We start from the raw sequence: 111,304 nt of genomic DNA, 5'->3' as shown, positions 1-111,304 counted from the left end.
TCCCACTAGCCAGAGATGGGCCGGAGCCCGCTCTGGATAGGGGAAACTGAGTTGCGCCTCGGTCACTGTCTCGGGCCGGCTCCAAACCTGATCCCGCATTGGCTCATAATTGGCTCAGAATGTCAAAGCCTTGCGGGCGCTCCATCGAGCAGGATGGTCTTGGTCTCGACGTAGGGCCACAGCCCTTCTTCGCCGCCTTCGCGGCCGATGCCCGACTGCTTGAAGCCGCCGAAGGGCATGCCGAATTCCATTCGCATGCCGTTCTGGCCCATCACGCCCGTGCGGACCTTGCGGCTCACGTCGTAAGCCGCCTGCACGTCAGTGGTGAATACCGAACCGTTGAGGCCGTAGTTGCTCTCGTTGGCGATACGGATCGCGTCCTCTTCGTCCTCGGCCGGGATGAGGCACAGCACCGGGCCGAAGATCTCTTCCTGGGCGATGCGGCTTGTGTTGTCGACGTTGGCGAACAGGGTCGGCTCCATGAAGTAGCCCTTGTTCATGTGCGCCGGACGCTGGCCGCCGGTGACAAGGTCGGCGCCGCTCTTCTTGCCTTCCTCGATATACATTTCCACCCGTTCGAGCTGGCGCTTCATCGCCAACGGGCCGAGTTGCGTCTCGGGATCCTCGCTGTTGCCGATCTTGATGCCCTTCATCACGCCCGCGATGGCCTCGGCCAGTTCGTCGTGCCGGTGCTTCGATACGATCGCGCGGCTGAGCATGGCGCAGACCTGGCCGCTCATCACAGTGATCGTGTTCCCGAGGATGCCCGCGGCCGCCTCGATCGGGAAATCGTCGCGCACGATCGCAGCGGACTTGCCGCCCAGCTCCAGCGAACAGCGGGCGATGCGGCTGCCGCAGACTTCGGCGATGCGCTTGCCCGCGCCAGTCGAGCCGGTGAAGCTGACCTTGTCGACGCCGACGTTGTGCACGAGGTAGTCCGAAGCCTCGCGCTCGCCAGTGACGAGGTTGACGGTGCCCGGAGGAAGGCCCGCGGCTTCGGCGGCCTCGGCGATAATGTAGGCTTCGAGCGGAGTTTCGGGCGAAGGCTTCATCACGATCGTGCAGCCGGCGATCAGCGAATAGAAGACCTTGTTGGCCATGATCCCGAACGGCGCGTTCCACGGCGCGATGCCGACGACGACGCCAACCGGCTCGCGCGCGAGAATGGCGGTGTCGACCACCATGCCCTTCTTCTGCTCGACCCACTTGAAGGTCTGCCCCAGCGCCGCGATTCCGCGCAGACCGGCCACCCCGCCGCCGTGCATGACCGGCGCAAAGCTGGCCAGGCCACCGACCTGAGCGGTCCAGGCGGCGCTAAGCTCCGGAATGCGGGCTTCGAGGTGATCGATCATCTTCATCAGCAGCGCACCGCGTTCGGCGGGCGGAGTGGTCGGCCAGGGGCCGTTGTCGAACGCCTCGCGCGCGGCAGCGACCGCGCGGTCCATGTCGTCGGGCCCTGCCTCACCGACGCGGGCGATCACTTCCTCGGTGTTCGGATTGACGACCTCGATCGACGATCCGCTCATTGGAGCGACCCACTGGCCGCCGATGAACAACTTCTCGGGATATTTGATGTTCACGCCTTGGGGGGTCATTGCGTCTCTCCGCTAAATCGAGGCCGGACTATCGGCTAGAAATTGGACAAAATCGTGAGGCTGCGGCTGTCGAGCGGTTTGCCTTGCGCCTTCAGCTGCAACTCGCGAGCGCGCAACTTGGTCTGCTCGTCGATCAGGAAAGCGTGAATCGCCTTCACCTGGTCTGGCTTCAGCAAGTCCTCGAAGTGCGGCATGCCATTCGGCGTGAACAGCCCTTCGAGCACGATCTGGTTGAACGCCTCGTGCCGGGCCTTGTCGAGCCGCCGCAAGTCCGGCAGCGGCGCGCGCGGCTGGTTCGAATGGCAGATCGAGCAGTTCTCTGTGAACAGGCCGGAGCCCATCGCGAGCATTGCGGGCGTCACGCCAGGGAGCTGCGCCGGCGCTTCGGGCGCAGGTTGGATCGGCGGCAGGTCGGCCGGAACGCGCGTTTCCTTGCCGCCGATCTTGAACACCAGAAGGCGGTTCGCATTACCCTTGCCGTAAGCCGCAGCGTAGGGCGGCACGAAGCCCCAGCCACCCCCACCCCAACCGGTCTGTACCGCGACGTACTGCACGCCGTTCACCCGGTAGGTCATCGGTGCGGCGAGCATCGAACTGCCGGTCTCGATCGACTTGAGGATCTTCCCGGTCTCGGCATCGCGCACGATCAGCTTGCCGGCGAGCGTGCCGTGGATGACGAGCCCGCTTTCGGTTGCGAGCACGCCGCCGCGATCCTGCCAGCCGTCGAAGTCGGCGGCCCACTTGGTCTTGCCAGTCAGCGGGTCGATCGCGCGGATTTGCGAGGAATAGGGCAGGTCGAGCACCTGCTTCCACTGGGGCAGCGCCTCGATCTGAGCCTGCATCGGCGGCGGCAAGGTAGCGGCGGCGGCCTGCAAGTCGGCGGTAAAGATCAGCGCCGCCGAGGGGTTGAGGAAGCGCTCGCGCCGCGCTGGATTTTCCTGCCCTGGCGGAATGAACATCAGGTTGCCCATGTCGACCACCGCCGCGAAGTAGAGATTGCGCGTGGGGTCGTAGGCGGCCGGATGCCAGTTGCGCGCGCCGGAGGAGGCCGGGAAAACGATCTTCGGGCCGGTCGAATAGTCGGAATACTCGGGTGTCAGAACCGGCTTGCCGCTCTCAAGATCCCAGCCGCTGGCCCAGCTTGTCCGCACCAGGGCGTTGGCTGCCAGGGGCTTGCCGCTCTCGCGGTCGACCACGAAGAAGAAGCCGTTCTTCGGCGTATGCAGGATAACGGGGCGCTTCTTGCCGCCGACTTCCATCTCGCTGAACACCATCGGCTGGGTCGCGGTGAGGTCCCACGAATCCGTCGGCGTTTCCTGGAAGTGCCACTTCATCTCGCCGGTCTCGCGATCGAGCGCGACGAGGGAGTTCAGGTAGAGGTTGTCGCCACCCTTGGGCGAGCGGGTGTGAAGCGGATAGGGTCCGCCGTTGCCGACGCCGATGATCACCTGGTCGAACTGCGGATCGTACTGGATCGCGTCCCACACCGTGCCGCCACCGCCGATGTCCCAGCGGCTCTTCGGGTCCCAGGTCTTGAGCGCGGCTTCGAGCGCCTCGCTCTCTTGCGGGCCGTCCTTGGGGTCGCGCGGAATGGTCCAGAAGCGCCACGCCTCGATGCCGTCCTTGGCGTTGTAGGCGGTGACGTAACCGCGTGTGTCGTTCTCCGCGCCGGCGTTGCCGATGATGACCAGGTCGCCTGCGATCTCGGGTGCGCCGGTGACGGTGTAGCCGCGCTTGCGGTCGGCGATGGTGTCGGTCTTCCACGCCACGTCGCCGGTCTTGGCATCGAGCGCGTAGAGGTAGCCGTCAAGCGAGCCGACGAAAACTTTACCGTCATGCACCTGCACGCCGCGGTTGGCCTGGTCGCAGCAGGTCCAGCGGTTGACCTGCATGTCGACTTCGGGCTCGAACTTCCACAGCTGCTCGCCGGTTGCGGCGTTGAGCGCGTAGACCCGGCCGAGGTTGCCCGAGGTGTACATCACCCCGTCGATCACCACCGGCGTCGCTTCCTGCACCCGCGCGGTGCCGAGGTCGTATTCCCAGGCGAGGCCGAGCTCGCCCACGTTGGCGGGCGTGATGTCGGTCAGGCGCGAGAAGTGGCTTCCGGCCCAGTCTCCGCCCGGATTGTCCCAGTTGTCACCCGCCCCGATGACCGAGGTGTCGACCTTGGGCGGCTCACTACTTTGCGAACAGGCGGCGAGGAAGAGGAGCGCCGCGACGATCAGCTTCCTCATTGGGGCCAGGCGCCCTGGTACTGCTCGAGCACGGAGCGCAGCGTACGCGGCGGGCGGCCAGTGATGCGTTCGACATCGTCCGACACGACATTCATGAATCCTTCGCGGATGGACTGACCGAAGGTCACCATGCCCTCGCTCGCCCAGGGGATCGGACCGTCCGGCACGATGTCCGACGCCTTGCGCGCCACTCCCAGCGAATCGAAATAGGCGTACATGCCTTCGTCATCGACCGGCTCGATCACGATCGGCTTGCCGGCCATCTGCGAAACCAGCGCCATCGCGTCGGGCAGGGTCCAGAGCTCGGGTCCTGTCACGTCGTAGGCCTTGTTGGCGTGCCCGTCCTGCGTCAGCACGCCGACCGCAGTCGCGACACAGTCGTCACGGCTGACGATCGGCACGAGGCCCTCGCCGGAATTCTCCGGCTTGCCGCCCGCTGCCAGCGCCGGGATGGCCATCGCGGTGGCCACCGCTTCGGAATAGAGGCTGTCGCGCAGGTGCGTCCAGGCGAGGCCCGATTGCTCGATCATCCGCTCGGTCGCAAGATGATCGAACTGCTCGACCGAGGGGTTGCCCGGCGCTCCGCAGCCCAGGATCGAGGTATAGACGACATGCTTCACGCCCCGGGCCACAGCCGCCTCGACCGCGTTGGTGTGCTGCTCGACCCGCGAGCCGACGCGCACGGTGGAGATCAGCAACATGCGCTCTCCGCCTTCCATCGCCGCCAGCAAAGAGACGGGATCGTCGAAATCCGCGCGCCTTACCGAGGCGCCCCGCTCGGCCAGGTCGCTCAACCCTTCCGGGGTGCGTGACAGGAATACGAGGTCCTCCGCCGGGACCTTCTCAAGAAGCTGCCTGGCAGCCGCATTGCCGAACTGGCCGGACGCGCCGGTGACGATGATCTTTCCCAAGGTACTCTCCCGCTTTCCCACAATCATAACGAGTGTTACGGTTGAGGCAACTAAGGGTTCAAACCCCGGTAAGGAGAGGCATTGCGTGACACGACTGACGATTGAAGACCGGCTGGGCCTGCAGGACCTGATCGCCAACTACTCCTGGGCGCTCGATACGGGCGATGCCGAAGGCCTGGTCGATTGCTTCACCGAAGACTGCGTGATGAGCGAGGAAGTGTTCGAGGATCCCGACATCTGGGAAGGGCACGAAGGTATCCGCGGCCTGATGCGGCACTATGCCAACGCCCCCGGCTTCCCCGGCCGTCAGCACCACGTGACGCAGACCCAGTACAAGCCCCAGCCCGACGGCACCGTGCTGATGAAGAGCTTCGCCTTCGTCACTGAATGCGAAGGCGAGCCGCCTTACGTGCTCCGCTTCACCGGCTGGTACGACGACCACGCAGCGAAGGGCCCCGACGGCCAATGGCGCTTCCGCCGGCGCACCGTGCGGCTGTGGGATGGTGAGGTTCTCAAGAATTTCCCCGGGCGCGGACAATGGGTTGCAAGGAAACGGCCGGATTCGCTAATTATCCGCAAGTGAGCCACGGGCCGATCCGCTTCCGCACCAAGCTGCTGTGCAACGATCCGCGGCTCGGCCTCTGGTTTCAGATCCCCGCGAGGTTCATCCGCGACTGGGGCCTCACCATGACCACGACGGTCGAGGGGACCATCAATGGCCACCCCCTCGGCCGCCGCGCGATCAAGGATAGCGGGCCCAAGACCGACGACTGGTACATGGGCCTGACCAAGCCGATTACCGACGCCATCGGTGGGCAGGAGGGCGCCGAGGTCGAGATCGAGCTGCGGTTGTCGGACATGACCTTGCCGGAGGAGATGGCCGCGCGGCTGAAAAGCGACGCGGCCTATGCCCGCGCATGGGAGGCGCTCAAGCCGAACCACAAACGCGCGGCTATCGAGCATTACCTGGAGGCGAAGACGCCGGCGGGCCGCACCGCGCGGCTGGAGACAATTTCGAGGTCGATCAAGGCGCGGTTGGATGCAAAGCCCTGACCTCTACCAAATCCTCCCTGTCGCGAAGCGATGGGGAGGGGGACCGCCGCCTCAGGCGGTGGTGGAGGGGCTGGCGTAGTGCCACAGGCCCCTCCGTCACACGCCTTGCGGCGTGCGCCACCTCCCCATGAGCTTCGCTCACAGGGAGGATTGAAGAAGAAGGGAGCTAGATGAAGAAGAAGACCACACTGTGCCTCTTGCTAGCCGCCGTGGCCGTTCCCGCGAGCGGGCAATCGTCTGGCGTTCCGCCCACGCATATCATGGGCGAGGGCGACAACCCGAACCTTAAGAGCTGCCGGGTTTCCTACGCCCCGATCATCGACGCCATCGCTGCGGAAATGAAGGTGATCAAGGTCCCGCCCGCGTCGAGGCAGCAGAGCATCGATGGCAAGGCGCTGGTGATGTACGTCAACGCCAACGTCGCCCCGCTGCGGTTCGAAGGGAAGAACACCACCACCTGCACCGGGTACGTGGCCCTGCAGCTCTACGTGCCGCGAGTCATGGCCGACCCTGTCTCGCGCAAGCAGCGCCGGACTTCGCTGACGTACTGTAACGAGGGCTTCAACCTGACCGCGGTTCGCGGAGAGATGCAGGCCGAGATCAACGAGAAGATCCGCTTCCTCGCGGCGCAGTGCATCAACACTTATGTGCAGAGCGCTGTTGGGGGTTAGGTGGAGCTCCTGAATGCCCGCAGTGGGTCATTGAGGGATAGTGAGTGTTGACCCGCTGAGATGCCCCTCCCCCGTTCGTCCTGAGCCTGTCGAAGGATGCCAGCGCTACGCCAGAGCGGTTCGACAAGCTCACCACGAACGGAAAGGGGAGTTGCGGCCCTTATGCTCGCGGCGCCAGAACCCAACCGACCACCAAACCAGGATCAGCTCGCGGCGGAAACGCGCTCGCAACTGTAGCGCCAGCCAGCGCTCCCGGCCTCACCGCATAGTCCGCCAGCGCTTCGATCCAGTTGCCCTCCGCAGCCTGGGCCAAGCGCCCGAGCGCGGTCCAGCCGGGTTGGCACTCATCGGTGCAAGTCCGGCCCCGCCCATGCAGTGCGGCGACCGGGACGTAGCCCGCCTCCCGCGCCACTTCCTCGATCATCAGCGCATCGGCATGGCGGCTGACACCCGCGATCAAGGCGGGCTTGCGCTCCAGCACCGTGCGGGCCAGCCGGATGCGGTCGCCTTCGATGGCGACCACCTCACCCCCGCGAGCTGCGCCAGCCTCGGCAAAACGAAGCCCGGCGGTCAGCGCGGGGTCATGCAGAAGCACCGAAGCCTCGCCGTGCCGCCAGCGCCAATGCGCGAGCCCGGCCACGGTCGGCACGGCAAGCGCCCCAGCCAGCACACCCCGGCGGCAGGCGCGGATCACTTGGCGACCTCGTGCGGACCGGCGGCGAGGTATTCGGCGATGGCCTTCAATTCCTCGTCGCTGACCTCGCCGCGCGGGATCGAGGGCATGTTGCCGATGCCCTGGCGCGCGGCCATCACGACGTATTGCGGCGAGAGGTTGTCGCGCAGCTCCAGCAAGGCCGGCTGGATGCGTCGCCCGAGCAGGCCGGTGCCCATGCCGTTTGGTCCGTGGCACGAGATGCAATGTTCGACATAGAGCGCCTCGCCGCCTGTCGCGTTAGGCCGCGCGGCCAGCGTGATCGGCCGCGGCGCCGGTGGCGGGCCTTGGGCGATGGCCGCCGCTCCGCCGGCCAGGGCCAGGGTCGCGATGAGGATGCGCCGCTTCATGCCCGTGCTCCTTTCGGCCAGATCCCGCTCTTGCCCGGCGCCAGGATGCCGTTCGGGTCGAGCGCGTCCTTGACCTTCTGGTTGAGCTTGCCGAGCGCCCCGCCGTTCCAGTCATAACTCGCGGCCACGACGTCCATGTAGTCGAGGTGCGTGCGGTACTCCCCGTACCCTTGCTCCTTGGCATCGGCGACCAGCTGGCGGAAGAATGGGTCGACCTTCTTCATCATCGCCGGATCGTCCTTGTTGAACAGCATCGCGTTGACGTTGGTCAGGTGCCGCTCGCCGAAGGCGAAGCTGCCCTGGTAGTCCATCCCGTATTCCTTGTAGCGGGCGTAGGTCCGCTGGAACTGCTCTAGCGCCTTGGTGCCGTTCTGCGGGATGATCGGCGAGAAACCGATGTGCCCGCCGCGCCCGCCGTACCAGTTGACATTCTGCATCGGGAACGTGATCGGCGTGCCGGTCCAGCCCGAATATTCGAGCGGCTGGCCCTTCACCCAGGTGGTCGGCTTAATCACCAGCGGCTTGATGTCGGTCATCGCCTTCTCGAGGATCTTGTAAGCCGCCTTGTTGACGTCCTCGCGCCCATAGAGCCGCAGCGAGACGCCCCACCAGCCGAGGCCGAAGCGCTTGCGGATCGCGTCGATCACGCTGTCCGACAGCGCGCCGGGCTGGTCGGTCCATTCGTCGCGCGTCGTGGCGACGGCAGCGGCGCGCAGCCAGTTGCCGATGGAGGGGCTCTGCTGCAGCACGCGCTCGCGCCTCAAAGGCCCGATGGTGTCGACCATGGCCTTCAGGTCCTCGGGCCGATCGAACTCGACGTCCATGCCCATCAGGCTCTCGGGCTCGGGCATCAGCCACATGCCCATCTTGGTGACCACGCCGAAGTTCGACTGCACGAACATCTGGTCCCAGCCCGGGCCGAACCCGAAGGGATAGGCCTGCCAGGTCGGGGCGTTGGAAAACGCGCCCATGCCGGTGCGCACGACCTCGCCGGTCGGCAGCACGACTTCCATACCGCAGATGTTCTTGGTGTGCTCGCCATAGGGTGTGTACCCGACCCCGCGGTCGAGCGCGTTGCCGACTACCGAGCCCCACGAGTTGCCCGGCGTCGAGAGCCAGTAAGGCAACTGGTGCTGGCGAATATAGTCGTAGAGATCGTAGAACCCGACGCCCGGTTCGAGCACCACGGTGCCGAACTCCTCGTTGAATTCGATCTTCTTCATGCCCGACAGGTCCATGACCACGCTGCCGGAGAGCAGCGGGGCCGAACCGCCGTAGCCGAGGTTCTTGCCCCGGCTGATCGGCCAGACCGGCAGGCGGAACTGGTTGGCGATCTTGAGCGCCGCCTGGACTTCTTCCACCGTGGTCGGGGCGATCGCGCCCGCCGGGTGATGCGCGGCGTCGTTGACCGCGAACTTGTCACGATAGGTCGTGCGGTCGAGGTCCTCGAAGAACACCTTCCCCGCCCCAAGCGCGCTTTCGAACGCGCGCTGGGCCTGGGTCAGCTTCTGCAGGGTGAAATCGGGCGGGAGGGGCGGATCGGCCATTCTCTATTCCTTCAGCCGGCAGACCATTGGGTCCGCGCGGGCGGGCGGGTGCCGGCGTCGAGCCGGATCACGTCGCCGTTGAGCAAGGGGGTGCGGATGATGAACTCGGCGACTTCGCCAAACTCGTCGGCCCGGCCGGCGCGCTTGGGGAACTCGGAGTCCTTGAGCAGTTCGGCGAGGAAGCTGTCGGGCAGGAAGCTGACCATCGGCGTCGCCATCAGGCCGGGCGCGATGCCCATGACGCGGATGTTGTACTTCGACAGGTCGCGCGCCCAGACCAGCGTCAGCGCGGCGAGCGCCGATTTCGCGGCCGTATAGGCACCCATTCCTTCCTGCCCGCCGAAGCTTGCGATAGAACAGGTGTTGATGATGACGCCGCGCTCCCCGTCGGGGCCGCTCGGCTCGTTCGCGGTCATGCGGTGGCCCACTTCGGCCGCTACGTTGGCTGCGCCGAGCAGGTTGACCTCGATCACCTGGCGGAACGCGGCCATGTCGCCCGGCCCTTCGGCGGTGGCTACTGGACCCGTGCCGCCGATGCCGGCGTTGTTGAGCAGGATGTCGATGCGCCCGAACTTTGCGATCACCTCAGCAACGGCGCGGGCCACGCTCGCCGGATCGCTGACGTCGCAGCCGATCGTCGTCGTGCCCGTCGGCGCCGTGCCGTCGCGGTCGAGGGTAACGACCGTCGCGCCAGCCTTCGCCAGACGCAGGGCGGCGCCTTCGCCCAATCCTGAATTGCCGCCCGTGATGACGGCGACCTTGCCAGCCGGATCCATGACCTCTCCCCGCGCTTGCTGCGCGACTTTAACGACCGTTACTTTTCAGCTAGCACCCCCACAAGTCAAGCAAAGGAGAGGGTCTTGACCACTCGCGAAGAACTTTACGAGAGCCTGGACCGGTTCACTTCGGCCCTCGTCGCGGGCGATCCGGGGCAGATCGAATGGGTCGGTGGGCTGCATTACACCGAAAACAACGTCGCGCTCGAACCGGGCGACGGCCTGTGGAACACGTTGACCGCGCTCGGCCCCTATGACCTGCGCTTCGCCGACGCGAGCCATGGCCAGGTCGCGCTGTTCACTTGCGTGACCGAAACCGACGCCACCAGCCCTTGCGCGATCCGTCTCGAGGTTCGAGGCGAGGGGATCGCCGGGGTGGAGATTGTCGTCGCCCGCAACAAGGACGAAGGCTTCCCGTTCCTCGGCCAGGCGTTCGAGGACAAGCCGATCATGCTGGCCGAGGTCCCACAGGGGGAGCGCTCGACCCGCGAGGAGCTGGTCCGCATCGCCAATGGCTACTTCGAAACCATCGAGCGTAACGACGGGACCATCCGGACCCGTTTCCACCCGCATTGCAATCGCGTTGAGAACGGCGTGCAGACGACCAATAACGCCGGCTTCCCGCTCCCCATCGCCCGCCTCGGCTGCGAGGCGCAGTTCGCGCTCGGCTGGTATCGCTACGACGACGAGTTGCGCGGCCGCCGTTTCCCGCTGGTCGATATCGAACGCGGTATCGTGCTTGCCCACGGCTTCATCGACCATGCCGGCAAAGTCGGCGAATACGAGCTGACGGATGGCACCAAGGTTTCAAGCCCGGTGCGCCGCCCGCACAGTTACTACCTTGCCGAAGCGTTCAAGATCAGGGACGGTGCCATCGAGCAAGTCGAGGCGGTATTCCATTCGGTACCGTACAAGATGCCGAGCCCGTGGGAGGGGAGAGTCTAGAACATGCAAGGGTCGTCCATAAGTCAGCCTAGTCCCCCTCCCGCTTGCGGGAGGGGTTAGGGGTGGGCCAGCCGGAAGCGCCGCACTCCACTCACACCCAGCCCCAGCCCTTCCCGCAAACGGGAGGGGAGAAGGTTGGCGCCCTCCCGCAAGCGGGAGAGGAGGTCCAGTTGACGCCGGCGCGCCGCGTCCTGTCGCTTGTGCTGCTGGGCGGCGTGTTCGTGATGGAAGGGTTCGACATCAACGCGATGGCGCTGGCCGTGCCCCGGCTCGAGGGCGCGCTGGGCCTCATGCCGGCCAGCTTCGGCTGGGTGTTCTCCGCGCTGCTGATCGGCCTGGGCGTCGGCGGGGCGCTTCTGGCGCCGCTCGGCGACCGTTTCGGACGACGGCCGCTGATTGTGCTGGGATGCGTGGCCGTCGCGGCCTCCACCTTGGCGACCGCGACCGCCAGCACCACCACCGAGTTCCTGGTCTGGCGCCTCATTACCGGCATCAGCCTCGGCGCCTGCCTGCCCAATGTGAGCGCGCTCTCGGCCGAGCTCGCGCCCGAGAAGCTCCGCGCAACGCTGATGGCGGTGGTCTCCGCCGGCATCCCCCTGGGGCTGGCCGCGGCCGGCCTGTTTGCGCCGCGCATCGTCGCGGGAAGCGGCTGGGAGGGCCTGTTCATCGTGCCCGGCATCGCGGCCGCCCTGCTGGCTTTCGCGCTCGCCTTCGTGCTCCCGGGCGGGGCACCCCGGAACGAGGGCAAAGGGACTGAGCCAAAGGGCAAATTGCCCCAGTTGGCGCTCCTGCAGTCACCTTGGCTCCTGCCTTTCGCGGTGTTCGCCGCAATACTCTCTCTCAACGCGATGAACCTCTACCTGCTCAATTCGTGGCTGCCGACCGTGCTGCCTCAAGCAGGCCTGTCCCTCGACGCCGCCGCGCAGGTGGCGGGCGTGGTACAGCTCGCCGGTCTCGCCATCGGCGTCATCGCCAGCCTGCTGATCGACCGCTGGCGGGCCGGGCCGACGCTGATTGGCATGTTCGCGCTGATGGCCCTGTGCTTCTTTGCGATAGGAGCCACCGCGCCCAATGCCACTCGCTGGACCTTGCTCTTGATGGTCGGCGTGGGCGGCGCTTCGGCGGGAGGCATGGTCCTGCCTGCCCTCTGCGCTTACCTGTTCCCTGCCCGCCTCTTGTCCTCAGCGGTCGGCGTAGGCGTGCTGGTGGCGAGGCTCGGCGCCATAGCCGGTCCGCCGCTAGGCCAGGCGATGTTGGTCAATGAGGTCTCGCCGCAGTTCTTCCTCGCCGCTGCGGGCGTGCCGGCCGTTCTTTGCGCGCTGGTGGCCCTGGCCGTTCCTGCCGCTCTGGCCGTGCGGAAACGGGAAGAATCGACAGCGTCGAGGGAGCGAGACGCTTTCGCCTAGCCCGGCAAGGTCGCGCTTACGCGCCTTTCGGCTTCTTCTGCCCGTTCAGCATCACCGCCTCGCGAACCAGCGCCTTGAAAGCCTCGGCGTCGACCTCCTCCCCTTCGCGGATGTCGATTGCGCGGCGGGTGTTGCCCTCCAGACTGGCGTTGAACAGCCCCGTGGGGTCGTCGACGCCAGCTCCCTTGGCGAAGGTCAGCTTGACGTAGCCCTTGTAGACCTCGCCGGTGCAGAGAATACCGCCATGCTCCCAGACCGGCACGCCCGAGGGGTTGGATGGTTTGCGCCATTTGACCTGCTCGATCACTTCGGGATCGGCCTCGCGGATCAGCTTGCGCATGCGGCCAAGCGTCTCGCCGCGCCAATCGCCCAGGCTAGCGAGCTTCGCGTCGATCAACTCACCGGGAGTATCGTCTGATTGTTCCGGACCGCTCGTCGTCATGTTTTTTGCCCTGTCTGGGATGAGGGAACGCCAAAACAATGCTCGAACCCGTCGTCATCGGTCAGGAAGAACTCGGTTTGGCCATAGTCCCGCTCCTCCACCTCCGACACTGCATATCCGAGCCCAAGAAGGCGTTCCCGTAAGGCGTATAAGTCGTCGGGATTCCAGTAGAACCGGACGCCCTCGTAGTCCTCTGGCCGGTCCGCTGTCCCGGCGCGCAGATTGAGCATGAACATCATCGGACCTTTGCGGATTCCGGCACCCACCAGCACGCCATCGCGGTGAGCCTCCCACCAGGTTTCGGTGAATCCCAACCCGTCGTGCCAGAGGCGCAAGCTTTTCTCGAGGTCGACGCTCGGCACGACCGGAATGCAAGTTTTGACGGCCATCTCGGGGCGCCTTGCTAAGCCATCCAGCCCGGCAGCTTGGCGGCCTCGCGGATCCAGTCAGCTAGCTGCTTTTCGTCCACAGGCTCGTCCTCGAAGATGTGGAGATAGCGTACGTCGGAATCTTTCGAAGTCACCGGCGGAGCCGGTTCCAGCGCGGCCCCTTTGAAGAAGGTCACCTTGATGTACTTGTTGAAGCAGTGGAAGCTGAGGAACCAGCCGAGGCCCTCTACGCCATAGAACGGCGAGTTCCACTTCACGGCCTTCCGTACACCGGGCACCGTTAGCTCGACCAGCTCATCGAGACGCCGCCCCGCCTCGCTCTTCCAGCCCGGCATTGCGGCGATGTACGCCTTCACCGGTGCGTCGCCCTCTCCCTTGGGAATCTGAGGGTTGCCGCCAGAAAGGAGCTTGGGTTCGGTCACGGCCGGAAATCTAGCCCGCCAACCCGCTCCGCGAAACGCCAGCCGTCGCGGGTGCGCACCAGCTTGTCGGTAAACGTGCCGATCAGCGGCGACTTCGGGCCCTGCACCGGCAAGCCACCATCGTCGGCTGCATCGCCCATGTAGAGCACGATCACGCTAAAGGCGCGCGCATGGTCGGCATCCTCGACATCGACCACGGTGTTGGCAATCACGTGCCGCTGCGCCCGGCCGGGGCGGGCGAGGAAGCTGGAGAGGATCGCCTCGCGCCCTTCGATGAAAACGCCCGGCTGGCTCGGCCGGGCAAAGCGCGCGTCCTCGGCATAGAGCGCTGCGACGGCGGGCCAGTCCTGCGCGTCGTTCAGGTTCACGTAGTGCTTGATCAGCCGCTCGCAATCCTGCTCGATCGCGCGGCGTTCGTCTTCGGTCATTCGTCATCCTTGGGCTTGGTCCGCTCGATGAACAGCGAACGGCCCTTTTCGTCGGTTGCTTCCAGGGTGTCGATCAGGCGCGTCAGGATCGTATCGAGCTGCGTCACCTCGGCAGATGAGAGATCCGAGAACAGGTAGTCCGCCACCTGCTCGCTGCGCGGGCGCATGATCTCGTAAAGGCGCCGCCCCTCGTCGGTCAGGGTCAGCCACTTGCGCCGCCGGTTCTTCGGATCGCGCACCACCTCAATCCGGCCGTGGCGCTGCAGCGTCGACACCGCGCGCGAGACGCTCATGACATTGACGCCTGTCAGTTCGGCGAGTTCGTGACTAGCAGTCTGCCCCAGCGCGCCGATGGTCATCAGCATCCGGAACTCGTTGAGGCTGATCTTGTACCGATGCGCCAGATGCGTCGAGAACGGCGCCATCAGTCGATTGGTCAGCTTGAGCAGCTGGTGCAGCATCTCCACCTTGATGCCCTGCTCGGTATCCGTGCGTTTGAGCACCTGTCGGTCCTTCTTTTTGAGCGCGCGCAAAGACGCTCGCCCTTCCCTTCGATTATAACAGCCGTTAGCATTTCACCATGCCATTATGGCTCAGAATCACCGGGAGAGTACCTAGGCCATGACTGCCTTTCCGCAGACAATTCACTTCATCGGCAGCAATTTTCCGCGCCGGGCCGAAATTTCCGTCCGCGACCTTGAGGTCGAAGGGGAAATCCCGGCCGAGATCGACGGCGCCTTCTTCCGCGCCGTGCCGGACAACGCCCACGCCCCGATGTTCGAGGATGACATCGCCCTTAACGCCGACGGCATGGTCGCGCGCTTCAACATCGAAGGCGGAGCGGTCGATTTCGACATCAAGTGGGTCGAGACCGAACGCTACCAGGCCGAGAAAACCGCCCGACGCGCGCTCTTCGGGCGCTACCGCAATCCCTTCACCGACGATCCCAGCGTCGCGGGTGTCGATCGCACCGTCTCCAACACGACTCCAGTGTGGCACGCCGGCCGCCTGTTCATGACCAAGGAGGACGGGCGCGGCTACGAGATCAACCCGCACACGCTCGAAACCGCGGGCAAGTGGGATTATTACGGCGCGATGAAGTCGGAGACCTTTACCGCCCATCCGCGCATTGACGCACAAACGGGCGAGATGTTCTTCTTCGGATACGAAGCGGGCGGCCTGTGCAGCGACGACATCGCCTATGGCATCGCCGACAAGGACGGCAACCTGATCAGCGAACAGTGGTTCAAGCAGCCCTACCTCGCCACGATCCACGATTTCGTCATTACCGAGAAGTACGCGATCTGGCCGATCTTTCCGACCACCGCCAACCTCGAACGCCTCAAGGCCGGCGGGGCGCACTGGGCGCACGAGCAGGACCTCGAATCCTGGCTCGCGATCATGCCGCGCTACGGCAAGGTCGAAGAGATGAAGTGGATCAAGGGCCCGGTCGGCGTCTCGGTGTTCCACGAGGTCAACGCCTATGACGATGGCGACCTGGTCCACATCGACTTGTGCCTGACCGACACCAACGCCTTCAGCTTCATGCGCGAGGCCGGCGGCATCCACCGCGACCAGCGCGAGATACAGGGCGCTCTGACGCGCTGGACCATCGACATGTCTAAGGACGAGCCCGTCATCGAGGAGCGCCCGCTCGGCCCTCCGGGTGACCTGCCGCGCCTGGCCGATGTCGACCAGGGCCGTCCTTACAACCGCGCCTGGTACCTGAGCATGAACCCGCAGGGCGGCCCGCCGATGCCGGGTGGCCCCGTGGGAATCAACTTCAACGCGCTGATGCGGATCGAGCCGGGCAACGGTCGCCTGACCGTGTTGGGCGTGCCTCCGGGCGCCGCGATCAGCGAGCCGGTGCATGTGCCTTCGAGCGAGGCCGGCCATGGCGGCTGGCTGCTGACCGTGGTCGACGTGCCGAACGGCCCTCCGGGCGCCGGTCCGCCGCACGACTATGCGTCGGAGCTGTGGGTGGTCCTGGCCGACGAGATCGAGAAGGGTCCGATTGCCAAAGTGAAGACCGGCCTCGCGCTACGCAGCCAGGTCCACGGCTCGTGGGTCAGCCGCGCGCGCCTCGACCAGAGCAAGCTGAAGGGCTGACTCAGCTCAAGAGCTTGAGCAGCATACTGACCAGAAGAATGCCGAGACCGCCGATGGCCACGCGCCGGAGGCGGTCTCGGAAGCGGCAGACCGTAGGAGCCCGCGCCGCCCGAGCGGCCACATCTTTATAGACCATAACTTCCCCGCAGGTTGAACGGGGGGAATTAGCTCAGGTGTGAAGCGGGCGGCTGGCGGGTAATGCCAAGTATTTAGCCACCGATGACTTGAGGCGTCGACGCGTATCGCAGTTGCATGCGGCGGTTTCTGCGTCATACTCTCCTTAAAAACGGGGAGAGATACGATGAAGCTGCGCCTGCTAGCCGCCGCCCTGCCCTTGTTATTCGCTGCGCCAGCCTTTGCCGAGGACCCGGTCCCGTCGGCCAAGGACTACCCCGCTCCCCCTGCCGGCTGGAAAGTGGCTCGCACGGCATGGGGCGACCCCGACCTGCGCGGCCAATGGCCGGTCGACTACATGGCGGCAACCCCGCGCGAGCGGCCCGCCGAGCTCGGAAACCGCGCCGAATGGACCGAGGAGGAATACCAGGAACGCCTGGGCGCCGCTGAACAGCGCATCGGCCTTGAGGCAGCGCAGGATCGCGTCGGTATCCTCGGCATGGGTCATTGGCGCGAAGACGGTCGTCCGTTGTGGCAGACATCGATGATCGTCGAACCCGCCAATGGCCGCTATCCTCCGCTGACCGAGGAAGGCAAGCGGGCCGCGGCGGGCGTGAAGACCTCATGGAATACCGTCGTGTTCGACAAGATCAGCGACTTCGGCGTGTTCGACCGCTGCCTGACGCGCGGCATGCCGTCCTCAATGCTCACCGGCGCCTACAACATGGGCATCCGCGTGATGCAGAGCCCGGGCCTGGTGGTGATCGGGCTCGAGATGATCCACGAGACGCGCAAGGTTTATCTCGACGGCCGCGACGCCCCGCCGCCCGAGGTCACCGACTATCTCGGCTATTCACGCGGGCACTGGGATGGCGACACGCTGGTGATCGAGACCACCAACTTCACGCCCGGCATCTCCAACGGTCCGGCCCCGAACAGCGAGAAGATGAAAGTGATCGAGCGGCTCACGCCCGTCGGGCCCGACCAGATTCGCTACGAGGCCTGGATCGAAGACCCCGTCATGCTGACCTCGGCCTACAAGATCGACATCCCCTGGCGGCGCAATCCGGCCTACGAGTTCTACGAATACGCCTGCCACGAAGGAAATGTGCAGATCCGCGGCTACATCACCTCGACCAGCCCCCGCTTCGAAGCGCAGCGGCAGGCGAAGTGGAGCGCCCAGGGAGAAGAGGCGCCGGGGCCTCCTGAGATCGCTGTCCCGCCCGGTTGAGAGTTTCCTGCCCAATTCCTGAAAGGCTACGATGATATTCAAGTGGACCTACCACGCCAGCCGCGTGGTGTTCGGCAGCTGGTGGCTGTTCTCCGGGCTGATGCACTTCCTCTGGCCGAGCATCCAGCCGCTGGGTGACGAGCCTGCCGCGATCGCCTTTACCAAGGCGCTGATGGCAAGCGGGTTGTTCGACTGGATCAAGGTGATCGAGGTCGTGCTCGGGGTGACCATGCTGCTGAACCGCGCGATCCCGCTGACGATCGTGGCGCTGGTCCCGCTCAACATCGTGATCATCTATTGGAATTTCGTGCTCGACACCGGCGCGGTCGAATGGACCTTCGGGGCCCTGAGCATCGCGTTCAACGCGATCCTCGCCTGGCCATGGCGGCGTTATTTCTGGCCGCTGTTCGTGTGGCGCGGCGTGCCCGACTACTCATTGGAGCCGGGGTTCTCGGAGGCTGCCGGCGGGCCCCGGATTTGACCAAAGGGGGCCCGCCGCCCCCATCACCGGAGCGCGAGGGAAGGCGTTCCGGTGCCGTTTCTCGAGCGAAGCAGCGCTTCGTAGTTCCCGCCCGCCACCAGCGGCTGAAGCGCCGGGGCGACGCTGTCGCGCAGCTGGCGCAGCAGGAACAGGCCGAAGGGCCACTCGCGCAGGTTGGACTCGCTGTTGATGTGCCCGAGCCACCCCGCGTCGACGAACCGGCTTTTCCATATTCGGGCCAGACGCCGGGCGCGCCCGAAGGCGATGTAGGGATCGTCTCGGCTGGCGACGACGATCGAGGGGAACGGCAGCGACTGCTTCACCACGGGCGCGAACCGGGCGAGCCGCTCGTCGAGGCCGGGGTTTTCGACCTCCGGCGGCGCGACGAGCAGCGCGCCCTTCACCGGGCCGCTCGGATCCGGCCGCTCGTATTCGGCCCACCAGGAGACCGCGTGACAGCCCAGGCTGTGCGCGACCAGGATCACTGGCTGCCCGGCGCTATGGATGGCCAGGTTGAGCTGGTTGACCCAGGCATTGCGTTGCGGATCGTCCCACAGCCCGAGTTCGACACGGGCGCTGCCCGGCAACTGGCTTTCCCAGTGGGTCTGCCAGTGATCGGGCCCGCTATTGAACAGACCGGGCACGATCAGGAACAACGGTTCTTCCGCCTCTGGATAATTCCACAGCATGTCAGAAGCTCCTCGCTTGCCGGGGTGCATGCCTAAAGGCCGAGACGCGACCAGAACTCGGGCGCGGAGATCGATGCCACGCGCTCGACCGAGTCGGTCAGGCGACCCCACGAGGGATGGGGAAGCGGCGTGAGCGCAGCGTAGGAACTCCACTGCCGGGTGGGGATTCGATTGGTGTTGGGCATTCGTTTTCTCCTGTAGGGAGCACGAGCCCGCGTGGTCGCGTCGGTCCGTGCGCTTTAGCCGTTGGTGACGCGGAGCAAGCTGACATCGATCAAAAGCCGCGGCCTGCCTGATGCAGACAATGCCTTCTCAACCATTTCGCTTGAGAATAGGCAATAGAGAGTCGCTTAAGCGTGGCGAAGAAAAGCTAGAGCGCTTTCCCACCCTTCCGGATCATCGTGATTGCGACAAGAGGCCCGCTGGCAAGGCGCGGCGGGCGGCAGGGGCTTTACCGCCCCTGCAAGCGACGGAACGCTGTCCAGCGGGCCTCCTGTCGCAACTGCGGAGCGGCGGGCCCAAGCTGGCCCTTTGCAGCGTTGCTCGTCGGTCACGATGCTATGGCATCGCTCCCTCCTCGCGCCTTGCACTGGGCCAGTTTCGGCTCCGTCACGACGACCCGGAAGGGTGGGAAAGCGCTCTGGCCGCCCGGCTTGCAGGCCGGGCGGCTCAATGATTTCACCGGGAACGCGGCGGAAGCCGCGCTCGGATTTAGGCAGCAGCCTTCTTGGTCAGCGCGTTCGCCAGATGCTCGGAAACGAGACCGAAGATGGCGCCGATGATCACTGACACGATGGTCGGGATGATCGCCTTCTCCGGTGCCAGGTTGGCGAGCAGGATCGGACCGGCGATGGCGGCAAAGCCATAGACGCTGGCCGGGATCGTCGAAAGCAGCGACACCGCGCTGGCAAGGCAGATCACGGCAGCGCCCAGGCCGACCGCGATCGGAGCGGCGAAGTTGCCGGCGCCGGCCAGCGGGCCGCTCGCGAGCATCACGGCGACCATGCCGACCAGAGCGCCGAAGCTCATGCCGACGACGGCGGTGGTGCTGCCTTTGACACCGCCGCCGGAATGAAAGTGGCAGCCCCAGGCGATGAACGAGATCCAGACCAGACCCGGCAGGAACGTGGCCAGCGGCACGACGAACAGCCAGGTATCGAGGACGGCGAGCAAGCCCACCGACGTGGCGAGTGCGAATAATGCAGGCATGTGATGAAACTCCCCCAGAACGATGTTGTGTTTTTTCCATGGCGGCCGGGTCCCGCGACCATGAGAAGGGCCGTCCGCACCGCAGGGAAGCTAGCCGTGTTGACGTCAAAGTCCAGCGGGTGTGGGCGAGTGTTCACCGTGGGGTGGTGGCGCTGGCTTGCGCGAGCATTAGGCGAACCGCGGCGAGGGCTGCGTCTGAACTCGTTACTCGGCCCTGAGGCTACGAGGCGGTGGCGAAGGCGCCAGATGTAGTGCTGAGCCGCAGGATCCCTCTGTCCATGCGGCCACCAACCGTCAGCTCGAACCTTGCGTGACCTCGAATGACGCACTAACCGCGCCGACCTTTCAGCAAGAGGAGGCGATCATGCGCAAGTACCACGACCCCGACACGCTCCCCTGCTTTCGAGCGGACCAGCAAACGGCGTAAGGGTTACCCGAGCGAGACCCGCGTCAAACGCCGCCAGCGGACGATCAAGGGCGGCGAGATAGAGCTGCTTGAAAAGCTCGGCCGCAACGACCCTTGCCCGTGCGGCTCAGGGAAGAGCTTTCAAACGCTGCTGCCTAACCTCCGGCCGGTTTCGACGGCGCGAAGCGGAGGGACTATTGGCGGTGACCGGTTTCAGTGCGCTGAAAGCAACGGTCGATGTAACGCGGCTAACTGTGCAAAATTCGAGTCCGCCGAGAGCGGGATGGTATTGGATTAATCCAACGCACCCTATATGTAGTTTGACCCTGCGCCTTCCGAAGCCTTACGCTCTGCGAAAGGTCTCAGTAGGTTGGCGTGGGGTCACTTCCGAATCCCAGCAGCTTTTTTCGTGCGAGTTTCGTCGAGCTCGGCTTCATTCGGAACAAAGAGCCAGTGCCTGTAGACTTGGTCAAACCGATCCCGCGGACCTCCAGGTTGGCCCGTGGTAATCCCAACATTGAAGTTTGGGTAAAGCTGGAAAATCCGCTCCTTGATGGCTTGGTAGACCCGAGCCTTTGCCCGTGCGCGTTTCGTACGACGCCTGGCCGGCGGCACCGGCTTGGTGTGCTTCTCGTTCAACCGAGACTGTATGCCACCAAGAACCACATCCAGTGCTTGGAGAATGTTGTGATCCTTGGAATTCACATCCGTAATGTCGTCATGTGAGATCGAAAAGTCCGCGCGCCGCCAAATGGGATACGCCGACAACGATGAGATGTAGGTTCTGAACTGATCCAGCTTTTCGCGATTATGAGGGATGTCATCTAGTAAGACTGCCGCACTTGCGCCGTTGCCTTCGCTCGCTGCGTACCTAAGACCAAATGCGTGTTTGATGAACTGATAATACAGCAAGAAATACTCGTTCTCTTCTTGGTATTCATCGAGAAACGGAATGTGACGGTTCTGCGTGAACATGATCCGCATCTTCATATCTCCGCGCGAGATTATGTCGAAAACGGCATTCACAAAGTCAATGTACTTCTCGACGTAAGGCTCCGTCACCCGTTGCCACTTCATTTCGCCGGCAAAAATATGCAAACGATCCTTCACCGATTGCAGTTCATCGTGAAGCGCCTTCTGCTTGGACGCTTCAATCAGCACACCACCATAGAAATGCGAATAGAAGCGGCCTTTGGAATCGGACTCGTCACAATAGATGATATACCGGCGCGTCATTGCAGAAACGCTTAGAAATCAATCCTGTACCGGACGCAAGATCACTCCGCCGCCTGCACCCCCGGCGTCTCGCCAAACAGGCCCGGCTCATCCCCCACGCCCTCTTCGTTCGCCGCAACGGTCTTCGCCTTGTTGCGGTTGTCGAAGCTCGACCACACGTCGTTCCAGTTCCCGCGGGTCGCGGCCTTGGAGTACTCGGTGGCGCGCGTCTCGAAGAAGTTGGCGTGCTCCACGCCGTTGAGCAGCGGGGCGAGCCAGGGGAGGGGGTGGTCGTCGACCATGTAGATCGCCGGCAGGCCGAGCTGGCCGAGGCGCCAGTCGGCGATGTAGCGGATGTACTTCTTGATCTCCTTCGCCGTCATGCCGGGCACCGGGCCCTGCTCGAACGCGAGGTCGATGAAGTTGTCTTCCAGGCGCACCGTCTTCTGGCAGGCGTCGATGATGTCTTCCTTGACCGCCTTGGTCAGGCAGCCGCGTTCGGCGCAGAAGGCGTGGAACAGGCGGGTGATGCCTTCGCAGTGCAGGCTCTCGTCACGCACCGACCAGCTGACGATCTGACCCATGCCCTTCATCTTGTTGAAGCGCGGGAAGTTCATCAGCATGGCGAAGCTGGCGAACAGCTGCAGCCCTTCGGTAAAGCCGCCGAACATGGCCAGCGTGCGGGCAATGTCCTCGTCGCTGTCGACGCCGAATTCCTGCAGGTAATCGTGCTTGGCCTTCATCTCCTCGTACTCGAGGAACATGCCGTATTCGCTTTCCGGCATGCCGATCGTGTCGAGCAGGTGGCTGTAGGCGGCAATGTGCACCGTCTCCATGTTGGAGAAGGCGGCGAGCATCATCTTGATCTCGGTCGGCTTGAACACGCGGCCGTACTTTTCGTGGTAGCAGTCCTGCACCTCGACGTCGGCCTGGGTAAAGAAGCGGAATATCTGCGTCAGCAGGTTCCGCTCGTGATCCGAGAGCTTCTGCGCCCAGTCGCGGCAGTCTTCGCCCAGAGGCACTTCCTCCGGCATCCAGTGGATCTGCTGCTGGCGCTTCCAGAACTCGTAGGCCCAGGGGTATTCGAAGGGCTTGTAGGTCTTGCGTGCTTCGAGCAGCGACATCTTGTGGTCTCCGTTGGCCGATCGGCGAACCTCCTACATAGGGAATCATGGCACCGATTCGATAGCAAGGGACAAAATTAGAGCCGGGGATAACCGGTTGATTTCGGTACCCGCGCGGCGACGGGCGCGGCTGGGGCCAGCAATTCCAATCCGCGTCGGCACTTGGCCGGCCGAGCTTGCCCAACAGCAAGTTTGGAACCGACTCCCGCCCAACCGCATTGATCCTTCGCCCGCCGATCTATTCGGCCGGTTGCGCTTGCAAGGAGGCAAGCGGGCGATGTGGACCTTACACAAGCAGCAACAGCAACGGGGCGTACAGCTCCGCACGCGCAAATCCGGAGAGGCTCCGGTCGAAGCGGTCAAGGACCGCGAGGCGCAGGATCACGAACAGGCCGGCATGGCCCGACCGAAAGCGAGCAAGGCGGAGTTAGACACTCTGCCGCTTCCGGAAGGAAAGTAGGGCCGTGGGCCAGGAGAGGCGGCGCGATTCGCGCAAGGTGCCGCGAGATCGGCATCGCGCGCCGGGCGAAGTTCCGCTCTCCCGCGCGCCCCAGCAACAACAGGCCGGTGAAGCCGAGCTCTACCAGGACGAACGGGGCGGGGAAATCGAACCCACCGTGGCCATCGAACAACAGCAGCAACAAAGCTCCGCCACGCATCGGCGGCAGGCCGAAGCGCAGGACGACGACATGCCCTCCGCGCCCAACGATCCGGGGCGTTACGACCGCAACGACTGACGAAAGACTAGCGGCTGAAGTTCTTGAAGCGTCGCTGGATCTCAAGAATGATCAGGAGCGGCGTCGACCACAGCCAGGTCATCAACGACGATTCCACCCAACCCCGCCCTTCCGGCAGACGGATCGAGCATTCGTAGACATCGAGAAAGTCCTTCGGCTGGCAGGCCGAGGGCCAATAGGCGCGCGAGAACAGCAGAAAACCGAGCGCGAACCAGCCGGCCTGGGCCAGGTAGAGCGCGAAATAGCGGCTCATGCCCAGATCGGCATAACCGTGATGATGCGGAGTCTTTCTGATCTTCTTCGCGGTCATGCTCGCATGCATGCTCCCGGAATGGTTGAAAATTCGCTAAGATCGGAGCCTCAGGATCGGCTTTTGCGGCCCTTCGAGCTGAAGTGCGTTCCTCCGCCCAGCACAGTGATGCCGAGGAAGAAGCCGAAGTCGTACCAGCCGCCGTTGTTCGGCACCGAGTAGACCGCGATCTTCGGGTCGAACAGCGAACCGATCCAGGCGAACGGGAACACGAAACCGTGCCACAGGCCCCAGAGGAAGCCCGGCGTCTCCGCACTGTGCTGGACCGTTTCCGGAACCTGCCGCGCGCAGGCGGCGAGCAGGAGGATGAGGCCGGTCAGGGCAACGACGCGGACGGTACGGGTCATCGACTTTCCTCTCATTTTTCCGGATTCGCACCGGGCCTGAACCCTTTCGCCCGTTCGTACGTTTCCTCGGTCTATCCAGCAGGAGAGTACCCATGGCCGACGCAAGTGCAATCAGGGAACACATGGAGGTTATTGGCGCCGACGGAGCGCATGTGGGCACAGTCGACAAGGTCGAAGGCGACCGCATCAAGCTGACTCGCCAACAGGAGGCCGTCGAAGGCCACGAAGGGCCGCACGACGGGCATCATCACTATGTGTCGATTGGACTGGTGGCGGATGTCGAAGGCGACCAGGTGCGGCTTAGCGCGACCGGCGCGAATGCCGTGACGTTCGAGGAAGAGGGGGACTGAGTCCTCGGCCCAGCTAAACGAAAGGAGGCGCCAATCGCGATTGGCGCCTCTTCTCTATTTGCCGTGAATTCTCGCTACCCATTTCACTGGCAGGCGAGGCATTCCTCGTAGTCGGTCTGCGCCGCGCTCAGTTCATACTTCGGCGCGTCGGCGGTGTTGTCCGCTTCCACGCCGCCGGCAAAGCCCGCGCGCTGCACGCTCTTGCTGCGGAGGTAGTAGAGCGACTTGATGCCCTTCTCCCACGCCTGGAAGTGCAGCATCATCAGGTCCCACTTGTCGACGTCGGCCGGGATGAACAGGTTCAAGCTCTGCGCCTGGTCGATGAACGGCGAGCGGTCGGCGGCGAATTCGAGCAGCCAGCGCTGGTCGATCTCGAAGCTGGTCTTGTAGACCGCCTTTTCCTCGACGGTCAGGAAGTCCAGGTGCTGGACCGATCCGCCCTTCTCGAGGATCGAGTTCCACACGTTGGTCGAATCCTTGCTCTTCGAAGCTAGCAGCTTCTGCAGGTAAGGGTTCTTGACCACGAAGCTGCCCGAGAGCGTCTTGTGGGTGTAGATGTTGGCCGGGATCGGCTCGATGCAGGCGCTGGTGCCGCCGCAGATGATGCTGATCGAAGCGGTCGGCGCGATCGCCATCTTGCAGCTGAAGCGCTCCATCACGCCCTGCTCGGCCGCGTCGGGGCAGGCGCCGCGTTCTTCGGCGAGCACCATCGAGGCCTCGTTGGCCTTGGCCGAGATGTGCTTGAACATCTTGAGGTTCCAGACCTTGGCCATCGGGCTTTCGAAGCCGATGCCCTTGGACTGCAGGAACGAGTGGAAGCCCATCACGCCCATGCCGACGCTGCGTTCGCGCATGGCCGAATACTTGGCCCGCGCCATCGCCGAAGGGGCGCGGTCGATGTAGTCCTGCAGCACGTTGTCGAGGAAGCGCATGACGTCCTCGATAAAGGTCTTGTCGCCGTTCCACTCATCCCATGATTCGAGGTTGAGCGAGCTGAGGCAGCAGACCGCAGTGCGATCATTGCCGAGGTGGTCGCGGCCGGTCGGCAGAGTGATTTCCGAGCACAGGTTCGAAGTCGAGACCTTGAGGCCGAGCTCGCGGTGATGCTTCGGCATCATCCGGTTCACGGTGTCGGAGAAGACGATGTAGGGTTCGCCGGTGGCCAGCCGGGTTTCGACCAGCTTCTGGAACAGGCTGCGCGCGTCGACCGTGGCGCGGACCGAGCCGTCCTTGGGGCTGGTCAGCTGCCATTCCGAACCCGAGCGCACCGCTTCCATGAAGGCGTCGGAAATCAGCACGCCGTGGTGCAGGTTGAGCGCCTTGCGATTGAAGTCGCCCGACGGCTTACGGATCTCGAGGAATTCCTCGATCTCAGGATGGCTGACGTCGAGATAGCAAGCGGCCGAACCACGGCGCAGCGAGCCCTGTGAAATGGCCAGCGTGAGGCTGTCCATCACCCGCACGAACGGGATGATGCCGCTGGTCTTGCCGTTGAGGCCGACCGGTTCGCCGATCCCGCGCACGTTGCCCCAGTAGGTGCCGATGCCGCCGCCGCGGCTGGCGAGCCAGACGTTCTCGTTCCAGGTGTTGACGATGCCTTCGAGGCTGTCGTCCACGGAGTTGAGGTAGCAGCTGATCGGCAAGCCGCGCCCCGTGCCGCCGTTCGACAGCACTGGCGTGGCTGGCATGAACCACAGCTTCGAGATGTAGTCGTAAAGCCGCTGGGCATGCTCCTGATCGTCGGCGTAGCAATCGGCGACGCGGGCGAAGAGGTCCTGGTAGCTTTCACCGGGCAACAGGTAGCGGTCGGTAAGGGTGTCCTTGCCGAACTCGGTCAGCAGCTCATCGCGCGAGGTGTCGGTCACCACGTCGAAGCGACGCGGATTGACCGATTTGGAATCGCCGACCGAATTTTCCGCGGCCTTCGCGGCTTCCGCCACGGCACCAGCCATCGCCGCCGCGGCCACGTCGGCTACCAGTTCGTCGGTCCCTGCGTCCTTGCGATCCATGTCCACCGCCTTGGCCTGAGCCCTGCTGTCCTTGCCGCCATCAGCCGGGGCGTCGAGCTCCAGCGTGGCCGAATTTCCGTTGTCGCCAAGACCCATCGCCGCGTCGTCCCCGTTCCGAAATTCCATGCTCTGCAGCCCCCTGGCAAATGTCTGACCACCCCGACCCCAAACGTCTTGCGAACGCTTGAGGCCCAACCGATGTTCCGCATGTGTTCGAATCGGTGGCTCGCCCCCAACCTATCAATTCGCATGCGGCGGCAGGGAAAAACTTATCCCCCGACCTGTGCCCGGCCGGGGTTGCGAATGGGTCCCGGAACACTTCGAATCCGAAACTTGCCGACGCTTTTCAGCGCGTTTCGGATATCTAGGTATTGTGGGTACCCTCTACAACCCAACCACAATCCATAGTGAATCGAACCGGATTCCCACGCAAGAGGGATAAAGCCGAATGGAGCCAGGGGCATGGCAAAAAACGCCACTGTGTTGACTGCGCAATACAGTGCGACGCGCGGTCAAAGCGCCACTGGTGTCCGGCGCAAGATGCAAAATGACTCTGTCGAAAAAAATCTGTGCGTTGCGCGGCTTTGAATCTTTAGAATCCGCCAGCGCAATCTTGCAGCAGTACGGCTTATGAAAACGCACGAGGATTACCTGGCGACTTGCCCGCCCGACTCGCGAGAGCGCATCGAGGCGGTTCGCGCGGAGGCTGAGCGGCGTGTGCCCGGAACCGAGCGATGCATCGCTTACCAGATGCCGGCGCTGCGCAAGGGGCGGGTGTTCTTCTATGTCGCCGCGTTCAAGAAGCACCTCGGCATCTACCCGCCCGTCAAGACGCCCGAGGCGCTTGTGCAGGCACTGGCGCCCTGGCGCGGCCCCAAGGGCAACCTCGCCTTTCCGCATTCCGAGCCCTTGCCGCTCGACCTCATAGGCCGTGTCGCGGAGGCCCTGGCCGAACAATACGCGAAACCGGGATAGCGACAGGAACGAGTCCCGCGTGACGCGTTCCCTTCCTATGAAGCCGTTGACCGAAGAGCACCTGGCCATCCTGCGCCGGCACATGGTCGAAATCGTCGAGATGCATTTCGACCTCGCCGGTGACGAGACGGAGGGTCGTACGCTGGATCCCGAGCTCCGGCGCGCGCTGATGGCTGTGCCGCGCCACCTGTTCGTTCCCACGACAATGATCCTCGCCTGCTATCAGGATAGCCCGGTACCGATCGGCTTCGCCAAGACGCTGTCGCAACCCTTCATCGGGGCGCTGATGCTCGACTTGCTTGGAGTGAGGCCCGGCATGCGGGTGCTCGAAGTAGGGACCGGGCTCGGCTACCAGGCCGCGGTCATGGCCGACATCGGCGCCACCGTGTTCAGCGTGGAGGTGGTCGAGGAATTCGCCGAACTGGCCGAAGCCCGCTTCAACGCCCTTGGGTACGACGTAAACGTACGAGTGGGCGACGGCTCTCGCGGGTGGGCCGAACATGCGCCGTTCGACGCGGTGCTGGTCACCGCGGCCGCGGCCAAGCCGCCACAGGACTTGGTGGACCAGTTGCAGCCCGGAGGCACCATGGTCCTGCCGCTCGGTGGAGAAGAGGTCCAGCAGCTTACGGTGATCGAGAAGACGGCTGACGGCGAAACCAAGGTGCATCCCGGCATGGCCGTGCGCTTCACCCAGCTTGAACTGGCTGGCTGAAGCCTAAGGCACCAGGACCGTGTCTCTCGCCACCGGGTCAGTCTGCGGATAGTCGAGGGTGTAGTGCAACCCCCGGCTCTCGTGACGCTTGAGCGCGCTCTGGACGATCAGGTCGGCGCACTGGAGCAGGTTGCGCAGCTCGATCAGGTCGGTCGTGACGCGGAAATGGCCGTAATAGTCGCCGACCTCATCATAGAGCAGCTTGATCCGGTGCGCGGCGCGTTCGAGGCGCTTCGTGGTGCGCACAATGCCGACGTAGTTCCACATGAACCGGCGGATTTCGGTCCAGTTCTGTTTGATGATCACTTCCTCGTCGGAATCGGTGACCCGGCTTTCGTCCCACTCGCGGATGGACGGCGGTGCGTCGAGATTGTCCCAGCAGCGGAGAATATCCTGTGCCGCGGCTTCGCCGAACACGAAGCATTCGAGCAGACTGTTGGAAGCGAGGCGGTTCGCCCCGTGGAGCCCGCTCTCGGTGCATTCGCCCGCGGCCCACAGGCCCGGCAGGTCGGTGCGCGCGTCGAGGCCGATCAACACCCCGCCGCACGTATAGTGCTGCGCCGGGACCACCGGGATCGGCTGCGTGGTCATGTCGATGCCCAGGGCAAGCAACTTCTCATGGATTGTCGGGAAGTGTCCCGTGACAAACTCGGCCGGCATATGGCTGATGTCCAGATGGACGTAATCCAGGCCGAAGCGCTTGATCTGGTCGTCGATCGCTCGCGCCACCACGTCGCGCGGGGCGAGTTCGGCCCGTTCGTCGTAGTCGGGCATGAAGCGGTGGCCGGTGTGCGGGTGCTTTAGCTGCCCGCCTTCGCCCCGCACCGCCTCAGTGATCAGGAAGTTCTTGACCTCGAGGTTGTAGAGGCAGGTCGGGTGGAACTGCATCATCTCCATGTTGGAGACGCGGCACCCCGCGCGCCAGGCCATGGCAATACCGTCACCGGTGGCGCCCCTCGGCGCGGTAGAGAACTGGTAGACCCGCCCCGCTCCGCCCGAGGCCAAGATGGTCGCCCGCGCGGTGTAGGCTTCTACCTTCCCTGTCGCTGTGTCGAGCGCGTAGGCGCCCCAGACACGGCCTGAACCCGAGTAACGCTCTTCGTGCCGCCCGGTGATGAGGTCGATGCAGCTCCTGTCAGGCAGGAGCGTGATGTTGGGATTTTCCTCCGCCGCCTTGAGCAGCGCGGCCTGAACCGCCCACCCCGTGGCGTCGTTCACGTGGACGATACGGCGGTGCGAATGCCCGCCCTCGCGCGTAAGGTGCAGGCCGGCGCCGTCGGAGTTGAACGGAACACCCAGCCCGACCAGACGCTCGATCGCCTGGGGCGCGTGCTCGATGACGAATTCGACTGTCTCGCGCCGGTTGAGCCCGGCCCCGGCCACCATCGTGTCGCGAATATGCTCCTCGAAGGTATCCCCCGCGTCGAGCACCGCGGCGATCCCGCCCTGGGCCCAGGCCGTCGAGCCGCTGGTTAACGGCCCCTTGGCCAGCACCAGCACTTTGTGCTTCGTCGCCAGCGACAGCGCCGCGGTGAGCCCGGCCGCTCCTGAGCCGATAATGAGGACGTCGTGGGTCATAACCGCTCGCTCATAAGGCGGCGTTCTGTGATCGCAATTGGCGCGTTTGGGAAGGTGCTATCTCACACCGCAGCAGCGCGCCGGTCAGGCCGCCGGCTTCAGGCCCGGACCGCTTCGACCACATTCACTGCAGACTGAGTGGGCACTACCCGGGTCATGCGAAAACCGCTGGCGGCGAGCAGCGCCTCGTACTCGCTGGACGTTCGTTCCTGCCCGCCGGGCGCGCAGAGCATCATCATGTCGAGGAGCTTGCCGGGATGCGGTTCATCGCCTTCTGGCAGGATCATCTCCACGATCAGCACTTTGCCATCCGGCTTCATCGCGCGATGGCAATGCCAAGGATGGTGGCGCATTCCTGCTCGTCCCAATCATGGATGATATGCGACATCAGATAAGCGTCGTAGCCTTCGGGCACCCCCTCGAAGAAGCTGCCGCCCTGGACCGCAACCCGGTCCGCCACGCCGAACTTGCCGAGCAGCGCGGGCGCATCGGCGACCACGTGGGGCAGATCGTAGAGCACGCCCGTCACGCCTTGGTGGCGGGAAAGAATATGGCCGAGCATGTTGCCCGAAGCGCCGCCGACATCGACCAGCGAGCCTATGCCGGAGAAGTCATAGGCCTGGGCCACAGCCGGAGGTTCGGTGCCGTGAATGCCGACCATTATCTCGCTGAACAAGCTCGGGAGGCCGGGCGTTTCCATAATGTGTTCGAACAAGCCCTTGCCATAGTGCTTCTCGAAGCCCGGCTCGCCCGTCTTGAGCGAGTAATCGAGGTTCTCCCAGGCGGGGCTGACCAACTTGCCGATCAAGCCGATGATGGTCGACCGGGCAAAGCCGGGCGCCCCGGTCTTGAGCGCTTCGCCCATTGAAGTCAGCGCATAACGGCGCGGCCCCACTTCGGTGAGGATGCCCATGCCGGTGAGCGTGCGCAGGAAACGGCGGAAGGTGGGCCCGTGCAAACCCAGTTCGCCGGCCAACTCGTCGGCATCGCGCGGCCCTGAGGCGAAGTTGTCCGCCAGGCCCATTTCGGCGGTCTGCCTGAGCACCTGGCTCGCCCAGTACCCCCAGGCGATTTCCAGTAGCTTGACGACTTCGGGCGGCGTTTCGAGGTCACGGCTTGCCATTGCGAATCCCCTCCGCAGCGCGACCTGGAATGGGACTAGCGATCAAGCGGCAAATGCGAAAGCCTAGAGGACGGTTGCGTTGCTCGTCAGCTGGACGAAAACATCCTCGAGGTCCGCCTCGCGGGTGGTCACGTCCTCGATCGCATAGCCATGCTGCTGGACCAGCGCGAGCACCTGTCCGGCGCTGCTCTTGTCGCGGTCATAGGTGATCTCGACCGTTCTGGGATCGAGCACCTCGGCCTTGAGGAAAGCGAGTTCCATCGGCGGCCCGGCAAGGTCCTTGTCGACGGTGATGCGGACTATCTTCTCCCGCGCCATGCCCACCAATTCGCGCGTCGGCTTGTTGGCGATCAGCTCGCCGTTACCGATGATCGCAATGCGATCGCACAACTGCTCGGCTTCCTCGAGGTAGTGCGTGGTGAGAACCACGGTCACGCCTTCGGAATTGAGCTCACTCACCAGCTCCCACAACTGGCGGCGCAGTTCCACATCGACGCCCGCGGTCGGCTCGTCGAGCACCAGGATCGGCGGCGAATGGACCATCGCCTTGGCGATCAGCAGCCGCCGCTTCATCCCGCCCGAGAGCGAGCGCGAGTAGGCGTCGCGCTTGTCGGCGAGGTGGACGGCGCGGAGCAGTTCCTCCGAGCGGCGCAAGTGCTTGGCCACGCCGTACATGCCCGACTGGTTCTCCAGCACCTCGAACGGGGTGAAGAAGGGGTCGAACACGATCTCCTGCGGCACGATGCCGATGCACATCTTGGCATTGCGGTGATCGCGATCGATGTCGTGGCCCCAAATGCGGATCGAACCACTGGTCTTCATCACCAGGCCGGCCATGATGTTGATCAGGGTGGACTTCCCCGCGCCGTTCGGGCCGAGCAGGCCGAATATGCCGCCTTCGGGTACGTCGAAGCTAACGCCCTTCAGCGCCAGCTTGGGCGGCGCGTCGCCTTGCGCGGCGTATTCCTTGACGAGATCGCGGATTTCGATCGCTGCATCGGGCATTTGCGGCCCTTAGAGCCTGTCCCCTTGCGATGGAAGAGCGGCGATGGGGCAGCGGGCCGGACGTGGGCTGCCACTGATCGTTAACGCAGCGCTAACCCTGTTTCGAGCGACCGCCTTCATGGCTTGGTGACTAGAACCTTACCGATGGGGTTGGGGAATCTCACTAGGGCGCGCCTTGATCGGCGAGAGGCCAGGCTTCGGCGGGCAGCCTGTGCGCTGCTCGCCGGTTTTGCGCTGGCCCTGCCGCTCCCGGCGCTGGCGCAAAGCGCCACCGGGCGGGCGGACGCCCAGGCCACGCTCTTCCGGCCGGGCACCGTGATCAAGCTGGCCGACATGGATTTCGGGGACATCGCCAAGCCCTTGGCTGCCGGAACCGTCGTGATCCCCGCGACCAATTCGGGCAACTGCACCACGACTGGCGGGATTATTCACAGCGGGGCTTGCGAGTCGGCCTATTTCCGAGGCGACCTGGGCTTCCTCAATACTGTGGTCATCACCAAACCCGTCGGGGGGCAGATCTTCCTGGCCGGACCGAGCGGCGCGACCATGCGCGTCAACAACTTCACGTTCGGAAGCGAGACCGGAATGTGGCTGACCAGTTCCAGTTCCACGCAGCAGCGTTATCTCGTGGTCGATCTCGGTGGCATTTTCACGTTCCGCATGGGCGGAACCCTCAACGTCGCGGCCAACCAGCGGGCCGGCGTTTACCAGGGCACCTACGCGCTGGACATCAACTATAACTAGGCGCCGCGCGCCTGACGCCGTCGGTATGGTGATAGGGACTTCCCACAAGATTGGCCTGGCAGCGCTAGCTTTGGCCGCGCCGCTGTCCGCGCTCGCTCAGGCAAGCGGCGCGGCGACTGCGACAGCTGAAGCCGCCATTCTCGACCCGGGAACGGTCGTAAAGACCGCCGACATGAACTTCGGCCAGATCGCCAAACCGGCAAGCGCAGGCACTGTCGTGCTCGTGCCGACTGCCTCCGCGACCTGCAACGTGACCGGCGGCCTCGTCCGCACCGGCACCTGCCAACCGGCCGAATTCACGGTGATGGGCCAGAAGCAGGGCCGCGTCCGCATGCGCGAACAGAACGGCGGGATCATCACCCTGCTTGGGCCTGGCGGCGCGACGATGCAGGTGACGAACATCACCCTGAGTACGACAGACCTCACGCCGATCAACGGCGCCGGCGGATGGAATCTCGGGCGTCACGAGATCACCTCTAACAACGGAACGGCCCGCTTCCGGATCGGCGGGACGCTGCACGTCAATGCCAATCAGCAGGGCGGGGCCTACAACGGTACGCTGCAGCTCGAAGTGAACTTCAACTGACCTTTCCGGCGGAGCCGCTTCGTGGCGGATTGCGGGAAACGGCCGACACAGCTAAGCGCGGCGGCGATGGAAAACGTCCCCGAAACCACTCTGGTCGATGCTCCGCGAGTATGGTGCGACGGCGCCGGCGACATTCGCGGCGGTGCCAACTATCGCCCGGCCGCGCTGGGCCACCCGCGCGTCTACATGCAGATTGACGAACTCGGCTACGTTGACTGCGGCTATTGCGACCGCCGCTTTATCCTGCGTGGCGGTCCAGCGGAGCGTGGCATTCACGAAATCGGCGTGGGCGACTTGCCCGAATCGGACGAAGTGCCGGGCGGCTCGGTCAACCCCTGATCGCCTCCGGCCGCCTCGATGCTTGACCGGTCAGGCGCGGTTCACCACATCTGTCGCATGATCCCGCCGATAGGGAGATTGCAGATGAAGACCTTTGCCATGATCCTCGCCGGCGCCGCACTGGCTCTCACGGGCGCCACGGCGGCCTCGGCCGAGACGCGCCAGGAGAAGAACGAAGCCCGTCTGGCGAAGATGCTCGAAGGCCGCGTCGCCGGCGAACCGACCTCTTGCATCATGACGCTGCGCAGCAGCACCGACCTGAAGGTGATCGACTATGTCGGCATCGTCTACGACGCGGGCGACACGATCTGGGTCTCGCGGCCCAACGATCCCCGGTCGCTGAGTTGGACCGATATTCCGATCTTCGATCGCTTCGGCAGCCAGCTCTGCAAGCAGGATATCACGCGCACGATCGACCAGAGCGGCCGTTTTACCGGCGTCGTGTTCATGAGCGACTTCGTCCCCTACCGGAAGGGCTAAGGGCTTGGCCGCAGGGCGTACGCGCTGGGCGGCCGAGCTGCTCCACTTCTGGTTTCACAAGCTGGCGCCCACCGACTGGTTCCAGCCGGATGCCCAGGTCGACAACGCCCTGCGCAACCGCTTCGAACGTGACCTCCAGTCTCTCGGCAACCGGCCCGCGAGCGAATTCCTCACCGATCCTCGCAGTGCGCTGGCCGCCGTCCTGCTGTTCGACCAGGTTCCGCGCAATCTCTATCGCGGCACACCTCGGGCCTTTGCCTATGACGGGCTCGCTCGCGCCATTTCCGAAGGTGCCCGCGCCCGCGGGTGGGACGAGCCGCTCTCCCTCGTCGAACGCCAATTCCTCTACATGCCCCTGATGCATAGCGAGCACATCGCCGATCAACTGGAGTGCCTGGCGGTATTCTCCACCCTGGGGCACCGCTACGGAATGCCGTTCGCGCGCAGGCATTACAGGATGATCGCACGCTTCGGCCGATTCCCTCATCGCAACAAGGTGCTGGGACGCAAGACCACGCCTGCGGAGGAAAGGGCAGTGAGGTCCGGTTTCGCCTGGTAAGGCGGGTCTAGAGTTCGCGCGCCAACCGCACGCTCGTCTTTTCGTAACCCAGCCGCTCGTAGAATCGATGAGCCTCGGTACGCCTCACGTGGCTGGTGACTTCGACCATGTAGCAGCCCTGTGCTGCCAGCGCCTCTTCCGCGGCCCGCACCAGTAGCGCGCCAAGGCCACGGCTGCGCAGCGCTTCGTCCACGACCATCATTGAGATCCGGCCAACCGGGGCGGGCCGATGCAGCACTCGCATGACCGACGTGGTGAGGCAGCCCGCCACCTCACCTTCGAGCTCCGCGACGAGCACGATGCGTCCGTCGGTTTCCATGAGGCCGAGGCGATCGGCGACCTCCGCCGCCGTGGCATCGTAGCCGAGCTGGCCGATCAGGCGCGCAAGGCCAACGGCGTCACGCGCCTCGGCGACCCGGATGACCGGGTCAGGCAGCTTTCGACCAGGAGTTGCACGCCGCCGCTTGCGAGCCTTGACCGGCGCAGGCCGTAGCCATCTTCGTCCGCAACTGGGAAAGGATGTCCGCGCCGTCGTGCGCCTCGCTCCATTCGCGCAGCTTGTCGCCCCAGGCAGCGAGCTTGACGCGGGTTCGCTGGTAATAACTGTCGGGGCTCTTGCTCAGCTCGGCGATCACCGCCTCGCCGCTCTTGGCGACGGCCGCCTCGTCTTCAGGCGTGAGGCGCAGGACCGCGTTCGAGTAGAGGATCGCCCACTGGACCCGCGTGGCCGGACCTTGCGCGGCCTCGTAGGCCTTGCGCGCCCACTCGACGGCGGCGGCCTTGTCGCCTTCCTTCTCGGCGAAGTCGGACAGGCTGCTCATGTAGTAGTAGGGTTGGTTCGAGCGCTCGAGTTCGGCGGTCAGCAACTTCTTCGCCCCGGCGCGATCGCCCGCGTCGAACAGCAGGTATGCGGCGGAATCGATTACCGACTGGCGGGAGATCTTGTCGGTCGCGGTCTTGTCGGCCCAGGCGGCACGCTCGCGCACCTTGGCCAGCAGGCTTGCGGGGATGGGACCATTGGCGGTGGCCAGCGCGACATCGATGTTCAGCGCTTCGACCCGCTCGGTCAGCGATAGCTTCTCGTTGGCGTAGATCGCATCGCCGGCAGCGATGAGCTTGCCGGTGAGTTCTTCGCGCTTGGGCGACTTCGGGAGGGCGGTCACAAGCGCGGGGGCGTCGTGCGTCAGCTCCTGTCCGTTGGCCATGATCTCGCCCGGGCTTGAGAGGATCGGCGTCAGTTTTTCGCCCACGCGGGCCTGCTGCGCCGCGTCAAGCGCGACTTTTCCGTCATCACCTTCCTCTGCCTGGACCGCGAGCGCCAGCAGCCCGAAGCGGCGCTGAAGCGCGGGTTCGGGCGCGGCGGCGGCCAGTTGGTCGAGCAACTTTCCGGTCTTGGCGTCGTCTGCAAAATGCCGCGGGTCGTTACGCCAGTCGAACCCGGCGAGAATGCGCCAGTCGTCGGCGTCGAGACTGGCGGTGTCGGTCTGGGCCTTCTCCAGCAGAGCCTCGATCGAGGTTGTCCGGCCGGCGGCGACCTGCAGCAAGTCCGGCAGTTCATTGGCCATGGTGGCGCTGGATATGCGGGTGATCTCGGTCCCGTCGGGCCGCAGCACGATCACTGTCGGATAACCGCTGATGCCGAACCGTTCGCCCCAGCGCTGCGCGTCCTTGGTATCGCCATCGAGGTAGACGGGGACGAATTTCTGCGTCTCGGCAATGAAGTCGGGATCCTTGAACAGGGTCGCCTTCATCTGGTTGCAGGGAGGACACCAGACCGCGCCCCAGTAGAGGATAACCGGCTTGCCGCTCTCCTTGGCCTCCGCCAGCGCGTCGTCGACATCGCCTTCGCGCCAGGCGATCTCTTTCGCTTGAGCAGAGGCGACAGGAGCGTCGGTTTGACCGCAACTCGCCAGCGCAGGGACGAGCGCAAGGGTCAGGGCAGTCGCGAAGATTGGGGCAGCGATCCGCATGGAATTCCTTTCAGAACCCAATTCTGGGGTGGCCTAGCGGCCGAGACAAGACCTCACTCCCACTCGATCGTACCGGGTGGCTTCGAGGTGTAGTCATAGACCACGCGGTTGATGCCCTTGACCTCGTTGACGATGCGCGTCGCCACGCGGCTCAGGAACTGGCCGTCGTAAGGATAGACGTCAGCGGTCATACCGTCAGTGCTGGTTACGGCGCGCAACGCACAGACGCTGTCGTAAGTGCGGTAGTCACCCATAACGCCCACGGTCTTGACCGGTAGCAGCACGGCGAAAGCCTGCCAGATCGCGTCGTAGAGCCCGGCGGCGCGGATCTCTTCGAGATAGATGGCGTCAGCCTTGCGCAGGATGTCGCAGCGTTCCTTGGTCACTTCGCCAGGGATGCGGATGGCCAGACCCGGGCCCGGGAACGGATGGCGGCCGACGAAAGCCTCGGGCAGGCCCAGCTCGCGGCCGAGCGCGCGGACTTCGTCCTTGAACAGTTCGCGCAGCGGCTCGACCAGCTTCATGTTCATCCGCTCTGGCAAGCCGCCGACGTTGTGGTGGCTCTTGATGGTGACCGAAGGACCGCCCGTGAAGCTGACGCTCTCGATCACGTCGGGATAGAGCGTGCCCTGGGCAAGGAAGTCCGCCCCGCCAATCTTGCGCGCCTCTTCCTCGAACACGTCGATAAAGGTCTTGCCGATGAACTTGCGCTTGGCCTCGGGGTCGGTGACCCCGGCAAGGCCGCCGAGGAACATCTCCTCCACGTCCACGTGGACCAGAGGAATGTTGTAAGTGTTGCGGAACAGGCTGACGACCTGGTCGGCCTCTCCCATGCGCATCAGCCCGTGGTCGACGAACACACAGGTCAGTTGATCGCCGATCGCTTCGTGAATCAGCACTGCGGCCACGGCGCTGTCGACGCCACCGGACAGGCCACAGATAACCTTGCCGTCGCCAACCTGGGCGCGGATTTCCTCGATCTTGGTCTTGCGGAATTCGGCCATTGTCCAATCGCCCGCGCAACCGCAGACGTGGCGCACGAAGTTCGCGATCAGCTTGCCCCCGTCGGGCGTATGCACGACCTCGGGATGGAACTGGGTACCGTAGTACTGACGCGCCTCGTCCGCGATTACCGCGAAGGGCGCGCCGTCGCTGGTGGCGACGATGCGGAAACCTTCGGCAAAGCGCGTGACCTTGTCGCCGTGGCTCATCCACACCTGGTGCCGTTCGCCGACCTTCCACAGCCCGTCGAACAGGGCGCAGTCCTCGGTCACGGTCAGGAACGCGCGGCCGAACTCGCCACCTTCGCCCGTCTCGTGCCCCGGCCGGACTTCGCCACCGAGCTGATGCGTCATGACCTGCTGGCCATAGCAGATGCCGAGGATCGGCAACCCGCTCTGGAACAGCGACATCGGCGCGCGCGGGCTGCCTTCCTCCGGTACGCCCGCGGGCGAGCCCGACAGGATGATCCCCTTCGGCTTGAGCCGCGCGAAGGCCTCTTCGGCCATCGTGAAGGGAGCGATTTCCGAATAGACCCCCGCTTCGCGCACGCGGCGGGCGATCAATTGCGTTACCTGGCTGCCGAAATCGACGATCAGGATGGAATCGGGAAGGTGCTGGGCGTCCATGGCGGGCAGTTAGGTTCCTGCGCCCTCCATGTCTAGCGGGGGCGATCGGGCCAACCGCACTTCGCCCCGCCCTCGTTACGGTAATGTGAAAAAGCATGTTGCAAATTGCGCAACACCCTTTGCCTTCTTCGCATTTGCACATTTTCATGCTGCGCCGCACAAAGGACGGGCAAGTGAAGACGGGGGCAAGCCGAGGAGGCAGCACCCAAATCGAAGGAAACAGCCATGCGTAAGTCGATCGTTACCGTACTCGCCGCCCTGGCGACCTCCGCCGCCCTCGCCACTCCGGCCCTGGCCGAAGAGACCGAGGTTGTGGTGTCCTACTCCGACCTCGATCTCACGGACGCCGCGGGCGCCGCCAAGCTCGAACAGCGCGTGGACGCGGCTGCGGAGCAAGTCTGCTCCAAGCCGGATCTTCGCAACATCAAGGGCATGGTGGCCTTCGAAGCCTGCAAGACCGAAGCCAAGACCAATGCCCTGGAGCAGGTTTCGGTGCTCGAACCCTACCAGAGCATGGCCCTCGCCAGCGTCTTTTGAACTTAACTGAACGGGCGAGCCGCGAACCCGTACTCCGCGGCTCGCCCAACGGAGCTACCGATGATCACTTTCTTCAAGCGCGTATTCAATGCCTACGTCTCTGGCGCCGGCACTTATCCTCTCCCGATGGTCTGGACCTTCTGACACCAGGCTTTGGATGCGTGTGGAACGGCCGCCTTCGGGCGGCCGTTTTCGTTTGAGGCTCAGCCCGCATAAGCTTTCACCAGATCGTAGAGATAGTCGCGACCCGTGAAGAGCGACTTCACCTCGATCCGTTCGTTAAGGCCATGCGCGCCGTTGCCGTCGGGATCGCCCCACATTCCGGCCACACCGTAGACCGGGATGCCCACCGCGGCGAGATAGAGTCCGTCCGTCGCACCAGTGGACATCGAGGGGATGACCGGAACCCCCGGCCAATAGCGCTGCGCCAGCCGCTCCATCGGGCCGATGATCGCGGGATCGAGTGCGGGTGACGCGGCTAGCGGCTTGTCGGTCCGCGCGGGGCGGATCGAGATCGCCTCATCGCCGATCACCTGTGTCAGGTCCTGCTGGACCTCGGCCGGCGTATTCCCCGGAAAGATCCGACAGTTGACGTTGGCCTCGACCCGCTGCGGCAAGGCGTTCCGAGCGTGACCGCCATCCACCATCGTGGCGACGCAAGTCGTCCGCAGCAGCGAGTGCAACTGCTTGTCCTGGTTGACGATCGCCTCGGCCTCGCGATCGCCAGGATTGGCCGCGAGCCGTTCGGCTGCCTCGCCGATCTCCCCAGGACGCAGGTAACGGCCCTTGGCGAACATCGCCCGGGTGGTGTCGTTGAACTGCATTGGGAATTCGTGGGCGCCAATCTTCTCGAGCGCGGCCGACATCCGATAGATCGCGTTGTCCGGCACCGGCATCGAACTGTGCCCGCCGGGGTTGGTCACGCTCAGAATGAAATCCTGATAGATCTTCTCTCCCACCTGGATTCCCTGGATCGCAATCTTCCCCTGGCCGTCGGTCTTGCCGCCCCCGCCTTCGTTGAGCGCGAATTGCGCATCGATCAGCTCGCGCCGGTTCTTGGCGAGCCAGTCTGCGCCGTTGAACGCAGTGTCGGTCTCCTCGCCGCAGGTGAGCGCGATCTTGACCGTGCGCTTGGGCTTGTAGCCCTCCTCGGCAAAGCGAATGAGCATGTCCGCCCAGATCGCCGACATCGCCTTGTCGTCGACCGCACCCCGGGCGTAGAAATAGCCACCCTCCTCGATGAGCGTGAACGGATCGCGGACCCAGTCGGCCCGATTGGCTTCGACCACGTCGATATGGCCAAGCAGAAGGATCGGCTTGGCGCCGGACGAGGTTCCCGGGAACACCGCCACAAGCCCGCCTTCCTTGGGATGGTCGGGCGCGCTGAACACGGTCACATTCGCATCAGGCAGCCCGGCGGCCTTCAACCGCGCAGCAAGCTGCTGCGAGGCCAGCGTGCAGTCCCCCGCCGAGAGCGTGGTATTGGTCTCGATCAGCTCCTTGTAGAGATCGCGGAAGCGCTGTTGATCGGGCCGTAGCGGTCCCATTGTCCCGGTTGGGACCTGCGCTACGGCAGACGAAGCCAGCATCGCGCCCAGAGCCACTGCAGCAACCCGTTTCCTCATAGTCCATGCCCTCGAAATTGATGGCTGAATGGACCACGTTTCGATTGTGGATGGAAGGGCCGCCAGCGGGTTCCGTAATCGTACTTCGATGCCTATATGATGGGCATGACTGAACCAGCCGAGAACCTCCCCAACGCCAACGCCTATGGTGCCGATTCGATCAAGGTCCTGAAAGGCCTCGATGCGGTACGCAAGCGCCCGGGCATGTACATCGGCGATACCGACGACGGTTCGGGCCTGCACCACATGGTGTTCGAAGTCAGCGACAACGCTATCGACGAGGCGCTGGCCGGACATTGCGACTTGGTGCTGATCGAACTCAACCCCGACGGTTCGGTCTCGGTCGAGGACAACGGCCGCGGCATTCCGACCGGCATCCATGCCGAAGAAGGCGTCTCGGCGGCCGAGGTCATCATGACCCAGCTCCACGCCGGCGGTAAGTTCGAGAACACCAGCGAAGATAACGCCTACAAGGTTTCGGGTGGCCTCCACGGCGTGGGTGTCTCGGTGGTCAACGCGCTGAGCGAATGGCTGGAGCTGACAATCTGGCGCGACGGCGAAGAGCACTGGATGCGCTTCCGCCACGGCGACGCCGAAGCCCCGCTCAAGGTCACCGGTCCGGCACCGGCGGGCAAGAAGGGCACCCGCGTCACCTTCATGGCCTCGACCGACACGTTCAAGAACGTGACCGAGTTCGACTTCGAGAAGCTCGAGCACCGCTATCGCGAGCTCGCCTTCCTCAACTCCGGGGTGCGCATCCTGCTGCGCGACAAGCGGCATGACGAACCCTTGGAGCACGACTTGTTCTACGAAGGCGGCATCGCGGCGTTCGTGAAGTTCCTCGACCGCAACAAGCAGCCGCTGATCCCAGAGCCGATCTCCGTTTCGGCGGAAAAGGACGGCATCGGCATCGACGTCGCGCTGGAATGGAACGACTCGTACTACGAGAACGTCCTTTGCTTCACCAACAACATCCCGCAGCGCGACGGCGGCACTCACCTCGCCGCGTTCCGGGCCGCGCTCACCCGCACGCTCAACGGTTATTCCGAACGCACCGGGCTGCTCAAGAAAGAGAAGGTGGCGCTGACCGGAGAGGATATGCGCGAAGGGCTGACCGCCATCGTCTCGGTCAAGCTGCCCGATCCCAAGTTCTCCAGCCAGACCAAGGACAAGCTGGTTTCCAGCGAAGTCCGTCAGCCGCTCGAAAGCCTGATGGGCGAGAAGATGAGCGAATGGCTGGAGGAAAATCCGGCCGACGCCCGCTCCATCGTCCAGAAGATCGTCGATGCCGCCGCCGCGCGCGAAGCCGCGCGCAAGGCGCGCGAACTGACCCGGCGCAAGGGCGCGCTCGACATCGCCAGCCTGCCAGGCAAGCTCTCCGACTGCCGCGAGCGCGATCCCTCGCTGTGCGAACTGTTTCTGGTCGAGGGTGACAGCGCGGGCGGTTCGGCCAAAAGCGGCCGCGACAGCCAGTACCAGGCGATCCTTCCCCTGCGCGGCAAGATCCTCAACGTCGAGCGCGCACGGTTCGACCGCATTATCAGCTCCAAGGAAGTCGGCACGCTGATCCAGGCGATGGGCACTGGCATCCGCGACGAGTTCAACCTGGACAAACTGCGCTACCACAAGATCGTCATCATGACCGACGCCGACGTCGACGGCGCGCATATCCGCACGCTGCTGCTGACGTTCTTCCATCGGCAGATGCCGGAGATCATCAAGGCCGGTCACTTGTTCATCGCGCAGCCGCCGCTGTTCAAGGTCAGCAAGAACCGCAGCGAGGTCTACCTGAAGGACCAGGCCGCGCTGGATCGCTACCTGGTCGAAGCCGGGCTGCAGGGCCGGGTGCTCGAGACCTCAGGCGGTGCCCGGGGCGGAGCCGACCTCGCCGCTCTGGTCGAGCATGCCCTGAGGATGAAGAGCCTGATGGCCTTCGTTCCGCGTAAGTACGATGCCACCGTGGTCGAGGCCATGGCCCTGGCGGGCGCGCTCGATCCGGACATGTCCAACGACCAGCGGAGCCAGGCTCTGGCCCGCGCCGCGACGCAACTCAAGATGGGCGATCCCGAAGCTACCTGGGCGGCCGAGTTGCGCGAGGACGGCACGATCCGTTTCGACCGAGTATGGCGCGGGGTGACCGACGCACACCTGATCGAACACGGCTTCGTCGGCAGCGCTGAAGCGCGCAAGTTGCACAAGCTGACGCAGGAAATGGCCGAAGCCTATGCCGCACCCGGCCGCCTGTCGAAGGCGGGCGCCGAGGCGGAGCCAGACGTCGAAGTGGCAATCGATGAAGGTGAAGAGGCGGCGACCGCGCCGGTCGTTATCGACGGCACGATCACACGGCCAAGCCAATTGCTCGAGGCCGTGCTAGTCACCGGCCGCAAGGGCCTGTCGATCTCGCGCTACAAGGGTCTCGGCGAAATGAACGCCGAACAGCTTTGGGAAACCACGCTCGACCCCGACAACCGCATCCTACTGCAGGTGAAGGTCGAAGATGCCGACGTGACCGACGAGATCTTCACCCGCCTGATGGGCGATGTCGTCGAACCACGCCGCGATTTCATCCAGCAGAACGCGCTGAACGTGGCGAACCTGGACGTCTAGAGATCCTCCCCGGGACGGGGAGGGATCGAAGCTCACTCCCGAACTTCGAAGTGCAACACGCCGGGTTCCTTCTCCAGCAGGAACGCGTCATCGAAGTCGTAATACTTCGCAACGCTCACGTCCTCGCCAGCGAACCGTTTGATCGCGGCGAAGTCGTCCCAGAACGTCAGCATCTCGACGTGGGTCACGTCGCCCTCGACGCGGTTCAGGCACCAGGCGCCCCGGTTGCCTTGGGTCGAGCGGTAGTCGGGCAAAGCGACCTCCTGCATCAGCCGCAAGTACTCAGCGGCCAGCGAATTAGGCACGCGCCCGTGCCAGCGGCGAGCGATCATCGAGATCTCCCCAATTACATCCTGAACACGCCAAATCGGGGCGCCTCGGGTATCGGTGCCTCCAGGCAGGCGCCGAGCGCCAGGCCCAGCACGTCCCTGGTCTGCGCCGGATCGATTACCCCGTCGTCCCACAGGCGCGCCGTGGCGTAGTAGGGGTTGCCCTCGGTTTCGTACTTCTCGCGGATCGGAGCCTTGAACGCCTCGGCCTGTTCGGGTGTCCAGCTCTCGGCATCGCGGTGGACGGTAGCCAGCACGCTCGCCGCCTGCTCGCCGCCCATGACGCTGATGCGCGCGTTGGGCCAGGTGAACAGAAAACGCGGGGAGTAAGCTCGGCCGCACATGCCGTAGTTACCGGCACCGAAGCTCCCGCCGATGACCACCGTAATCTTAGGCACCTGCGCCGTGGCAACCGCCGTCACCAACTTGGCACCGTGCTTGGCGATGCCCTCCGCCTCGTAGCGGCCACCGACCATGAAGCCCGAGATATTCTGCAGGAAAAGCAACGGAATGCCTCGTTGGCAGGCCAGCTGGATGAAATGAGCGCCCTTGAGCGCGCTTTCGGAGAACAGCACCCCGTTGTTGGCGAGGATCGCTACGGGCATCCCCCAAATATGCGCAAAGCCGCAGACCAGTGTCGAGCCATAGAGCGCCTTGAACTCATGGAACTCGCTGCCATCGACGAGGCGGGCGATAACTTCGTGCACGTCGTAAGGCGCGCGGACGTCGTCGGGAACGATAGAATAGAGCTCCTCGGCGTCGAACCTCGGCGCGCGGGGCTCCCGCAAATCGAGCCCGGCGCCTTTGCTGGGCCCGAGGTGCGAGACGATGTCGCGCAGGATGGTAAGGGCATGCTCGTCGTTCTCGGCAAGGTGATCGACCACGCCCGACTTTTTCGCGTGAAGCTCGCCTCCGCCCAGGTCCTCCGCGCTGATCTCTTCCCCTGTCGCCGCCTTCACCAGCGGCGGACCGGCGAGGAAGATCGTGCCCTGGTTGCGTACGATCACGCTCTCGTCACTCATCGCAGGGACGTAGGCACCGCCGGCCGTGCAGCTACCCATGACGCAGGCAATCTGCGGGATGCCCAGCGAGGACATCTGCGCCTGGTTATAGAATATTCGCCCGAAATGGTCGCGGTCGGGGAAGACTTCCGCCTGGTGCGGAAGGTTCGCCCCTCCGCTGTCGACGAGGTAGAGGCAAGGCAGCCGGTTCGCTTCCGCGATCTCTTGCGCCCGCAGGTGCTTCTTGACCGTCAGCGGATAGTACGTGCCGCCCTTCACCGTGGCGTCATTGGCGACGATCATGCACTGGCGGCCCGAGACCCGGCCGATCCCGGCGATCATTCCGGCGCCGGGGACTTCGTCGCCGTAAAGCCCGTTCGCGACGAGCTGACCGATTTCGAGGAACGGCGAGCCCGGGTCCAGCAACCGCTCGACCCGCTCCCTTGGCAGCAGCTTGCCCCGCGCGCTGTGCCGCTCACGGCTGGCCTCCGGGCCCCCGAGAGCAGCTTGGGCCACGCGGTCCCTCAGCGCCTCGGCCAAGGCGCGGTTATGCTTCGCCCGCGCACGGGCGTCGGCCCCCTCCAGATCGATCGAGCTGGAGAGGACCGGTGCGCTCATTGCTTGTCGAGGTGCTTGGCGAAGAACGGCAGCACGACGTCGGCGAAACGCTGGCCGATCTTGCTGACGTGATCACCCTCGTAGACTGCCCAATCGTGAGCGATGCCGAACTTCTCGAGTTCCTGGTGGATCGCGGTGTCGTCGGTGATCAGGCCGTCCTTGTCGCCCACGTCCGCGCCGATCGCGTCGAAGCTCTTCAGCGCATCGACGTGCGCGGCGACCATCGCCAGCGGCGAGTTGTTGGCCCACTTGGCGATCACCAGCGGATCGACCGCGCCGTCCTTGAGCGGGAAGTCGACAAAGTACGGCGGGTTCTGGGGGTTCGGTGCCCAGGCGACCGCGGAAGCGAGGCCGGCCCGCATGCCGAAGCCCGAACCGTCGACCTTGTCATAAGGCACCGCTGCCATGGCCGTTGCGGACTCGACCGTTTCGGTGCGCGGACTCACGCAGCAGGCGCTCTGCGCCCAGATGCTGTCGAACACTTCGGGATAAGTCATGCCCACGACCCAGGTGCCGTATCCGCCCATTGAGTGGCCTGCAAGGCCGCGTCCGCCACGCGTGGCGATCGTGCGATAGTGGCTGTCGATGTACTGGACGAGGTCCTTCGCGATGAACTCGCGGAAATCACCGGTTGTGACCGAGTTCGAATACATGCTGCCACCCATCTTAGTCAGCGTGTCGGGCACGACCACGATGAACTCGGTTCCGGCCGCAGCCGACTTGGCGACGGCTTCGGGCACTTTCATGAAGTCGTAGAAGTTGCGCCCGTCGATGGCGAAGCCGTGCAGGTAGTAGACCACCGGATAGCGCTTGTTCGGATTGGTCTTGTAGCTCGGCGGCAGCACGACCATGACCTCGCGATCGACGGCATTGCCTTCGAGGTTGCCTTCGAGCGACGCACCATGGACCTTCGGATTTTCAACCGTGATGCCGGCCGGAACGACAGCCGGGGCCGGGGCCTTGATGTTCTGCGCCGCGGCCGGAGTGACGGTCAGCGCGAGCAGCGCGGCGGCAGTAGCGGTAAGTGACTTCAACATCCCCATATCCCTCAATTACTTGTCCAGGTGCTGGCCGAAGAACGGCAGCAGGTCCGACCTTATCCGGGCGTTCACGCGATTGCCGTGGTCGCCTTCGAACACCTGCCATTCGTGCTTCACGCCGAAACGGTCGAATTCCTCGTGCATCCAGGTGTCGTCCCGCAGGAGGAAGTCCTTGTCGCCGACCTCGAGCCTGATCGCCTCCAGCGCGTTCATCGCCGGCAGGTACTGCGGCAACAAGACCAGCGGCGAGTTGGCGTGGAGCCGCGCGAGCAGCAACGGATCGACCACGCCATCCTTGACCCCCGTCGAGAGGTAGAACGGCGGATTCTTGGGGTCCGGCGCCCAGGCTGATAAGGTCGCAGGGGTGGCGAGGGCGAAACCCTGTGCCGTAGCCAGTTGCTCGGGAGTGAGGGCCGAGACCGCCTGAACCTGCTCTGCCGTCATGTTCGACGGCGAGAGGCAGCACGGCGCCATCGCATAGATGCTCGAAAACACGCCCGGATACTTCATGGCGATCTTGAGCGTGCCGTATCCACCCATTGAGTGCCCCGAAAGCCCGCGGCTGTCGGCGTCGGCGATCGTGCGGTAGTGCCCGTCCACATAGCCGACGAGGTCCTGCGCCACATAGCGCTCGAAGTCGCCGGTGGTGACCGACGCGCCGAACATCGCGCCTTTGAACTTGGTGTACACGTCGGGCATCACCACGATCATCTCGTTGCCCGCCGCGGCAGCGGCATCGACCGCCTCCTGGAACTTGGCAAGGCCGTCATAGGCATCGGCCCCGACCGAGTAGCCATGCAGGAAGTAGACCACCGGATAGCGCTTGTTCGCGCTGCTGTCGTAGCTCGGTGGCAGGAACACATAGACGTCGCGGTCGGGCGAATTGCCCTCGAGGTTACCCTCGAGCGAGGCGCCGTGAACCTTGATCTTGTCGGTCCGCGCCTCGGCCGGAACCGCGGCCAGGGCTGCCAGCGCCACGGCGCTCGCCACTATCGTCTTGAACATCGACCCTCCCAAGTCTTCCGTTGAGCGCCCGGTCTCGTTCGTTAGCGAACCGATGTCGAGCGGAATAACGTCGCAATTGTTCGCAGGACCTCAGACCCCGATCAGCTCCCTGCCGATCAGCATCCGCCTGATCTCGTTGGTCCCCGCCCCGATATCGAGCAGCTTGGCGTCGCGCAGATAGCGTTCGACCGGCCAGTCAGTCGTGTACCCAGCGCCGCCGAGGGCCTGGATCGCTTCGCCAGCCACCCGGAAGGCGTTCTCGCTTGCCAGCAGGATTGCCCCCGCCGCGTCGTGGCGGGTGGTCTGCCCTCGGTCGCAGGCACGCGCCACGGCATAAGTGTAGGCCCGCGCCGATTGCAGCGCGACATACATGTCGGCGACCTTGGCCTGGATCAGCTGGAACGAGCCGATCGGCTTGCCGAACTGCTCGCGCTCGCGAACGTAGGGAATGACCGTGTCGAGGCAGGCCTGCATGATCCCGAGCTGGACCCCGGCGAGCACGGCACGCTCGTAGTCGAGCCCGCTCATGAGTACCTTCACCCCTTGCCCGACCTCGCCGAGCACGTTGCTCTCCGGCACTTCGCACCCCTCGAACACCAGTTCGGAGGTGGGCGAGCCGCGCATTCCCATCTTGCCGATCTTCTGGGCCGCCTTGAATCCTGGCATATCCTTCTCGACCAGGAAGGCGGTAATACCCTTCGAGCCCGCTGCGGCGTCGGTCTTGGCGTAGACCACCAGCACCTCGGCCTCGTGCCCGTTGGTGATCCAGAACTTGGTGCCGTTGAGCACGAAGCCGCCCTGGACCGCGTCGGCTTTGAGCTTCATCGAAACGACGTCCGAGCCTGCCGCCGGCTCGCTCATGGCCAGCGCGCCGACATGCTCGCCGTTGATAAGGCCGGGCAGGTGCTTCGCCTTCTGCGCCGCAGTGCCCCAGCGCGCGATCTGGTTGATGCAAAGGTTCGAATGGGCGCCGTAGCTGAGGCCGACCGAAGCGCTTGCCCGGCTAACTTCCTCGATCGCGATGACATGCTCGAGATAGCCCAGCCCAAGCCCGCCATCGGGCTCCGGCACAGTGATTCCATGCAGGCCCAGTTCACCCATCGCTGGCCACAGCTCGCGCGGGAACATGTCCTCGCGATCCACCTTTTCCGCGATTGGCGCGATTTGCTCGTCGGCGAAGCGGGCCACCGAATCGCGAATCATCTCCGCGTCTTCGCCCAGCCCGAAATCGAATTTGGGAGTCGCTTGCATCGAGAACCCCTTTCGAACCCGCCATAGCAAGCCGGAAGAGCCCCGAAAACGGGTTCAAACCGCACCGAGCCAGGGTTTTTCCCGAGGAGTCCTGACCTTTCTAAGGGTTGGGTATTCGTTTAACCTCGTTCGTGGAGGGTTTAGTGAACGCGACGTCCATCCAACTGCGGGCTGCCGAAAAGCAGCCCCCGCAAATTGACCCCGAAGAGGAAGAGCGTCTCCGCATACTCCGGGCATACGGGCTCGATTCACTGCAGGACGATCCGGAGCTTTCGGCCATTGCCACCTTCGCCGCGAAGCTGTGCGAGGCGCCGGTAGCGCTCGTCAGCCTGGTGGAGGAAGAGCGGCAGCGCTTCCTCGCTCGCGAAGGCCTCGACCAGCGCGATACGCCGCGCGACGTCTCCTTCTGCACCCATGCCATGATGCATGGCGGATTGATGCAGGTACGCGATCCCAGGTCGGACCCGCGCTTCGCGCGGAACCCTTATGTGATCGGCGAGCCTTTCGTGCGCTTCTACGCCGGACAGCCGTTGCTGTCCGAAGAAGGCATTGCGCTCGGGGCGCTGTGCATCATCGACACGCATGAGCGTCCCGATGGGCTGACCGAGATGCAGCGTGACGGGCTCTCGATCCTGGCCCAGGCCGTCATGCGGCGGCTGCGTTCGCGCCGGCACAGCATCGCCGCGCGGCGCGAGCATGCCGAACGCGAGACTTACCTCCGCACCCTGGCGGACTCCATCCCGGCGATCGCCTGGTCCGCCGATCCGGCAGGCAACTTCGACTACTTCAACCAGCGGATGGTGGAGTTCACCGGAGAACCCGAAGACACGAACGGCGGTTCGTTCCATCCCGAGGATTGGAAGAGGGCCAGTGCGGCCTGGCGCCATTCGCTGGCGACTGGCGAAACCTACGAGATCGAGCATCGGCTGCGCCGGCATGACGGTGAATACCGCTGGATGATCTCGCGCGCCGTGCCGGTGCGCGATGCCGACGGCAAGATCGTGCGTTGGTTCGGCACCGCGGTCGACATCCACGACCTCTATGCCGCGTCCGAATCCCGTGACCTGCTCGCCAAGGAACTGTCGCACCGGATCAAGAACATCTTCGCGGTGGTTTCGGGCCTGATCTCGCTCTCGGTTCGTAACCGGCCCGATGTGAAGGGCTTCGGAGATGAACTGATCGGCACGATCCGGGCGCTGGGTCGCGCGCACGACTACGTCCGGCCCGCGCAGGGCAAGCGCAGCGGCACGTTGAACGGCATGCTCAAGGATCTGTTCGGGCCCTATCGCAAGGAATCCTGTCCCAGGATCTCCATCCACGGTGACGACCTGGCGATCGCTCCGCGCAGCGCCACGCCGTTGGCGCTGGTGTTCCACGAACTGGCGACCAACTCAGCCAAGTACGGAGCGCTCTCGTCCGAAGAGGGCACGGTCGAACTGACCGTGACCGATCAGGGCGAAACCATGTTGCTGCGTTGGGTGGAGCGAGGCGGCCCTCCGCCCAAGGCGAAAGTGAAGGAAGGCTTTGGCTCGCGCCTGGTGGAAATGAGTGTCACCGGGCAATTGGACGGCTGGTGGGAACGCCGCTTCGAACCCGCCGGCCTCGTCTGCGACCTCACCGTCTCGCGGGCAGCGATCTCGCGCTAAGTCCCCCGGGCAAGAGGAGGTGCTAGGATACGCGCGAAGGCGCCGTTTCGCGCATCAGCACGAATACCGGCAGCACGGCAATCGCCACGGCGGCGATCATGATCCCGGGAACGGCAGGCGAGCCGGTGCTTTCCACCAGATGCTGCGCCACGAACGGCGTCAGGCCACCGAAGATCACGGTCGCTGTAGTGTAGCCAACGCCAAGACCGCTCGCGCGGCTCGTCTCGCTGAACTGCTCGCCGGTCGCGATGGCTCCGACCGCACTCGCCCCGCCCGCGACAAGAGCGAGGGTGACGGCTCCCAGCAAAGCGTGACCGGTCGATGCCCCGGCCATGAGCGAGAACATCGTGATCGGCAGCGCCGCACCCAGGATCGCCAGCCCGATCAACACCGGCTTGCGGCCTACGCGGTCCGCCAGCAGGCCGACGAAGGGCGTAACAGCTATGACCGCGACCGCCGCGACGGTCGACAACCACAAGGAGTCCGCTTCGCTCACGGTGCCCACCGAAGTCAGGAACGCTGGCACGTATGTGATGCCAACGTAATAGGTGATCGAGCCGAAGGCCGAGATCGCGAACGCCCGCAGCAGCCCGCGCCATTGGTGCGACAAGGCATGTGCCAACGGGTTGGGAGCAAGCTCGCTGGCGGCCTTCAGGCGCACGAAATCGGGCGACTCCTCCATCATCGAGCGAGCAAACCACACCGCGCCCGCGAGGACCGCGCCCACCAGGAACGGAATTCGCCAACCCCATGATTGTAGCTGGGCTTCGGACAGCAGGCTGACTGTAAGGGCTGCTACCGCCACCGCCAGCAAGGCGCCAACCTCGCTGGCTGCTGCCGCAAGCGAGGCGATCAGCCCCCGCCGTTCTGGTCGCGAGCCTTCGAGCAGGTAGGCGATGACGCCGGTATACTCCCCGCCGACCGAGAACCCCATCACGCAGCGCATCGCCAGCATCAGCACCGCCGCGGCCGAGCCGACTTGGGCGTGCGTCGGCAAGAGTGCGGTCGCCAGCATGGCCAGCGACATGATCGCCATCGACAGCAGCAGCATGGGGCGGCGGCCTTTGCTGTCGCCGATATGCCCGAACACGACCGCGCCGACCGGCCGCATGACATAGGCGACCGCGAACCCGCCGAGCGTCGCCAGCAACGACGCCTCACCCCCGCCGAAGAACACGCGCGAAAGGACCGTGGCAAAATAGAGATAGAGCGTGAAGTCGTACCACTCGACCACGGTCGACAGCGCAGCCACCAGGATCGAACGGTTCGAAACGCGATGGCCGCCCTGCATGGACCTAGAATCCCGCCCCATCAGGCCAATCGGGTCCGGCAAGACCCATGACCTTGAACAGCTTGCCCATTTGCTCGTCGCCCGTCAGGCGATCCCTGGCCCGCATTACGGTTTCATGATGCCTAGGCGAGCCGCCGGCGAGCGTCTCCGCGCGCCGGTCGATCCCCATGGCCCGCAGCCAGGCGCCCTGCTCGACCGTCCCGAGCCATCGGGCACCACGAGACCCGGCTACTTCTGCCAAGACGGCGAAATCGACATGGGCGGTCAGATCGGCTTCGCCGGGCAAGGCAAACGGATCGACTTTCCGATGCTTCGCCAGCGCCTGCAAGGTCGAGCCCGTGCGCGGCTCCACGTAACCGTAATCGATGAACAGCGCCGCCCCGCCTTGCCGGGCGAGCCTTTCGGCGGCCTCGGCCATCACCGCGGCCGCACCGGGGCAGGTCTCGACCACCGTGCCTTCTTCGGCTTCTCGCCGAGCCTCCGGCAAGGCGGAATCCATCGGCAGGGGCCCCGCGACCCGCACGAAATGACCCTCGCCGTCGACCGCGACCATGACTTCTCGCCAGCCCTCGGCCGTGCGAACGAGCTGCCGCACGGGCAGGGCGTCGAGGAATTCGTTCGCCGCCAACAGAAGCGGGCGATCGGCTGGGACGGTCGAGAGATCCTGGTGGAACTGCGCTTGCGGCACCGCCTGCTGCTGCTGTTGTCTCAACTCCGGCGAGCCTTCGACGAGATGTACCTCGGGCTCGAGGCCGAAGCGCTTCATCGCCCGTAACGCGTCAGCGGCCAGGGTACCTCGACCCGGGCCAAGTTCGACATAGCAGACCCCAGCCGGACATGCGGCCCGTTCCCAGGTGTCGGCCAGCCAGAGTCCGATCATCTCGCCGAACATCTGGCTTATCTCGGGCGCGGTGATGAAATCGCCTTCGGTGCCGAACGGGTCGCGGCTGGCGTAATAGCGGGCGTTCGATTCACCCATGAACTGTGCGACGCTGATCGGCCCGGTGGCCGCGATCAGCCGCCGGAAGCGCTCGGCCAGCGAGGCCGGCTCGGTCATGCCGCGGCCGGCTTGATTCCGCTGCCGAGCGCAGGCCGCTTGAGCGACCAGGCCATCAGGGCAAGACCCGCCAGGATCAGCGGAATGCTGAGCCACTGCCCGCGGCTGAGGCCGGTGTCGGTCACCATCCAGACCAGCTGCTCGTCAGGCTCGCGGAAGAACTCGACCACGAAACGCGCGCTGGCGATGAGGACGGTAAACGTGCCCACCAGCAAGCCCGGCCGATATCGGGCACGAGTCCGCCAGAACAGCGGGAGCATGATGGCGATGATCAACAGCCCCTCGAGCACCGCTTCGTAAAGCTGGCTCGGGTGGCGCGGCAAGCCGAGCCGGTCGCTCGGGAAGATCATCGCCCAGGACACGTCCGTCGGCCGGCCCCAGAGCTCCCCGTTGATGAAGTTGGCGATACGCCCGAAGAACATGCCGAAGCCGACGTTCACGGAGATATAGTCGCAAGTCCGGATAAAGCTGAGCTTCCCGCGCCACGACACCCATGCGATCGCCAGAGTGGTGCCGATGACCCCGCCATGGAAACTCATGCCGCCGTCCCACAGGCGCAGCAGGTCCCAGCTCACCCTCTCCGATGACGTGAAGCCGGTGAACAGGTCCGGCTTGTAGAAGGCGGCGTAGCCCAGCCGCCCGCCGATGATGACGCCAAGCGTGCAGTAGAAGAACAAGTCGTCGACGTGCCGCTGCGCCATTGGGCTGCCGGGCGCCTTGGTCATCTTGGACAAGTGCCACCAGGCGGCCAGGATACCGGCTAGATAGGCCAGCGAATAGAACCGCAAGGTGAAGAAGCCGAGGTCGATCCCCCGGGTCAGTCCGAGGTCTTCGAAGTGGATCGCTTCCTGGGTGGCGACAGCCAGCAAATCGAACATGGTGCGTTGGGCTCCCTCTCGCTTGCGGGGCTTTGGCACGGAACGCGCCGGCAAGCAAAGGCTCTGCTGAGACATTGCAACGCAAGGCTTTGCCTATATGTGCTGTCCAGGGTCAGGCCCCATATCCCGCGCCTTCGAGGTTTGAAGAAAAATGGCTCAGTGCAAGGAAGGAAGACGCAGGACTATGTCGATGTTGCAAGGCTTCTTGACGCGGCAAGGGGTCATTTTGATCAAATCCCGAAGGCACGGCAGAATGCCTTCCTTGAACGAAAACGGCCTTGGAAAGGCATCCAGCCTTCCCGGCGGCCCTTTCCTTCCGATATGTTCGCCATTCTGCCGCCTCAAAGGCGCTGGATATGGGGCCTGACCCTAAGTGAGCACGCCTAGCATCCCCAACCAGCGCGCGGTCCTCGATCGCCGCGTGCTTGCCGCCTCGATCGCCGACGCCGTGGCGGAAGCGGGCGCCCAAGCGGCGCGGCCGCGGATCGTCGAGCTGTTGCGCGGGGCGCTTGAAGACGGGCGGACCGAGCTGGCCCGGCGCTTCGCCGAACGCCCGACCAAGGGCTACGAAGTAGTCCATGGTCACGCTTTCCTGATCGACCAGCTGATCCGCGTCCTGCACGACCACGTCATCGCCGATCTCTATCCCGCGCCGAACCGTTCGAAGGGGGAGCGCCTGACCCTCATCGCGGTTGGCGGCTACGGACGCGGCGAAATGGCCCCGTTTTCGGACATCGACATCGCCTTCATCACGCCGGGCAAGACCACGCCGTGGTGCGAACAGGTGATCGAGGCGCTGCTCTATTACCTGTGGGACCTTGGCCTCAAGGTTGGCCATTCAAGCCGCTCGCTTGACGAGATGGTGCGCATGGCGAAAGCCGACTTGACGATCCGCACCGCGATCCTCGAAGGCCGTTACCTATGGGGTGACCAGAAGCTCTACGACGAGGCCAGCCGCCGTTTCTGGGAAGATGTGGTTCCCGGATCCGAGGCGCAGTTCGTGTCGGAGAAGCTGGCTGAACGAAACGCCCGCCACAAGCGCATGGGCGACAGCCGCTACGTCGTCGAACCCAATGTGAAGGACGGGAAGGGCGGCCTGCGCGACCTGCAGACTCTCTACTGGATCGGCAAGTACATTCACCGGGTGCGCGATGCCGCCGAACTGGTCGATGTCGGTCTGCTCACCCAGCGCGAATACCGCAGTTTCCGCCGAGCCGAACAATTTCTGCTGGCGGTGCGCAGCCACCTCCACACGATCACGCGCCGGGCAGAGGATCGCTTGACCTTCGACCTCCAGCGCGAGGTCGCCAGGCGGATGCAATTCGCCGACCGGACCGGCAAGAGCGCCGTCGAGCGCTTCATGCAGTACTACTTTCTCCAGGCGCAGCACGTCGGCAATGTAACTGGTGTGTTCCTGGCCCACATCGATGAGCAGATGGGCCAGCGGAAGCGGCCCAAGGGCCTGCTCGCCAGCTTCCGCAGCCGGCCGCGCATGTTCAAGGGCTACCGCATCGTCGGCGGGCGCATCTGCGCGCCGGGAGACGAGTGGTTCCAGCAGGACCCGATCCGGCTGATCGAGATTTTCCAGATCGCCGAGGAAGAGGGCCTGGAAATCCACCCCGAGACGATGCGCATGGCGCGCCGCGACGCCGAGCTGATCCGCGAGGACACCCGCCGCGATCCGCGTGCGAATACGCTATTCCTCAAGCTGCTGACCGGACGGCGCGACCCCGAAACCGTCCTGCGCTGGATGAACGAAGCGGGCGTGTTCGGTCGCTTCGTGCCCGACTTCGGCAAGGTGAACGCGCAGATGCAGTTCGACATGTATCACCACTATACGGTCGACGAGCACACCATCCGGGCGATCGGGCTGCTGGCACAGATCGAACGAGGAGAGCTGAAGGACGATCACCCGCTCGCAACCGAGCTTCTGCCCCAGCTCGGCAATCGCACGGTGCTCTACGTCGCCACCCTCTTGCACGACATCGCCAAGGGTCGGGGCGGGGATCACTCGATCTTGGGTGCCGAAGTCGCGATGAAGCTGTGCCCTCGGTTGGGGATGAGCGAGGACGAGACCGAAATGGTTGCCTGGCTCGTGCGCTGGCACCTGCTGATGAGCGCCACCGCGTTCAAGCGCGATCTTTCGGACCCCAAGACGATCACCGACTTCGTCTCGCAAGTGCAGACCCTTGAGCGGCTGCGGCAGTTGGTCATGTTGACCATCGTCGACATCCGCGCGGTCGGACCGGGGATCTGGAACAGCTGGAAGCGCCAATTGCTCGGCGAGCTCTATGAGCTTTCCGAAGAGCGCATGCGGCTCGGCCACAAGCGCCATGGCCGCAAGGAGCGGATCGACGCCAAGAAGGCGCGGGTTGCCGAACTGCTCGACAATGACGCGCACCTTATCGACGAGCTCGAAGACCGCTTCGACGATGCCTACTGGATCGCCGAGCCCGAAGACATCATCGCCCTCAACGTACCGATCTACGCCGCCGCCAAGGAGGCCGAGGAAAGGCTCACCATCTTCGCCCAGTACTACCCGGCGCGCGGGGCGACGCTTGTAACGGTGATCGGCGACGACCACCCCGGCCTGTTCTACCGCATCGCCGGGGCGATCAGTCTTGCCGGGGCCAACATCATCGACGCGCGCATCCACACGACGCGCGTGGGCAAGGCGGTCGACAACTTCCTGGTGCAGGACCCGCTGGGCAAGCCGTTCCAGGAGAAGGATCAGCTTACCCGCCTGCAGACCACGATCGAGGACGCACTCGCCGGCAAGATCGAACTGGTCCCGCAGCTCGCCAAGCGCCCGCTCGCCCGCCCGCGTGCGGAAAGTTTCGAGGTGCGTCCGACCGTGCTGTTCGACAACAAGGCCTCGGGCCGCTTCACCGTGATCGAAGTAACCGCGCGCGACCGGCCGGCGCTGCTTAACAAGCTCGCCAGGACGCTGTTCGAATGCCGGTTGATGGTGAACTCGGCCCACATCACACACTACGGCGAGCGCGCGGTCGACAATTTCTACGTGACCGACTTGCTGGGCGGAAAAGTCACCGCGCAAGACCGGCTTAAGGAAGTCGAGCGGGCTTTGCTGAAGGCAGCAGGGGAGCCGGCGGACGCCGAGATGGCCTGATCAAAAGCCCTCTCCCCTTTGGGGAAGGCAATTAGCCCCTCCCGCCGAACAGCGCCGTCCCCACTCGAATGTGCGTCGCGCCGAGCGTGATCGCGGTTTCGAAATCACCGCTCATCCCCATCGAGCGACCTTCGAGGCCATTGTCGCGGGAAAGCTTGTCGAGGAACGCGAAGAACGGCGCCGGCTCGATCCCGAACGGGGGAACGCACATCAAGCCCGCGAGCGGGATTTCGAGGGCGCGCGCTTCGGCCAGAAGGCCGGGTAAATCAGCGATTGCGCAGCCGCCCTTTTGCTCCTCATTGCCGACGTTAACCTGAACGAAGCACGGAACGGCCTTTCCCAGCTTCTGCATCGCCTGTGCGATCGATCGGGCGAGGCTCGGCCGGTCGAGCGAATGAATCGCGTCGAACAGCGCCACGGCGTCCTCCGCCTTGTTGGACTGAAGCTGGCCGACGAGATGCAACTGCACGCCCGGAAAGCGTTCGCGCAGTTCCGGCCACTTGGCCTGGGCCTCCTGCACGCGGTTTTCACCGAACACCCGGCATCCCACTTCTATCAGGCGCTCGACAGCATCGGCGGGGTGGGTCTTGCTCACCGCGATCAGCGTGACGTCGCCGCGTTCGCGCTGGGCGACGCGGCAGGCGTGGGCGATGCGGTCTTCGAGCTCGGCAAGCAGAGTGGCTGCGCTTTCCATCGGGCGCGCTATAGCGGCGCCATGCGTGGACGCCAGACCCTGCCCTCTCTGTGGCTGATTTCCGATGAGCGGAACGACGCCGGCCTGGAGCGCGCTCTAAAACGGCTGCCCCGCGGATCGGGTTTCATCTACCGCCATTATCATCTCGAACCGCACGAACGGGTCGCCCGCTGGTTCGCGCTGCGGGATGTTGCCCGAACGCGAGAACACTGGACGATCCTGGCCGACAGCGCGCTTACCGCCCTCGAATGGGGCGCGCACGGCGTCTACGGCGCCCCGCGCTCGCTGTGGCCGACGCGCGGTCTTATCACTCTCGCCACAGCACATGACCTGGCCGATATCGCGTTGGCCAATCTCAAGAAGGCCGACGCAGTGCTCCTCTCGCCGGTGTTCGCGACCCGCTCGCATCCCCAAGCAGAGACCCTCGGCCCCTCACGGTTTCGCCTCATGGCAGCCCATGCCGAGATGCCGGTCATTGCCCTCGGCGGCATGACCGCGCACAGGGCACGGCGCCTCCGCTGGCCGCACTGGGCGGCGATCGATGGGCTAACTTACCCCTGATTCTTGACGGCGAGTCCGCGCAGGAGGATTATGGGGGTCACACGGACGTAGAGGGAACATCACATGGCCAGCCGCGCAATGACGGGGGCGCAACGGGCGGATTGGCGCGCCGCGTTCCGGCGCTCGCTCGCGCGCGCGGCGCAGCTCACCGGCGCTGCGGTCCTGGGTCTTGCGACGGTGTTCCTCGCGCTCGCCCTCGCGTCCTACACCCTGACCGATCCCTCTGCCTCGACGGCGGCGGGCGGCGAGGTGGCCAACTGGATGGGCCGTCCGGGCGCCTGGGCGGCAGAGCGGGCGCTGTTCCTGTTCGGCCTCGTTGCGGTGCTGTTCCTGCCGATGCTCTATGCCTTCGCCAGCAAGCTATGGCGCGATGCCGGGGACGAGCAGACACCGCATGGCGGCCGCTGGTGGCGAACGTTGGCGCTGCTACTACTGGCGATGGCGCTGATCAGCACCGCGATTGCGCTTGCCAGTCGCGGCAGCGCAATCGAGGCCTGGTTCGACATGCCGGCCTCACTTGGCGGGATCTTCGGGCTGCTCGGCTCCGACGGAGTCAACGCCGTCGCGCGTCGGATTCCCGAAGCTGGGCAATTCTGGGCCAAGCTCGGTCTTGGGCTCCTCAGCCTTGTGGGCGGCGTGGTGCTCGCCGCGCGGGTCTTCGCGTTCGACTGGGCGCGGCTCATGGCTCTGCCCGCCCTCTGGCGTCGCGCACCGTCCCGTCCCGGCCGCGAACCGGAACTCGCCAAGGCTCGGCAGGATCGCCGGGTGCAGCGCGCCGAACCGCTCGACGAGGCGGATGAAGACGCGCCGGCCCGCAAGCCGCCCGAAATCGCCGACTCCCGCCAACCGCCGCGCCCGGCCAAGCTGACAGGCAAGGCGCAGAAGGACCTGTTCGACAGCTATCAGCTGCCGAGCCTCGACCTGCTCGCCGATCCGCCCAAGGACACCGGCCCCAAGCTCGACAAGCTCGCGCTCGAACGCAACGCCCGCCTGCTCGAGAACGTGCTCGACGACTTCAACGTCAAGGGCGAGATCACCGCTGTCCGCACCGGCCCGGTCGTGACCATGTACGAACTCGAGCCCGCGCCCGGCATCAAGGCCAGCCGCGTGATCGGTCTCGCGGAAGACATCGCCCGCAACATGAGCGCGATCAGCGCGCGCGTCAGCCCGATCCCGGGCAAGACCGTGATGGGCATCGAGCTGCCCAACGCCGTGCGCCAGATGGTCAGCTTCAAGGAACTGGCCGCGTGTGAGGCTTTCGCTGACAGCAAGGGCAACTTGCCCATCATCCTCGGCAAGGACATCGCGGGCGAACCTGTCGTGGCCGACCTTGCGGCCATGCCTCACCTGCTGGTCGCGGGCACCACGGGTTCGGGTAAATCGGTCGGGCTCAACACGATCCTGCTATCGCTGCTCTATCGCTTCACTCCGGCCGAATGCCGCCTGATCCTCATCGATCCCAAAGTACTGGAGCTCAAGACCTACGACGACATTCCCCACCTGCTCTCTCCGGTGGTGACCGAACCGGCAAAATCGGTTCGCGCGCTCAAGTGGGCGGTCGAGGAGATGGAACGCCGCTATCGCATGATGAGCGACATCAGCGTGCGCAACATCAACGGCTTCAACGACAAGGTGAAGGCGGCGATCGCCAAGGGTAAGCCTCTCGGCCGCCGCATCCAGACCGGCTTCGACCCCGACACGGGTGAGGAATTAGTCGAGGAAGAACAGCTCGATTACGCGGTCCTGCCACAGATCGTGCTGATCGTCGACGAACTGGCCGACCTTATGGTCACGGTGGGCAAGGAGATCGAGGTCCTCATCCAGCGCCTCAGCCAGAAGAGCCGGGCCGCGGGCATCCACCTGATCATGGCCACTCAGCGTCCTTCGGTCGACGTCATTACCGGCGTGATCAAGGCCAACCTGCCCACACGCGTCAGCTTCCATGTCACCAGCCGCATCGACAGCCGCACCATCCTGGGCGAGCAAGGGGCCGAGCAACTGCTGGGCAAGGGCGACATGCTCTACAAGCCCTCCAGCGGTGCGCTGCGACGCGTTCACGGCCCCTTCGTGAGCGACGAGGAAGTTGAGGACGTCGCGAACCACTGGCGCGCCCAGGGAGAACCCGAGTACATCGATTCCGTCACCGAAGAGCCCGAAGACGGCTTCATGAGCTTCGAGGACGACTTTACCGCCTCCGACAACCCGGAAGAACGGAAGTACCGTCAGGCGTGCCAGATCGTGTTTGAAGCGCAGAAGGCCAGCGGATCGTGGCTGCAGCGGCAGATGGGTGTGGGCTACAACACCGCCGCCAAGTGGATCGAGCGGATGGAAGAAGACGGCCTCGTCGGGCCAGCCAACCACGTTGGCCGGAGGGAGATCTACCGCGACAGGGACGGCAACCCGCTCTAGGACCAGAGTATTGAACTCTAAGCGGAGCTCCTGGTCCCCCGATCGGGTTGTTGACCCTACTCGCCCAATCTTGCAGTGGCCCGCGCGATGGCAAAGGAAGAACAGCGGCGACGGCTAGCCGTCCGCAAACAGAGATCGGTGCTCACTCTAAAGGTGGCTATCATAGTACTCGTGGCGGCAAGTCTCGCCGCTTGGGCGGCCATCTTGTTCCCCTGACGTACTCGGGGGCAAGCTCCTGGAGTCCCGTTACCCAGAGGCGCCAACACCCGCGTTGTCCGCGCTCCTTCCCCGCTCCCACGAATCGTAGGCATCCTGGCCACCGCCAATGTCATGAGCGGCGTCCCGAAGTCCGGAACATGTGCAGCGAGTCCAAGGACGGGCTCGGCTGGATTCAGCTTCACGCCGTTACGGAAACCCGGTACTCATATTCTCCGGCAAACTCGGCGCGGGGTTGAATCATGGCAGGGGAACCCCTTCAGTCGCCAATCAGTTGCACTTTGGCGCGGTACCTCTCGCCGCGCGCCGCGGAGACCTTTGCCATGAAACTTACGCTTGCCCTGCTGGCTGGAGCCACCGTCCTTCTGGCGGCGTGCAACAGCTCGAGCGCCGATCGGGCCGAAGACAAGGTCGAGGATGCTGCCGAAGCTACGGCAACCGCGGCGGGAGCGACGCCAGCAGCGTTGGGACTGACCGAGCTACAGTTGCTTGATGCCGACCTGCTCGGAACCGACGGCACGGCCCGGGGCGATATCATCACCGTGTTGCGCGCTCCTGACGGCCGGGTCGACCGATTGCTGGTCGAAGTCGAGAACAGCGACCCCGATCGCTACGTAGAGATTCCCATTCAGGGTCTCGTCGTGCTGACACGCGGCGACAGTACCGACTTGGTGACGACGCGAACTGCCGCCGACTTCGATGCGATGCCGGCCGCAACGCTTCCCACGGCCACACCAGCGTCCACATCTACCGCTACGCCGTAAGCCTTCCACACTGCCCAGGGGAGAAATCTTGGAACACGCCGGCAGCGGAAGCGCTGCCCCATGAGGGATGTCCTGCAAATCCTGATAGAGATCGTGCTCGGCATAGCCGGCGCGGTCTTCTTCGGGTCACTTACCGTTGTCATCGTCGCGCTCGCTGTCGGCTGCGTCGCTTTCGGTAGTTGCTGGAGCATTATAGGCTGGCGGCGGCGGCGGGCCGCTCGGCTGCGCGGCCGCGATTGATCGTTCTCGCGCTGGCCGTATTGCACACCTATAGTCGCTTCAAAACACAACGGGCGGAGAGGCCATGACCAGCAAGTACGAAGCCGAAGTCTATCACTGCATGGACTCGACGTTTGAGCTCTACGAGCGAACCGAAAACCCGCTCCACCGCGCGATCCTTCTCAACTACTGGCGCCACGTGCACCTTGAAGGCGCGGCCATGTTCGAGGAAATCACCGCGCCCGACATGATGGCCGACAATCCCAAGTACCACATCACCTGGGGCGACAGCCCGTTCCAGGTCGAGGGACGCAAGGGCGTGTTCGATTTCTATTCGAGCATCGGCGACATCGTGCTGTGGAATTCGGGCGACAAGATCGCGGTCGCCGACTGGGGTATCGCCGACGAGATGTGGTTCCACCAGATGTCCACCGGCGCGGAGCTCAGGAAGATCGGTCACAAGGTGGACAAGGACGACGGGCTCTATCTGGTCTCCAGCCGCCAGGCCTTCATCTGGCCCTATAACGACCGCGCGCTCCTGACCGGTGAGCATCTTTACGAGGACAAGTCGACGCTGACGATCGAGGAGATCGATCCCGCCCAAGCGATGACCCCGGCGCGAGTGCGCGAAATTCACAAGGAGTGCCTGGCGGACATGGAAGCCAGGATGGGTGCAAACTATTGGGTCTATCGCGGCTGAGGCGAAGATCGGCAGAGACGTCTTGGGAGGGACTAGCATGAGACTGGCAATTTATCGGCTCGCGGGCGCGGCCGCGGTACTACTCGCAGCCCCGGCACAGGCCGAATGGGTCGCGAGCTGGACGGCCGCACCGCATGCCCCACTGGGCACCGAAGGGCCGTTCGCGGCAGCTTCCTACGAAAACGTCACGCTGACGCAGATCCTGCGCCTGTCCGAAGGGGGCAAGCAGCTAAGGGTAAGGTTCTCCAACCGCTACGGCCCAGCGCCGCTCGAGATCGGCGCCGCGCGGATCGTGCAGATCGACGGTTCCGGAAACGAAGTCCCGGGTACGGCTCGCATGCTGACGTTTGGCGGCGCTCCCTCGGCCGTGATCCCGCGCGGTGCGCCTTTCGTGAGCGATGCGGTGAATGTCAATGTGCCTGACCTCGCCCGAATGAAGGTCGAAATCTATCTGCCCAAGGCAACCGGCCCGTGCACCTGCCACCTGACTGGGACCGATGAGCTGGCTGTCTCGCCACCGGGCAACTTCCTCGGCAAGCCATTCGAACCTGTCGACCGCAAGCAGTTTCGCGCCTTCCTGTCGGGCATAGAGGTGGATTCACCCGACGCCTTGGGTACGATCGTTGCCTACGGGGATTCGATCACCGACGGCGTGGGCTCGACTCCCGGTGCGAATAGGCGGTGGCCCGACATTCTGGCCAACCGCCTGCAGGACGCGGGGAAGGAGTGGGCCGTCGCCAACCAGGCGATCAGCGGCAACCGGATTCTCAGCCCAGGCATGGGTGAAAGCGCGCTGTCGCGTTTCGACGAGGACGTGTTGAGCCTGCCGAACGTGAAGTACATCATCGTATTCGAAGGGGTGAACGACATTGGCAACCGCTTCGGGGTTCGCGCCGGAGGACCGCAGCTCCCGGGCCTCGACCAGCCGCAGTTCGATGTCGAGGAGATGATCGCCGGCTACAAGCAGATCGTCGCGCGCGCGCATGCCAAGGGGATCAAGGTGATCGGTTCACCGATTGGGCCCTACAAGGGCGCCAGCTACTGGTCGGAAGAAGGCGAGGCCGCTCGCCAGAAGATCAATGACTGGATCCTCAACAGCGGAACCTTTGACGCGACGGTACGCCTCGACACGGCCTTCGCCGACCCGACCGACCCGCAGAAGATGCGCGAAGGCTATCATATGGGCGACCATCTGCATGGCAGCGACGCCGGGCTGAATGCGGTTGGGGAGTCGATCGACCTTGGCTTGTTCAAGCGGGACTGAGTCCTGTCGGACTCCTTCCCGAGCTTGCTCGGAAAGGCAGTGCGCTTTGCAGCCGCGTGACAGGGGGTTAGCTTCCCAACGCGACTGCCCGTTCCCGCATTCGCCTTCCGAAGGACCCCTTCTCCGGTCAGTTTCGGAGGGAGATCTTGTCATAGGAATGCAGTGACTCGCTGCTCGGCACAAAAAAAGGGTGGCACGCGGTTGCGTGCCACCCCTTCTTTCATGTGCGAACCTGGCGTTAGCCGCGTTCGCCCACCGGAGCCACCGGCGGAGGCGGCGGAGCCGGGCAGGCTGCCGTCACCGGAACCACCTGGCCGTTCGGGCAGGTCTTGGTCTGCGGCGGCGGCGGCGGGGGAGGCGGCGGAGGCGGAGGCGGAGGCGGCGGCGGGGGCGGCGGCGGAGGCGGCGGAGCCGCACCACCGAAGTTGAACACTACGCCACCGAGCAAGCTGTGCGAGCTGAACGAGGTCTCGCCCAGACGGGTGCCATCGTCGAGATCGACACCGCCGGCATTGAAGTAACGATACTTCAGGGTCACGTCGACAGAGTCGCTGATCGCCTGACGCACGCCCGCGATGATCTGCCAAGCGAAGCCCGAGTCCTTGTCGTCAAGGAACGGCGGGACGTTGTCATACAGACGAGCGTTGTTCAGGCCGACTTCAGCCCAACCAACACCGCCGCCGACGAAGCCCGAAAGGCCGTCATCGTCGCCGAAATCGAGCATGCCGTTGACCATGAAGCTCAGCGCGCTGGCATTGCCGCCACCAGCGGGAACCGTGGTGGTCACAGTGCCGCCCGGAAGGGCAATCTGGCTGCTCAGTTCATCAAGGCGAGCCTTCTTGTAGGCCGCTTCGCCTTCGAGCCTGAACCCGCCGAAGTCGTAACCGATGATGACGTCGCCGTCATAACCGAAGTCGGTGTCCAGGATGACTGCGTCGTCCAGACCGTTAACGTCGATCTTGAGGTCGTTAGTGATCATGCCACCGAACTCAACACCGGCGTAAACCGCATTTTCGCGCGCTAGCGCCGGAGTCGACAGAGCGACCGCGGCGGTTGCGAGGCCTAATGCAATCTTTCGCATTGGATTCCCCTTCAAATCTTCTGTCGCCCCGACGGATCCCACACCCGTCCACGCGTCGGCGACAGTCTTCCTCACGACTCACAGGCCCGCGCTGTGTTCCTGAGGAAAATTAGTTTTTCATCATAGGTACGTTGCTGTTGCATTGCTGCAACGGTTTGCGGACGAAGGTCATTACGGAAGTCGAGCGAGCTGAGGCGCATCCGCGCTATCGCGCGCGTATGGGTCAGAGCCGACGGCCAGCCCCCCGCCATTCGGCTGAATGGTCAGGTAAGTCATGTAGATCGGTACCGGCTCGGCAAGATCAACGCGCTGCTCGGGCGACGCTCCAACGGTCGGCATTGAACCCTGGAACAACCAGCGGCCGAACCGGGCCGCATCTTCCAGCCGGACGCAGCCGTTGCTGAACTGACGCGCACTCTCGAGCATCAACTTCTTGTCGGGAGTATCGTGCAGATAGATCCCCATCGGATTGGGAAACTCGTACTTCACCTTGCCCATCGCGTTGGCGGCACTGGGCTTCTGACGAACCGGCTGTTCGACAGATCCGTCACGGATCGCCTGCCAATTGACCGATGTAGGATCGAGCACCTGGGCATTCGGGCCGAACTCGGAGATGACTTCGTAGCCCCGTGTGCGCAGATAGTTGATGCCCTGCGCCAGGACGTTCTTCGAAATCGTCTTCTGCACCAGGTTGGCCGGCACATTCCAATAGGGATTGAGCGTGGCGTAACGGATATAGCCCGCCATGATCGGCGTCTGGGTGTCCACCTTACCGACGACCACCTTCATGGAATCGACCACCTGGCCGCCTTCGTACATGAACAGCCGCGCGCTCGCGATATCGATCACGACGTGCCGGGGCCATGGCGGAGCCGGTAGGGCACGCACTCTATTGAGGCTTGCCCTCGCCGGCAGCATCATCGACGCCGCATCGGGCTGAGCCATCAACTTCTGCCGCAGTTCACCGTACAGCGGATGCATCCACTGAATGTGCGAGACGTAATCCTCAAGCGAAGGCGCGGCGGCCGCAGCATCGAGCACGGTGTGCGCCGCCGGTTCGACCGGCTTCAGCACGTCATGCTCGTAGAACATGGAATTGTTTCCGGTGTTACTGATCGCGGCCGCATAAGTAGCCAGCGTGCGCGAAAGCAGCAGTTCGGCATTAGCCAGGTTGGCCGGAGATGCGTTCTGTTCTGCCAACGAGATGGCATTCGCCAGCTCCGTCGCCCCAAGCGCCGATGGGTCGAGCCCGTCGAACTCAGCCGTCTGGACCAGCTTCAGCAAAGAATGCGCCGCCGGGTCGAGCTGACCGTTCTTTATCCACACCTGACCGTCGCGGTGAGTGTAGAAGGCGAGCATATCGCCCTTGGCCTGTTCGACGATCAACGAATGCAACTGAAGCGAACCCGCCCCCTGCGCATGCGCCGGCAGTGAGAATGAAGCCGCCAACGCCATCGGCAGCACGGCCCGCCGGATCCCGGTGCGAACCGCGCTAAAGTACTGATTTGATTTCACCATATTGCACCCACAAAGCACTCGCTGAGCCGAAATTCAAGAGGCTGCGTCCTGCGACGCGCGAGCCAGGCATGTCGCAGGCTATTCCTTAATGGCTAATTTCTCAAGCCAATGCCGCGCTTCCCTCGCCTCGCGACAGGACTGTCCCGTCCGCCTGCAAACGTCTTCAAGCGCCTCTACGTTCCGGCGCTGCTGGTCGAAAAAATAAGGATCGGTGAGAATTTTGGGCGAATAGAACTCCCGCCTCGTCGCCGTTTGCGACGTTTGGCTCTGCTGGACTTGCGAGGACCCGTCCCGCCCCCCGAGCATAAAGCCGAGCGGAAAGGCGATCCCCACCCCGACGAGCAGGGCGCATCCGATCCGTGCCAGTCCCTTCCCGTCCACCCGCTTGCCTCCAATCCCCTGATTGCGCCCTTACTGCGGCTCACCTACCAAGACGCCAAGGAGAATGCTCATGCTGATCGGCTGCCCGCGAGAGATCAAGAACCGCGAGTACCGCGTCGGCCTCACGCCCGAAAGCGCGAAGGAGCTGGTCCGCCACGGGCACGAGGTCTGGGTCGAGACGGGCGCGGGCCTCGGCATCGGCGCCGACGATGGTCAGTATCGCGAAGCGGGAGCCAGGATCGTCGACGGTTCGGCCCCGATCTTCGCCGAGTGCGAGATGGTCGTGAAGGTGAAGGAGCCCCAGGCGGCGGAGCGGGCCCAGCTACGCGAAGGGCAGATCCTCTACACCTACCTTCACCTTGCCCCCGATCCCGAGCAGACCGCCGAACTCGTCAAGTCGGGGGTGACGGCTATCGCCTACGAGACCGTTACCGGACCCGGCGGCACTCTGCCCCTGCTCAAGCCAATGAGCCAGGTGGCGGGCCGCATGAGCATCCAGGCCGGCGCCACGGCGCTCGAGAAGGAAAATGGCGGCCGCGGCGTGCTCCTGGGCGGGGTGCCCGGCGTCATGCCCGGCGTCGTGATCGTGATCGGTGGCGGCGTCGTGGGCTTCAACGCCGCGCAGATGGCCGTCGGGCTCGGTGCCGACGTCACCGTACTCGACAACAATCCTGATACGCTTGAGAAGCTGGGCATCCACTTCGAAAGCCGCGCCAAGACGCGCTTTTCCAACCAGGCCAACATCGCCAGCGCGATCTGCGCTGCGGACCTGGTCATTGGCGCGGTGCTGGTTCCCGGCGCTGCCGCTCCCAAGCTGGTCACGCGCGACATGCTCCAGTGCATGAAGCCCGGCGCGGTGCTGGTCGACGTCGCGATCGACCAGGGCGGATGCTTCGAGACGAGCCATCCGACCACGCACGACAACCCGACTTTCGTGGTCGACGGAATAGTCCACTACTGCGTGGCCAACATGCCGGGTGCGGTCGCCCGCACAAGCACCTACGCTCTGAACAACGTGACCCTGCCGCGCGCGCTGAAGATCGCCGACCTGGGCTGGAAGGAAGCCATGCGGCTCGATCCTCACCTGGCCGAGGGACTTAACGTTCATGCCGGACGAGTGACTTATCCGGCAGTCGCGCAAGAACTCGGCTACGACTTGCTGCCGGTCGAACAGGCGCTCGCCTGATCCTCCATCGTTCCCGGTTGATCGGACGGGGAATTTCGGTCAGCCTGCGGATCTCCGCAAAAAGGGGCCCGGGGATGCTCGCTGTCTGGCGCGTCGCAATGCTTCCGCTCGCGATGCTGATCGCGGCCCCGGCTCATGCAAGCGACCCTGCGCCAGAAGACCCGCAAGCCGCGTCGCCGGGAGAACAGCCCTCGAATGCCGCAGAGGGCGAGAACAGCATCATCGTCACCGGCAGGGTTGCTCCGCCGACTCGCGAGGAGGTCTACCAACAGGCCCTCGACGTCAGCCGCGTCGACACCGGCCGTCTCTACGAGGAAGCCCTGGCGCGGATCACCACCCCCATCTGCCCCGCCGTCGACGGCCTCCGGCCCGAATTGGCCGGCGAGATCGTCGACCGCATCCGTGCCAATGCCGCGCGCCTGAACTTGCGGCTCGGCGGCTCGCGGTGCTCGACCAATATCCTCGTGACCTTCGTCGACGACGGACAGGAACTTCTCAACGACCTCGCCGAGAATCACCCGCGGATGTTCAACCTGGTCGAGAAGTCCGAGCAGACCGAGCTACTGGCCGCCGAAGCCCCGGTGCGCGTGTGGAACGTGGTCGAGACCAAGTGGCGCAACGGCGCCCCGCTTCCCTATTGGCGCGGCAAGCCGCAGCGGCCCAGCGTGCGGGGCAGCACCGACCTGTTCCTGCCGACGCGCAACGACATCAACTTCGCCCTCGTCGTGTTCGACCGCGAGGCGGTGGTGGGCCTATCGGCGGTCCAGCTGGCCGACTACGCGACCATGCGCGGCCTGAGCCACACCCGCCCGGCCACGAACGACCAGCCGATGGCGACGATCCTGGCGCTGTTCGAGGAGGATTCGGGCGGGGAGCCCGCTGAATTGACGAGCTTCGATATGGGCTATTTGCGCAGCGTCTATTTCTGGCGGCCCGATCGGCCAGTGCCGGGAGTCGGGCGGCTTCAGGGTGTGCGCAGACGGGAAGCGAAGGCGCGCGAGGACTTGTCGGAGCCCTAGGGCGTGGAGGAAGGGAAAGCCCCGATGGCATCGGGCTGACGGTTGTTGCATCATGGGCGCCATGAACCGGACCGCTTTACTGGCCACGTGCTTGGCCGCATGCTTTGTGGGGAGTGCAGCCAGCGCCCAGGCCGTTGACCGGGGCGATCGGTCGATCCTTGAAATGGTCTCGTCGCTGACGCCCGGAGAGTATGTCTGGGCTCCCGAGCTGAGCCCGCAAGGGCCTGCGCTACTCGTCGTCAATCTTGAAACCCAGCACGCCGTCTTGTTTCGCAATGGCGTGCCCATTGCGGCCTCCACCGTATCGACCGGCAGCGAAGGGCATGAGACGCCCACGGGCGTTTTCACCATCCTGCAGAAGCGCAAGGAACATTACTCCAACCGCTACAACAATGCGCCGATGCCCAACATGCAGCGGCTCACGTGGGATGGCATCGCCCTCCATGCAGGGAAGCTGCCGGGGTATCCGGCCTCGCACGGCTGCATCCGCTTGCCGATGGCCTTTTCGGCCTTGCTGTTCGACACGACGCAACTGGGCATGACCGTCGTCATCACGAGCATACCGGCTGTACCGCAAGGCTCGGCCGCCCCCAATGTCACCACCCCGGCCGCTTCAGGCAGCGAGCAGGCCCTCGCCGATGCGCCATTCGAATGGCATCCGGAACGCGCGCCCGAGGGCCTGGTGTCCGTGATCGTCAGCGTGGCGGACCAACGCGCGATCGTGCTCCGTGGTGGAGTGGAGATCGGATCGGCCCCGATACGATCCCTGCGCGCGATAGACAGCGGGACGGCCTATATCCTGCGCAGCTGGGACGATACCGGACGAAAATGGCTAAAGGTGAAGTTCGCGGGTCCGGGCGGAAGCATGGAAGCGACCGTGGACGACGGCGGACAGTTCGACGCCCCCTCTGGCTTCCGTCGCGCGATATCCGATGTCCTCGCGCTGGGTAGTGTCATCATCGTGACGCCGGAATCGCTCACGGCCGGCGCTCCGGGAAGTCAGTTGATGGTCATCGAGGACGACGCCGGTTCCCAGGGCGAGAATACCGGAGGGGGAGAGTAGCCGCGCCCGCAAGGACCCCCGCTTTGCCCCCCGAGCGGTCGAAACTGGCTGGCCCATTTTGCGGACAGTCCGCTAGCGCCCATTGCCCCGCTTGAGCGTTAGACTTTATGTCAGGCGTCCAAGTGCGGAACAGTGAGGCGGGTCACGCATGAATTTCATGCAACTGCTGCAGTCGCTCGACAACCTTCTCTACGAAGTGATGAGCTGGCTGGTGTTCTTTCCGATCACGCTATGGCGCACCGTCAGCCGGCCGCTCCAAATGATGGAATATGCGGACAGCGAGCTCAAGGATCGGCCGGAAAGGCAATACGAAGACACTCTCAGCCCACCCCTGTTCCTGCTGTTGGCCTTGCTGGTCTCGCACTCGATCGGGTTGGCTTTTGGCGAGGGCGTAAACCCGATCGTGGCCAGCAAGACGGGCCTTGCTGCCTATATCGATTCAGACGGCAAGCTGCTCTTGCTCCGTCTGGTGTTCTTTTCCATCGTTCCGCTGATGTTGGCGGCCGCGCTCTTGATCGGGCTGCGCCAGCCGGTGACGCGTGAGCGGTTGAAGCCGCCGTTCTACGCGCAATGCTATCCGGCAGGCGCTTTCGCGCTCGCGCTCGGAACGTCGGTGCTGCTGATGCACGATGGACCTGACAGGGCCAAGCTTGTCGGCGGTGCGATGCTGGTCGTCACGCTCGCGGCCTATTTCTCGGTGCAGGTCGCGTGGTTCCGCCGCTACCTCAAGCGCGGCCTTTTGGTCGCCACCGGCTATGCTGCGGTCGCGCTCGTTGGTGGAATGACCTTCAGCATTGTGTTCGGCTTGTTGTTCACCTGAGGGGGGTGGGACCTGGATCAGGCCAACCACCGGCAAGCGCGCCACGATTCCGGCAGACGGGCCGGTCCGGTCAGCGCTCAGCTCCCCAGGAACGGCGCCGAAACGTCTGCCGGCACGCGCTGCAAACGACCGGTTTCGCGATCGATCATGGCCCAGGTGGTCTTGGCCTTGACCAGGGCCTTGCCCTTCGCGTCGGTGAAGCTGAAGTGGCGGTCGAACCGGGCGCCGGTCGGCTGGTCGAGGATCTCGGTCACGCCTTCCACGCTTTCGCCGAGTTCGATGTTGCCGCGATAGTCGATCTCGTGCCGCGTCACGACCCAGGCATAGGCCGCGGTGTGCGCGGGATCGGCGTCGCGCATCCAGTGAGCCGTCGCCAGGTCCTCCATCCACCGTACCCACACGGTGTTGTTGACGTGCCCGTTCTCGTCGATGTGCTCGGGCAGCGCGGTGAAGGTCATGGCGAAGCGGTTGCTCATCGCTTCCCCTCCCGCCTGCGGGAGGGGGCTGGGGGGCGGGTGAGTCTCGACATGCCGTTCTCTTGCCCACCCCCGGCCACTCCCGCAAGCGGGAGGGGAGAGTTCAAGCCTCGATCCCCATCTGCCACAGGATGAAGGCGAACTCCTCGGCGGTTTCCTTGAGGCTCTCGAACCGCCCGGACTTACCGCCGTGGCCGGCGCCCATGTTGGTCTTGAGCAGCAGTTCGTTGCCGTCGGTCTTCATCTCGCGCAGACGGGCGACCCACTTGGCGGGTTCCCAGTAAGTCACGCGCGGATCGTTGAGCCCGGCGGTCACGAGCAGCGGCGGATAAGCCTGGGCCCGCACGTTGTCGTAGGGCGAGTAGCTCTGGATCAGTTCGAACGCCGCGTGGTCTTCGATCGGGTTGCCCCACTCCGGCCACTCGCCCGGCGTCAGGGGCAACGAGGCGTCGAGCATGGTCGCAAGGACGTCAACGAACGGCACATGGGCGACGACTGCGCCCCACAGCGCAGGGTCGGAATTGATCACAGCGCCCATCAGTTCGCCGCCTGCCGATCCGCCCGAGATGCTGATCCGACCTGCCTCGGTCAGGCCGCGATCGATCAGACCCTTCGCCACATCCACGAAGTCGGTGAAAGTGTTGACCCGGCTTTCGAGCTTGCCGGCCTTGTACCAGCGCCGCCCGAGGTCGTCCCCGCCGCGGATATGGGCGATGGCATAGGCGAACCCGCGGTCGACCAGGCTCAGCCGGGTGGTGGAAAAGCCCGGCGGGATGGCGATGCCGTAGGCGCCGTAGCCGTAGAGGTGCAGGGGCCCGGACCCGGCGCGGTCCTTGCGGTACATCACGCTGACCGGGATCGCGGTGCCATCGCGCGCGGCGATCTCCAGCCGTTCGGTGGTGTAGAGCGACCGGTCGTAGCCCGAAGGGATCTCCTGCACCTTGAGCAGTTCCAGCCGCCGTTCGGCGACGTGATAGTCGTAAGTGCTCGCCGGGCTGATCATGCTCTCGTACGAGACGCGGATCACCGTCTGTTCGTATTCCGGATTGTTGCCCGTCCCGGCGGTATAGCTCGCCTCGGGGAACTCGATCGGTTCGACGCGGGCCAGGTTGTCGTAGTAACGGATCTCCAGCCGATCGAGACCGTTCAGGCGCCCCTCGACGATATAGAAATCGCGGAACAGCTCGAACCCGGTGAGGTAGAACTCGTCCGTTCCCTCGATCAGCGTCGTCCACTCACCCGGCCGCTCGATCGCCGCAGTGGCGATGCGGAAGTTTTCGTGGGTATCGTTGGCGTGAATGAACAGCGTGCCTTCGTGTTCGTCGATGTCGTATTCGACGCCCTTCTCGCGCGGCCGGATCAGGATTTGGTCGGCCAGGGGATTTTCGGCCGGGACCAGCCGAACCTCGCTCGTCTCATGGTCGCCCGCCGAGATGATCACCCACTGCTCGTTGGCCGAGAGCGAGGCGGAGACACGGAAGCCCTCGTCGTCCTCGTGGTAGAGCTCGATATCCTCGGCCGCAGGCTGACCCAGCCAGTGCAGCCGGGCGTTGTCGGTCCGCCACTGTTCGTTGGCGAGCGAGTAGATCAGTCCCTTGTCCCCCGCGACCCAGATCAGGGAGGACAGCGTACCCGGAATCTCGTCGGGCAGGTGCTCTCCGCTGGCGATGTCCTTGATCCGCGCGGTGAAGCGTTCCGAGCCATTGTCGTCGACCGAATAGGCAAGCAGGCGCCCGTCCTTGGTCGTCGAAATCGCGCCGAGGCGGAAGTACTCCTTGCCTGCGGCCAGGGCCGGTTCGTCGAGGATCAGTTGGTCGGCGCTGCCATCGTCGGGCGCGCCTACCGGGCGGCGCCACCACTTCTTGTACTCGGCGCCTTCCTCGAACTCGATCCAGTAGAGGAAATCGCCATCCTTCTGCGGCACCGACTTGTCGGCTTCCTTGATCCGCCCGCGCATTTCCTTGAACAGCGCGTCGATCGTGCCCTGGTGCGGGGCCATGCGCGCTTCGAACCAGGCGTTCTCCGCGGCGAGGTGTTCGAGCACCTCCTTGTCGGTGACCTCGGGATAGCCGGGATCACGAAGCCAGGCGTAATCGTCGGCCACCGTGATCCCGTGGTGAGTCACGCTGGAAGGCTTGCGAACCGCGACCGGAGGCCGCGCCGGAGTGGCATCATTCATGGGCTGCATCTATGTAGGGTTTGAAAGGACCGCAACAATGCTGATGCAAACCCACGAAGCCCGTCTCGACGCGCTGAGGAAGCAACTCGAAAAGCAGGGAATCGACGGGTTCGTGATCCCGATCTCGGATGAGCATCTCAGCGAGTATGTCGGTTCCTACGCCCAGCGGCTGGCGTGGCTGACGGGATTCGGCGGCTCCGCCGGCACGGCAGCGGTGCTCAAGGACACCAGCTCGGGCAAGGGGGCCGCGATGTTCGTCGACGGGCGCTACACCCTGCAGGTGCGCGACCAGGTCGACGGGCGGCTCTACGAATACAAGTCGGTCCCGCAGGACAGCCTGGCCGAATGGCTGGCGGCCAACGCCGGCCAGGGCGCCAGGATCGGCTTCGATCCGTGGCTGCACACGCGTGGCTGGGCGAATGCGGTGGCCAAGGCGCTCGCGGACGCCGGGGCCGAGCTCGTAGCGGTGGAGACCAACCCGGTCGACGCGGTGTGGCAGGACCAGCCCGCCCCTTCCGCCGCGCCCGCCTTCATCCAGGACGAGGCGCTGGCCGGCCGTTCCAGCGCGGACAAGCGCGCCGAAGTCGCCGAGTGGCTCAAGACGAAGAAGCTCGATGCCGCGGTCATCTCGGCGCTCGACTCGGTCGCCTGGCTGCTCAACATCCGAGGCGCCGACGTGGACCGTACGCCCGTCGCCCTGTCCTACGTCATCGCGCATGCCGACGGCACGGCGGACTGGTTCATCGAGCCGGGCAAGGTTCCCGCCGAGGTCTCGGCCAAGCTCGGCAATGCCGTCAGGATCAGGCCGCGAGCCGACTTTACCGCCGCGCTGACCGAACTTGGCGGCCAGCGCGTCGCGGCGGATCCCGAGCGAGCCGTGGCGGCGATCTTCGCCGCGCTGGAGGGTGCTGGCGCGACGGCCGTTCCGCTGACCGATCCGGTGGTGCTGCCCAAGGCGATCAAGAACCCGGCGGAACAATCCGGCCACCGTGCTGCCCAGGCGCGCGACGGCGCGGCGGTGGCGCGGTTCCTGCACTGGCTCTCGATCGAAGGCCCCAAGGGCACGGTCGACGAAATCGCAGCCGCCGAGCGGCTGCACGAGTTCCGCCGGGCGACTGGCGACCTGCGCGATCTCTCGTTCGACACCATCTCCGGCGCCGGACCCAATGGCGCGATCGTCCACTACCGCGTGAGCGAGGAAACCAACCGCAAGCTCGAGCCGGGCAGCGTCTTCCTGGTGGATTCCGGCGGGCAGTACCCTGACGGGACGACCGACATCACCCGCACGGTATGGATCGGCCCCGGCGAAGCGCCGGCGGAAGTCCGCGACCGCAACACGCGGGTGCTCAAGGGCCACATCCGCCTCGCCACACAGACCTTCCCGGCGGGAACAGCGGGATCTCAACTCGACACGCTCGCCCGACAGTTTCTGTGGGAAGCGGGCGTGGACTATGCCCACGGCACCGGCCACGGTGTCGGCAGCTTCCTGGCGGTGCACGAGGGGCCGCAACGCATCGCCAAGGCGCGTGGGGGCCAGGCCGGAACCGACCAGGAACTGCTCGCAGGCATGATCCTCTCGAACGAGCCCGGTTACTACAAGACTGGCGAGTACGGCATCCGCATCGAGAACCTGGTGCTGGTCGAGGAACGCACGATTGCCGGGAGCGAAGGCGACTGGCTCGGGTTCGAGACGCTGACCCTCGCGCCTATCGACAAGGCGCTGGTCGAACGCTCGCTCTTGTCGCCGGCCGAGGTGGAGTGGTGGAATGCCTACCACGCGCGGGTCCGCGAAGTGCTGGCTCCGCAACTCGAAGGCGAGGCGCTGGCGTGGCTGGAGGATGCCTGTACGCCCTTGTAAAGTAGGAGTTGTTCTCCTAATGTTCTCACCGAGTCGAGTCGCAAAGGGGAGAGTGCGATCATGATCGGTTACGTTACCGTGGGCACCAACGATCTGGCGCGTTCAGCCGCCTTCTATGGCGAGATCGCCAGGATTCTCGGTCATGGGCAATTGTTCACGACGGAGCGGACTGTTGCCTGGGGAACTCCGGAAAAAGGTGCGATGATGAGCGTCATCACGCCCTACGATGGTGAGCCCGCGACGGTCGGCAACGGATCGATGTTCGGCTTCCCGGCAGAGCGGGAGGAGCAAGTCCATCAGATCTACGACTTCGCCCTTGCCAACGGCGGCAAGGACGAAGGCCCTCCCGGGCCGCGGGGCGAGCAGTTCTACGGTGCCTATTTCCGCGACCCGGACGGCAACAAGCTGGTCGCTTACGTGTTTCGGGGCTGAGGAGGAGCGTTGGCCATGGCTGGGACGAATATTCAAACGCATCCGATCCACCTCGGCAACGGCGGTACCGCGGTTCCACAGCCCGAGTTCCCACGCGATGAGCGGGCCATGCAGTGGTACATGGACTACGGCGCGCGCCATGCCGATGATGGAACCGATGGGCGGCTCGTTTCCTGTTTTCATTTCACCGAGGACTGGGCCGGTTGGGAAATGCATCCCGCGGGTGCCGAAGTGGTGATCTGCACCGAAGGCAGCATCACCTTGATTCAGGAGATCGACGGCGAGCCCGTGCGGACCACGCTTTCTCCCGGCGAATACGCGATCAATCCGCCCGGCGTGTGGCACACTGCCGACGTTCATGGTGAGGCGACCGGGGTCTTCGTCACTCCGGGCATCGGAACCCAGGGCCGTCCGCGTTGAGAAGCGGCGCGCGCTTTCGAAGGGATGAACGCCGCCTCCCGCGCGCGACAAATTGCGACACTTTTTGCCTCTCCCGGCAAACCCATGCGACATAGCATTGGTAAAACACAATTCATGGGTAGCGGGGCGCCGAGTCCTCTGCTTCCCTTCAGGTCGGCGCCCCGTTGCTCACTCAGACCGACATGGGAGTATGCTTGATGCGCAAGACGCTCAGCTTTTCGCTTGCCGCGGTTGCGGCCCTTGCTGCCGGCGGCGTTGCTTTCGCGCAGGAAGCGCCGAAGCGGGAACCCCGCCCACCGATGACCCGCGCCGATGTGGAGCAGCGGACCAACGAAGCCTTCACTCGCATGGACGCGAACAAGGACGGCGTACTCAACCAAGCCGACCGTGATGCGCGCGAGAAGTTGGCGTTCGACCGGATCGACAGCAATCACGACGGGGCAATCAGTCCCGAGGAATTCGCCGCCCGCGGCGACGAGCGGCGCGAGGTGCGCCAGGCACGCGCTGACGGTGACCAGCGTCCAGGCCCTCGCATGGGCCGCCGGGGAGCCGGCGGGCCGGGATCGATGGGCTTCGGCCTCGCACGGAATGCGGACGCCGATGGCGACGGGTCGGTGACCCAGGCCGAGTTCGCCTCGGCGGCGCTGACACGCTTCGATAGCGCCGATGCCAACAAGGACGGAACCCTGAGCCGCGAAGAACGCCGCGCTCAGCGCCGCGATCGTAGCGGCCACCAGGGTGACCATCGCCGCTCGCCCGAGGCGGGATGAGCAGCCACAACGCAGCTTCCGCGGCACAAGCGACAGCCACACCCGTGCGGTTGCTGCTGGTCGATGACGAGCCGACCTTGCGTGAGCCCCTGGCAGAGTATCTGACTCGCCAGGGGTTTGTCGTATCTCAAGCCGAAGACGCCGCGCGCGCGCGCAGCGCGCTGCTTTCCGACACGCCGGACCTCGTCCTGCTCGACATCATGATGCCGGGCGAAGACGGCCTGTCGCTTTGCCGGCACCTGACTGAAACCAAGAACCTGCCGGTCATCATGCTCACCGCGCGAAGCGAAGCGACCGACCGCATCGTCGGGCTCGAGATCGGGGCGGACGACTACGTCGTTAAGCCTTTCGAACCGCGAGAGCTCGTGGCCCGCATCCGTTCGGTCCTGCGCCGCGCCACGCGCCCCGCCCTCACGCCCGAGGAAGACGCGCCGTACGAGTTCGAGAACTGGAAGCTCGACCCGCTCAAGCGCCGGCTGACCGATCCGCAGGGCATCGTCGTGCCTTTGTCATCGGCTGAATTCCGCCTGCTCGTCGCCTTTCTGAACCACCCTCGCCAGGTCCTCGACCGTGACCGGCTGCTCGACATGGTGCAAGGGCGCGAGGCGCATCTGTTCGACCGTGCGGTCGACAATCAGGTCAGCCGACTTCGCCGCAAGATCGAGGAAGACAGCCGCGATCCCAAGCTGATCCAGACCGTATGGGGCGGCGGGTACCGCCTCGCCGCCGATGTGCGCCGCCTCGCCCCAGAACGTGATTAGAGATTAACACCTTGCGCAAATTCCTGCCGAAAAGTCTGCTGGGGCAGATGCTGCTCTCCGTGGCGCTCGCCCTGCTCGTGGCGCAGGCCATCTCCGCCGTGTTGCAGTATCGCGAGGCCGAACAGCGGCGCGAAATGATCGCGGCCAACAGCCTGGCGTTCCAGCTGGTGACCGAGCCGCGCTTCGACTTCCGCCGTCCGGCCAAGCACAATCCCGAAAAGGGCAAGCGGGGAAGCTGGCAGCGGCTGAGAGTGGAGCGAACGGCAGAAAATCCGCTGCAACCCGGAGAGGTCCGCGAGACCCAGCGGGAAGAGTTGTTGCGCACGATCCTGCTAGACCAGGGCATCAACCCAGCGAAACTGGTCGTCGTTACCCGGCATGTCTCCGACGACAACTACGTCATGTCGCAGCTCGACGGACGCGAACAGACCGAATGGGGAGAGGGGCGCATGCTGGTTGCCGGCTTGCTGCGTCCGGGCGAATCCGAATGGACCGTCGCGCGGATGGCGATATTCAACCGCGAGCCGAACCAGCTAGGCGCTCTGATCGGGCAGACGCTGCTCCTCTACGTTGTCCTGGTCGGCGGCCTCGCGCTGCTGTTGCGACGGATCACCCGCCCGCTCGCCGCGCTGACTCGTCGCGTCGAACACTTTGCCGCCACGCGCGAGATCGACGGCCAGATCGAGCCCACGGGCCCGGACGACACGCGCCGCCTGATCATGGCGCTCAACCTGATGGAATCGCGCATTGCCGCGTTGCTCGACGAAAAGGACGTCATGCTCGGCGCCATCGGGCACGACCTGAAGACGCCGCTCGCCGCGCTGCGGGTGCGTATCGAATCGGTCGAGGACGCCGGGGAACGGGCCAAGATGGCGGCCAGTATCGAGGACCTTTCCCGGTCGCTCGACGACATTCTCTCGCTCGCCCGCGTCGGCCGGCCGAGCGATCCGCTCGAAAAGACCGACCTCTCGGCCTTGCTCGCCTCGGTGGTCGAGGAATACGAGGATATGGGCGAGCCCGTCGAACTCGGCGCAACCCAGCGTTTGGCCATGGCCTTGCGCGCTACCTGGTTGCGGCGCGCCTTGCGCAACCTCATCGGCAACGCGCTCCGTTATGGCGAGCGCGCCAGAGTTTCGCTCACGCGCCAGGGCAACGAAGCCGTGATCACCATAGAGGACGACGGCCCCGGCATTCCGGAAGGCGACATCGCCCGGTTGATGGAGCCCTTCGCGCGCGGTGAATCGTCGCGCAATCGCGAAACCGGGGGTGCCGGGCTGGGTCTGACGCTCGCCCGCGCGATTGCCGAGCAGCATGGCGGCACGATCTCGCTGCGCAACCGCAACGCCGCGGTCGGCAAGCCCGCCGGCCTGATCGCCGAATTGCGCCTGCCGCTCGACTAGCGTCTTGGCCGAGGTGGGGGGCGACTGCTAGGGCCGGTTACTTCGGAAACCGTCGGAGCCCGCCGTTGAAGCGCACAGCCGCTAACGTTCTTGCCGCCCTCCTCCTTGCCGGCAGCACTCTCACCTCAGCGCCTGTCGCGCTGGCCCAGGCCGTCACGCTCGCTCCCCTGCCGGAATCCGTGCCGAGCGATCTGCCGCGCACGGCCCGGCCGATCCACTATTCGATCCACATAGAGCCCGACGCGCAGAAGCTCACCTTCACCGGCACCCAGGACATCGAGCTCGAGGTCTTCATGCCCGTCGATGCGCTGACCCTGCATGCGCTGGAGCTGGAGATCGGCCGCGCCGAACTGTCTCGCGCCGACGGTACCGGTAGGGTCGACCTGACGCCGAAGATCGACGCCGAGGCCCAGACCGTGCGTCTCTCCGCACCGGCGCCGATCGGGCCCGGCACCTACCGCGTCCACATCGAATATACGGGCAAGATCAACACCCAGGCCATGGGATTGTTCGCGCTCGACTACCCCGACAAGCGCACCGGCGAGACCGTGCGCGGCCTGTTCACCCAGTTCGAAGCTCCCGACGCGCGCCGCTTCGCGCCGATGTTCGACGAACCAAGCTACAAGGCCACCTTCAACCTCTCCGCCACCGTCCCCGCCGGCCAGTTGGCCATTGGCAACATGCCGGTCGCCAGTGAGAAGACGCTGCCCGACGGCCGCAAGCTGGTGACCTTCGCCACCACTCCGAAGATGTCCTCCTACCTGCTGTTCTTCGCCCTCGGCGACTTCGAGCGGCTTTCCGCCAAGGGCCCAGGCGGCGTCGATCTCGGCATTGTCAGCCCCACGGGTAGCGGCGAGCAGGCGCGCTACTCGCTCGACATGATGGCCCCGTTGATAGCGTACTATACCGACTACTTCGGCGTCCCCTATCCGCTGCCCAAGCTCGACAACATCGCCGCCCCAGGCGAATCGCAATTCTTCGGCGCCATGGAGAACTGGGGCGCGATCCTCACGTTCGAGAAGTACCTGCTCGACGATCCGAGCATCACCAGTCCCGCCACGCGCAACTACATCTACACCGCAGGCGCGCACGAGATAGCGCACCAGTGGTTCGGCGACATCGTGACCATGGCCTGGTGGGACGACCTTTGGCTCAATGAAGGCTTCGCCAGCTGGATGGAGACCAAGGCCGCGGCCAAGTTCAACCCCGACTGGTACCCGCTGATTACCCGCGTCACGGGGCGCGAGACGGCGATGGGCTATGACGGGTTCGCCACCACCCATCCGGTCATCCAGCCGATCCGCACCGTCTCCGAGACCAACCAGGCGTTCGACGCGATCTCCTACTCCAAGGGCGAGGCGGTAATCTCGATGCTGGAGGCCTACGCCGGCGAAGACGTCTGGCGCGAAGGCATCCGCACCTACATCCAGCGTCACCGCTACGGCAACACCACCAGCGAGGACCTGTGGCGCGCGGTAGAGGAGGCCGGCGCGGCGAACCTCGTCGCCGTCGCTCGCGACTTCACGCTTCAGCCGGGCATTCCGCTCGTCAAGGCAGAGGCCGAATGCCGCGAGGGCGTGACGCACCTGACCCTGACCCAGGGCGAATTCAGTCGCGACCGCAAGGACGAAGTCGCCGCGAAGCCCCAGCGCTGGCGCGTGCCCCTGTTGATCCAGGCGCAGGGTGCCGAGCCCAAGCGCGTCCTTCTCGAAGGCAGCGCGTCGCTCGACTTGCCGGGTTGTGGGGCAGTTGTCGTGAACGGTGGCCAGCTCGGCTATTTCCGCACGCTCTATTCGCCAGCGATGTCCGCGCAATTGGCCAAGGCCATGCCCGGGCTCGATCCGATCGATCAACTCGGTCTCGTGCGGGACAGCCTGGCCTTGGCCGAAGCTGGCTACCAGCCGCTTGCCCTCGGGCTCGACATGCTCGCCGCCGTGCCGGGCGAGGCTAACCCGGTGGTCGCCGAAGGGGTAGTCGCCCGTTGGGGCGCGATCCATCGCGTGGCCTCCGAAGCGGACCAGCCGGCCGTGGCCAAGGCCGCGCGCGACATCTGGCTTCCGCGACTGGAGCAGCTCGGTTTTGACGCGGTGCCGGACGAATCGCTGGCCGACACTCAGCTGCGGGTCCAGCTCCTCAACACGCTGGGCAACATGAACGATCCCACGGTAATCGCCGAGGGTCGTCGCAGGCTGGCGCTGCTGGCGGATAATCCCAAGGCGCTCGATGGCCCCCTCAAGACCACCTGGCTGGCGATCGCCGCCCGTAACGCCACGGCGGAGGAGTGGGACAAGCTGTCGCAACTCGCCGCCAACGCCCCGTCGGCGGTCGAGCGACAAGCCTATTATCGCCTGCTCGGGACGGTCAGCGACAAGGCTCTGGCCCAACGCGCGCTGGACTTCGCGCTGACCGGCAAGGCCGGTACCTCGAGCGCGACGATCATCGCCGCTGTGTCCGAGCAGCACCCGGACCTCGCGTTCGACTTCGCCATAGCCAACCGCGCAGGCGTCGAAGCCTTGCTCGATTCGGGCGGGCGGCCGACCTACATCTCGGGCCTCGCCAACACCTCGCGCGATCCGGCCATGGTCGGCAAGCTCGAGAGCTTCAGCCAATCGGTCCCGGCCGACGAGCGGCGCCCAGTGCAAACCGTGATCGCGTCCTTGAAGCAACGCCTCGAAAGCGAGCCGAAGATGCGGGCGCAGGTCGGAGAGTGGCTGGCGGCTAATCCAGACTAAGATCCTCCCCGAATTCGCTTGGGGCAGGATTTAACGCATCAATCGAGCAACCGTCCCGGCGTAACGCCCAGAGCGATCGCGAGCTTGTCCACTACGCTGATTGTCGGGTTGCGAGATCCTCGCTCAAGATCACTGATATACGTGCGGTGCAGTCCTGCCTCGTCGGCAAAGACTTCCTGCGACCAACCCTTCGCCTGCCGTAGCAGACGCAGATTCTTCGCGAGGCGCTCCTGAATGTCCATTCGTCCACGATGGACCAACTTGCAGCCGATCAGTCTACAGACGGTAGACGACAACTTGCTTTGCCAGACCGTCGACACTCGACTATCGATGTCACTCATCGACTACAATGGAGATAGTGATGGAAACGGCGGATTGGCCCGAACCGGAAGACACGCTTCATACGGTTCGCGGTATCTTGCAGCAGCGTTCGGATTATCGCTTCTTCATCGTCGCGAATGAGGGCGGAGAATGGCAGCTGGAGCCCGCGAGCCAACTCGCAAAGCATCACGGTTTCTCAGTGACGATCGAAGGCGTTCGTACCGGCTTCAACTGGCTGCACGTCGTAAGGATCAAGCGCGAGGGTGATGAGTGGTTGCCAACCCAGTCGTGGACGCAGTGGTTCAGTCGCTGGAGACGTAAGCCATAGCGATCTGCGCGCCCCTAGCGCATCAACCCTCCAACGAGGTTCCGCACAAATCGCCCGAAGAACTGCCCGCCCAGGTCAGTCGCAATCGAGCCTGCGGCCGACGTCGCTGCATTCCGCATGGGGTTGGAGCTCGACCTGCGCCCGGTCACCGCGGCGGCCGCAATAGTCGCCGCTGATCCGGCCACGGCCCCCGCCGCGCGCTTGCCCGCCTTTTCCCAGATGCTCGGGGTCAGGCGCTCGCGCTTGCCGACTTCCTCTCGTCCCTTATCCGCCACCTCCGCCGCCGTCGCGGCGGCGTCGGCGGACTTTCTTGCGAGCACCTCTTCGGCGCTGTCCCGGTCGACCGCCGTATCGTACTTGCCGACGAAGGGACTGACCGACTGGATCACGGTTCGCTCCTTTGCCTCCAGCGGGCCGAGCCGGGAGCAGGGCGGCTTGATCAGCGTGCGCTGAACCACCGAGGGCGCCCCATCTTCGAGCAGCATCGAAACCAGTGCCTCACCGGTCTTGAGTTCGGTGATCGCGGTCGCGACGTTCAGGTCGGGATTGATACGAAAGGTCTCGGCGGCGGCGCGGATCGCCTTCTGGTCACGCGGTGTGAAAGCGCGCAACGCATGCTGCACCCGGTTGCCGAGCTGGCCCGCCACCTTCTCCGGAATGTCGATCGGGTTCTGCGTCACAAAGTAGACCCCTACCCCCTTCGAACGGATCAGGCGGACCACCGTCTCGATCGTGTCCTGCAGGGCGTCGGGCGCGTCTTCGAACAGCAGGTGCGCCTCGTCGAAGAAGAACACCAGCTTGGGCTTCTCCGGGTCGCCCACCTCGGGCAGTACTTCGAACAGCTCGGCTAGCAGCCACAGCAGGAAGGTGGCGTAGAGCTTGGGGCTACGCATCAGCCGGTCGGCCGCGAGGACGTTGACGATCCCGCGCCCCTGGTCGTCGGTGCGGATGAAGTCCTCGATCTCCAGCGCTGGCTCACCGAAGAACAGGCCGCCACCCTGGCTGTCGAGCGCTAGCAGTTGGCGCTGGATCGTCCCTACGGTCGCCTTCGAGACGTTACCGTACTTGGTGGTCAGCGCGGCCGCATTCTCGGCAGTATAGAGCAGCATCGACTGGAGATCGTCGAGGTCGAGAAGCAGCAGGCCCTCGTCGTCGGCGTAGCGGAAGGCGATGTTGAGCACGCCTTCCTGGGTTTCGTTGAGCCCCAGCAGGCGCGAGAGCAACAAGGGGCCCATTTCGGATACCGTGGTGCGGATCGGATGCCCTTGCTCGCCGAACAGGTCCCAGAACACCACCGGGCTATCGGCATAGGCATAATCGGTCATGCCCAGCTCGGCTGCCCGCTCTTCGAGCTTGGCGGCGTTCTTGAACGTCGGCGAGCCGGGCATGGCGAGGCCGGCGAGGTCGCCCTTCACGTCGGCCAGGAAGACCGGCACACCTTCTTTCGAAAAGCTTTCCGCCAGCCCCTGGAGCGTCACCGTCTTCCCGGTACCCGTGGCACCGGCGATCAAGCCATGACGATTGGCGCGAGAAAGCTCCAGCACCTGCCGCTCGCCGTTAGCGCCGAGTCCGAGGAAGATTGCGGCCATGTTCTGCTCCTTCGATGCCTGCAAAAGGTCTGCTCAGCCGCAGAGGAACGGTCAAGCGATAGACACGCGATAATTTGCGGTTAGAGCGCGAAGGGATGGCCGACACCAAACCCTTCGTCCTGCTCGACGACGCACGCCCCGATGGGGCGAGCGATGCGCAGCTGTTCGAAGACCCCGTCGAGATCTTCGTCGCTCGCAGGCCGGAGGAAGTCCTCGAGGTGCTCCAGGCGGCGGAGGATGCCCGCAAGGCGAGGGGCGGAACGCTTGCGGGGTATCTCGCTTATGAGGCCGGGCTGGCGCTCGAGCCAAAGCTTGAGCCGCTCGCCGCCGCAAGGACCGGCGCCGAAGGCCCGCTCGTTTGGTTCGGCCTGTTCGACGCTCCGAAATTGATTCCTTCGGATCGGGTAGCCGACTGGCTGGCCGAACGCGCAGGGTCAGATCCCGCTTCGATCGGGCCCCTCCAGCCGCAAATCTCGACCGGGGCCTACCTCGACGCATTCGCCACCTTGCAGGAGGCGATCCGCGCCGGGGACATTTACCAGGCCAACCTGACCATGCCGCTCGCCGGGGCGGCGCGCGGCGATCCGCTGGCGCTCTATGCCGCGATCAGGCCTGCCGCCAATGCTGGCTATGGCGGTCTGATCTTCGATGGGTCGCATTGGCTGCTCAGCTTTAGCCCGGAACTGTTCTTCAGCCACAAGGGCCGCTCCGCCAAGGTAAAGCCGATGAAGGGCACCCGCCCGCGCGGACGCGACGCGGCGGAGGACAAGGCCCTGGCGGAAGAACTGGCTGCCTCGGTCAAGGACAAGGCTGAGAACCTGATGATCGTCGACCTGATGCGTAACGATCTCAGCCGGGTTGCGGTTGCCGGTTCGGTACGGGTCGAAAAGCCCTTCGCGATCGAGAGCTATCCCACGGTGCACCAGATGGTTTCCACCGTGCGGGCCGAATTGCTGCCAGGCATGGGCGCGATCGACATGATCCGCGCGTTGTTCCCCTGCGGCTCGATCACCGGCACGCCGAAGATCCGCGCCATGGAACTGCTCAGCGAAGTCGAGCGCGATGCACGCGGCCCCTATTGCGGCTCTATCGGCCGCATCGGCGAAGACGAGGCTGCGCTCAATGTCGCCATTCGCACAATCCGGCTGACACCGGGCGAGAACAACCGGCACCACGCGGTGCTCGGCGTTGGGGGCGCCATCGTCGCGGACAGCGACGGCATGGCCGAATGGCGCGAATGTCTGATCAAGGGCGGCTTCGCCCGCGAGGCCGCCGGGGGCCACGATCTGATCGAGACCATGCGCTTCGATCCGCAGGAAGGGATGCCGCTGCTCGAACTGCATCTCGAACGGATGAAGGCGAGCGCGGCCGAGCTCGGCTTCGCATTCGACCGGCACGAGGTGCGCAACCGCATTCACGCGTTGTGCTTCGAGCTCGATGCTCCGGCAAAGGTGCGGCTGGTCGTCTCGCGGCGAGGCGAGGCGGCGCTGGAAACCACACCGTTGCCGCCTGCGCCCCAAGGTACGGTCGAATGCATCGCCCTGCCGGTCCCGGTCGTCCCTGGCGACTGGCGCTTGCGGCATAAGACGACCGACCGGGGCTTCCACGACGCCGCGCTCGCGGTGGCCAGGGACCACGGCGCTTACGAAGCCGTTTTCGTCTGCGACGATGGCGAGGTGACGGAGGGCAGCTTTACAAACCTGTTCGTCGAACGCGATGGCAAGTTGCTGACCCCACCGACTTCCGTGGGCCTGCTCCCGGGGATCCTGCGCCGCGCGCTGATCGAGGAAGGCCGCGCCGTAGAGGCCCGTCTGACGCTCGATAATCTCGCGGGCGGGTTCTTCATCGGTAATGCCCTGCGCGGCCTGATACCTGCCCGGATGAAGCCATGAGCCACGAACACCTCAGCCCCGCGCTGCGCCGGATCGCGCCTTCCGGCACCACGGCCATGACCGACCGGGCGACGGCCTTGCGTGAAGCTGGGCGCGACATCATTTCGCTCTCGGTCGGGGAGCCCGATTTCCGCACGCCCGACAACGTGATCCTGGCTGCCAAGGCCGCGCTCGACGGGGGCAAGACCAAGTACACGCCGGTCACCGGAACGATGGCGCTCAAGCAAGCGGCCGCGCTGCACTTTCGCCGCGACCTCGGCATCGCCTGCCGGCCGGAACAGGTCATCGTCACCGCGGGGGGCAAGCAGGCCATCTTCGAGGCGCTCGCGGCGACCGTGGGCGAGGGGGACGAGGTGATAGTGCCGAGCCCCTGGTGGGTCAGCTATCCGCAGATCGTCCGCTTCGCGGGCGGCAAGGTCGTGCCCCTGATCACTCACCCACAGCACGGCTTCCGCTTCGAGCCGAGCGACCTCGAAGCGCTGATCACCCCGCGCACGACATGGCTGCTGCTCAATAGCCCCGGCAATCCGACCGGTGCGGTCTATCCGCGCGACATGCTGCTGGGCATCGCCCATGTCCTGCGACGCCACCCGCAGGTTCTGGTGATGTCGGATGATATCTACGCGCCGCTCAATTACACCGCTGAACCGCACGCCACGCTCGCCGCGCTGTGCCCTGACCTGGCTGACCGCATCTGCACCGTTTCCGGCGTATCCAAGAGCCACGCGATGACCGGTTTCCGCATCGGCGTCGCCACCGGACCCGACTGGTTGATCGAAGCCATGGGGCGGCTGCAGTCGAACGGAAGCGGCAACCCCTCCTCCATCAGCCAGGCGGGCGCGGTCGAGGCATTCGAAGGGCCGCAAGACTTCCTGCAGGACTGGCGCGAGCGCTTCCGCGCGCGGCGCGACAAGGTGGTGCAGGCCGTCCGCGAGATTCGCGGGCTCTCGACCCCGGTACCCGATGGCGCCTTCTACTGCTTCATCGACGCGAAGCCGCTGATGGACCGCTTCGATCACGACGATAACAAGCTGGCGCTCCACTTGCTCGAACACGGCGTGGCCGTCGTCGCGGCGAGCGCGTTTGGAGGACGTGACGGCTTCCGCATCAGCTTTGCCGCCGATGATGCGGTGCTCGACGAAGCGATGCGGCGGATTGCGCAGGCCCTGGCATGAACCGGATTCCCATTCTCTTCGAAGACGGCGAGGCCCTGGTCATCGACAAGCCGGCGCGCTTGCCGATCGAGCAGCCACGCAAGGGCGGCCCTTCGCTCGAGGATTACCTCGACGATCTCAAGCTCGGTTTCCAGCGACCGCCGATGCCGGTCCATCGGCTCGACACCGACACCTCGGGCTGCCTGCTGCTGGCTCGCAACCCCAAAGCTCTGAAGCGCTTCTCGGCCGCCTTCGAGGCGCGATTGCCGATCAAGCGCTATCTGGGCGTGCTTGCCGGCGTTCCGTCAACGGCTGAGGGCACGATCGAGCTGGCGCTGAGCAAGATCAGCTCCGCCGCCGAAGGCTGGCGGATGATCCCGGCGCGCAAGGGCAAACCGGCGCTAACCCGCTGGCACGTGCTGGCCGAAACCGACGGCCGCACGCTGGTCGAATTCCTCCCAGAGACAGGGCGAACACACCAGATTCGCGTTCACGCGGCGAGCGGCATCGGCCTGCCCTTGCTCGGCGATCCTGTTTATGGTGACGGCCGGGGCGCTCCGCGCACGATGCTCCACGCCGCGGGTCTGGAAATCCCGCGCGAAGGCAAGCCGCCGATTCTGGCCGCGGCTCCGCTCCCTGCCGATTTCGTCGCGCTTGGCTTCGGTGATGCCGAGTAACGAAGAATCGCTCGCTGCCCGCGCGCTCGAACTCGTGGAGGAGAGCTTCATCACGGCCTCGGGCCCTGGCGGGCAGAACGTCAACAAGGTCGCGACCGCCGTGCAGTTGCGGCTCGACGTCTTCGCGCTGCGACTCGAACCTGCCGTGTTCCATCGCCTCAAGACGCTCGCCGGCAGCCGCATGACCGCACGAGGCGAGATCGTCCTGACCGCGCGCAATTACCGTACCCAGGAGGCCAATCGCGAAGACGCCCGAGCGCGCCTGGCGGATCTGATCGAGCAGGCGCAGATCGAACCCAAGAAGCGGGCCAAGAGCCGCGTCAATCGCGTGGGCAAGGTACAACGCCTCAAGTCCAAGAAGGCGCGCGGCACGGTGAAGGCCAACCGCGGCAAGGTGGACTGGTAACCGAGGCCGCTCCTTCAAGCTTGCCGCCCGGCCGGAGTGGCACGAGGGTGCACGCAGCTTGACTTTTCGCCCGCCCCGAAGCAAAGGCGCGCCCGGACGGGCGGCGCCTTGCGCGTCGCCCCTATTGTTTCGGGCCTAAAGTGCCCTCACCGATTTTTGGGAATCAGACGATGGCGAAGCCCGCAACGATCAAGATCCGGCTCAACTCGACCGCGGATACCGGCTTCTTCTACGTGACGAAGAAGAATCCGCGCAACCAGACCGAGAAGATGACCTTCCGCAAGTACGACCCGATTGCCAAGAAGCACGTCGAGTTCAAGGAAGGCAAAATCAAGTAATCCACCCGCTGCTGAACTGTCGGGAACGCCCGGGTTCACAACAGGTTAAATGCCCCGTATCTAACCCCGGGAGCATGGATATCTTGAATCGACTGAAAGCCACTCCAATGCGCGCCGCGATTGCCGGCGCGCTTGCTGTTGCGGTGCCTGCCGCGCTCGCCGTTTCCGCGGCCCCCGCCGCCGCGCAGAGCGACCAGCTCGACCAGGTCGTGGCTGCCTTGCGCGGCATCACGACCATGAAGGCCGACTTCACCCAAACCGACCGCAAAGGACAGACCGTCCGCGGCGTGATGACGATGAAGGCGCCGGGGCGCATCCGCTTCGAATACGAAAAGGGCGTCAACATGCTCATCGTCTCGAACGGCCGCTCGCTGACCCTGATCGACTACGAAGTGGCGCAAACGCAACGTTGGCCTATCAGCAATTCACCTCTCGGGGCGCTGCTCGATCCCAAGCGCGACGTTAAACGCTACGGCAAGCTGATCTCGACCGGAAATCCTGACGTGCTTAGCATCGAGGTCAAGGATCCGAAGAAGCCCGAATACGGGACCATCACACTCATCTTCACACGCTCGGGCGATGCGCCCGGCGGACTCAAGCTGAGCAGCTGGGTCGCGCTCGACGCCCAGAACAAGCGCACTACGGTACGCCTTTCAAACCAGCGCTTTGGCGTCACGGTCCCGGACAGCGCCTTCACCTACCGCGACCCCCGTCCAGCGGTCGGTCGCCCGCGCTGAACGATTGTCGGCAGGGCGCCCGCGCCTTGCGACCAGTCGCTAACGGTCATTCATTTACGAGAAAGCCCGCGTTCCATAGAGTGCCAAAGTAAGCCGGATGGAGGCGGGTTTCCCCCCTGTTGCCCTGTCCTCACGAGAGATGCCGGCTTGCAAGCGTGACGAACGCTCAAGATGAACCCCCGTCCCAATGCCCCCGGGACGGGGGTTTTTCATTGGGGACCCCGGATGCTTTCGGTTGGCCTTCCCTGCTGGAAGGAAGCATCGGCCAGCCGTGCTCTTGCGGCGCGGCGAGGGCATCCCTATCCCGACCCCGATGGTCAAGATTGCAACATGGAATATCAACTCGGTCCGCCTGCGGATCGAACAGGTCGAACGCTTGCTCACCGAACACGCGCCCGATGTTCTGTGCCTGCAGGAGATCAAATGCCGGGAAGAGCAGTTCCCCCACGCTGCGTTCGAGGCGCTCGGCTATACCCATCGCGTGGTCCATGGCCAGAAGGGCTACCACGGTGTGGCCACTGTCAGCCGCATTCCGTTGCGCGAGGTAGGCCGGCACGACTGGCAGGATAACGGCGAGGCCCGCCATGTCGGTGTCGAGCTGCTCGGCGCGGGGCAGGGCATGATCCTGGAGAACGTCTACATCCCCGCGGGCGGCGACATTCCGGATCGCGAGCAGAACCTCAAGTTCGGCCAGAAGCTCGATTTCCTTGAGCGGATGACGCGTTGGGCCGAAGCGCTCGACCGGCCGACGCTGATCGTGGGCGATTTTAATATCGCGCCTCTCGAATGCGACGTCTACGACCACAAGGCTTTGCTCAAGGTGGTCAGCCACACGCCGATCGAATGCGAGGCACTCGACCGCTTCCGCGCCGCGCATGGCTGGGCCGACCTTGGCCGGCAGTTCATCCCCGCGCCGGAGCGTAATTATTCCTGGTGGAGCTATCGCTCTTACTGGCGCCAGAAGGACCAGGGCCGCCGGCTCGATCACATGTGGGCCTCGCCCGACCTTGCGCGTCAGGCGACGGCGCACAGTATCGTCGAAGAAACCCGCAGGTGGGAACAGCCGTCCGACCACGTACCGCTGATCACGGAGTTCGATCTCTGAGTTCCAGTTCGCCTTCGCGGCGGGCGGCGCAGGCCGTTGATGCGCTGCGCCACGGGTGGCCGCTCGCGATCGGTCAGGCACCAGTGCTGCTGCCGGTCGAGACGGCCCCCGGTCCGGCGAGTTCGCCACTCGCGCTTGTTTCGGCTGCCCGCGCAGTCACGCTCAAGCTCGCCAACCAGCGCGAGGCGGCCGACCCGCACTCGCCGGTGCTGTTGCGCTCGGGCGAGCCGATCGACCTCGTCGCTGCGCGCCCGATCGCCGATCCGGCGCTCGATCTTGCCGCGCCGCTCAAGGGACCGTTTCTTGCCGAACACCTCGACTGGCCCGAAGAGGCCGCCGCGGCGATGGAGCTGGCGAGGATCGCCGGAATCCTGCCCGCGTTCCTCGTGGCGCCCGAGCAGGCCGGAGAGCCTGTGGTGGTGGAGGTGGCGGATGTCGCCGCCTTTCTCGACGCGGCCAACCTGGCGATCGCCACGCGGGCCCGGCTCCCCGTCGCGGCGGTCGAAGAGGCCGAGATCGTGGTATTCCGCAGCCCGGACGACATGCGCGAACATGTCGCGCTGGTGATCGGACGGCAGACCTCGGAACGGGTGCCACTGGTTCGCCTGCATTCGGAATGCCTGACTGGCGACATTCTCGGCTCGCTGCGCTGCGACTGCGGTCCGCAACTCGACGCGGCCCTCGCAGCCATGGCGGCCGAGGCCGCTGCTGGCGGATGGGGCGCACTGCTCTATTTGCGACAGGAGGGGCGCGGCATTGGCCTGGTCAACAAACTCAGGGCTTATGAACTCCAGGACCAGGGCTTCGACACGCTTGAGGCCAACCGCCGCCTTGGCCTTCCCGCCGAGGCGCGCGACTTCCCGGTCGCCGCGCGCATGCTGGCCCTGCTGGGCGTGAAGGAAGTGCGGCTGATGACCAACAATCCGGCCAAGGTCACTGCGCTAGAGCAGGCCGGAGTGATCGTCGACGAGCGCGTGCCGCATCAGCTTCCGGCCAACCCGCACAACGAACGTTACCTTGCCACCAAGCGCGACGCGGCGGGACACCTCCTGCGATGAGCGACCTGACCATCCGCCCCGAACGCCCAGGCGACGAGCCTGCGATCTTCGATGTCACCGAAGCCGCCTTCACCGGTCATCCGCACAGCGAAGGGACCGAGCCCGCGATCGTCGACGCCCTGCGTGCCGCTGGCGACCTTGCGCTGTCCCTCGTCGCCGAGCGGGACGGAGAGATCGTCGGCCACGTCGCCTATTCGCCCGCGATCCTGTCGGGTGGCGAGGAGGGCTGGCTGGCCCTCGGCCCGATTTCGGTGCATCCCAAGCTGCAGGGGCACGGGATCGGCCGCGCCCTGGTGGAGGCCGGCAGCGAGTACTGGCAGCGGGCGGGCGCCCAGGGCCTGGTCCTGCTCGGCGATCCGGCGCTCTATTCCAGGTTCGGCTTCGTCCGGGAAACGCCGCTGCACATCACGGGTCCGCTCGCGGAGTATTTCCAGGCGTTGCCGTTTACCGACGCGGTTCCCGACTCTTCGGTAACCTTCGCTCCCGCGTTCCGGCTGGCGCGACCGACCAATCGCTAGCGCCGCTCGAACGGCTTGAGGCCGGCGCCGAGCCTGTTCTGACCCAACGCCAGTTCATCGCCCGTCCAGTCGGCCACGAACGCGGTGCTGCGCTCGACACCGGGAGCCAGCCGCGCGTCGTTGCCCAGGATCGACAGCCCGACGCTGGAATGCGCATGGTTTTCCGCTCCGACCGCGATGAAGGCGGAGTAGTTCTCCTTGTCGCGGCCCTGGACGAACCGGTTGTTGCTAATCTGGCCCACGGCTCCGTCTGGCAGGTCGATCATGTAGTTGGTCGCCTGGCCGCGGGAATCATCGAAGCTGGAACTCGCGATCTCGACCTTGGCGGCGCGACTCTTGACGTAATGCCCGCCGCGCCCTTCTTCGAAACGGCTGCGCGTCACCCGCAATTGGCCATAGTCGCCGATGTAGATCGAATGCGCGCAACCGCCCGATCCCTCGCAGGTACCGAGGCGGGTGAAAGTCGAGCGGTCGATCACGATCAGGCCGCCGGGGTTGGTCGCGGTGAGAATGCCTTGCTGGCTATCGCGGAACCAGCTCTGCGCCACCGTCAGGTTGCCGCTCTCAAGCCGGATGCCCGCGCCGTTGAAGTCGGGGACCCGCATGGCCTGGAACACGAGGCCCGACACTTCGGCGCCGAGCCCGCGAAGAACGAGCGCCGCCTTGCCTTCGCAAGTCTTGCCATCGAAGATCGCGGTGCCCGGTTCGGTGGCGATGTAGCTGATCGTGCCCGAAGTCTGCACCGCGCACTGGGCATAAGTGCCCGGAGCGATCGCGATGGTTCCCCGCGCCTGGCCGATGGCATCGACGGCGAGTTGCAGGGTTTCGAATCCGCGCCCGGTCTCGACCACGACGAACGGCCGCACCCTCTCCTGTGCGAACAATGCGGCAGCCGGAATCGCGGCGATGGCGAGCGCCGCTATCAGCCCGAGCCACCCTAGCGAAGGGCGGCGAAGCGCAAGTTGATCGACCGATTCCATCCGCCTGCCGGCTAAACGATAAAGGTAAACGGCCCGCTAAGACTTTCCGGTGAGGGCAGGCATGACATGCTCGGCGAACAGTTCGGCAGAGCGGGTAACGGCCTCGGCTGGCAAGTTGCCGAACGCCAGGGCCGAGACGAAATAGTTGATCCCACCCGCTTCCGCTTCGTCTTCCACGAAAGACCGAACCGTGTGGGGAGAGCCCGCGCAACCGTGGCCCATCGCTTCTGCCGCATCCCATTCGAGCGGAAGGTGGGCGGCGAGCGGAAAGCCGTTGCCGCGCTCCTCCCACAGCTTGGCCATGCTCTGGCGCCAGCGGGCATAGGCGGGGCGGACGAGCGCCTTGGCCTCCTCGTCGGTCGGCGCCACGACGATGTGCCGGCTGACACCCATCAGCGGGATTGCCTCTGCCGGCCCCCGCCACTCCGAACGGTAGAGTTCGGTCGTCTGGCGCACGCGTTCACCGAGCGCGAGGGTGACCATATTCACGCCGTTCCGGGCGCACCAACGGATCGAGTCCGGACTGCCCGCGCCGTACCACAGGGGGGGATGCGGGCGCTGGATCGGGCGCAGCGCCATAGGCACGTCGTCGAAGCGGTAGAACTCACCCTCGTAGTCGAGCCTGTCCGACGACAGCCCCTTGAGCAAGACCTCGAGCGTCTCGTCGTAACGCCCGCGTTGCTCGGTCATGTCGAGGCCGTAGAAACCGAGCTCGATCGGAGAAACGCCACGACCCACCCCAAGCTGGAAACGGCCTTGTGAAAGAGCGTCGATCATCGCCACTTCCTCGACCAGCCGTAGCGGGTGATAGAGCGGGAGGAGATAGACCAACGGTCCGAACCGAAGGTGGCGGGTGCGCTGGCTCAGCGCCGCGAACAGCATCCCGGGGGACGGCGCAAGACCGAGCGGCGTGCCGTGATGTTCCGCCACATGATAGTAATGAAATCCGCAGCGGTCGTAAGTCTCGGCGAACCGCAGGCGTGCCTCGAGATGATCGGCGAGCGGCAGGCCGCTGTCGTCGACATGGTCGAACACCCCGAACTTCATAGGGCCTGGCCCTCCCGCATTTTTGACGCCAGCCTAGCCAGTTGGTCGCGTAGCGCCAGTCTCATTCGGCTTCCTGTTTCGGCGGTCGGCCACGGCGCGGGCGCTCGGCCGCGGGGACCTTGATCCCTCTTCGGCCGAGCGCCTCACGCAGCAGGACCTCCAGCTCGGCGTTGACCGAACGGAACTCGCTCGCCGCCAGCCTCTCTATCGTCTCGTAGAGCGCCGGGTCGAGCCGGAGGGGGAAGGCTTTCTTGGGTGTTTGCGGCACGAGCCTGGCCCTACTGGTAGAGCGTTCCTGCGTTCAACACTGGGCTCACTTCGCGTTCGCCACAGAGTACGACCATCAGGTTCGAAACCATGGTCGCCCGGCGTTCGTCGTCGAGCTGGACGATTTCGTCCGCGCTCAGTTTCTCAAGCGCCATCTCCACCATGCTGACCGCGCCGAGCACCAGCTTCGCCCGCGCCGCAATCACCGCTTCGGCCTGCTGCCGACGGAGCATCGCCCCGGCTATCTCAGGCGCGTAGGCGAGGTGAGTGAGCCCTGCTTCGTCGACCACGATCCCGGCATGTGACAGACGTTCGTTGAGTTCCGTCCGCAGTTCACCGTTTACGATCTCGCCATGCGAACGCAGCGTCGTTTCATGCTCCTCGTAATCGTCATAGGGATGGCGCGAAGCGACCGTGCGCAGCCCGGCGTCGATCTGGATGTTCACGAAGGTCCGGTAGTCATCGACGTCGAACGCCGCCTGCGCCGTATCGGACACCCGCCACACCACGTTGCAGGCGATCTCGATCGGATTGCCGCGCAAGTCGTTGATCTTGATCCGCTCCGAATGGATGTTGTTCTGTCGGACCGAAATCTTCTTGCGCCCCATCCACGGCCAGACCCACCGCAGACCCTGCGTCCGCTCGGTGCCCCGGTACTCGCCGAACAAGGTGATCACTGACGACGTGTTCGGCTGATCATGAAGAACCCGGCCAGGATGAAGACGAAAGACAGGATCGACAGCAGCAGCAGCCAGCCACCAAGGGCGGTCGGTCCGTGTGTGTTGAACATGATGATGCGCCAGATGCCGACCCCGATCGCGCCCAGCCACAACAGCAGGAACGCATAGCCGTTGAACGTGCTCGCCGGCCGTTCCTGGCTCCGCGCCATGACCCCCTTCCCCTCAGACATGATGAATCTCCTTTGGCATAAATATGATATCATATTTATATCAAACGTCGCGCGGATCAAGGAGGATCGGGTCCTCCCCGAGCCAGCTTAGGGAAGATGGGAGGCCTAATGCTGCCTGATCACCGACAGGAAGGCATTGCCATAAGCCTCAAGCTTGCGCGCGCCGACGCCGGAGACTTTGCCCAGCGCGGACACCGTGGTGGGCTTGGCAAGAGCCATCTCGCGCAGCACCGCGTCGTGGAAGATCACGTAGGGCGGTACTTGCGCCTCGGTTGCGAGCTCGCGGCGGAGGGCCCGCAACGCTTCGAACAGGGGATCGCCGACAGGATTTGCCGCATCCCGCCGCGCGCGCCCCTTGCCGCTGGGCGCGGGCGGCTGGACGATCTCGACGGTCGCCTCTCCCTTGAGGATAGTCCGCGCGTCGCCTCCGAGCTTCAGCCCGCCGTGCTCGGTGGCGACGAGCGTCCCGCGAGCTTGCAGCGCCCGGCTGAGCGGCTGGAGCAGCCTCGCCTCTTCACCGCCGACTATCCCGAACACACTCAGGCGATCGTGCCCCCGTTGCGTCACGCGCTCGTCCGCGCTGCCGGTCAGGACCTTTTGCAGGTGCCCGAAACCGAAGCTCTGACCGGTGCGATAAACGGCCGACAATAGCTTGCGCGCCAGCTCGGTGGCGTCGATCACGCCCGGTGCCTCCAGGCAGTTGTCGCAATTGCCACAACGCTCGGGCGGATTCTCGCCAAAGTACCGCAGCAGAATGGCGCGGCGGCAGGTCGGCGTTTCGATCAAGCTTGCGAGCGCATCGAGGCGCGCGCGTTCTCCGCCGCGCCGGGCGGCATCCACCTCTTCAAGCCGCTGGCGCGCCTGTGAAAAGTCCGCCGCGGCCCACAGCATCACCGCCACGGCGGGATCTCCGTCACGACCCGCGCGGCCGGTTTCCTGGTAGTAGGCCTCGATCGACTTGGGGATCCCGGCATGCGCCACGAAGCGAACGTCGGGTTTGTCGATCCCCATGCCGAAGGCGATCGTGGCCACCATGACCATATCCTCGCTGGCGACGAAAGCCGCCTGGTTGGCGGCGCGTCGTTCTGGCGGGAGGCCTGCGTGATAGGGCAGGACCGGCCGCCCACTCGCCGCCGCGAGTGCTTCTGCGAGCTGCTCCACCTTCTTGCGGGTGGGAGCATAGACGATCCCCGGACCCGGGTGATCCTTCATCAGCTGCGCGAGCTGGCGGGCTCCGCTCTCTCGGTGACGGATGGCGTAACGGATGTTCGGCCGGTCGAAGCCTGCCACGACCAGGCCGTCCTCAGGAATGCCGAGCTGGGTGAGAATGTCAGCGCGGGTGTGCGCGTCCGCCGTCGCTGTCAGGGCAAGGCGCGGCACAGACGGGAAGGCATCCATCAGCGGCCGCAGCTGGCGGTAATCGGGGCGGAAGTCGTGACCCCACTCCGACACGCAGTGGGCCTCGTCTACAGCGAACAACGCGGGCGGGGAGGCCGAAAGCAGGTTTCGGAAATGCGGTTGGCTGGCGCGCTCCGGCGCGACGTAGAGCAAGTCCAAGGCGCCTGCGCGATAAGCATCGATCGTGGCCTCTCGGTCGTCGTCGACGCTGGTCAGCGAAGCGGCGCGAATGCCGTTCGCACGCGCCGAGCGCAATTGGTCATGCATCAGGGCGATCAGGGGCGAGATCACAACGCAACAACCGGGCAGCATAGTCGCGGGAAGCTGATAGGTGAGCGACTTTCCGGCCCCGGTCGGCATGACCGCCAGAGTCGACCGCCCGGCCAGGACGCGCTCCACCACCTGCTGCTGCACGCCACGGAAGTGTTCGAAGCCGAACACCCGGCGCAGCGCTTGCTCCGCCCCTTCGATCTCCGCCAACTCGTCAGCCATCAGGATGCTCTGGCAGATCGCCGCCGCAAGGCAATCCGCGCTTGCCCAAGTTTAGCCATTTTCTTGGTTCGCTCGCTGCGGTAGCGTGGTCACGACCAGGAAGGAGAGGCACCTAGCCGCCATCCGATTGCCAAGGAAAGGTTTCAAAGAATGAAGAAGATCGCCCTGATTGCAACAACTTCCGCGCTCTCTCTGGCGCTCGCCGCTTGTGGCGGTTCGGGCGATGCGTCCGAAGACGCGATGGCCGACAGCGTCGAGCTTCCCGCCGACGAGGCGATGAGCGATGTACCCGATCCGAGCGCCGCAGCCGTCGCCGACGCGGCCGAGGACGCCACCAAGACTGCCGAAGAAGCGGTCGACACGGCCGAGGCCGCTGGCGACGCCGCTGCCGCCGCCGCTGCCGATGCTGCCGCTGCCGCCGATGCTGCCGGCGCCGCCGCAAAGACCGAAGCGAACTGAGTTGCCCTTAACGGGCTTCCGCCGGGCGGGTGGGAGGCAACTCCTGCCCGCCTTGTTCGCTTGCACGCTGGCGACCACCCTGGTGTCCGGCTGCGGCTCGGACGATGATCCGGGCCCGGGCGGAGTTACCGTGGGCGAAGCCAAAACGCTCGATGAAGCGGCCGAGATGCTCGACGCCCAGCGCTTGCCGCAGGAAGCCGTGGCGGCACCCTCGTCCGAACCGACGGCCGACGAGAACGCGTCAGACAATCGCTAGGACCCTGGGTTGCGGTTTGGCCGTTGAGGTAGCCCATGCTACTTTGAGTGCGGAGAGCCCATGGCCACGATCAGTCAGATAGACCCGGATTTTACGGCGCTTCCCGCCGTGTCGCAGGACGTCTTTACCGCGCCGCTCAAACGCCCGCCCCATGTCGGCGAGGACTGGCTCGAACCGGCGCAGCGCGATTATTCCGCCGACGAAGACACCATCTGGGACGACCTCTTCGCCCGGCAGTTGGATCTTCTTCCAGGCCGGGCTTGCACCGCCTTCCTCGCCGGGCTCGACAAGCTGGACCTCGGGCGCGGCGGCGTGCCGGAGTTTGGCCGACTGTCGGACGAGCTTGGTGCGATGACCGGGTGGAGCGTGGTGCCGGTGCCGATGCTGATCCCGGATCACGTGTTCTTCTGGCATCTCGCCAACCGCCGTTTCCCGGCGGGCAATTTCATCCGTACGCGCGAAACGTTCGACTACATCCAGGAACCCGACGTCTTCCACGACGTGTTCGGCCACGTGCCGCTGCTGACCGACCCGGTATTCGCCGAATACATGCAGGAATATGGCAAGGCTGGGTGGAAGGCGATGCGCTACAACCGGCTCAAGGCCCTCGGTGCGCTTTACTGGTATACGGTGGAATTCGGGCTGATCCAGGAAACGGACGGCTTGCGCATCTTCGGCGCCGGCATCCTGTCCGGCCCGCGCGAGGCGGTGTTCGCGCTAGAGGGTCAGTCGCCCAACCGGATCATGCTCAACGTCGACCGTGTCATGCGCACCGACTACGTAATTGACGATCTGCAACCGACCTACTTCGTGATCGAGAGCTTCGCCGACCTTTACCACCAGACGGTCGACCGCGATTTCGACCGGCTCTATCGCAGCCTCGACCCTGGATTCACTTATGCCAATTCGGCGGTGATCGATGTCGATGACGTCCTCCACCTCGGCACCCAGGAATATCACCTTCGCGGTGGGCGAGGCTCGGGCGCCACTCCGACCTGACGAGCAAAAGCCGGCCCTGGGGACTGCCCCGGGGCCGGCTTCCGGCATGCTACCGTGAATGGCTTACGGCGCCTTGGTTTCACCCTCGACGGCGGACTCGGTGGACGTGGCGCTAGCGGTGGCCGCCGCATCCGACGCCTGAGCGTTGGGGGCCTCGGCCGTAGCGCTCGGTTCGGCGTCATCGGCGACGGCGGTGGCATCGGCGGCGGCAGCGTCATCGGCGGCGGGCGCTTCGCCGCCGCAGGCGGCCAGGCTCAGGCCCAATGCACAAACCGCAGCGATCGCGATTATTGTCTTCATTCTATGTCCCTCCGTGAAATAGCGAGTGGGCGCATTCGCCCCCCGCAGATGAAATACCGGGCGCCGGACGCGCAGCAGGAACCCCGGGCGAAACCTGCTTGCCGCAGCTCAAGATCGCTGGGTCTGTTAGCCGATGAGCGGCTGCGGCTTGCCTAGGACGACGCTCCCTCATCTTGATCGTGATTGGCGGCCTGTTTTTCACGCCAATTCAAAGACATGTATTAGAGACAGAGCTTGTAGGTTGAGCAACGAGCGCGCGACATCCGCAAATGTACGTAGGTACGCCGGACAGCAAAAAGCCGGCCCCGGGGACTACCCGAGGCCGGCTTTCGGCATGCTACCGTGAATGTCTTAGTTCGGCGCGGCGTCCATCTTGTCGGCCTTGTCCTCGAGCGCGTCGGCCTTGGCTTCGCCGGTCGCCTCGACCGCGTCGGCCGTGGCCTCCGCAGCAGCCTCTGTGGCAGTCCCTTCGGCGGCTTCGCGAATGGCGTCAGCCTGGGCGTCAGCAGTCTCTTCGACGGCGTCGGCCTGATTCTCGACGGCATTCTCCTGGGCGCTATCGCAAGCAGCCAGTCCAAGCCCAAGGGCAGCGACCGAACTAAGGATGAGCAGTTTCTTCATTTTGCACCTCTTCGCAGTGTAGGAGACAACCCACGCGACCCATCCGCGCATGAAGTCTCAGTAAGGCCCAAACTGGGCCGGTTAGCGGGCTTCCGGTTTGCGCAACACATTGAGCAGGAAAAGCATCGCGATGGTTCCCAGCGAAGCCGTAAGGAGACCATCGACACTGTAGCTACCTTCAAGAATGCTTCCGCCATTGAGCAGCGGATTCAGCACGATCCCGGCAAACATCGCCCCGGCGATGCCCACCGCGATATTGAGCTGTATGCCGCGGCTGTCTTCCGCGCGCATGATGATGGCAGCAACCCACCCAAGAACTGCACCAACGAGTAGCAGGAAAATCAAACCCATATGCGGCACTCAAAACCTCGATGAGGTCTAGAATCCGCTCAGGCGGGCTTGGTTCCGAAGATGTGGTGGAAAAGTGGCAGCTAGCGGCTCCAAAGCCACACAATTGCCACGGTCCCGGCAACGATGCGGTACCAGGCAAAAGGCGCAAAGCCATAGCGGCTGACATAGGCGACGAAGGCCTTGATCACTGCCAGCGCAACCACGAACGAGACCACGAAACCGATCGCGATTTCGTCCCAGCCGACATTGCCGTGCACGGCCAAGCCGCCGTCCAGCAGCTCCAGCGTCGAAGCGCCGATCATAGTGGGCACAGCCAGGAAGAAGGAGAATTCGGCCGCGGTCTTGCGGTTGATGCCCATGGCGAGGGCACCCATGATCGTTGCTCCCGAGCGGCTGACGCCCGGGATCATCGAAACGCACTGCGCGAGGCCAACGCCGATGACTTGCTTCAACGGCAAGTCCGCCACTGTTGTGTCAGGACCTGCCTTGGCCACCCGTTCGATCCCCAGGATCGCGAGGCCGCCGAGGATCAGCGCCCAGCCTACTACCGACGGGCTGCCGAGCAGCACGTCGATATAGTCCTTGAGCGCGAGCCCGAGCAGCGCCGAGGGCAGGAAAGCAACCAGGATATTTCGGGCAAAACGCAGGCCCTGCGCCTCGAGCTTGAGGACGCCGATCCCGGCCTTCCAGAAGGTCCGCCAATACTGCACCACCACCGCCAGGATCGCACCGAGCTGAATGATGACGTTGAACTGCGCCCACTCCGCCGCGTCGTAGCCAAGCAGCTCCGAAGCGAGGATCAGGTGGCCAGTGGAGGAGACCGGGATGAATTCGGTCAGGCCTTCGACGATGCCGAGCAGGATGGCGGTGAGAGTCAGTCCCATTGGCCCTGCGTGTCGAGGGCGCGGGCGGCGAAGTCAAGCGAGGTGCGGCGCAATTTCCGCCCGGTTCGTCAAATCGCCCTGTTCCTCCCCGAGACAAGCTCGGGGAGGATTGGTCCGGCTGGTTACCAGATGTGGACGCGCTCTTCGGGCGGCAGGTAGAGCTTGTCGCCCGGCTTCACGTTGAAGGCCTTGTACCAGGCATCCTGGTTGCGCACGCCGCCATTGGTGCGGAAGTCTTCCGGGCTGTGCGGATCGGTCAGCAGCCGCTGGCGGCCCGCCGCCTCGCGCTGCGCCGAACGCCACACTTGCGCCCAGGCAAGGAAGAAGCGCTGGTCGCCGGTCAACCCGTCGATCACCGGGGCTTCCTGGCCATTCAACGACATACGGTAAGCCCGATAGGCCAGGCTGAGGCCGCCGACATCGCCGATGTTCTCGCCAAGGGTGAAACGGCCGTTCACGCAGGTCTTGCCGTCATCGTAGGGGCAGTAGGTGTCGTACTGCGCCGCGAGCTTGTCGGCGAGCTTTTCGAACTGCGCACGGTCGGCGTCAGCCCACCAGTTCTTGAGCGCGCCGCTGAAATCGTACTTCGACCCCTGGTCATCGAACCCGTGACCCATCTCGTGGCCGATCACCGCGCCGATACCACCATAGTTGACCGCTGGATCGGCGCTCGGGCCGAAGAACGGCTGCTGCAGGATGCCCGCCGGGAACACGATCTCGTTGAACACCGGGTTGTAGTAGGCATTCACCGTCTGCGGCAGCATGCCCCATTCGGCCCGGTCGACCGGCTTGCCGAGCTTGGCCCGGTTGTCGTTGATCTCCCAGTCGATCGCGCGGATGCGATTGCCGAGCGCGTCGCCAGGGGTGATCACAAGGCCGGCGTACTGCTCGAATTCGTTAGGGTAGCCGATCTTCGGGTTGAACGAATCGAGCTTGGCCACCGCCTGCTTCTTCGTCTCTTCCGACATCCAGGTGTTCTCGGCCAGGCTGGCCCCCAACGCCTTGCGCAGGTTCACCACCAGATCGTCCATCGCAGCCTTGCTGGCGGGCGGGAAGTACTTCTGGACATAGAGCGCGCCGAGCTGTTCGCCGAGCTGACCCTCGGTCGAGGCGATCGCTCGCTTCCAGCGCGGCCGCTGTTCTTCCTGGCCCTGGAGGAACTTGCCGTAGAACGCGAAGTTCGCCGCATCGATGTCGCTCGGCAGCACGGCGGCGTTGGCACTGATGAAGCGCGCGGCCATGAACGCCTTGAGCGTGTCCAGCGGCGTGTCCGTCAGCAGTTTCATCATGGCGGGAGTACCGCCGCCGATGCCCTTCACCATTTCCGGCGTGAGTTCGAGTTCGGCGATCTCAGCCGCCGACGGCGGGAGTTGCGGCACGTTGAACGACTGGACGCTGCCGAACTGGGCTGCGTCGAGCAGCCTGGCCATCGGGAAGCCCGGATAGAGCGCCAACAGTTCATCGCGCGAAAGCTTGTTGTAGGTCAGGTCGCTGTTGCGGAGCGCCGTCCGGTCCCATTCGAGCTCGGCCACTTTGTGCTCGAAAGCGTAGACGGCTTCGGCGGTGGCTGCCGGATCGGCATAACCGGCCTTGCCGAGTACGAACGCGAGGTATTCCTTGTACTTGGCGCGGATCTCGGCATTCCGCTCGTTGTCGATCAGGTAGTAGTCGCGGTCAGGCAGGCCCATCCCGTCGAATCCGACGATGACCACGTAGCTGTTCGGATCCATCTCATCGACGTCGACCGCCGGCGAGATCAGACCCGGCATTCCCGCCTTGGGGAACAGCGCCGTCAGTGAGGCGAGGTCGGGCGCCTGCTTGATTTCCTGCAGATAGGGCTGCGCCGGGGCGAGGCCCGCCGCGTCGATCGCCGCTGTATCGAGGAAGGTGTTGTAAGCGTCGACAATGCGCCGTTCGGGAGTGCCGGCGGCGGGGTTGGACGCGACCAAGCTGGCGACGAGCGTTTCGACGTCGGCCGTCGACTTCTCCCGCAGGATGTTGAACGCCCCGAAGCGCACGTATTCCGCCGGAATCGGATTGTCGTTCACCCACTTGCCGTTGGCGAAGGCGAAGAAGTCGTCACCCGGCTTGACCGCCTGGTCGAGCCCCGCGGGATCGAAGCCCCAGGAACCGAATTCCATGGTCGGCGTGGGGGTGCGTTGTTCTTCCTGCGCGGCGGCAGGGAGCGAGAGGGCAAGAGCGGCGGCGGAAACTCCAACGGCAAGAATGCTCCGGAACATGCGTGGCCTTTCAATGGGCAGAGTCCGCCTGCGCGGACCGGAAAAACTGGTGCTATGATTTAGCGCCCCGCGCACGAATGCAGGGGTCGCTCGTCGGTTGCAATTGATACTTTGTCGATTAACCGAGCCTTATGCGACGGCGGTGTCGTCAAACTGCAGCGCTGCAAGCCTGGCATAGAGGCCGCCGGCGGAACTGAGCCGGGCGTGGGTCCCTTCCTCGACAATGCGGCCGTGGTCCATGACCACGATCCGGTCCGCGGCGCGCACGGTCGCCAGGCGATGGGCGATCACCAGCGTGGTGCGGCCTTCCATCAGCCGTTCGAGGGCCTGTTGCACCAGCCGCTCGCTCTCGGCATCGAGCGCGCTGGTGGCTTCATCGAGCAAGAGGATCGGTGCGTCGCGCAGCAGAGCGCGGGCAATGGCGATGCGCTGGCGCTGCCCGCCGGAAAGGCGCGCTCCGCCTTCGCCAAGGAACGTGTCCAGGCCCTGGGGCAATTCACGCAGGAATGTTTCGGCGTTGGCCGCCTTGGCCGCTTCCCAGATCGCATCCTCGCTCGCGTCCCAGGCGCCGTAACGCAAGTTGTCGCGAGCGCTGGCGGCAAAGAGCGTTCCTTCCTGCGGGACCAGCGCCATGCGGCGGCGGATCTCGGCCGGATCGGCCTGGACCAGCGGCACCCCGTCGAGCCGGATGGTGCCGGCCTGGGGATCGTAGAACCGTTCGGCCAGCTGGAAGATGGTCGACTTGCCGGCGCCCGAGGGACCGACAATGGCGACCGTTTCGCCGGGCTCGATGGTCAGGCTGAATTCGTGGATAGCCGGAGCGTCGGGCCGCGTCGGGTAACGGAAAGTGACGTTCTGGAATGACAGTCCGCCGCGTGGCGGTACGGGCAGGTCCAGCGGACGGGCGGGAGGCGCGATTTCGGGCTTCTGGTTGAGCAGCTCGTTGAGCCGGCTCGCGGCTCCCGCTCCGCGCAAGAGGTCGCCATAGACCTCGGTCAGCGAACCGAACGCGCCTGCCACCAGCATGCCGGTGAGCACGAAGGCGGCGATCGTGCCGCCCGAGAGCGTCCCTTCGGCGACCTGGATCGCCCCGCGCCACAACAGCAGGGTAATCGCGCCGAAGATCAGGCCGATCACCACCGCGGTCATCACCGCGCGCAACAAGATCCGCCGCCGCGCCGTCTCGAACGTCGCCTCGACGGTTGAGCCGAACCGCTGCTGCTCACGCGATTCCTGATTGAAGCCCTGGACGATCTTCATCGCCCCCAGAACTTCCGAGACTCGCGAACCGACATCGGCCACCCGGTCCTGACTTTCGCGCGAAACGCTGCGCAAACGGCGCCCGAACCACACGATCGGCAACAGCACCACGGGCACGCCGATCAGCAACATGCCGGCGAGGTCCGGCGCGAGATAAAGCAGGTAACCGACCCCGCCGATCGCCGTCAGCGCATTGCGCAGCGCGACCGAGATCGTGGTCCCCACCACTTGTTCGATCTGCGCGGTGTCGGCCGTCATGCGCGAGGAAATCTCGCTCGGCGCGTTCTCTTCGAAGAATCCGGGCGAGAGACGCAGGAGGTTGTTGTGGACCGCCAGGCGGATGTCAGCGACGACTCGCTCCCCCAGCCAGCTCACGAAGTAGAACCGGCAAGCGGTGCCGAGCGCCAGGACCACCACGATCATCGCCAGGTAACGGAACCAGCGAGCGATCTCCGCCGGATCGGAGCCCGCAGCAAAGCCCCGGTCGATGATCAGGCGAAAGCCGGACGGTATCGCCAGCGTGGCCGCGGCGGTGATCGCCAGCGCGATGAGCGCCAAAACGACTTTGCTGGGATATTGCGCCGCAGCGGCAAAGATCATGCGCAGCGGCCCGAGGGACGTTGCGGGTTCGACGTCGGGCTTGGTGGGGCGGCGGGCCATGCCGCGGGCATCTAGTGCCTGCGAGGCGGCGCGGCAATGGCTCCGGCATCATTCGATTTGGCGGGGTTGGCGAAATGACGGTCTCGAATGGTGCGTTGCAACTTAACGCTGAAGGGAGTCTAATCGCGCCATTCTCACGGCCAACTCCGACAGGGGACCTCTATTGCTCTACCACGCCTATGAAATGCAGAAGTCGCTGCTGAGCAGCGCGGGCAACTGGGCGGCAATAGGCGCGCAACTCCTGAACAATCCGGCGCTGCCGATGGGCTACTTCGGCACCGGCCCGATCATCGCGAGCGCGCTGCAGGTCTTCGCCCACCTTTATGAAGAACGCGGCAAGCCGGTCTTCAACATCAAGTCGGTCGAGATCGATGGCAAAGATCATGCGGTCGAGGAAACCGTGGTGCTGGAAAAGCCGTTCGGCAGCCTGCGCCACTTCAAGCGGAAAGGCCTGCCCAAGGGCTCGCCCAAGGTCCTCGTCGTCGCGCCGATGAGCGGACACTACGCCACCCTTCTGCGCGGCACGGTCGCCCGTCTGCTGGAGAACCAGGAAATCTGGATCACCGATTGGGCCGACGCGAAGATGGTGCCGGTTGATGCCGGGCATTTCGACCTCGACGACTATATCGACTACCTGATCGAGTTCCTGCGTTTCGTCGGCGAGAACACCCATGTGCTCGCCGTGTGCCAGCCTTCGGTTCCGGCCTTCGCCGCCACGGCGGTCATGTCGGCCGAAAACGATCCCTGCCGCCCCGCTTCGCTGACCATGATGGGCGGGCCGATCGACACCCGCGCCAGCCCGACATCGGTCAACGACGTCGCCATGGCCCGGCCGCTGAGCTGGTTCGCCGGCAACGTGATCGCCACCGTGCCCTTCAATTATCCGGGGGCGGGACGCGAGGTCTATCCGGGCTTCCTGCAGCTCGCCGGGTTCCTCTCGATGAACATCGAGAGCCATATGATGAGCCACTACGAGATGTTCAAACATCTCACCCTCGGCGACCAGGAAAGCGCCGCGGCCACCAAGCGGTTCTACGACGAATACCTCTCGGTCTGCGACATGACGGCCGAGTTCTATCTCCAGACCATCGAGCATGTGTTCCAGAAGCACAGCCTACCGAAGGGTGAGTTCGTGCATCGGGGCAAGCCGATCGACCCCGACGCCATCCGCGACACCGCCCTGCTGGCCATCGAGGGGGAGCGGGACGACATCTCCGGCATCGGCCAGACCCGTGCCGCGCTCGACCTGGCCGAGCACCTGCCCGAGGCGAAGAAGAAGTACTACCTGGCCGAGGAAGTGGGCCACTACGGCATCTTCAACGGCAGCAAGTGGCGCACGCGCATCGCCCCGGTGGTGGAAGACTGGATCCGCGCCAACGCGCGGGGATGATCAGACCGAAGGATCGACCGGAGGACGCGGCCGGAACAGGCTGCGGATGACCTTGCGCGCCAGCAGCAGCAGCCAGATTGTCAACGCCAGCAGGACTACCGCTACCCCGGCGGCGATGTAGGGATGCTCGTACACGAGCCACAGCAATCCGAAGGTGGTCACGTCCTCCACGGTCGAGACCGCGACGTTGCTGACCGGCTCGGGGCTGGTGTTGACCACCGCCCGCACTCCGGCCTTGCCGCCATGGGCCAGCAACGCCCCGCCCCCGCCAAGGAGAAAGGCTATCGCCTGCGTCGCCGGATCGGAAGGATCGACGATGGCGAGCGCCAGTAGCGCCCCTCCCAGGGGACGCACGAAGGTGTGCACTGCGTCCCAGATACTGTCGAGCCACGCGATCTTGTCGGCGAAGAACTCGCACAGCGCGCCGATCCCGGCCACGCCCATCACCCAGGGGTTGGCGAGGATCTGCAGGCCCATGAGGTGTTCGGGCAGGGGTATCGTCCCCGTGCGCATGGCGATCCCGGTGGCGAGAACCACCACGTAGAGCCGCCACCCTGCGAGCAGGCTCATGCTGGCGGCAATGCCGAGGATCTCGGCAATGCCCAAGGCGGGCTGCGCATCCATCATGCGCCTTATCGCGCGAGCGGGTGCTCTTGGGCAAGCCCGGGATCAACTCGTTGCCGGGATCGGCTTCTCGGTCGACGAGCGGCGGAACTGCGCCTTGGTGGGCCGGTGCTCGGTGCGCCGCACATAGGACCAGAGCGCACACTGCAGGCCGACCAGCATGAAGATGAACGGCTGATAGGCGATGCCGACGAACAGCGCCCCCACGAGGTAGATGACCTGCGCTTGCTGCAAGGCCGTAGCGAGGCCCCACTGCCAGGTGGTGGCACCGTCCGCGCCGTCCGCCTTCCTCCCGCCGAACAGCCAGCGAATGCGCTCCATCTGCCACAGGCCCAGTCCATGGAGCAGAAGCCACAGGAACAGCCCCGGCCAACCCTGCTCGCCGAGCATCTCGAAATAGGAAGAGTGGTAGGCGCGCCCGTGGTCGGTAACGACCTGGGACTTGACGATGCTGTTGTTGCCTTCGTTGACAATCGTGCGGGTTTCGTAGGTGAACTTATTGCTGCGATAGGCGTCGAACCCGCCACCGAGCGGCTTTTCGGCGACGTAGTCGAGCGTCCACTTCCACACCTGCACCCGGGTCGAGGCGGACTCGTCGCTGTCGTGGTCCGCGATCGTGTTCATCCGCGCGAGGTAGCTTTGCGGCAGGAAGGGAACCGCAATCAGCAGCGCGCCGCTGGCGAGCGAAGCGTAGAGGACCCGGCGCTTCGCCGAACGAAGCAGGAGCACGCCAAGCACCCCGATGCAAACGAGCCCGGTACGCGCGGCCGTGCCGATCGGAATAAGCAGGCAGGCAAAGATCAGTGCCGCGGCGAACAGTTTGACCCAACGGTCGGGCTTGAACACCGTCCCGTGCCGGGCCAGCCACAGCACGAGCGGAATCACGGCGATCGCCGCGGTCGACAGGATCGAGCCTTCGTAAAGCCCGGTGTTGTCGTTCACGAGCAGCGACAAGGCGCCATAGCCCCCGCTCCCCAGTGCGGTCTTGATGCCGCCGTTGATGATGATCGTCGCGATCGACAGCACCATCACCAGCACTGCGGCCTCTATCCTCAGGCGCGTTCGCAGGGTCAGCGGCAGGAACAGTGCGAAGACCAGGGCCTTCCATACCCAGGCCCACTTCGTCGCCGCCTCGACCGGAAAGTCGGCCGTCTGGGTAGTAAAGAAGCACCAGCCGAGCAGCAATCCCACCAGCGCCTGGCGCAAGGTGACGCGGCTGCCGTGCTTGTCGTCGAGCAGCAGCCAGCCCCCGAAGGCCGCCACGAAGGCGATCATCGAAACCGGGACCGACTGAATGATGCCCCAGCCGATCTTTTGCGGAGCGACCACGTCGATATAGATATAGGCCAGGACCCACACGAACGGCCGCTTCAAGCCGAGCGTGAGGACCAGCGCGATGAAACCCAGCAGGGCGATGTCAATCATCGGCCGCGCTCGCTTCGGCGGCTCCGCCGCGCTTGCGCAACCAGGGACGGTCGCGCTTGTCGGTACCTTCCTCGCTGTCGAGGTCGGGCCTGAACAGCAGGCGCCAGACGGCAACGGCCAGCAGGCCGTGCGTCAGCGCGAGAGTGAAGATATCGACCAAACCCGGACCCCGGTCTTCCCTGGGAGCTCAAGTCGGCAGGAAGTAACCCCGTTCGGTTGACGCGCCGTTAAGTTTACCGTGGCATCGGTGGGCCATCATGCGGGTCCTCCACATTCTCGACCACTCGCTGCCGATGCACAGCGGTTATACCTTCCGCACGCGCGCCCTTATGAAGGCCCAGATTGCCAACGGGCTCGAGGTGCGGGGGATTACCAGCCTGCGCCATGAATCGGGTGGGCCCGATGTCGAGCGGGCCGACGGTCTGACCTTTCACCGAACCCCTGGCGAAAGCGCGGGCCTCCCCGGCCTGCGGGAATGGCGCGAAATCGTCGCGTTGGCGGGGGCGATCGACAAGCTGGTGGAAGAATGGCGGCCCGATGTGCTGCACGCCCACTCGCCGGCTCTGTGCGGCGCGGCGGCCCTACGCGTCGCTCGCCAGCGTCGGCTGCCGCTGGTCTATGAAATCCGCGCCTTCTGGGAAGACGCCGCCGTCGGTAACGGCCAGGGACGCGAGCGGTCGCTCAAATATCGCCTGACACGCGGGCTCGAGAACCGGGTCATCGCGGGAGCCGGCGCCGTGGTGACGATCTGCCGCGGCCTGCGCGACGATCTGACCGCTCGCGGCGTTCCGGCGGACAAGATCGGGATCATGCCCAACGGCGTCGACCTCGAGCTATTCGGCTCGCCCATCCCGCGCGACGAGCCGCTGGCCCGCGATCTGGACCTGGGCGAAGGGCCTGTGATCGGCTTCATCGGCAGTTTCTACGACTACGAAGGGCTCGATGACTTGATCGACGCGATGCCGGCGTTGTTGGCGAAGCAGCCGCAGGCCCGACTGCTCATGGTCGGCGGCGGCCCCATGGCAGCAGACTTGCGCCGACGGGCCGAGGCCTCTTCCGCGGCTTCCGCCATCCGCTTCGTCGGGCGCGTGCCGCACGGCGAAGTCGAGCGCTACTATTCGCTGTGCGACATCATGGCCTATCCACGGAAGGCGAGCCGCCTGACCGACCTGGTCACGCCGCTCAAGCCCCTTGAGGCGATGGCACAAGGCAAACTCGTCGCGGCATCGTCGGTGGGCGGCCATCGCGAGCTTATCGCCGACGGCATCACCGGAGCCCTGTTCGCACCCGACGATCCTACCGACTGCGCCCGCGAGTTAGCCGGGCTCCTCGCGCGGCGGGACGAGTGGCCGGTCATACGGGAGGCCGCACGCGCGCATGTCGCAGAACGTCATGATTGGGTGCGGAATGCTCGCCGTTATCAGGTCATTTACCAGGGACTTCTAGGTCTCGGACAAACCCTCCCCATCCCGGCGGCTGCGTGACGGGGGAGGCCAGCAATGGCACGATCAAGGACAGCATGGCTAAGAGAAGTCTCAATAACGTCGCGGCGCCGTCCGGTTCGGGTTCGATCACCCGGCACTCGGCTTTTCCGGCGATCGTGGCACTTTGGTTTACGGCGCTGCTGGGACTTGGCGGTCTGCTAATTCCGACCGCGTTGCTCGAACGCCTGTTGGAGAGTTCCGGGATCGCCACATGGGTGCCCGCGGCCACGCCTCCGCTCGGCCTCACTTCGCAAGTGATGGTCGCTGTCGTCCTCGGCGCTGCCGGCGCTGCGCTGGGATTCAGAATTGCGCGCCGGGTGGCCGGAGCGGGTACTCCCGACGAAACGGCGCGGCGCTCACGGGCGGATCGCCGCGCCATGTTCAACGTCGCGACCGACATCGTTGCTGGGGAGGAGCCCGGCGAAAGAGCCTCGACGACTCATCCGCTCCGTCGCCGCGCGCTGGCGGTTGCCGATCTGGGGTCGGCCGCCGAACGCATCGGTCCGGACGCCGAACCGCGATATGACCATGCGCCGGCGCATGACGAGGCTTCCGATCACCGGGTCGAGACGCCCGGCGTGGAGGATTCGCTGCCTGAGCCAGGATTCCATGAATGGCGGCGGGACGACGAGGTCTTCGAAGAGCCGCTAGAGGTAGCAAATGCGACGGCCGAAGCCCTCGAAATAACGCATGTTGTCGAGACGGTCGAACCGTTCGATGAGCCAGAGAAGGTTGACGCGTCGGAATGGCCTGAACCTGAACCTGAACGTGAGCCCGAACCTGAACCGGAGTTCCGGCCCGAGGCCGCGGCTGTGGTTGAGGCCGAGCTTGAATCTCAACCCGAGTTGACTCACGCTTCCGCCCCCAAACCTGTCGTGCGCACGACGCCGAGTTCGTCCTTGGACGAGCTCGACATCACACAACTTGTGGAACGCTTTGCCGACACCGTGCGCAGACGCAGCGAATGGCTGACTTCCGCTCGGCGGCCCTCACACTCCCGCCCCACGGCCCTGGAGATAGAGCCTCCCGCCCCGCGCCTGGCTCCGGTTACGCCGCCGCCCGCAGAGGAAGAGCCAGCGGTTCAGCCCCCGCCGTTCTTCGACTGGCTGCATCATTTGAACGTCGAGGCCCAAGACGATGCCCCTGCGCCGGGATTCTCCGTTCCGATGCATACGGCCGCTTTCGTGCACCCTTCGCATCTTTCGGTCGAAGAAGAACCGGAGCTGGAAGCCGATGCGGAAGCAGAGGCCGACGATGTCTATGGCTCGCTGATCGAGATGAAGAATCCCTTTGCCCCGCCAAGGTCCGACTTCATTCGTATCGACGACGGCGAAGCGGAACCGGGCGCCGAAATCGAACCCACGCACGAGCTGGAAGCGGTGCTAGAACGGCGAGATACCGCCGACGCCGAGGAATCTCTGCGGGCGGCCCTGGCCAAGCTGCAACAGCTGAGCGGCCATCACTGACGCGATCTGCACGCTGCTGCGGGTGAAAAGCGCCATTTTCGGCTTCACCGGAAACTTGCAAAAACACCTTCCTGTCGCCATGGGGGTCCCTCGCGACATTTTTGAAGGCACCCAGTGCCGGGTGAGTCGCGCTTCGTTGCCGCACTGGGCTGGCGCCGAAGCGAGGCTGTGGCCGCCCGGACGGAGACAGGAAGACGAGTTTGACCGAGTACCCCGCGCCCCAGGGCCTTTACGATCCCCGCAACGAGCATGACTCCTGCGGAGTGGGCTTCGTTGCCCATATCAAGGGCGAGAAATCGCACGCGATCGTGAGCCAGGCGCTCGAGATTCTGGCCAACTTGGACCACCGCGGCGCGGTGGGTGCGGACCCGTTGCTCGGCGACGGCGCCGGTATCCTCGTGCAGATTCCCGATGCGCTCTACCGCCGCTGGGCCGAAGGCGAAGGCCTGACCCTGCCGCCGCTGGGCGACTACGCCGTGGCGATGTGTTTCCTTCCGCAGCACGACGAAGCGCGGGAGTTCATCACCAGCCAGTTCGAAAAGTTCATCGCCAAGGAAGGTCAGACGCTGATCGGCTGGCGTGACGTGCCGACCACCGATGATGGCCTGGGCAAGGCGGTGCTCGCCTCGAAGCCGGTGATCCGCCAGTGTTTCGTCGGCCGGGGCGAGAACTGCGCCGACCAGGACGCGTTCGAACGCAAGCTGATCGTGATCCGCAAGCAGACGCAGAACCCGCTGGCCGAACTGGCGGAGAAGCACAACCTGCCGGAGATCACCCAGCTCTACCTGCCGAGCTTCTCCAGCCGCACCGTGGTCTACA

At 64.8% G+C, this 111,304-nt stretch carries 114 protein-coding genes and 1 pseudogene (2 of these 115 cut by a window edge); 57 read left to right on the top strand and 58 right to left on the bottom strand.

From position 1 onward, the window contains the following. The 4 genes in view from KK137_RS14600 to KK137_RS14585 are tightly spaced (at most 35 nt apart) and all read right to left on the bottom strand, a layout consistent with a single transcriptional unit that may run on beyond the window. Positions 1–99 carry the 5' portion of a hypothetical protein gene (locus tag KK137_RS14600; RefSeq protein ID WP_214537264.1) on the bottom strand. It extends 378 nt beyond the left edge of the window, so the window shows 99 of its 477 coding nt (coding positions 1–99); its start codon is at positions 97–99; the stop codon falls past the left edge of the window. 23 nt (positions 100–122) lie between these two features. After that, positions 123–1,595, bottom strand: coding sequence for an aldehyde dehydrogenase (locus tag KK137_RS14595; RefSeq protein ID WP_214537263.1), 1,473 nt, complete (start codon positions 1,593–1,595; stop codon positions 123–125). Positions 1,596–1,630: 35 nt separating this feature from the next. Further along, positions 1,631–3,829 (bottom strand): PQQ-dependent dehydrogenase, methanol/ethanol family, encoded by a 2,199-nt coding sequence (locus KK137_RS14590; RefSeq protein ID WP_214537262.1) that lies wholly within the window; start codon positions 3,827–3,829, stop codon positions 1,631–1,633. Further along, positions 3,826–4,740, bottom strand: a complete 915-nt coding sequence (locus KK137_RS14585) for an SDR family oxidoreductase (RefSeq protein ID WP_214537261.1) — start codon at positions 4,738–4,740, stop codon at positions 3,826–3,828. Before KK137_RS14585 ends, KK137_RS14590 begins: the two co-directional genes overlap by 4 nt. 85 nt (positions 4,741–4,825) lie before the next feature. Here KK137_RS14585 and KK137_RS14580 point away from each other — a divergent pair, with 85 nt between their 5' ends. The 3 genes from KK137_RS14580 (at position 4,826) to KK137_RS14570 (ending at position 6,464) form a co-directional block, all read left to right on the top strand. Continuing rightward, positions 4,826–5,323, top strand: coding sequence for a nuclear transport factor 2 family protein (locus tag KK137_RS14580; protein ID WP_338028094.1), 498 nt, complete (start codon positions 4,826–4,828; stop codon positions 5,321–5,323). Beyond that, complete coding sequence (locus KK137_RS14575; RefSeq protein ID WP_214537260.1) at positions 5,320–5,793, top strand: YdeI/OmpD-associated family protein; 474 nt, start codon at positions 5,320–5,322, stop codon at positions 5,791–5,793. Before KK137_RS14580 ends, KK137_RS14575 begins: the two co-directional genes overlap by 4 nt. Positions 5,794–5,963: 170 nt before the next feature. Continuing rightward, positions 5,964–6,464 (top strand): hypothetical protein, encoded by a 501-nt coding sequence (locus tag KK137_RS14570; protein ID WP_214537259.1) that lies wholly within the window; start codon positions 5,964–5,966, stop codon positions 6,462–6,464. Positions 6,465–6,624: 160 nt separating this feature from the next. On the opposite strand, the gene KK137_RS14565 is transcribed toward KK137_RS14570, so the two are convergent. From KK137_RS14565 to KK137_RS14550, 4 genes are read right to left on the bottom strand one after another with little or no spacing between them, the layout of a single operon-like run. Next, a complete protein-coding gene (locus tag KK137_RS14565; RefSeq protein ID WP_214537258.1) occupies positions 6,625–7,158 on the bottom strand; it encodes a hypothetical protein in 534 nt (177 codons plus the stop codon). Beyond that, positions 7,155–7,526 (bottom strand): c-type cytochrome, encoded by a 372-nt coding sequence (locus KK137_RS14560; RefSeq protein ID WP_214537257.1) that lies wholly within the window; start codon positions 7,524–7,526, stop codon positions 7,155–7,157. The genes KK137_RS14565 and KK137_RS14560 overlap by 4 nt, the downstream gene beginning before the upstream one ends. Beyond that, the gene (locus KK137_RS14555) at positions 7,523–9,073 is read right to left on the bottom strand and encodes an FAD-binding oxidoreductase (RefSeq protein WP_214537256.1); all 1,551 of its coding nucleotides are present in this window, start codon (positions 9,071–9,073) and stop codon (positions 7,523–7,525) included. The genes KK137_RS14560 and KK137_RS14555 overlap by 4 nt, the downstream gene beginning before the upstream one ends. An 11-nt stretch (positions 9,074–9,084) precedes the next feature. Continuing rightward, complete coding sequence (locus KK137_RS14550) at positions 9,085–9,849, bottom strand: SDR family NAD(P)-dependent oxidoreductase (RefSeq protein ID WP_214537255.1); 765 nt, start codon at positions 9,847–9,849, stop codon at positions 9,085–9,087. Between the two features lie 84 nt (positions 9,850–9,933). Here KK137_RS14550 and KK137_RS14545 point away from each other — a divergent pair, with 84 nt between their 5' ends. Together KK137_RS14545 and KK137_RS14540 are read left to right on the top strand one after the other, a co-directional pair. Further along, a complete protein-coding gene (locus KK137_RS14545) occupies positions 9,934–10,794 on the top strand; it encodes a DUF8021 domain-containing protein (protein ID WP_214537254.1) in 861 nt (286 codons plus the stop codon). 170 nt (positions 10,795–10,964) lie between these two features. Beyond that, positions 10,965–12,200 (top strand): MFS transporter, encoded by a 1,236-nt coding sequence (locus tag KK137_RS14540; RefSeq protein WP_214537253.1) that lies wholly within the window; start codon positions 10,965–10,967, stop codon positions 12,198–12,200. Between the two features lie 16 nt (positions 12,201–12,216). On the opposite strand, the gene KK137_RS14535 is transcribed toward KK137_RS14540, so the two are convergent. From KK137_RS14535 to KK137_RS14515, 5 genes are read right to left on the bottom strand one after another with little or no spacing between them, the layout of a single operon-like run. After that, positions 12,217–12,642, bottom strand: a complete 426-nt coding sequence (locus KK137_RS14535) for a DUF1801 domain-containing protein (RefSeq protein WP_214537252.1) — start codon at positions 12,640–12,642, stop codon at positions 12,217–12,219. Next, positions 12,639–13,031: a VOC family protein gene (locus KK137_RS14530; protein ID WP_214537251.1), complete on the bottom strand. Its 393-nt coding sequence runs from the start codon at positions 13,029–13,031 to the stop codon at positions 12,639–12,641. The genes KK137_RS14535 and KK137_RS14530 overlap by 4 nt, the downstream gene beginning before the upstream one ends. 14 nt (positions 13,032–13,045) lie before the next feature. Continuing rightward, positions 13,046–13,453 (bottom strand): DUF1801 domain-containing protein, encoded by a 408-nt coding sequence (locus KK137_RS14525; RefSeq protein WP_338028093.1) that lies wholly within the window; start codon positions 13,451–13,453, stop codon positions 13,046–13,048. Continuing rightward, on the bottom strand, positions 13,450–13,881 hold the full coding sequence (locus tag KK137_RS14520; protein ID WP_214537250.1) for a nuclear transport factor 2 family protein: 432 nt from the start codon (positions 13,879–13,881) through the stop codon (positions 13,450–13,452). The genes KK137_RS14525 and KK137_RS14520 overlap by 4 nt, the downstream gene beginning before the upstream one ends. Further along, on the bottom strand, positions 13,878–14,384 hold the full coding sequence (locus tag KK137_RS14515; RefSeq protein WP_338028092.1) for a MarR family winged helix-turn-helix transcriptional regulator: 507 nt from the start codon (positions 14,382–14,384) through the stop codon (positions 13,878–13,880). The genes KK137_RS14520 and KK137_RS14515 overlap by 4 nt, the downstream gene beginning before the upstream one ends. A 118-nt stretch (positions 14,385–14,502) precedes the next feature. Here KK137_RS14515 and KK137_RS14510 point away from each other — a divergent pair, with 118 nt between their 5' ends. From KK137_RS14510 to KK137_RS14500, 3 genes are all read left to right on the top strand, one after another. Then, positions 14,503–15,990 (top strand): lignostilbene-alpha,beta-dioxygenase NOV2, encoded by a 1,488-nt coding sequence (locus KK137_RS14510; protein ID WP_214537249.1) that lies wholly within the window; start codon positions 14,503–14,505, stop codon positions 15,988–15,990. A gap of 301 nt (positions 15,991–16,291) precedes the next feature. Next, positions 16,292–17,335: a hypothetical protein gene (locus KK137_RS14505; protein WP_214537248.1), complete on the top strand. Its 1,044-nt coding sequence runs from the start codon at positions 16,292–16,294 to the stop codon at positions 17,333–17,335. Between the two features lie 31 nt (positions 17,336–17,366). Next, positions 17,367–17,816, top strand: coding sequence for a hypothetical protein (locus KK137_RS14500; protein ID WP_214537247.1), 450 nt, complete (start codon positions 17,367–17,369; stop codon positions 17,814–17,816). A gap of 23 nt (positions 17,817–17,839) precedes the next feature. Here KK137_RS14500 and KK137_RS14495 read toward each other — a convergent pair whose 3' ends face one another. The 3 genes from KK137_RS14495 to KK137_RS14485 all read right to left on the bottom strand — a co-directional run bounded on the left by KK137_RS14495 (position 17,840) and on the right by KK137_RS14485 (position 19,714). Next, positions 17,840–18,505, bottom strand: coding sequence for an RBBP9/YdeN family alpha/beta hydrolase (locus KK137_RS14495; RefSeq protein ID WP_214537246.1), 666 nt, complete (start codon positions 18,503–18,505; stop codon positions 17,840–17,842). 32 nt (positions 18,506–18,537) lie between these two features. After that, positions 18,538–18,690 (bottom strand): hypothetical protein, encoded by a 153-nt coding sequence (locus KK137_RS14490; protein ID WP_214537245.1) that lies wholly within the window; start codon positions 18,688–18,690, stop codon positions 18,538–18,540. Between the two features lie 526 nt (positions 18,691–19,216). Continuing rightward, entirely contained in the window at positions 19,217–19,714 is a 498-nt protein-coding gene (locus tag KK137_RS14485) for a DUF1097 domain-containing protein (protein ID WP_214537244.1), read from the bottom strand. Between the two features lie 470 nt (positions 19,715–20,184). Here KK137_RS14485 and KK137_RS16900 point away from each other — a divergent pair, with 470 nt between their 5' ends. Continuing rightward, positions 20,185–20,418, top strand: coding sequence for an SEC-C metal-binding domain-containing protein (locus KK137_RS16900; RefSeq protein ID WP_214537540.1), 234 nt, complete (start codon positions 20,185–20,187; stop codon positions 20,416–20,418). Positions 20,419–20,501: 83 nt separating this feature from the next. On the opposite strand, the gene KK137_RS14475 is transcribed toward KK137_RS16900, so the two are convergent. Together KK137_RS14475 and KK137_RS14470 are read right to left on the bottom strand one after the other, a co-directional pair. After that, on the bottom strand, positions 20,502–21,356 hold the full coding sequence (locus KK137_RS14475; RefSeq protein ID WP_214537243.1) for a DUF3800 domain-containing protein: 855 nt from the start codon (positions 21,354–21,356) through the stop codon (positions 20,502–20,504). Positions 21,357–21,397: 41 nt separating this feature from the next. Further along, on the bottom strand, positions 21,398–22,459 hold the full coding sequence (locus tag KK137_RS14470) for a ribonucleotide-diphosphate reductase subunit beta (RefSeq protein WP_214537242.1): 1,062 nt from the start codon (positions 22,457–22,459) through the stop codon (positions 21,398–21,400). A gap of 277 nt (positions 22,460–22,736) precedes the next feature. Between KK137_RS14470 and KK137_RS14465 the strand changes: the two genes are divergently transcribed. After that, complete coding sequence (locus tag KK137_RS14465) at positions 22,737–22,919, top strand: hypothetical protein (protein WP_214537241.1); 183 nt, start codon at positions 22,737–22,739, stop codon at positions 22,917–22,919. 4 nt (positions 22,920–22,923) lie between these two features. Continuing rightward, the gene (locus tag KK137_RS14460) at positions 22,924–23,196 is read left to right on the top strand and encodes a hypothetical protein (protein ID WP_214537240.1); all 273 of its coding nucleotides are present in this window, start codon (positions 22,924–22,926) and stop codon (positions 23,194–23,196) included. Positions 23,197–23,203: 7 nt separating this feature from the next. Here the strand turns inward: KK137_RS14460 and KK137_RS14455 are convergent, their stop codons facing one another. Together KK137_RS14455 and KK137_RS14450 are read right to left on the bottom strand one after the other, a co-directional pair. Next, positions 23,204–23,506, bottom strand: coding sequence for a hypothetical protein (locus KK137_RS14455; RefSeq protein WP_214537239.1), 303 nt, complete (start codon positions 23,504–23,506; stop codon positions 23,204–23,206). A gap of 50 nt (positions 23,507–23,556) precedes the next feature. Beyond that, positions 23,557–23,853, bottom strand: coding sequence for a hypothetical protein (locus KK137_RS14450; RefSeq protein WP_214537238.1), 297 nt, complete (start codon positions 23,851–23,853; stop codon positions 23,557–23,559). A gap of 92 nt (positions 23,854–23,945) precedes the next feature. Here KK137_RS14450 and KK137_RS14445 point away from each other — a divergent pair, with 92 nt between their 5' ends. Then, positions 23,946–24,203, top strand: coding sequence for a DUF2171 domain-containing protein (locus KK137_RS14445; RefSeq protein WP_214537237.1), 258 nt, complete (start codon positions 23,946–23,948; stop codon positions 24,201–24,203). An 83-nt stretch (positions 24,204–24,286) separates the two neighbouring features. Here the strand turns inward: KK137_RS14445 and KK137_RS14440 are convergent, their stop codons facing one another. Next, complete coding sequence (locus KK137_RS14440; RefSeq protein ID WP_214537236.1) at positions 24,287–26,338, bottom strand: ribonucleoside-diphosphate reductase subunit alpha; 2,052 nt, start codon at positions 26,336–26,338, stop codon at positions 24,287–24,289. A 504-nt stretch (positions 26,339–26,842) separates the two neighbouring features. Here KK137_RS14440 and KK137_RS14435 point away from each other — a divergent pair. After that, positions 26,843–27,187, top strand: coding sequence for an iron chaperone (locus KK137_RS14435; protein WP_214537235.1), 345 nt, complete (start codon positions 26,843–26,845; stop codon positions 27,185–27,187). A gap of 19 nt (positions 27,188–27,206) precedes the next feature. Continuing rightward, positions 27,207–27,899: a protein-L-isoaspartate(D-aspartate) O-methyltransferase gene (locus KK137_RS14430; RefSeq protein WP_214537234.1), complete on the top strand. Its 693-nt coding sequence runs from the start codon at positions 27,207–27,209 to the stop codon at positions 27,897–27,899. Between the two features lie 3 nt (positions 27,900–27,902). Here KK137_RS14430 and nadB read toward each other — a convergent pair whose 3' ends face one another. The 4 genes from nadB to KK137_RS14410 form a co-directional block, all read right to left on the bottom strand. Beyond that, positions 27,903–29,477, bottom strand: coding sequence for an L-aspartate oxidase (gene nadB / locus KK137_RS14425; RefSeq protein WP_214537233.1), 1,575 nt, complete (start codon positions 29,475–29,477; stop codon positions 27,903–27,905). A 98-nt stretch (positions 29,478–29,575) separates the two neighbouring features. Beyond that, positions 29,576–29,830, bottom strand: coding sequence for a methyltransferase (locus tag KK137_RS14420; protein WP_214537232.1), 255 nt, complete (start codon positions 29,828–29,830; stop codon positions 29,576–29,578). After that, on the bottom strand, positions 29,794–30,600 hold the full coding sequence (locus KK137_RS14415) for a methyltransferase (RefSeq protein ID WP_214537231.1): 807 nt from the start codon (positions 30,598–30,600) through the stop codon (positions 29,794–29,796). Before KK137_RS14415 ends, KK137_RS14420 begins: the two co-directional genes overlap by 37 nt. A gap of 63 nt (positions 30,601–30,663) precedes the next feature. Next, positions 30,664–31,605: an ABC transporter ATP-binding protein gene (locus KK137_RS14410; protein ID WP_214537230.1), complete on the bottom strand. Its 942-nt coding sequence runs from the start codon at positions 31,603–31,605 to the stop codon at positions 30,664–30,666. 126 nt (positions 31,606–31,731) lie between these two features. Between KK137_RS14410 and KK137_RS14405 the strand changes: the two genes are divergently transcribed. From KK137_RS14405 to KK137_RS14385, 5 genes are all read left to right on the top strand, one after another. Beyond that, on the top strand, positions 31,732–32,349 hold the full coding sequence (locus KK137_RS14405; protein WP_214537229.1) for a DUF4402 domain-containing protein: 618 nt from the start codon (positions 31,732–31,734) through the stop codon (positions 32,347–32,349). 28 nt (positions 32,350–32,377) lie between these two features. Then, positions 32,378–32,935, top strand: coding sequence for a DUF4402 domain-containing protein (locus tag KK137_RS14400; RefSeq protein WP_214537228.1), 558 nt, complete (start codon positions 32,378–32,380; stop codon positions 32,933–32,935). 66 nt (positions 32,936–33,001) lie between these two features. Further along, positions 33,002–33,274, top strand: coding sequence for a zinc-finger domain-containing protein (locus tag KK137_RS14395; RefSeq protein WP_214537227.1), 273 nt, complete (start codon positions 33,002–33,004; stop codon positions 33,272–33,274). Positions 33,275–33,358: 84 nt separating this feature from the next. Then, positions 33,359–33,754, top strand: a complete 396-nt coding sequence (locus tag KK137_RS14390; protein ID WP_214537226.1) for a hypothetical protein — start codon at positions 33,359–33,361, stop codon at positions 33,752–33,754. A 4-nt stretch (positions 33,755–33,758) separates the two neighbouring features. Next, positions 33,759–34,313 (top strand): DUF924 family protein, encoded by a 555-nt coding sequence (locus KK137_RS14385; protein ID WP_214537225.1) that lies wholly within the window; start codon positions 33,759–33,761, stop codon positions 34,311–34,313. 7 nt (positions 34,314–34,320) lie between these two features. Here KK137_RS14385 and KK137_RS14380 read toward each other — a convergent pair whose 3' ends face one another. From KK137_RS14380 to guaA, 3 genes are all read right to left on the bottom strand, one after another. Beyond that, the gene (locus tag KK137_RS14380; RefSeq protein WP_214537224.1) at positions 34,321–34,632 is read right to left on the bottom strand and encodes a GNAT family N-acetyltransferase; all 312 of its coding nucleotides are present in this window, start codon (positions 34,630–34,632) and stop codon (positions 34,321–34,323) included. A gap of 109 nt (positions 34,633–34,741) precedes the next feature. Further along, a complete protein-coding gene (locus tag KK137_RS14375) occupies positions 34,742–36,283 on the bottom strand; it encodes a thioredoxin family protein (RefSeq protein ID WP_214537223.1) in 1,542 nt (513 codons plus the stop codon). 53 nt (positions 36,284–36,336) lie between these two features. After that, complete coding sequence (gene guaA / locus KK137_RS14370; protein ID WP_214537222.1) at positions 36,337–37,911, bottom strand: glutamine-hydrolyzing GMP synthase; 1,575 nt, start codon at positions 37,909–37,911, stop codon at positions 36,337–36,339. 225 nt (positions 37,912–38,136) lie between these two features. Between guaA and KK137_RS14365 the strand changes: the two genes are divergently transcribed. Beyond that, positions 38,137–38,448: a UrcA family protein gene (locus tag KK137_RS14365; RefSeq protein ID WP_214537221.1), complete on the top strand. Its 312-nt coding sequence runs from the start codon at positions 38,137–38,139 to the stop codon at positions 38,446–38,448. Positions 38,449–38,651: 203 nt separating this feature from the next. Here KK137_RS14365 and KK137_RS14360 read toward each other — a convergent pair whose 3' ends face one another. After that, entirely contained in the window at positions 38,652–40,073 is a 1,422-nt protein-coding gene (locus KK137_RS14360) for a M20/M25/M40 family metallo-hydrolase (protein WP_214537220.1), read from the bottom strand. A gap of 105 nt (positions 40,074–40,178) precedes the next feature. Between KK137_RS14360 and gyrB the strand changes: the two genes are divergently transcribed. Continuing rightward, complete coding sequence (gene gyrB / locus KK137_RS14355; RefSeq protein ID WP_214537219.1) at positions 40,179–42,680, top strand: DNA topoisomerase (ATP-hydrolyzing) subunit B; 2,502 nt, start codon at positions 40,179–40,181, stop codon at positions 42,678–42,680. 32 nt (positions 42,681–42,712) lie between these two features. Here the strand turns inward: gyrB and KK137_RS14350 are convergent, their stop codons facing one another. The 5 genes from KK137_RS14350 to KK137_RS14330 form a co-directional block, all read right to left on the bottom strand. After that, positions 42,713–43,012 carry a hypothetical protein gene (locus tag KK137_RS14350; protein ID WP_214537218.1) on the bottom strand — a complete coding sequence of 100 codons (300 nt, stop codon included), beginning with the start codon at positions 43,010–43,012 and terminating at the stop codon, positions 42,713–42,715. A gap of 14 nt (positions 43,013–43,026) precedes the next feature. After that, positions 43,027–44,628, bottom strand: a complete 1,602-nt coding sequence (locus KK137_RS14345) for a carboxyl transferase domain-containing protein (protein WP_214537217.1) — start codon at positions 44,626–44,628, stop codon at positions 43,027–43,029. Beyond that, positions 44,625–45,665, bottom strand: coding sequence for an alpha/beta hydrolase (locus KK137_RS14340; RefSeq protein ID WP_250893864.1), 1,041 nt, complete (start codon positions 45,663–45,665; stop codon positions 44,625–44,627). Before KK137_RS14340 ends, KK137_RS14345 begins: the two co-directional genes overlap by 4 nt. Before the next feature lie 15 nt (positions 45,666–45,680). Then, positions 45,681–46,673 (bottom strand): alpha/beta hydrolase, encoded by a 993-nt coding sequence (locus KK137_RS14335; RefSeq protein WP_214537215.1) that lies wholly within the window; start codon positions 46,671–46,673, stop codon positions 45,681–45,683. Positions 46,674–46,763: 90 nt separating this feature from the next. Further along, complete coding sequence (locus KK137_RS14330) at positions 46,764–47,924, bottom strand: isovaleryl-CoA dehydrogenase (RefSeq protein ID WP_214537214.1); 1,161 nt, start codon at positions 47,922–47,924, stop codon at positions 46,764–46,766. Between the two features lie 143 nt (positions 47,925–48,067). Between KK137_RS14330 and KK137_RS14325 the strand changes: the two genes are divergently transcribed. After that, positions 48,068–49,570 carry a PAS domain-containing protein gene (locus KK137_RS14325; RefSeq protein WP_338028089.1) on the top strand — a complete coding sequence of 501 codons (1,503 nt, stop codon included), beginning with the start codon at positions 48,068–48,070 and terminating at the stop codon, positions 49,568–49,570. Between the two features lie 22 nt (positions 49,571–49,592). Here KK137_RS14325 and KK137_RS14320 read toward each other — a convergent pair whose 3' ends face one another. From KK137_RS14320 to lgt, 3 genes are read right to left on the bottom strand one after another with little or no spacing between them, the layout of a single operon-like run. Continuing rightward, on the bottom strand, positions 49,593–50,882 hold the full coding sequence (locus KK137_RS14320; RefSeq protein WP_250893863.1) for an MFS transporter: 1,290 nt from the start codon (positions 50,880–50,882) through the stop codon (positions 49,593–49,595). Further along, complete coding sequence (locus tag KK137_RS14315; protein ID WP_214537213.1) at positions 50,866–51,918, bottom strand: class I SAM-dependent methyltransferase; 1,053 nt, start codon at positions 51,916–51,918, stop codon at positions 50,866–50,868. The genes KK137_RS14320 and KK137_RS14315 overlap by 17 nt, the downstream gene beginning before the upstream one ends. Continuing rightward, positions 51,915–52,796, bottom strand: a complete 882-nt coding sequence (gene lgt, locus KK137_RS14310; protein ID WP_214537212.1) for a prolipoprotein diacylglyceryl transferase — start codon at positions 52,794–52,796, stop codon at positions 51,915–51,917. Before lgt ends, KK137_RS14315 begins: the two co-directional genes overlap by 4 nt. 373 nt (positions 52,797–53,169) lie before the next feature. On the opposite strand from lgt, the gene KK137_RS14305 reads away from it, so the two are divergent. Next, positions 53,170–55,926 carry a [protein-PII] uridylyltransferase gene (locus tag KK137_RS14305; protein ID WP_214537211.1) on the top strand — a complete coding sequence of 919 codons (2,757 nt, stop codon included), beginning with the start codon at positions 53,170–53,172 and terminating at the stop codon, positions 55,924–55,926. Positions 55,927–55,957: 31 nt separating this feature from the next. Here KK137_RS14305 and KK137_RS14300 read toward each other — a convergent pair whose 3' ends face one another. Then, entirely contained in the window at positions 55,958–56,620 is a 663-nt protein-coding gene (locus KK137_RS14300; protein WP_214537210.1) for a YggS family pyridoxal phosphate-dependent enzyme, read from the bottom strand. 21 nt (positions 56,621–56,641) lie between these two features. On the opposite strand from KK137_RS14300, the gene KK137_RS14295 reads away from it, so the two are divergent. The 6 genes from KK137_RS14295 to KK137_RS14270 all read left to right on the top strand — a co-directional run bounded on the left by KK137_RS14295 (position 56,642) and on the right by KK137_RS14270 (position 62,753). Beyond that, a complete protein-coding gene (locus tag KK137_RS14295) occupies positions 56,642–57,181 on the top strand; it encodes a thiamine phosphate synthase (RefSeq protein ID WP_214537209.1) in 540 nt (179 codons plus the stop codon). A 63-nt stretch (positions 57,182–57,244) separates the two neighbouring features. Then, positions 57,245–59,590: an FtsK/SpoIIIE family DNA translocase gene (locus tag KK137_RS14290; RefSeq protein ID WP_214537208.1), complete on the top strand. Its 2,346-nt coding sequence runs from the start codon at positions 57,245–57,247 to the stop codon at positions 59,588–59,590. Positions 59,591–60,129: 539 nt separating this feature from the next. Beyond that, a complete protein-coding gene (locus KK137_RS14285) occupies positions 60,130–60,570 on the top strand; it encodes a PRC-barrel domain containing protein (protein ID WP_214537207.1) in 441 nt (146 codons plus the stop codon). Positions 60,571–60,630: 60 nt separating this feature from the next. Continuing rightward, complete coding sequence (locus KK137_RS14280; protein ID WP_214537206.1) at positions 60,631–60,810, top strand: hypothetical protein; 180 nt, start codon at positions 60,631–60,633, stop codon at positions 60,808–60,810. Between the two features lie 64 nt (positions 60,811–60,874). Next, on the top strand, positions 60,875–61,489 hold the full coding sequence (locus KK137_RS14275) for a hypothetical protein (RefSeq protein ID WP_214537205.1): 615 nt from the start codon (positions 60,875–60,877) through the stop codon (positions 61,487–61,489). A gap of 37 nt (positions 61,490–61,526) precedes the next feature. After that, positions 61,527–62,753 (top strand): SGNH/GDSL hydrolase family protein, encoded by a 1,227-nt coding sequence (locus KK137_RS14270; RefSeq protein WP_214537204.1) that lies wholly within the window; start codon positions 61,527–61,529, stop codon positions 62,751–62,753. 238 nt (positions 62,754–62,991) lie between these two features. Here KK137_RS14270 and KK137_RS14265 read toward each other — a convergent pair whose 3' ends face one another. Next, entirely contained in the window at positions 62,992–63,834 is an 843-nt protein-coding gene (locus KK137_RS14265) for an outer membrane protein (protein WP_214537203.1), read from the bottom strand. A gap of 171 nt (positions 63,835–64,005) precedes the next feature. After that, positions 64,006–65,352, bottom strand: coding sequence for a L,D-transpeptidase family protein (locus KK137_RS14260; RefSeq protein ID WP_214537202.1), 1,347 nt, complete (start codon positions 65,350–65,352; stop codon positions 64,006–64,008). Positions 65,353–65,803: 451 nt separating this feature from the next. Between KK137_RS14260 and ald the strand changes: the two genes are divergently transcribed. The 4 genes from ald (at position 65,804) to KK137_RS14240 (ending at position 69,821) form a co-directional block, all read left to right on the top strand. Further along, on the top strand, positions 65,804–66,919 hold the full coding sequence (gene ald / locus KK137_RS14255; RefSeq protein WP_214537201.1) for an alanine dehydrogenase: 1,116 nt from the start codon (positions 65,804–65,806) through the stop codon (positions 66,917–66,919). 74 nt (positions 66,920–66,993) lie between these two features. After that, on the top strand, positions 66,994–67,938 hold the full coding sequence (locus tag KK137_RS14250) for a hypothetical protein (protein WP_214537200.1): 945 nt from the start codon (positions 66,994–66,996) through the stop codon (positions 67,936–67,938). Positions 67,939–67,999: 61 nt separating this feature from the next. Continuing rightward, complete coding sequence (locus KK137_RS14245) at positions 68,000–69,001, top strand: L,D-transpeptidase family protein (RefSeq protein ID WP_214537199.1); 1,002 nt, start codon at positions 68,000–68,002, stop codon at positions 68,999–69,001. A gap of 148 nt (positions 69,002–69,149) precedes the next feature. Next, complete coding sequence (locus tag KK137_RS14240; protein ID WP_214537198.1) at positions 69,150–69,821, top strand: hypothetical protein; 672 nt, start codon at positions 69,150–69,152, stop codon at positions 69,819–69,821. A gap of 77 nt (positions 69,822–69,898) precedes the next feature. Here KK137_RS14240 and KK137_RS14235 read toward each other — a convergent pair whose 3' ends face one another. Continuing rightward, positions 69,899–70,297: an acyl-CoA thioesterase gene (locus tag KK137_RS14235; RefSeq protein WP_214537197.1), complete on the bottom strand. Its 399-nt coding sequence runs from the start codon at positions 70,295–70,297 to the stop codon at positions 69,899–69,901. A 103-nt stretch (positions 70,298–70,400) separates the two neighbouring features. Continuing rightward, the gene (locus tag KK137_RS14230; protein ID WP_214537196.1) at positions 70,401–72,485 is read right to left on the bottom strand and encodes a S9 family peptidase; all 2,085 of its coding nucleotides are present in this window, start codon (positions 72,483–72,485) and stop codon (positions 70,401–70,403) included. A 28-nt stretch (positions 72,486–72,513) separates the two neighbouring features. On the opposite strand from KK137_RS14230, the gene KK137_RS14225 reads away from it, so the two are divergent. From KK137_RS14225 to KK137_RS14195, 7 genes are all read left to right on the top strand, one after another. Then, positions 72,514–74,334: an aminopeptidase P family protein gene (locus tag KK137_RS14225; protein ID WP_214537195.1), complete on the top strand. Its 1,821-nt coding sequence runs from the start codon at positions 72,514–72,516 to the stop codon at positions 74,332–74,334. A gap of 60 nt (positions 74,335–74,394) precedes the next feature. Further along, positions 74,395–74,766, top strand: coding sequence for a VOC family protein (locus KK137_RS14220; RefSeq protein ID WP_214537194.1), 372 nt, complete (start codon positions 74,395–74,397; stop codon positions 74,764–74,766). A 15-nt stretch (positions 74,767–74,781) separates the two neighbouring features. Then, positions 74,782–75,186 (top strand): cupin domain-containing protein, encoded by a 405-nt coding sequence (locus KK137_RS14215; RefSeq protein WP_214537193.1) that lies wholly within the window; start codon positions 74,782–74,784, stop codon positions 75,184–75,186. A gap of 197 nt (positions 75,187–75,383) precedes the next feature. Further along, positions 75,384–75,956, top strand: coding sequence for an EF-hand domain-containing protein (locus KK137_RS14210; RefSeq protein ID WP_214537192.1), 573 nt, complete (start codon positions 75,384–75,386; stop codon positions 75,954–75,956). After that, on the top strand, positions 75,953–76,717 hold the full coding sequence (locus KK137_RS14205) for a response regulator (RefSeq protein WP_214537191.1): 765 nt from the start codon (positions 75,953–75,955) through the stop codon (positions 76,715–76,717). Before KK137_RS14210 ends, KK137_RS14205 begins: the two co-directional genes overlap by 4 nt. Positions 76,718–76,764: 47 nt before the next feature. Then, positions 76,765–78,117 (top strand): sensor histidine kinase, encoded by a 1,353-nt coding sequence (locus KK137_RS14200; RefSeq protein ID WP_214537190.1) that lies wholly within the window; start codon positions 76,765–76,767, stop codon positions 78,115–78,117. A 65-nt stretch (positions 78,118–78,182) separates the two neighbouring features. Continuing rightward, a complete protein-coding gene (locus KK137_RS14195) occupies positions 78,183–80,849 on the top strand; it encodes a M1 family metallopeptidase (RefSeq protein ID WP_214537189.1) in 2,667 nt (888 codons plus the stop codon). A 38-nt stretch (positions 80,850–80,887) separates the two neighbouring features. Here KK137_RS14195 and KK137_RS14190 read toward each other — a convergent pair whose 3' ends face one another. Further along, positions 80,888–81,091, bottom strand: a complete 204-nt coding sequence (locus KK137_RS14190; RefSeq protein ID WP_214537188.1) for a helix-turn-helix domain-containing protein — start codon at positions 81,089–81,091, stop codon at positions 80,888–80,890. 119 nt (positions 81,092–81,210) lie between these two features. Here KK137_RS14190 and KK137_RS14185 point away from each other — a divergent pair, with 119 nt between their 5' ends. Continuing rightward, positions 81,211–81,498: a DUF5818 domain-containing protein gene (locus KK137_RS14185; protein WP_214537187.1), complete on the top strand. Its 288-nt coding sequence runs from the start codon at positions 81,211–81,213 to the stop codon at positions 81,496–81,498. Positions 81,499–81,512: 14 nt separating this feature from the next. Here the strand turns inward: KK137_RS14185 and KK137_RS14180 are convergent, their stop codons facing one another. Further along, the gene (locus KK137_RS14180; protein ID WP_214537186.1) at positions 81,513–83,087 is read right to left on the bottom strand and encodes a helicase HerA-like domain-containing protein; all 1,575 of its coding nucleotides are present in this window, start codon (positions 83,085–83,087) and stop codon (positions 81,513–81,515) included. A gap of 95 nt (positions 83,088–83,182) precedes the next feature. Between KK137_RS14180 and pabB the strand changes: the two genes are divergently transcribed. The 9 genes from pabB to KK137_RS14135 all read left to right on the top strand — a co-directional run bounded on the left by pabB (position 83,183) and on the right by KK137_RS14135 (position 90,972). Then, positions 83,183–84,979 (top strand): aminodeoxychorismate synthase component I, encoded by a 1,797-nt coding sequence (gene pabB, locus KK137_RS14175; protein ID WP_214537185.1) that lies wholly within the window; start codon positions 83,183–83,185, stop codon positions 84,977–84,979. Further along, positions 84,976–86,154, top strand: a complete 1,179-nt coding sequence (locus tag KK137_RS14170) for a pyridoxal phosphate-dependent aminotransferase (protein ID WP_250893862.1) — start codon at positions 84,976–84,978, stop codon at positions 86,152–86,154. Before pabB ends, KK137_RS14170 begins: the two co-directional genes overlap by 4 nt. Continuing rightward, positions 86,151–86,810 carry an RluA family pseudouridine synthase gene (locus KK137_RS14165; RefSeq protein ID WP_214537184.1) on the top strand — a complete coding sequence of 220 codons (660 nt, stop codon included), beginning with the start codon at positions 86,151–86,153 and terminating at the stop codon, positions 86,808–86,810. The genes KK137_RS14170 and KK137_RS14165 overlap by 4 nt, the downstream gene beginning before the upstream one ends. Next, positions 86,800–87,216, top strand: coding sequence for an alternative ribosome rescue aminoacyl-tRNA hydrolase ArfB (gene arfB, locus KK137_RS14160; protein ID WP_214537183.1), 417 nt, complete (start codon positions 86,800–86,802; stop codon positions 87,214–87,216). The genes KK137_RS14165 and arfB overlap by 11 nt, the downstream gene beginning before the upstream one ends. 170 nt (positions 87,217–87,386) lie before the next feature. After that, positions 87,387–87,554, top strand: a complete 168-nt coding sequence (gene rpmG, locus KK137_RS14155) for a 50S ribosomal protein L33 (protein ID WP_214537182.1) — start codon at positions 87,387–87,389, stop codon at positions 87,552–87,554. Between the two features lie 74 nt (positions 87,555–87,628). Beyond that, a complete protein-coding gene (locus tag KK137_RS14150) occupies positions 87,629–88,291 on the top strand; it encodes a LolA family protein (protein ID WP_214537181.1) in 663 nt (220 codons plus the stop codon). A gap of 313 nt (positions 88,292–88,604) precedes the next feature. Next, entirely contained in the window at positions 88,605–89,396 is a 792-nt protein-coding gene (xth, locus tag KK137_RS14145) for an exodeoxyribonuclease III (RefSeq protein WP_214537180.1), read from the top strand. Further along, positions 89,393–90,454: a GTP cyclohydrolase II gene (ribA, locus tag KK137_RS14140; protein ID WP_250893983.1), complete on the top strand. Its 1,062-nt coding sequence runs from the start codon at positions 89,393–89,395 to the stop codon at positions 90,452–90,454. The genes xth and ribA overlap by 4 nt, the downstream gene beginning before the upstream one ends. Then, positions 90,451–90,972: a GNAT family N-acetyltransferase gene (locus KK137_RS14135; RefSeq protein WP_214537178.1), complete on the top strand. Its 522-nt coding sequence runs from the start codon at positions 90,451–90,453 to the stop codon at positions 90,970–90,972. The genes ribA and KK137_RS14135 overlap by 4 nt, the downstream gene beginning before the upstream one ends. Here KK137_RS14135 and KK137_RS14130 read toward each other — a convergent pair. The 5 genes and pseudogenes from KK137_RS14130 to recQ all read right to left on the bottom strand — a co-directional run bounded on the left by KK137_RS14130 (position 90,969) and on the right by recQ (position 96,066). After that, a complete protein-coding gene (locus KK137_RS14130) occupies positions 90,969–91,952 on the bottom strand; it encodes a right-handed parallel beta-helix repeat-containing protein (protein ID WP_214537177.1) in 984 nt (327 codons plus the stop codon). The two genes, KK137_RS14135 and KK137_RS14130, sit on opposite strands and share 4 nt — an antisense overlap. A 36-nt stretch (positions 91,953–91,988) precedes the next feature. After that, a complete protein-coding gene (locus tag KK137_RS14125; protein ID WP_214537176.1) occupies positions 91,989–92,999 on the bottom strand; it encodes an LLM class flavin-dependent oxidoreductase in 1,011 nt (336 codons plus the stop codon). A gap of 61 nt (positions 93,000–93,060) precedes the next feature. Then, on the bottom strand, positions 93,061–93,267 hold the full coding sequence (locus KK137_RS14120) for a type II toxin-antitoxin system antitoxin (protein WP_214537175.1): 207 nt from the start codon (positions 93,265–93,267) through the stop codon (positions 93,061–93,063). 10 nt (positions 93,268–93,277) lie between these two features. After that, positions 93,278–94,176: pseudogene (locus KK137_RS14115) on the bottom strand (SPFH domain-containing protein). Positions 94,177–94,281: 105 nt separating this feature from the next. Next, positions 94,282–96,066, bottom strand: a complete 1,785-nt coding sequence (gene recQ / locus KK137_RS14110; RefSeq protein ID WP_214537174.1) for a DNA helicase RecQ — start codon at positions 96,064–96,066, stop codon at positions 94,282–94,284. 150 nt (positions 96,067–96,216) lie between these two features. Between recQ and KK137_RS14105 the strand changes: the two genes are divergently transcribed. The 3 genes from KK137_RS14105 to phhA are packed head-to-tail and all read left to right on the top strand — an operon-like array spanning position 96,217 to position 97,780. Next, positions 96,217–96,525, top strand: coding sequence for a hypothetical protein (locus KK137_RS14105; RefSeq protein WP_214537173.1), 309 nt, complete (start codon positions 96,217–96,219; stop codon positions 96,523–96,525). Between the two features lie 52 nt (positions 96,526–96,577). Next, positions 96,578–96,781, top strand: a complete 204-nt coding sequence (locus KK137_RS14100) for a hypothetical protein (RefSeq protein ID WP_214537172.1) — start codon at positions 96,578–96,580, stop codon at positions 96,779–96,781. A 60-nt stretch (positions 96,782–96,841) separates the two neighbouring features. Continuing rightward, entirely contained in the window at positions 96,842–97,780 is a 939-nt protein-coding gene (gene phhA / locus KK137_RS14095) for a phenylalanine 4-monooxygenase (protein ID WP_214537171.1), read from the top strand. Between the two features lie 63 nt (positions 97,781–97,843). Here the strand turns inward: phhA and KK137_RS14090 are convergent, their stop codons facing one another. The 6 genes from KK137_RS14090 to KK137_RS14065 form a co-directional block, all read right to left on the bottom strand. Beyond that, positions 97,844–98,080, bottom strand: a complete 237-nt coding sequence (locus KK137_RS14090) for a hypothetical protein (protein WP_214537170.1) — start codon at positions 98,078–98,080, stop codon at positions 97,844–97,846. Between the two features lie 351 nt (positions 98,081–98,431). Next, positions 98,432–98,701 (bottom strand): hypothetical protein, encoded by a 270-nt coding sequence (locus tag KK137_RS14085; protein WP_214537169.1) that lies wholly within the window; start codon positions 98,699–98,701, stop codon positions 98,432–98,434. 81 nt (positions 98,702–98,782) lie between these two features. Further along, complete coding sequence (locus KK137_RS14080) at positions 98,783–99,052, bottom strand: GlsB/YeaQ/YmgE family stress response membrane protein (protein WP_214537168.1); 270 nt, start codon at positions 99,050–99,052, stop codon at positions 98,783–98,785. 80 nt (positions 99,053–99,132) lie between these two features. Then, the gene (locus tag KK137_RS14075) at positions 99,133–99,936 is read right to left on the bottom strand and encodes an undecaprenyl-diphosphate phosphatase (protein ID WP_214537167.1); all 804 of its coding nucleotides are present in this window, start codon (positions 99,934–99,936) and stop codon (positions 99,133–99,135) included. Positions 99,937–100,058: 122 nt separating this feature from the next. Next, positions 100,059–102,176: a M13 family metallopeptidase gene (locus KK137_RS14070; protein WP_214537166.1), complete on the bottom strand. Its 2,118-nt coding sequence runs from the start codon at positions 102,174–102,176 to the stop codon at positions 100,059–100,061. A 129-nt stretch (positions 102,177–102,305) separates the two neighbouring features. Then, complete coding sequence (locus KK137_RS14065) at positions 102,306–104,096, bottom strand: ABC transporter transmembrane domain-containing protein (RefSeq protein ID WP_214537165.1); 1,791 nt, start codon at positions 104,094–104,096, stop codon at positions 102,306–102,308. Positions 104,097–104,259: 163 nt separating this feature from the next. Here KK137_RS14065 and KK137_RS14060 point away from each other — a divergent pair, with 163 nt between their 5' ends. Further along, a complete protein-coding gene (locus tag KK137_RS14060; protein ID WP_214537164.1) occupies positions 104,260–105,486 on the top strand; it encodes a polyhydroxyalkanoate depolymerase in 1,227 nt (408 codons plus the stop codon). Here KK137_RS14060 and KK137_RS14055 read toward each other — a convergent pair whose 3' ends face one another. The 3 genes from KK137_RS14055 to KK137_RS14045 all read right to left on the bottom strand — a co-directional run bounded on the left by KK137_RS14055 (position 105,487) and on the right by KK137_RS14045 (position 107,695). Further along, positions 105,487–106,092 carry a DUF4126 domain-containing protein gene (locus KK137_RS14055; RefSeq protein WP_214537536.1) on the bottom strand — a complete coding sequence of 202 codons (606 nt, stop codon included), beginning with the start codon at positions 106,090–106,092 and terminating at the stop codon, positions 105,487–105,489. Between the two features lie 63 nt (positions 106,093–106,155). After that, complete coding sequence (locus KK137_RS14050; protein ID WP_214537163.1) at positions 106,156–107,535, bottom strand: putative O-glycosylation ligase, exosortase A system-associated; 1,380 nt, start codon at positions 107,533–107,535, stop codon at positions 106,156–106,158. Continuing rightward, on the bottom strand, positions 107,528–107,695 hold the full coding sequence (locus KK137_RS14045; protein WP_214537162.1) for a hypothetical protein: 168 nt from the start codon (positions 107,693–107,695) through the stop codon (positions 107,528–107,530). The genes KK137_RS14050 and KK137_RS14045 overlap by 8 nt, the downstream gene beginning before the upstream one ends. 94 nt (positions 107,696–107,789) lie before the next feature. Here KK137_RS14045 and KK137_RS14040 point away from each other — a divergent pair, with 94 nt between their 5' ends. From KK137_RS14040 to gltB, 3 genes are all read left to right on the top strand, one after another. Then, positions 107,790–109,019: a TIGR04063 family PEP-CTERM/XrtA system glycosyltransferase gene (locus KK137_RS14040; RefSeq protein WP_214537535.1), complete on the top strand. Its 1,230-nt coding sequence runs from the start codon at positions 107,790–107,792 to the stop codon at positions 109,017–109,019. A gap of 35 nt (positions 109,020–109,054) precedes the next feature. Next, positions 109,055–110,485 carry a hypothetical protein gene (locus KK137_RS14035; protein WP_214537161.1) on the top strand — a complete coding sequence of 477 codons (1,431 nt, stop codon included), beginning with the start codon at positions 109,055–109,057 and terminating at the stop codon, positions 110,483–110,485. A 200-nt stretch (positions 110,486–110,685) separates the two neighbouring features. Continuing rightward, a protein-coding gene (gene gltB, locus KK137_RS14030) for a glutamate synthase large subunit (RefSeq protein ID WP_214537160.1) crosses the window boundary here: on the top strand, positions 110,686–111,304 show its 5' portion. It continues 4,040 nt past the right edge of the window; 619 of the gene's 4,659 nt are visible here — the first part of the coding sequence; it begins with the start codon at positions 110,686–110,688; the stop codon falls past the right edge of the window.

It is taken from the genome of Croceibacterium selenioxidans (assembly GCF_018599195.1).
Classification (GTDB): Bacteria; Pseudomonadota; Alphaproteobacteria; order Sphingomonadales; family Sphingomonadaceae; genus Croceibacterium_A; species Croceibacterium_A selenioxidans.
This window is presented reverse-complemented; position numbering and strand designations above follow the sequence as displayed.

Excerpts from the sequence above, each read along its gene's own strand:
- KK137_RS14420 (WP_214537232.1), bottom strand. The coding sequence starts at position 29,830 with ATGCGCCACCATCCTTGGCATTGCCATCGCGCGATGAAGCCGGATGGC.
- KK137_RS14200 (WP_214537190.1), top strand. The coding sequence starts at position 76,765 with ATGCTGCTCTCCGTGGCGCTCGCCCTGCTCGTGGCGCAGGCCATCTCC.
- recQ (WP_214537174.1), bottom strand. The coding sequence starts at position 96,066 with ATGGCTGACGAGTTGGCGGAGATCGAAGGGGCGGAGCAAGCGCTGCGC.
- rpmG (WP_214537182.1), top strand. The coding sequence starts at position 87,387 with ATGGCGAAGCCCGCAACGATCAAGATCCGGCTCAACTCGACCGCGGAT.
- KK137_RS14510 (WP_214537249.1), top strand. The coding sequence starts at position 14,503 with ATGACTGCCTTTCCGCAGACAATTCACTTCATCGGCAGCAATTTTCCG.
- KK137_RS14505 (WP_214537248.1), top strand. The coding sequence starts at position 16,292 with ATGAAGCTGCGCCTGCTAGCCGCCGCCCTGCCCTTGTTATTCGCTGCG.
- KK137_RS14035 (WP_214537161.1), top strand. The coding sequence starts at position 109,055 with ATGGCTAAGAGAAGTCTCAATAACGTCGCGGCGCCGTCCGGTTCGGGT.
- arfB (WP_214537183.1), top strand. The coding sequence starts at position 86,800 with ATGCCGAGTAACGAAGAATCGCTCGCTGCCCGCGCGCTCGAACTCGTG.
- KK137_RS14555 (WP_214537256.1), bottom strand. The coding sequence starts at position 9,073 with ATGGCCGATCCGCCCCTCCCGCCCGATTTCACCCTGCAGAAGCTGACC.
- KK137_RS14350 (WP_214537218.1), bottom strand. The coding sequence starts at position 43,012 with ATGATCGCTCGCCGCTGGCACGGGCGCGTGCCTAATTCGCTGGCCGCT.
- ald (WP_214537201.1), top strand. The coding sequence starts at position 65,804 with ATGCTGATCGGCTGCCCGCGAGAGATCAAGAACCGCGAGTACCGCGTC.
- KK137_RS14490 (WP_214537245.1), bottom strand. The coding sequence starts at position 18,690 with ATGCCCAACACCAATCGAATCCCCACCCGGCAGTGGAGTTCCTACGCT.
- KK137_RS14215 (WP_214537193.1), top strand. The coding sequence starts at position 74,782 with ATGGCTGGGACGAATATTCAAACGCATCCGATCCACCTCGGCAACGGC.
- KK137_RS14440 (WP_214537236.1), bottom strand. The coding sequence starts at position 26,338 with ATGGAATTTCGGAACGGGGACGACGCGGCGATGGGTCTTGGCGACAAC.
- KK137_RS14300 (WP_214537210.1), bottom strand. The coding sequence starts at position 56,620 with ATGGAAAGCGCAGCCACTCTGCTTGCCGAGCTCGAAGACCGCATCGCC.
- KK137_RS14550 (WP_214537255.1), bottom strand. The coding sequence starts at position 9,849 with ATGGATCCGGCTGGCAAGGTCGCCGTCATCACGGGCGGCAATTCAGGA.
- KK137_RS14130 (WP_214537177.1), bottom strand. The coding sequence starts at position 91,952 with ATGGAATCGGTCGATCAACTTGCGCTTCGCCGCCCTTCGCTAGGGTGG.
- KK137_RS14285 (WP_214537207.1), top strand. The coding sequence starts at position 60,130 with ATGAAACTTACGCTTGCCCTGCTGGCTGGAGCCACCGTCCTTCTGGCG.
- KK137_RS14290 (WP_214537208.1), top strand. The coding sequence starts at position 57,245 with ATGGCCAGCCGCGCAATGACGGGGGCGCAACGGGCGGATTGGCGCGCC.
- KK137_RS14275 (WP_214537205.1), top strand. The coding sequence starts at position 60,875 with ATGACCAGCAAGTACGAAGCCGAAGTCTATCACTGCATGGACTCGACG.
- KK137_RS14320 (WP_250893863.1), bottom strand. The coding sequence starts at position 50,882 with ATGGGGCGGGATTCTAGGTCCATGCAGGGCGGCCATCGCGTTTCGAAC.
- nadB (WP_214537233.1), bottom strand. The coding sequence starts at position 29,477 with ATGACCCACGACGTCCTCATTATCGGCTCAGGAGCGGCCGGGCTCACC.
- KK137_RS14335 (WP_214537215.1), bottom strand. The coding sequence starts at position 46,673 with ATGTTCAAGACGATAGTGGCGAGCGCCGTGGCGCTGGCAGCCCTGGCC.
- KK137_RS14185 (WP_214537187.1), top strand. The coding sequence starts at position 81,211 with ATGGAAACGGCGGATTGGCCCGAACCGGAAGACACGCTTCATACGGTT.
- KK137_RS14375 (WP_214537223.1), bottom strand. The coding sequence starts at position 36,283 with ATGCGGATCGCTGCCCCAATCTTCGCGACTGCCCTGACCCTTGCGCTC.
- KK137_RS14170 (WP_250893862.1), top strand. The coding sequence starts at position 84,976 with ATGAGCCACGAACACCTCAGCCCCGCGCTGCGCCGGATCGCGCCTTCC.
- KK137_RS14445 (WP_214537237.1), top strand. The coding sequence starts at position 23,946 with ATGGCCGACGCAAGTGCAATCAGGGAACACATGGAGGTTATTGGCGCC.
- KK137_RS14475 (WP_214537243.1), bottom strand. The coding sequence starts at position 21,356 with ATGACGCGCCGGTATATCATCTATTGTGACGAGTCCGATTCCAAAGGC.
- KK137_RS14225 (WP_214537195.1), top strand. The coding sequence starts at position 72,514 with ATGCTGATGCAAACCCACGAAGCCCGTCTCGACGCGCTGAGGAAGCAA.
- KK137_RS14535 (WP_214537252.1), bottom strand. The coding sequence starts at position 12,642 with ATGACGACGAGCGGTCCGGAACAATCAGACGATACTCCCGGTGAGTTG.
- KK137_RS14450 (WP_214537238.1), bottom strand. The coding sequence starts at position 23,853 with ATGACCCGTACCGTCCGCGTCGTTGCCCTGACCGGCCTCATCCTCCTG.
- KK137_RS14345 (WP_214537217.1), bottom strand. The coding sequence starts at position 44,628 with ATGAGCGCACCGGTCCTCTCCAGCTCGATCGATCTGGAGGGGGCCGAC.
- KK137_RS14455 (WP_214537239.1), bottom strand. The coding sequence starts at position 23,506 with ATGACCGCGAAGAAGATCAGAAAGACTCCGCATCATCACGGTTATGCC.
- KK137_RS14190 (WP_214537188.1), bottom strand. The coding sequence starts at position 81,091 with ATGGACATTCAGGAGCGCCTCGCGAAGAATCTGCGTCTGCTACGGCAG.
- KK137_RS14560 (WP_214537257.1), bottom strand. The coding sequence starts at position 7,526 with ATGAAGCGGCGCATCCTCATCGCGACCCTGGCCCTGGCCGGCGGAGCG.
- lgt (WP_214537212.1), bottom strand. The coding sequence starts at position 52,796 with ATGTTCGATTTGCTGGCTGTCGCCACCCAGGAAGCGATCCACTTCGAA.
- KK137_RS14125 (WP_214537176.1), bottom strand. The coding sequence starts at position 92,999 with ATGAAGTTCGGGGTGTTCGACCATGTCGACGACAGCGGCCTGCCGCTC.
- KK137_RS14365 (WP_214537221.1), top strand. The coding sequence starts at position 38,137 with ATGCGTAAGTCGATCGTTACCGTACTCGCCGCCCTGGCGACCTCCGCC.
- KK137_RS14150 (WP_214537181.1), top strand. The coding sequence starts at position 87,629 with ATGGATATCTTGAATCGACTGAAAGCCACTCCAATGCGCGCCGCGATT.
- KK137_RS14065 (WP_214537165.1), bottom strand. The coding sequence starts at position 104,096 with ATGGCCCGCCGCCCCACCAAGCCCGACGTCGAACCCGCAACGTCCCTC.
- KK137_RS14210 (WP_214537192.1), top strand. The coding sequence starts at position 75,384 with ATGCGCAAGACGCTCAGCTTTTCGCTTGCCGCGGTTGCGGCCCTTGCT.
- KK137_RS14080 (WP_214537168.1), bottom strand. The coding sequence starts at position 99,052 with ATGGGTTTGATTTTCCTGCTACTCGTTGGTGCAGTTCTTGGGTGGGTT.
- KK137_RS14395 (WP_214537227.1), top strand. The coding sequence starts at position 33,002 with ATGGAAAACGTCCCCGAAACCACTCTGGTCGATGCTCCGCGAGTATGG.
- KK137_RS14500 (WP_214537247.1), top strand. The coding sequence starts at position 17,367 with ATGATATTCAAGTGGACCTACCACGCCAGCCGCGTGGTGTTCGGCAGC.
- KK137_RS14360 (WP_214537220.1), bottom strand. The coding sequence starts at position 40,073 with ATGAGGAAACGGGTTGCTGCAGTGGCTCTGGGCGCGATGCTGGCTTCG.
- xth (WP_214537180.1), top strand. The coding sequence starts at position 88,605 with ATGGTCAAGATTGCAACATGGAATATCAACTCGGTCCGCCTGCGGATC.
- KK137_RS14245 (WP_214537199.1), top strand. The coding sequence starts at position 68,000 with ATGAACCGGACCGCTTTACTGGCCACGTGCTTGGCCGCATGCTTTGTG.
- KK137_RS14590 (WP_214537262.1), bottom strand. The coding sequence starts at position 3,829 with ATGAGGAAGCTGATCGTCGCGGCGCTCCTCTTCCTCGCCGCCTGTTCG.
- KK137_RS14530 (WP_214537251.1), bottom strand. The coding sequence starts at position 13,031 with ATGGCCGTCAAAACTTGCATTCCGGTCGTGCCGAGCGTCGACCTCGAG.
- KK137_RS14265 (WP_214537203.1), bottom strand. The coding sequence starts at position 63,834 with ATGCGAAAGATTGCATTAGGCCTCGCAACCGCCGCGGTCGCTCTGTCG.
- KK137_RS14435 (WP_214537235.1), top strand. The coding sequence starts at position 26,843 with ATGAAAACGCACGAGGATTACCTGGCGACTTGCCCGCCCGACTCGCGA.
- pabB (WP_214537185.1), top strand. The coding sequence starts at position 83,183 with ATGGCCGACACCAAACCCTTCGTCCTGCTCGACGACGCACGCCCCGAT.
- KK137_RS14495 (WP_214537246.1), bottom strand. The coding sequence starts at position 18,505 with ATGCTGTGGAATTATCCAGAGGCGGAAGAACCGTTGTTCCTGATCGTG.
- KK137_RS14340 (WP_250893864.1), bottom strand. The coding sequence starts at position 45,665 with ATGTTGAAGTCACTTACCGCTACTGCCGCCGCGCTGCTCGCGCTGACC.
- KK137_RS14075 (WP_214537167.1), bottom strand. The coding sequence starts at position 99,936 with ATGGGACTGACTCTCACCGCCATCCTGCTCGGCATCGTCGAAGGCCTG.
- KK137_RS14180 (WP_214537186.1), bottom strand. The coding sequence starts at position 83,087 with ATGGCCGCAATCTTCCTCGGACTCGGCGCTAACGGCGAGCGGCAGGTG.
- KK137_RS14485 (WP_214537244.1), bottom strand. The coding sequence starts at position 19,714 with ATGCCTGCATTATTCGCACTCGCCACGTCGGTGGGCTTGCTCGCCGTC.
- KK137_RS14390 (WP_214537226.1), top strand. The coding sequence starts at position 33,359 with ATGAAGACCTTTGCCATGATCCTCGCCGGCGCCGCACTGGCTCTCACG.
- KK137_RS14295 (WP_214537209.1), top strand. The coding sequence starts at position 56,642 with ATGCGTGGACGCCAGACCCTGCCCTCTCTGTGGCTGATTTCCGATGAG.
- KK137_RS14410 (WP_214537230.1), bottom strand. The coding sequence starts at position 31,605 with ATGCCCGATGCAGCGATCGAAATCCGCGATCTCGTCAAGGAATACGCC.
- KK137_RS14260 (WP_214537202.1), bottom strand. The coding sequence starts at position 65,352 with ATGGTGAAATCAAATCAGTACTTTAGCGCGGTTCGCACCGGGATCCGG.
- KK137_RS14050 (WP_214537163.1), bottom strand. The coding sequence starts at position 107,535 with ATGATTGACATCGCCCTGCTGGGTTTCATCGCGCTGGTCCTCACGCTC.
- KK137_RS14280 (WP_214537206.1), top strand. The coding sequence starts at position 60,631 with ATGAGGGATGTCCTGCAAATCCTGATAGAGATCGTGCTCGGCATAGCC.
- KK137_RS14165 (WP_214537184.1), top strand. The coding sequence starts at position 86,151 with ATGAACCGGATTCCCATTCTCTTCGAAGACGGCGAGGCCCTGGTCATC.
- KK137_RS14570 (WP_214537259.1), top strand. The coding sequence starts at position 5,964 with ATGAAGAAGAAGACCACACTGTGCCTCTTGCTAGCCGCCGTGGCCGTT.
- KK137_RS14415 (WP_214537231.1), bottom strand. The coding sequence starts at position 30,600 with ATGGCAAGCCGTGACCTCGAAACGCCGCCCGAAGTCGTCAAGCTACTG.
- KK137_RS14465 (WP_214537241.1), top strand. The coding sequence starts at position 22,737 with ATGTGGACCTTACACAAGCAGCAACAGCAACGGGGCGTACAGCTCCGC.
- KK137_RS14250 (WP_214537200.1), top strand. The coding sequence starts at position 66,994 with ATGCTCGCTGTCTGGCGCGTCGCAATGCTTCCGCTCGCGATGCTGATC.
- KK137_RS14270 (WP_214537204.1), top strand. The coding sequence starts at position 61,527 with ATGAGACTGGCAATTTATCGGCTCGCGGGCGCGGCCGCGGTACTACTC.
- phhA (WP_214537171.1), top strand. The coding sequence starts at position 96,842 with ATGGCCACGATCAGTCAGATAGACCCGGATTTTACGGCGCTTCCCGCC.
- KK137_RS14085 (WP_214537169.1), bottom strand. The coding sequence starts at position 98,701 with ATGAAGAAACTGCTCATCCTTAGTTCGGTCGCTGCCCTTGGGCTTGGA.
- KK137_RS14315 (WP_214537213.1), bottom strand. The coding sequence starts at position 51,918 with ATGACCGAGCCGGCCTCGCTGGCCGAGCGCTTCCGGCGGCTGATCGCG.
- KK137_RS14105 (WP_214537173.1), top strand. The coding sequence starts at position 96,217 with ATGAAGAAGATCGCCCTGATTGCAACAACTTCCGCGCTCTCTCTGGCG.
- KK137_RS14330 (WP_214537214.1), bottom strand. The coding sequence starts at position 47,924 with ATGCAAGCGACTCCCAAATTCGATTTCGGGCTGGGCGAAGACGCGGAG.
- KK137_RS14235 (WP_214537197.1), bottom strand. The coding sequence starts at position 70,297 with ATGAGCAACCGCTTCGCCATGACCTTCACCGCGCTGCCCGAGCACATC.
- KK137_RS14470 (WP_214537242.1), bottom strand. The coding sequence starts at position 22,459 with ATGTCGCTGCTCGAAGCACGCAAGACCTACAAGCCCTTCGAATACCCC.
- KK137_RS14520 (WP_214537250.1), bottom strand. The coding sequence starts at position 13,881 with ATGACCGAAGACGAACGCCGCGCGATCGAGCAGGATTGCGAGCGGCTG.
- KK137_RS14205 (WP_214537191.1), top strand. The coding sequence starts at position 75,953 with ATGAGCAGCCACAACGCAGCTTCCGCGGCACAAGCGACAGCCACACCC.
- KK137_RS14230 (WP_214537196.1), bottom strand. The coding sequence starts at position 72,485 with ATGCAGCCCATGAATGATGCCACTCCGGCGCGGCCTCCGGTCGCGGTT.
- KK137_RS14220 (WP_214537194.1), top strand. The coding sequence starts at position 74,395 with ATGATCGGTTACGTTACCGTGGGCACCAACGATCTGGCGCGTTCAGCC.
- KK137_RS14135 (WP_214537178.1), top strand. The coding sequence starts at position 90,451 with ATGAGCGACCTGACCATCCGCCCCGAACGCCCAGGCGACGAGCCTGCG.
- KK137_RS14240 (WP_214537198.1), top strand. The coding sequence starts at position 69,150 with ATGAATTTCATGCAACTGCTGCAGTCGCTCGACAACCTTCTCTACGAA.
- KK137_RS14380 (WP_214537224.1), bottom strand. The coding sequence starts at position 34,632 with ATGGAAACCGACGGACGCATCGTGCTCGTCGCGGAGCTCGAAGGTGAG.
- gyrB (WP_214537219.1), top strand. The coding sequence starts at position 40,179 with ATGACTGAACCAGCCGAGAACCTCCCCAACGCCAACGCCTATGGTGCC.
- KK137_RS14090 (WP_214537170.1), bottom strand. The coding sequence starts at position 98,080 with ATGAAGACAATAATCGCGATCGCTGCGGTTTGTGCATTGGGCCTGAGC.
- KK137_RS14070 (WP_214537166.1), bottom strand. The coding sequence starts at position 102,176 with ATGTTCCGGAGCATTCTTGCCGTTGGAGTTTCCGCCGCCGCTCTTGCC.
- KK137_RS14595 (WP_214537263.1), bottom strand. The coding sequence starts at position 1,595 with ATGACCCCCCAAGGCGTGAACATCAAATATCCCGAGAAGTTGTTCATC.
- guaA (WP_214537222.1), bottom strand. The coding sequence starts at position 37,911 with ATGGACGCCCAGCACCTTCCCGATTCCATCCTGATCGTCGATTTCGGC.